Genomic DNA, 115,343 nt, shown 5'->3' on the forward strand with positions numbered 1-115,343 from the left:
TTGATAGGCCGGATGTGGAAGCCTGGTAACGGGTGGAGCTGACCGGTACTAATAGGCCGAGGGCTTGTCCTCAGTTGCTCGCGTCCACTGTGTTGGTTCTGAAACAACGAACCGCTGTTTGCTGGTTTTGATGTGTTTCATAGTGTTTCGGTGGTCATTGCGTTAGGGAAACGCCCGGTTACATTCCGAACCCGGAAGCTAAGCCTTTCAGCGCCGATGGTACTGCAGGGGGGACCCTGTGGGAGAGTAGGTCGCCGCCGAACAGTTTTTGTGGGGAAGCCCCGCACCCTTGTGGTGCGGGGCTTTCTCGCGTTCAAAATCTTCTCCCTCCAGCACCTCGTTGCCGAGAAAATCTCTCGGTATCTGAGGGGAAAATTTCCGAAAGCGTCGGGGAGTGGCAGCATGGTTCAGAGGCGGCCTGCTGCCTTGAGGGCCAGATAGGCGTCGGCGAGGGCCGGAGCGAGATCCTCCGGGGTGGCATCGACGACCAGAACGCCGTGACGCCGGAGTTCTTCCGCGGTCCGAAGCCGTCTTCCCTCGGCCTGAGCGCCGGCTGCGGCCTCATACACCGCGTCCACTGTCCCCCTGGAACGCACCATCTTTTTGATGTGCGGGTCGGCCACGGAGGCCAACAGCACGGTGTGGCGTGGGGTCAGTCGGCGCAGGACCGGCAGCAGCCCTTCTTCCACAGGAGCAGCGTCCAGGCCGGTGAGGAGCACGATCAGACTTCCACGAGGAGCGCTGGCGAGGGCGGCGGCTCCGAGCCCCTGGGCATCCGTTTCCACGAGCGCCGGTTCGATCGGAGCGAGGGCGTTGACCATGGCCGATAGGACCTCTCCCGCGGACTTTCTCTGAACGTGGGCCCGGACGCGCCGGTCGTACGCCAGCAGATCCACGCGGTCGCCCGCGCGAGTGGCGAGCGCAGTCAGGAGCAGGGCCGCGTCCAGAGAGGCGTCCAGACGCGGCACGTCCCCGACACGTCCGGCCGAGGTCCGACCCGTGTCCAGGACCAGGAGGATCTGACGGTCGCGCTCGGGGCGCCAAGTGCGCACCGCGACGGCGGACTGCCGTGCCGTGGCCCGCCAGTCGATGGATCGTGTTTCGTCGCCGGGAACGTAGTCACGCAAACTGTCGAACTCCGTGCCCTCTCCACGAGTGAGAACGCTGGTGCGGCCGTCGAGCTCGCGCAGTTTGGCCAGGCGTGACGGAAGGTGTTTGCGGCTGGTGAAAGGGGGCAGGACACGAACCGTCCACGGGACGTAATGGTTTCCCTGCCGAGCGGCGAGTCCCAACGGTCCGAACGAACGGACCGTGACCCGCTCGGCTCGGCGGTCACCGCGCCGGGTCGGACGCAGAAAGGTGGCTAGCCGACGGCGTTCCCCGGCCGGAACCGCCAACGTATGGCGAGAGGCCGTCCGGTCGTCGCCGGTGGGCCAGCTGCTCGGCGGCCAGGCGTCACGAACGTGTGCACGTAGCCGTCGACGGGAAGCATTGGTCACGGTGAGTTGCACCTCGGCCGTCTCGCCAAGTCGAACGCTTGTGTTACCGGATCGGGTGAAATGAAGCGTTCGTACTGGTGCGGCAAGGGCGTAGTCGCAGAGAATTGCCAAGGAAAGCGGTGCGTTGACCGCAAGCAGGCCAGTCCAGCTGGGGGCCAGGATGCCTACGGGGAGTGATCCCAGGGCGGCCAGCAGGGCGGTGCGTCCGGTAAGGGCCACGGTCAGCGCCTCATCGGGGTACGGGGACATGGGCGAGGACCGAGGTGATGACGGAGTCGGGGGTGACTCCCTCCATCTCTGCCTCGGGCCGCAGGTGGATGCGATGACGAAGAGTGGGGAGCGCGAGGGCCTTCACATCATCCGGAGTGACGTAGTCGCGGCCGGTGAGCCAGGCCCAGGCCCGGGCGGTCGACAGCAGGGCGGTGGCGCCTCGGGGAGATACCCCGAGGGAGAGCGAGGGGGATTCACGCGTGGCACGACAGATATCGACGACATAGCCAGCGATCTCGGGCGAGACCTTGGTTCGAGCAACTGCGGCACGAGCTGCTTCCAGGTCGGCGGGCCCGGCGACGGGGCGTATGCCGACTGATGCGAGATCGCGCGGGTTGAAGCCCTCTGAATGACGGGTGAGGACGTTGATCTCCTCGTCCCGGGACGGCAGGGGGACTGTCAGTTTCAGGAGGAACCGGTCCAGCTGGGCCTCGGGGAGCGGGTAGGTGCCCTCGTATTCGACGGGATTCTGTGTGGCCGCAACGAGGAAGGGGTCGGGCAGGGGCCTGGGGACGCCGTCGACGGTGACCTGACGTTCCTCCATCGCTTCCAGGAGGGAGGACTGCGTCTTGGGAGGCGTGCGGTTGATTTCGTCGGCCAGGAGCAGATGGGTGAAGACCGGGCCTGGCTGGAAGGAGAACTCCGCCGTACGGGCGTCGTAGACCAGCGAGCCGGTGACATCGCTTGGCATCAGATCCGGAGTGAACTGGACGCGCTTGGTATCGAGTTCGAGCGAGGCGGCGAGAGCCCGGACCAAGAGGGTCTTGGCCACACCGGGAACGCCTTCGAGGAGGACGTGCCCTCGGCACAGCAGAGCGACGACGAGTCCGGTCACTGCCGGGTCCTGACCGACCACGGCTTTGGCGATCTCGGAGCGCAACGCTTCCAGGGACGCACGGGCAGTGTCGCCGTTCGCGAGGGGCTCGGTGGTCCCGGCGGGCACTGGGGGCGGGGCGCTCATGAGGTGCGTACCTCTCTTTCGAGGGTGTCGAGTTGATCTGCCAGTCGTACAAGAGCCGCATCGTCGGACGGAGCGGGTCCGAAGAGCAGGCACCGGAGGCGGCTCTCATCGCCGTCGAGGCGAGTGGAGACAGCGGGGATGAGTGTGGTGGGGGAATGGGCATCTCGGGGAGCGACGCCGAGAAGGGCGGCGACACGCCCCCGTGCGGCGGCACGCAACGAGTCGGCGGCGCGGCCGCGGGCGTTCGTCGTGCGGTAGAGGCGGGCCCGGCCCTCGGCGGACTCGGACGCGCGGATCGCGACGGGCAGCCGTTCCGTCACCAGGGGCCCCAGTCGACGGGCCCGCCAGATGGCGGCCAGTACGGCGGCGAAGGCGAGTTGCAGGGTGCCCCACAGCCAGCCACGAGGGATCAGGTCGATGAAGCCGCGGTCGGCGGCGCGTTCGCCGTCGTGCTCGGTGATCACGCCGGTGTCGGTGAGTGAGGGGAGGTACCAGATCAGATGGGGACGGGAGCCGAGAAGTTGCAGGGCCAGGGACGCGTTGCCCCGGTCGTCGAGGCGGTCGTTGTGGAGGAGATCGGAGGATCCGAGGAGAACGGTCTCTCCGGCGCCTTGCTCGAACAGGAGCAGGGTGGGAAGGCCGTTGCTCGGGAAGCACGCGGTGGTGGCGAGGTCGCCCGCGGCATAGCGGAAACCTCCCGTTTCGATGGTGCCCGCCCTGCGGGCAGCCGACAGGGAGCACTCGGGGTCGCGGGTGGTCGTGGGCCCGGCGGACTTCGCGCGGACTCCGGGGACCAGGGTGCCGAGGGATGGAGGACCCGCCGCGAGAAGGACGGTGCGACCACCCGAGTGAGCGGTCCTGGCCCGCAGCTCCTTCTGCTGGTGAGGTGCCAGAAGGTCTGGGGAGGTCACGAGCAGCGTGGTGTCGGGGCCGAGGCCGGTCGTGGCCTCGGCCAGGGTGGTGGCGACACGGACGGAGACGCCGCGGTCCTTCAGGAGTTCGGCGACGGCGCGGCTGCCGTAGCGGTCGGCGGAGCGCGGGTCGAGGCGGCCGTGCTGATCGCCGGAGCGCACGAATGCCAGAGCGATTCCTGCCGCGAGGAGCACGAGGAGGGCGAGCAGCAGGCCGCGGACACGGGGCCAGGCCTGGCGCGGGGTGAGGGAGGTGGAGGTGCCTGTCATTCGGCCGCTCCCTGGGCTGCCGTCGTCAGGAGAGGCTTCGCGGCTTCGAGATCGATGTCCAGTTCCCGCACGGACGAATACACCTGCTGGTTCGTTGTGCGGCCGCCGTATGTGACGTCGTCGAAATCGCGGGCGGCGGCGCGAAGGCGCTTGGCGTGCGAGGGCAGCAGGCGTGCGGCTTCGGCGGCGGCCTCGTCGGCGGTGCGCCCGGGGTGCTGGTCGATCAGGGCCCGTTCCTCCAGAGAGCGCACGATGGCGCGCATGCGTTCCTGGATCGCCTCGTTCCAGCGCTGCGCGGCCGCGTGCGTCTCGGCGGCCGCCCGGTGTTCGGCCGCCGTCCGCGGGACGTCGTCGAAGAGGGTGTCGGTGGTGCGCACGATGCCGCGTGGGGTGCCCAGCCGCCACCAGAGTGCGGCCACCAGACCGATGACCGCCAGTGCGAGCACGACCAGGCCGAGCGGGCCGCCCGGTGCCGCGCCGGAGGCCATGTTCAGGAGATCGCCGAGCCAGTCCCAGAGCTGTTCGAGACCGCGTCGGAGGAGACCGGGATCGTTCTCGTGGTACATCGGTTTGGACAGCTCGCGCTCCGCGGCCTCACGGGCGGGGACACGCGGAGTGTCCACGGGTATGTCGCCGCTCGCCCGGACCAGCAACTGTGCCGCTGTCGAACGCCCCACCCCCGACACGACATCAGCTCCCGGTGTCGTATTCGGGCAGACCCGCTGCCCGGGCGAGTTCGAGATCCAGAGCCTCGCGGCGGATTCGCTGGTCGATGTAGAGCAGCGCCATCACTCCGGCGGAGAGTGGGTACGTGATCGTCGCGGTGATCACCTGGCCGATGCCCGAGATGATCAGGTACGGCCAGGTGGAGAACATGGAGCCGTCGAAGAGAAGGGATTCGGTCCCGCTGCTGTCCACGACCATCGCGATGATGGTGAACGGGATGGCGATGATCACGGCGACGATGGCGGTCAGCAGCCAGGTCAGAGCCAGCACGCCGAAGGTCCGCCACCACGCGTTCCTGACCAGCTTCGCGGAGCGACGCATGGAGGTCGTGATCGATTGGCGTTCCAGCATCAGAGCCGGGGAAGCGAGCGCGAAGCGGACCATCAGCCAGAGGACGACGGCGAGCGCCGCAGGGAGGCCGATGACGACGAGGCCGGCACCAGCCGTGGAGCCGACCAGCAGACCGGGCAGAAGGCCGAGGGTCATGAGCGCGGCGCTCATCAGCGTCAGCAACATGGTCAGGCCCAGCAACTGTGGAAGCCTGGGTCGGGCCTCGGCCCAGGCGTCGGCGAGCGACACCGGGCGGCCCAGCACCGAGCGACTGATCACCACGGTCAGCACGGATGTGGTGAACAGTGTGGCGATCAACGTGATGAGCATGGACGGCACGTTGGCGATCAGCGTCGACTGAACGGATTCGGTGGCCTGCCGGAGTACCTCGGGGCCGGTGGCGTTCGGGTCCATCACGGTGGGCTCGGGCAGCAGGTAGCGCTGCATGAGAATCGTTGCGATCTGGGCGATCACGGATACGGCCAGCGTGAAGCCGAGCACGGTGCGCCAGTGGGTGCGCATCGTGGAGACCGCGCCGTCGAGGATCTCGCCGACGCCGAGCGGACGCAGCGGGATCACTCCGGGCTTGGCCGCGGCAGGCGGCTGTCCCCAGCCGGGACCCTGGGGGCCGGCACCCCAGCCGTAGCCGGGGGGAGGCACGCCCGGGCCGGTGCCGGGGGCACTCGGTGGGGACCACTGCGCTGCCGGTGGCTGGGCCGGGGACCAGTTGCCTGCCGGGCCGCTGCCGTCGACGGGCTCGGAGGGGCGGGGGACATCCGCCCCCTGGCCCTCGGAGGGGGCAGATCCGGGCGAGGCCCAGCCCGGAGTGTCGTTCATTCTCGCTCCTTAACGGTCCTGTCCGCTCATCGGCACGGCAGGTCGGCAGCCCATCGTGCCACGCGCAGCTTCATTAGGGACCGGGCGCGGTGTCTCCTGCGCGCCTTCATCCGGGGCGGCTCACCGGGCAGACTGGGCGGATGGCTGATCACGACGAGCAACCGCCGGTGGGCGACGAGCCTCCCGTCCTTTCCGTACTCCGCTGGGACGAGCTGCCGGAAGGGCCCGTGCTGGTGCTTCTCGACCAGACACGGCTGCCCGCGGAGGAGGCCGAGCTGGTGTGCCCCGACGTGCCCACGCTGGTGCGGGCGATCCGGACACTGGCGGTGCGCGGCGCGCCGTTGCTGGGCATCGCCGGGGCCTACGGGGTGGCACTCGCCGCAGTGCGGGGGGACGACGTCGAAGAGGCCGCGGGGTTGCTGGCGGGTGCGCGGCCCACCGCGGTGAACCTCGCCTACGGGGTCCGGCGGGCCCTGTCCGTGCACCGGGCGGCAGCGCAGAAGGGGGTGGACCTCCGGAATGCCGCGCAGGCGGCGCTGGCCGAGGCGAGGGCGTTGCACCGGGAGGACGCCGAGGCCAGTGCGCGCATGGCGCGGTACGGGCTCGCCCTCCTGCACGAGCTTCTGCCGGCCGGCGGACACCGGCTGCTGACGCACTGCAATACCGGAGCGCTGGTGTCGGGCGGCGAGGGAACCGCCTTCGCGGTGGCACTCGCGGCACACCGGGAAGGGCGGCTGAGCCGGCTGTGGGTGGACGAGACCCGTCCGCTCCTGCAGGGGGCCCGGCTGACGGCCTACGAGGCGGCGCGCAACGGCATGCCGTACAACCTGCTCACGGACAACGCGGCGGGGTCCTTGTTCGCCGCGGGGAAGGTGGACGCGGTGCTCATCGGGGCCGACCGCATCGCGGCGGACGGCTCGGTGGCGAACAAGGTGGGGAGTTATCCGCTGGCGGTGTTGGCGAAATACCACCACGTACCGTTCATCGTGGTGGCGCCCACTACGACCGTGGATCTGGACACAACGGACGGAGCGGCGATCACTGTGGAACAGCGACGGGGGAGCGAAGTGACCGAGTTCACATTTCTGCAGGGCGGGGCGGTGGGCGAGGAGGTCGGCGGACGGCTCGTCGCGCCGGCCGGAACCGCCGCGTACAACCCGGCATTCGACATCACACCGCCGGAGCTGGTCACGGCGATCGTCACGGAGGAGGGCGCGGTTTCCCCGGTCACCGGGGACGGACTCGCGGAGCTGTGTGCCAGGTCATCGCAGGTAACGATTAGCTAATGGGATGATGTCGATTATGAAGGGACGCGTCCTTGTCGTCGACGACGACACCGCACTGGCCGAGATGCTCGGGATTGTGCTGCGTGGTGAGGGGTTCGAGCCGTCGTTCGTAGCGGACGGCGACAAGGCACTCGCCGCGTTTCGTGAGGCCAAGCCGGACCTGGTCCTGCTGGATCTGATGCTGCCCGGCAGGGACGGCATCGAGGTCTGCAGGCTGATCAGAGCCGAGTCGGGTGTGCCGATCGTCATGCTCACGGCCAAGAGCGACACGGTCGACGTGGTGGTGGGTCTGGAGTCCGGGGCCGACGACTACATCGTGAAGCCGTTCAAGCCAAAGGAGTTGGTGGCCCGGATCAGGGCACGCCTGCGGAGGTCCGAGGAACCGGCACCGGAGCAGCTCACCATCGGGGACCTGGTCATCGACGTGGCCGGGCACTCGGTGAAGCGGGAGGGGCAGTCGATAGCGCTCACCCCGCTGGAGTTCGACCTGCTGGTCGCGCTCGCGCGCAAGCCGTGGCAGGTGTTCACCCGTGAGGTGCTGCTGGAGCAGGTGTGGGGGTACCGCCACGCGGCCGACACCCGGCTCGTGAACGTCCACGTCCAGCGACTGCGTTCCAAGGTGGAGAAGGACCCGGAACGGCCCGAGATCGTGGTGACCGTCCGAGGGGTCGGTTACAAGGCCGGACCGAGCTGACATGCCTCTGGGCGGTGCTGCTCCGCGGCCCGGGGAGCCGGGAGCCCGTGCGGAGCGGGCTGCCGCTCCGGTGCACAGGTCGTCCCGGATCGGCCGCCTCCTCAAAGGGGGCCGGCTGTTCCACGACCATGCGCCCGGCGGCCCGGTGCCGCGACTGCTGATGCGCTGGGTGCGGCGTCCGCTGCTGCCCGTCGTACGGCTGTGGCGGCGCAATCTCCAGTTGCGGGTCGTCGCGGGCACACTGCTCATGTCGCTCGCCGTCGTGCTGCTCCTCGGCATCGTCGTGATCGGGCAGGTCCGCAACGGCCTGCTCGAAGCGAAGGGCAAGGCCGCCCAGACCCAGGCCGCCGGTGGCTTCGCCGCAGCCCAGGAGAAGGCGAACGCCCCGCTCGCCCCCGGCGGGCAGGGCAGCGGGGACACCGCGGACGGTACGACCGCCAACAACTCCTGGCGGACCGAACTGGTCGACCAGCTCGCCAGCGGGGGGAAGAACGCCTTCAACGTGGTGGCGCTCAGCGCGGACGAAGGCACGCGCGCGCCGCGCGGCTCGGGCAGCGTCGAGGCGGCGAGCGTCCCGCAGAACCTGCGGGACGCGGTCAACAAGGGTCCGGGCGCCTTCCAGACGTACTCCGTGATCCGGTACGCGAACGGGCAGGACCCGCAGCCCGGACTCGTCGTCGGCAAACGGCTCTACGACATCGACCACAACGCGTACCAGCTCTACTACCTCTTCCCGCTGACGCAGGAGGAGAAGTCGCTGACGCTGATCAAGGGCACGCTGGCGACCGCGGGGCTGTTCGTCGTCGTGCTGCTCGGGGCCATCGCGTGGTTCGTGGTGCGCCAGGTCGTCACACCCGTACGGATGGCCGCAGGGGTCGCCGAGCGGCTTTCCGCCGGCAGACTCCAGGAACGGATGAAGGTCACCGGCGAGGACGACATCGCCCGGCTCGGTGAGGCCTTCAACAAGATGGCGCAGAACCTGCAGCTGAAGATCCAACAGCTGGAGGAGCTGTCCCGGATGCAGCGGCGTTTCGTCTCCGACGTCTCCCACGAGCTGCGCACGCCGCTGACGACCGTCCGGATGGCCGCCGACGTCATTCACGAGGCGCGCAGCGACTTCGACCCGGTGACGGCACGTTCAGCGGAACTGCTCGGGGACCAGCTCGACCGGTTCGAGTCACTGCTCTCCGACCTGCTGGAGATCAGCCGCTTCGACGCGGGCGCCGCGGCGCTGGAGGCCGAGCCGATAGATCTGCGGCAGGTCGTGCACCGGGTGATCGGCGGGGCCGAACCGCTGGCCGAACGCAAGGGCACCCGGATCAGGGTGGTCGGCGACAGCCAGCCGGTGATCGCGGAGGCCGACGCGCGCCGGGTGGAGCGCGTCCTGCGCAACCTGATCGTCAACGCGGTCGAGCACGGCGAGGGGCGGGATGTCGTGGTGCGCATGGAGGCGGCCGGAGGCGCGGTCGCCGTGGCCGTCCGCGACTACGGGGTGGGACTCAAGCCCGGCGAGGCGACGCGCGTGTTCAACCGCTTCTGGCGGGCCGACCCGGCCCGTGCGCGGACGACCGGCGGCACCGGTCTAGGGCTGTCCATCGCCGTGGAGGACGCCCGGTTGCACGGCGGCTGGCTGCAGGCGTGGGGCGAGCCCGGCGGCGGTTCGCAGTTCCGGCTGACCCTGCCGCGCACGGCGGACGAACCGCTGCGCGGCTCTCCGATACCCCTGGAACCGGAGGACTCCCGCCGCAACCGGGAGAGCCGGGAGCGGGCCCTTCCCGGCTCCGGGGGAGGACACCGGCTGACGGCGGTGCCGGTTCAGCCCGCGGACAGCGACCGGCCGGCGCTTCCGGTGCCGTCCCGCTCCGCTTCGGTTCCCCCGGCGCCGCCCTCGGTGCATCCGGCGGCCCTGCCCGGCAACGGGGCACGAGTGGTCGCACGCCCTGCCGAGGACCGGGCGGACGGCGAACCCGGGGGCGAGATCGACGCCGTGGTACGGGAACAGGAGCGGGGGGACGCGAATCGTGGGATCTGACCGTCGCGGGAGCGCCCGTGGGCGCGTGCCGCGGATGTCCGCGCTGCTCGGATGCGGCGTTGTGCTGTTGTCCGCGTGCAGTTCGATGCCCGTCAGCGGGGACGTCAGGCCGGTCGGGGGTGGCTCGCAGCCCGGCGACTCCCAGGTGCAGGTGTACGCCGTGGCACCGCGTGACAACGCCACCCCCAACGAGATCGTCGACGGCTTCCTGGAATCCATGACCAGCGACGACTCGAAGTTCATGACGACGCGCAAGTACCTGACGCGGAAGGCCGCGAGCACCTGGAAGCCGAGCGCGTTCACGACCGTGCTCGCCAAGGCGCCCAACCGCAGCGACCGCCCGCTGAACGACAGCGATCCCGGGGTCACCGAACTCGCCTACACCCTGACCGGCGAGAAGGTGGCGATGGTCGACGGCCAGAGTGCGTATCAGCCGCTCGCGCCCACGGAGTACAACGAGACCCTGCACCTGGTGCGGGAGAACGGCCCGGAGGGCAAGGAGTGGCGCATCGACGTCGTGCCGGACGGGCTGCTGCTCGGACAGTCGGACTTCCGACGCCTCTACCGTTCGGTCGACAAGTACTACTTCGCCGCGGGACGAACGGTGGGGCAGTCGACGCTGGTCGCCGATCCCGTCTACCTGCGCAGCCGCACGGACCCCGTCACGGGCATGGACACCGTGACGCAGGCGGTCCGCAGTCTCCTGGCGGGGCCGACCGACTGGCTGCGCCCGGTGGTCCGTTCCCGCTTCCCCGCCGGTACGACGCTGAAGAAGGACGTCACCTCCCTGGCCCCGGACGACCGCAACGTCCTGAGGATCCCGCTCGACAAGAAGGCGGACGGCGCCGGGCAGAGCTCCTGCCGCATGATGGCCTCACAGGTCCTGTACACGCTGCGGGATCTGACGTCGGCACGGATCGAGCAGGTCCAGCTGCTGCGCTCGGACGATTCCCAGCTGTGCGTCCTCGAGGCGGACCAGGCGGAGGAGTTCGCGCCTGACGGTTCGTCGAGCGGGCCGGACAGCCAGTACTACATCGACGCCAAGGGCCATGTGGAGCGCATCCCCGGCAGCACCAAGGGCAGTGGTGTGCCGGAGCCGGTGTCCGGGCCGTTCGGCGACGGACTGCGGATGGGCGAGGTCGGCGTGGCCAGGGACGAGCAGTCGGCGGCGGCGGTCTCGCGGGACAGGACCTCCCTCTACGTGTCCTCCATCGTCTCGGACGGCGAGCTTTCCCCCGCCCTGGTGACCAGCAGGGCCAAGAAACAGAACGACCGGCTGTCGGCACCGAGCTGGGACGGCCGGGGCGATCTCTGGGTGGCCGACCGGGACCCGCACAGGCCCCGGCTGCTGCGGATACCCGGAGGCACCGGTGAACCGCAGGAGGTCGCCGTGCCGAGCCTGGCCGGCAACCGGATCGAGGCCCTGCGGTTGTCCACGGACGGTGTGCGCATCGCACTCCTGGTGAACCAGGGCGAGGGTCGAAGGACCCTGAAGATCGGCCGGATCGAGCGCCACGGCGCGGGGGAGCCGCAGCCGCTCTCGGTGGTGGATCTGCGGCAGGCCGCACCGCAGTTGACGGACGTCACCGCGATGTCGTGGTCGGGCCGCAGCCGTCTCGTGGTGGTCGGCAAGGAGGAGGGCGGCGTCCAGCAGGTGCGTTATGTGCAGGCGGACGGTTCGACGCCCGCCTCGGGGGTCCTGCCGGGGCTGAACGAGGTGTCGTCGATCGCGGCGGCGGACGACGAGCAGCTGCCGCTGATGGCGGCGACACGCAATGACGGGATAGTGAAGCTGTCCCCCGGCGACAACTGGCAGACCGTGGTCAAGGAGGGCACGTCGCTGGTCTATCCGGGCTGAGCACACGGCCTGGCCGGGGCAGAGCGGGACGCTGCCCGGGGCCGGGAGCCGGGGGGCGTGTCCGGGGGTGGGGAGACGTGGCTCGTTGGGGCCGCAGCGCGTCGGCGACCCGGGTTTTCCACAGGGGTGGCCGACTGCCGCGGGTGAGTGCACAGTGGATTCATGCGGGGATGGTGGCGGGAGATCTCCGGGCTGGTCCTGCCCGTGTCCTGCGGTGGTTGCGGCAGACCGCGAACGGAGCTGTGCGAGGAGTGCCGGGCGGTGTTGTACGGCGGGGTGCCGCGCCGGGTGAGGCCGGATCCCGAGCCTGCGGGCCTGCCGGTGGTGCACGCGGCCGCGCCGTACGAGAACGGCGTGCGCGGGGTGCTCCTGGCGCACAAGGAGCGCGGTGCACTGGGCCTCGCAGGGCCGCTCGGCAGGGCGCTTGCCGGGGCTGTACGGGCCGGGGCGGGGCCGACAGGGAGCGCGGAACCACTGCTGCTGGTGCCCGTGCCGTCCGCGCGGCGCTCCGTGGCGGCGCGGGGGCATGATCCGACGCGACGGATCGCGCTGGCGGCCGCCGCCGAGCTGAGGCGGGGTGGTGTTCCGGCGCGTGTGGTCCCGGTGCTGCGGCAGCGCCGGGTAGTGGCCGACCAGGCGGGGCTGGGCGCCCGGCAGCGGGAGCGGAATCTCGCGGGGGCGCTGACGGTCGCGGCCGGGGGCGGGCGGCTCCTCGCGACGGGAAGGGTCGTGCTCGTGGACGACCTGATGACGACCGGTGCCTCGCTGGCCGAGGCGGCGCGGGCGATCGGAGCGGAATGCGGATACGGACGGTCCGCACATGGCGGTGGGCGCGCGAGGGCCGCGCACGTAAACGGGCGGGCGGCCGTCGTCGCCGTATCCCCATCGGCCTTCGAAATAAACCGGAACTCTCTCCGAAGCCGCATCGTTGCAGGTAGTGAGTGAGTAAAAAGGCCTGAACGGAGGTACGCGCGAGTAGCGGGTGCCGAGAACCGGCCGGGCAGGCTATGTTCAGTGGTGAGGAATGGTGAATGCCGGACCTCAATGAATGCACCGCCAGGTTTCGGGCAGGTAACTCACCGGCAGTCCGGAAACGGGAATTCGGTGGGGGCGAGTCCCCACCGCTGGGGGAGGAGGTGGACGTCACCCAGTCCGCGGCTCCGGTCATCACCGGGGCCTGGTGCAAAAGGGAGATGCTCCGCCACTGAGCGGGGCGATCCGGGAACGGAGTTCTGCGTGGACATCGTCGTCAAGGGCCGCAAGACCGAGGTGCCCGAGCGGTTCCGCAAGCACGTGGCCGAGAAGCTGAAGCTGGACAAGATCCAGAAGTTCGACGGCAAGGTGATCAGCCTCGACGTCGAGGTGTCCAAGGAGCCGAATCCCCGTCAGGCCGACCGTTCCGACCGGGTGGAGATCACGCTCCGGTCCCGTGGTCCGGTCATCCGGGCGGAAGCTGCGGCCGGCGACCCGTACGCGGCGCTGGACCTGGCCACCGGCAAGCTGGAGGCGCGGCTGCGCAAGCAGCACGACAAGCGCTACAGCCGCCGGGGCAACGGCCGGATTCCCGCCGCCGAGGTGGCCGAGGCCGTGCCGAATGCCGCGTCGTTCAACGGCGAGGGCGAGCTGGTCCCCGGCGAGACGGCTCCGTCCGTACCGACGACCAGATTCGGTTCCCTGGAGGTCCAGGGCGAAGGACCGCTGGTGATGCGCGAGAAGACGCACGTCGCCGCACCGATGTCGCTCGACCAGGCGCTCTACGAGATGGAGTTGGTCGGGCACGACTTCTATCTGTTCGTCGACTCCGAGACGAAGGAACCCAGCGTCGTCTACCGACGACACGCTTATGACTACGGTGTCATCCACCTGAGGACCGATCCGCTCGCGGCCGACGGGGCGAGCGGCGCGGGCGGTGCGCTCGGCGGCTGACGTCACCCCTCCACGGTGCCCCTGGAGCGTCTGTGCGCCCCCAGGGGCACACGTGTGCGGTCGGCGGGATCACCGCTCGGGCGTCCAGGCATGAAATCATGTCGTCCCAAGCCAACAGCTGTTCGGAGAGGCGCTGTTGGCGGACAGTTGTGAACTTCAGGCCATGGCCTTCAGGGGGAGGAACGATGGCGGACGCCTTCGGGCCCGTGCGCGATGCGCATCACGCCGACGACGCCGGTGCGGACGCGACCAGCGGTTCCCGCAAGGAGCCGATCAGGGTCCTCGTCGTGGACGACCACGCGCTCTTCCGCAGAGGTCTGGAGATCGTCCTCGCCCAGGAGGAGGACATCCAGGTCGTGGGCGAGGCGGGTGACGGCGCGGAGGCGGTCGACAAGGCGGCCGACCTGCTGCCCGACATCGTGCTGATGGACGTACGGATGCCCCGGCGCGGCGGCATCGAGGCATGTACGTCGATCAAGGAGGTGGCACCCAGCGCGAAGATCATCATGTTGACGATCAGCGACGAGGAGGCCGACCTCTACGACGCGATCAAGGCGGGCGCCACCGGTTACCTCCTCAAGGAGATCTCCACGGACGAGGTGGCCACGGCGATTCGCGCGGTCGCCGACGGTCAGTCCCAGATCAGCCCGTCCATGGCGTCGAAACTGCTCACCGAGTTCAAGTCGATGATCCAGCGGACCGACGAGCGCAGACTGGTGCCCGCGCCGCGGCTCACCGACCGGGAACTCGAAGTGCTGAAGCTCGTCGCCACCGGCATGAACAATCGCGATATCGCGAAGGAACTGTTCATTTCCGAGAACACCGTGAAGAACCATGTCCGCAACATCCTGGAGAAGCTGCAGCTGCACTCCAGGATGGAGGCCGTGGTCTATGCCATGCGGGAGAAGATCCTGGAGATCAGGTGACCGCTCCGGCGACGCGACGGGCGGGGTGACGGCAGCGGATACGTCGGCGCCCCGGCCCCGGGACGCCGAACCCTCGGCGGCGGGGCGGCGCGCTCACGCCAGGGCGCGGGCGATCTCCTGGGCGAGCGGTCCGCGCAGTTCCGGGGCATCGACCCGCTCCAGCCGGACGTCCGAGCAGCCCACCCAGGACGCGGCCTCCGCCAGCGCCTCGGCCATCGGCACCACCGCCTTGCGGCCCTCCAGGGACACCTGACGCGCGACCAGCGTGCTGCCTTCACGCGCGGGGTCCACGCGGCCCAGCAGCTTTCCGCCCGCCAGCAGCGGCATCGCGAAATAGCCGTGTATCCGCTTGGCCCTGGGGACGTACGCCTCCAGGCGGTGCGTGAAGCCGAAGAGCCGCTCGGTGCGCGCCCGCTCCCAGATCAGCGAGTCGAACGGCGACAGCAAGGTCGTGCGGTGCCGTCCGCGCGGCTCCGAGGCCAGCGCCGCGGGGTCGGCCCAGGCGGGCTTCGCCCAGCCCCGTACCGTCACCGGCACCAGGCCGGAGTCCGCCACGACCGCGTCGAACTGCTCACCCTTGAGCCGGTGGTAGTCCGCGATGTCGGCGCGGGTGCCGACTCCCAGGGACTGCCCCGCGAGCGCCACCAGTCGGCGCAGGCACTCCGCGTCGTCCAGATCGTCGTGCACCACGGCATCGGGCAGGGCCCGCTCGGCGAGGTCGTACACCCGCTTCCAGCCGCGGCGTTCGGTACACACCACCTCGCCGTACATCAGGGCGCGTTCGACGGCGACCTTCGACTCCGACCAGTCCCACCACTCGCCGCCGTTCTTCGCGCCGCCCAGGTCCGTGGCCGTCAGCGGGCCCTCGGCGTGCAGCTGCTTGATCACTGTCTCGTACGCGCCGTCGGGCAGGTCGTGGTGCCAGTGGGAGCGGGAGCGGTAGGCGCGGCGGCGGAACGCGAAGTGCGGCCACTCCTCGACCGGGAGGATGCAGGCCGCGTGCGACCAGTACTCAAAGGTGCGGCCGCCCGACCAGTACGCCTGCTCGATCGCGGGCCGGCCGATCGCGCCGAGGCGCGCGTACGGAATCAGCTCGTGCGAACGCGCGAGCACCGAGATGGTGTCGAGCTGCACGGCGCCGAGGTGCCGCAGCACTCCCGGGACCCCGGCCCTGCGGTCCGGGGCGCCAAGGAAGCCCTGGGCGCGCAGGGCTATCCTGCGCGCCTGGTCGGCGGAGAGTTCGACGGCGGGGGGCGGCACGAGCGTCATGTCCCGCACCTTAGAGGCAGGCACTGACAACGGGCTGCCGAGCCGGTGGACCGGGAGCGGACCCTCCGGTTCCGTGGCGCGCGTGTGCGGACGGGCGGGTACGGAACGAAGGGGCGGAGGCGGATCGGCGTGCCGGACGCCTCAGGTGGTCGTGGTCGTGGGCAGATAGGTCTGGTTGCCCGGCAGGCCCAGATCGGCCGGGAGCAGCGCACCGACCCAGGCGTCGCGCCGCACCCCTTTGTTGAGCAGGCCGGACCGCTGCTCGCCCTCCAGCCGGAAGCCGGTCTGCAGCGCCACGGCGCGCGAGGCGACGTTGCCGGCCTCGGCCCGCCACTCCAGCCGGTCACCGCCGAGCGAGGCGAAGGTCCAGCGAGCGGCGGACAGCACCGCCTCCGCCGTGTAACCGTGGCCCCGGTGTTCCTTCGCGGTCCAGAACCCCACCTCGTACGTGTCCGGCAGGTTGCGGCGCGTGATACCGAGGGCGCCCGTAAGGGCCCCGCCCTCGCGCAGCACCACCGCGAAGTTGTACATGGAGTCGTCGCGCCAGCCGCCCGGGCACAGCTCCCGCACGAAGAACTCCGCGTCGCCGCGGCCGTAGGGGGAGGGCACGACCGTCCAGCGCTGGATGTCCGGGTCCTGACAGGCCGCGTGGATCCCGTCGGCATCGCCGTGGGTGAAGGGGCGCAGCAGCAGACGCTTGGTGGTGAGGGTGATCGGCTCCATGCACGGATTGTGGTGAGGCGGCGGCCCGGATGCGAACACTTTTCGGACTTCCCGGCACCTTCGGACCCTCCCGTCCGTTGACAGACGGGAGGACGGCGCAGGCGACGCGGCGGCAGCCCTCCCGGCGTGACGGGGTCCTCGCTTACGATGGCCGTTGCGGTGGGGCCCGCCTGCCGTGCCCGCGCCAGCGTCCACACCCGACCCAGTGCCAGGCCCGACCGGCAAGGAGACCAGCCTCAGTGTCCGTCTTCAACAAGCTCATGCGTGCAGGCGAAGGCAAGATCCTGCGCAAACTGCACCGCATCGCGGACCAGGTCAGCTCCATCGAAGAGGACTTCATCAACCTCTCCGACGCCGAGCTGCGGGCGCTCACCGACGAGTACAAGGAACGGTACGCGGACGGCGAGAGCCTGGACGACCTGCTTCCCGAGGCGTTCGCGACCGTCCGTGAGGCCGCCAAGCGAGTCCTCGGACAGCGCCACTACGATGTCCAGATCATGGGCGGCGCGGCCCTGCACCTCGGCTATGTGGCCGAGATGAAGACCGGCGAGGGCAAGACCCTGGTCGGCACCCTGCCCACGTACCTCAACGCGCTGTCCGGCAAGGGCGTGCACCTGATCACGGTCAACGACTACCTGGCCGAGCGCGACTCCGAGCTGATGGGGCGGGTCCACAAGTTCCTCGGTCTGACCGTCGGCTGCATCATCGCCAACATGACGCCGGCCCAGCGCCGTGAGCAGTACGCCTGCGACATCACCTACGGCACGAACAACGAGTTCGGCTTCGACTACCTCCGCGACAACATGGCCTGGTCCGCCGACGAGCTCGTACAGCGCGGCCACAACTTCGCCGTCGTCGACGAGGTCGACTCGATCCTCGTCGACGAGGCCCGTACGCCGCTGATCATCTCCGGCCCGGCCGACCAGGCCACCAAGTGGTACGGGGACTTCGCCAAGCTGGTCACGCGCCTGACCAAGGGCGAGGCGGGCAACCCGCTCAAGGGCATCGAGGAAACCGGCGACTACGAGGTCGACGAGAAGAAGCGGACCGTCGCCATCCATGAGTCCGGCGTCTCGAAGGTCGAGGACTGGCTCGGCATCGAGAACCTCTACGAGTCGGTGAACACCCCTCTCGTCGGGTACCTCAACAACGCCATCAAGGCCAAGGAACTCTTCAAGAAGGACAAGGACTACGTCGTCATCGACGGCGAGGTCATGATCGTTGACGAGCACACCGGCCGTATCCTCGCCGGCCGCCGCTACAACGAGGGCATGCACCAGGCGATCGAGGCGAAGGAAGGGGTGGACATCAAGGACGAGAACCAGACGCTCGCCACGATCACCCTGCAGAACTTCTTCCGCCTCTACAGCAAGCTCTCCGGCATGACGGGTACGGCGATGACCGAGGCCGCCGAGTTCCACCAGATCTACAAGCTGGGCGTCGTCCCGATCCCGACGAACCGGCCGATGCAGCGTGTCGACCAGTCGGACCTCATCTACCGGACCGAGGTCGCGAAGTTCGCGGCGGTCGTCGACGACATCGTCGACAAGCACGAGAAGGGCCAGCCGATCCTCGTCGGCACGACGTCGGTCGAGAAGTCCGAGTACCTCTCGCAGCAGCTGTCCAAGCGCGGCGTCCAGCACGAGGTCCTCAACGCCAAGCAGCACGACCGCGAGGCGCTGATCGTCGCCCAGGCCGGCCGCAAGGGCGCCGTCACGGTCGCCACGAACATGGCCGGACGAGGCACCGACATCAAGCTCGGCGGCAACCCCGACGACCTCGCCGAGGCCGAGCTGCGCCAGCGCGGTCTCGACCCCGTCGAGCACGTCGAGGAGTGGGCGGCGGCGCTGCCCGGCGCGCTGGAGCGGGCCGAGCAGGCCGTGAAGGCGGAGTTCGAAGAGGTCAAGTCGCTCGGCGGGCTCTACGTCCTGGGCACCGAGCGGCACGAGTCGCGGCGTATCGACAACCAGCTGCGCGGTCGTTCCGGCCGTCAGGGCGACCCGGGCGAGTCCCGCTTCTACCTGTCGCTCGGCGACGACCTGATGCGGCTGTTCAAGGCGCAGATGGTCGAGCGCGTCATGTCGATGGCCAACGTGCCGGACAACGTGCCGATCGAGAACAAGATGGTGACGCGGGCGATCGCGTCGGCCCAGTCGCAGGTCGAGCAGCAGAACTTCGAGACGCGCAAGAACGTCCTGAAGTACGACGAGGTGCTCAACCGGCAGCGCGAGGTCATCTACGGCGAGCGCCGCCGGGTCCTGGAGGGCGAGGACCTGCAGGACCAGATCCGTCACTTCATGGACGACACGATCGACGACTACATCCGCCAGGAGACCGCCGAGGGTTTCGCCGAGGAGTGGGACCTGGACCGGCTGTGGGGCGCGTTCAAGCAGCTCTACCCGGTGAAGGTCACCGTCGAGGACCTGGAGGACGCGGCCGGCGACCGGGCCGGGATCACCGCAGAGTTCATCGGCGAGTCCATCAAGGACGACATCCACGAGCAGTACGACGCGCGTGAGAAGCAGTTGGGCTCGGACATCATGCGTGAGCTGGAGCGGCGTGTGGTGCTGTCCGTCCTGGACCGCAAGTGGCGTGAGCACCTCTACGAGATGGACTACCTCCAGGAGGGCATCGGCCTGCGCGCCATGGCGCAGAAGGACCCGCTGGTCGAGTACCAGCGCGAGGGCTTCGACATGTTCAACGCCATGATGGAGGGCATCAAGGAGGAGTCCGTCGGCTACCTGTTCAACCTGGAGGTCCAGGTCGAGCAGCACGTCGAGGAGGTTCCGGTGCAGGACGAGGCCGAGCGCACCTCGCTCGCCAAGGAGGACCTCGTGCCCGCGGCGCGTCCGGAGATCCGGGCCAAGGGGCTCGACGCCCCGCAGCGCCCGGACCGGCTGCACTTCTCCGCCCCCACGGTGGACGGCGAGGGCGGGGTCGTCGAGGGCGACTTCTCCAACGGTGGCGGCCCCGCCGCGCCCGCCCCGGACGGGATGACCCGTGCGGAGCGGCGCAAGGCGCAGAAGAGCGGTGGAGGCGGGCGCCGCCGGAAGAAGTGACGCCGGGCCCGTCGGCGTACGGGCGAGGGCGGCCGCGTTTCGGTGCGGCCGGGGCCGGGCACTCCTCGCGGGTGCCCGGCCCCGCCGCGTTCCCGGCCGGTCGCGTGGGGCCCCGGGGGTGCCTTGGAGCCGCTCCGGCGGTGCCACCGGGGCGTGCCGTCCGGGCGCGCCTCCGACGGGCCGGAGCGTGTGTCCCCCGGTCCCGGGCGTGGCTTCCGGGTGTTCCCGGAGGGTGTGTCCCGCCGTCCTGGATGCGGCTTTCGGGGCACGGGGAAGCATCGGCGCGGTCTTCATCGGGGCGTGGCCGCGGGCCGGCATTCGTCGCCCATCTCCACCGCCGCGCAGCGCCAGCGGAGGTCCTTGCCCTGCTCCAGACGGAAGGCGATGGCCCGTACCCGCTCGCCCGCCGCGATGCTCGCGCACGCCTCCACCACACCCGGAACGGGCTGGGCGCCGTGGCACATACGGATCACGGGGCGGGCGCCACGGGCCCTGAGCGGGCTGCGCGGGGCCAGTTCGGCCAGTTGGTCGTACGCCTCGCCGATGGTGTGCCCGAGCATCCAGTGCACCGGGCGCTGGCCGCTGAGAACGGCGAGGAGGCGCTCGGCGAACCAGTGATGGGGCCGGACACGCCGCGGAACCCTCGTGCGCTGCGGAGGGACGGTTTCGGGCCTGCACCGGTCGTGGCGTCCGGCGGGCCGGGTCCTGTTCGTGCTCACGCGCATTGCCCCCGTGCTTCAAGGCCCGGGCTGATACCGGGCGGTAACTTCCGATGGGGACCTTCTACGGTGACGGCGAGGCGCCCGCAAGCACCGGTGTGGCGTTGGACACGGTCGGGGTGAATCACCTATCCGGGTGATGAGGGCGGTGGCGTGCGGGGTGAGCGGCGGGCCGGGGGAGGGTGAGGGGCGGTTGCCGGGTGGACGGGGGCGGGCCCGGTGCGCGTAGCCCCAAAGGGGGACGTCGCACGTATCCTGAGGGCGATTCCGACTACGAAAGCGGCCAGCCATGCGCGTGTACGTCCCCTTGACCCTTTCCGGTCTCGCAGCGGCGCACCGGGCGGGGGAGATCGGTCCCGGCCCGCTGACCGCCTACGCCGTGACCCCCGGACTGCGCGAGTGGTACGTGTCCGACGACATCGAGGAGCTGGAGTACGCGGCTCTCAACCGGGCCGCCGCCGCCTCGCTGCGGATGATCGCCGGGGACCTCGACGCCGTACGCCGGAGGGTCGTCGTCGCCGTCGACGTACCGGATGGTGCGGCCGTGGCCGACCCGGACCGCAGCCTCGACGCCTCGTCGCTCGGAGAGGTGCGCATCGCGTCTCCCGTGTCCTTGACCGTGGCGGCGGCGGTGCACGTCGACGCGGACGACGCCGAGAAGGACGTCAGCGCCGCCGCGGCCGCGCTGGGTGCGGCGGACCTCGGTGACGACGACGCGCAGTTCGTCGTGGACGGTGCCGAGGACCACGAGCTGCTGTGGTTCGGTGTCCAGGAGATCCCGAACCTGATCGGCTGAGAGCGCGGGCCCGGAGCGGTGCCCGGGGAACGAGGAGGCCGGGAGCGGCTTCTGCGAAGGGCGCACGGCGGAGGCCGGGAAAACCGGTGTCGGGCGCGGCGCGGGACGCCTCATGCGTCCCGTCCGCCCCGGTCACGGCCTCCCGCACAGACTGTCGGACCCGCGCGGTACTTTCTACGGCATGGGGACGCACGGAAAGCACCGCACGCATCTGGTCTGGGACTGGAACGGCACTCTGCTCGACGACAACGCGGCGGTCGTCGGGGCGACGAACGCGGCCTTCGGTGAGGTCGGGCTGGCGCCGATCACGCTGGAGCAGTACCGCGAGATGTACTGCGTCCCGATTCCCCGCTTCTACGAGCGGCTGATGGGGCGGCTCCCCACGGACGCCGAATGGGAGCGGATGGATGTGATCTTCCACGAGTACTACGCCGAACGGCGCGCCGCCTGCGGGCTCACCGAGGGCGCAGCGGACCTGCTCTCGCAGTGGCAGCTGACTGGCGGGAGCCAGTCGCTGCTGAGCATGTACGGCCATGAGCACCTGGTCCCGGTGGTGCGGGGGTACGGCATCGAGCGGCACTTCCTTCGGGTCGACGGGCGCACCGGCCCGTCCGGCGGCAGCAAGGCGCGGCACATGGAGCGGCACATCGCCGCGCTGGACGGCATATCCCCGGAGTACATGGTGGTCATCGGTGACGCCGCGGACGACGCCGTGGCCGCGGCGCACGTCGGCGCGAAGGCCGTGCTGTACACCGGGGGGTCGCACAGCAGGGCCAGCCTGGAGGCGGCGGGGGTGCCGGTGGTGGACAGTCTGGCCGAGGCCGCCGACCTGGCCACGAGAATCACCGGGTGAGACCACCGGGGTGACGTGAAGAGCCTGGGGCGGCCGGGCGAAGCGGGTGACATGACGGGCTGCACGGACACGGGCGTCCCGGGTCTCCCGTGTGCCCCGAGCCTCCTGTGCGTGCCGCGCGTCCTGTGCGTCCCGCATGTGCCGCGCGTTCCGCCGTCCTGTTGCCGGGAGGCGTCCCGGCCGGTCGTCGGGCTCCGGAGCTCGGCCGACCGCCGCGGCCCCGGTGCTCAGCAGGTCACCACGGCCCTGGCGCCCGACTGGTCGCCGGGGCTCCTGGGCTCAGGCCGTCACCGGCGCCTTCGTGCGGAGCACCTTCAGGAATTCGCGCATCCACGCCGAATGGTCCGGCCAGGCACGGGACGAGATCAGCATGCCGTCGACCACGGCCTCGTGGTCCTCGAAGGCGGCGCCCGCCGCCTGCATGTCCAGCTCCAGCGCGGGGTAGGCGGTGACACGCCGACCGGCCAGCGCGCCGACCGCCGCCGTCATCAGCGGGCCGTGGCAGATCTGTGCCACGGGCCGGTCCGAGTCGAAGAACGCCTTGAGGATCTTGCGCAGCTCCGGGTCGTTGCGAAGATACTCGGGAGCCCGGCCGCCCGGCACGACCAGCGCCACGTAGTCCGCCGGGGCGACCTCGGAGAAGGCCAGGTCGGCGGGCCAGGTGTACCCGGGCTTCTCCGTGTACGTGTCGAAGCCGGGCTCGAAGTCGTGGACCACGAAGCGGAGCGTCTTGCGGGCGGGGGCGGCGATGTGGACGTCGTAGCCCTCCTCGCGCAGCCGCTGGTACGGATAGAGAACCTCCAGCGACTCGGCGGCGTCGCCGGTGACGATCAGGATCTTCGGTGCCATGACGGGCTCCCACGGGTCGTCGGCCTGCTCCGTCTACCAGAGTGCGGCAACACGGGGCGACGCGCTGTCCAGAGTGTCAAACTTCCCGACCATCTTTTGTACACATGCGGCTCATGACGGTTATGGGGGCGGTCGAGATAGCCTGGACCTCGTGATCAGCGCGATATGCCTCGGGGGCAGCGGAGCCCCCGATCTGCGCCCGGAGTGCCTCAGCACCCGGGCCATGCCTGATCCTCTCCACCCGGGCCGACGGTCAAGAATTACCGATACCGCCCCGGACACCCCTCATAGCGGCATACCGTCGACTCAGACCGGAAAACCCGTGTCGTGGCGGTACGTCACTGTTTACACCTACGTCACGCAACGGCGCGCGACAGGAGCCAGAGGACATGCAGACCAAGCTGGACGAAGCCAAGGCCGAGCTGCTCGCACGGGCCGCCAAGGTAGCTGAGCACAGCCCGGGCGGTGGTGTCGGTGGCCCGGGTGGTGCCCCGCAGGCGGGCGCCGGGGCCGACGGCAACGGGACGGGACAGGAGCGTCCCGGACAGGACACGATCCTCGCGTACCTCCAGCGTTACTACCTGCACACCGCTCCGGAGGACATCAGCGGCCGGGACCCCGTCGACGTGTTCGGCGCAGCCGCCTCCCACTACCGGCTCGCGGAGGTCCGCCCGCAGGGCACGGCGAACGTCCGGGTGCACACCCCGACCGTCGAGGAGAACGGCTGGATGTCCAGCCACTCCGTCGTCGAGGTCGTCACCGACGACATGCCGTTCCTGGTCGACTCCGTCACCAACGAACTGTCCCGCCAGGGCCGCGGCATCCACGTCGTGATCCACCCGCAGGTCGTCGTGCGCCGTGACGTCACCGGCAAGCTCATCGAGGTCCTCTCCGAGGGCAACGGCCTCCAGGCGACCCCGCAGGGCCGGAAGGACGCCAAGCCCGCCAAGGGCGCCAAGGCGACGAAGGGCACCGGCGCCAAGGGGGCCAAGGGCACCGAGCTGCCGCACGACGCGCTCGTCGAGTCCTGGATCCACGTCGAGATCGACCGCGAGACCGACCGCTCCGACCTCCAGCAGATCGCCGCCGACCTGCTGCGGGTGCTGTCCGACGTACGGGAGGCCGTCGAGGACTGGGAGAAGATGCGCGACGCCGCGCTCCGCATCGCCGACGACCTGCCCGCCGAGCCGCTGGACGACCTCGCTGACGAGGAGGTCAACGAGGCCAGGGAGCTGCTGCGCTGGCTCGCCGCCGACCACTTCACCTTCCTCGGTTACCGCGAGTACGAGCTCAAGGAGACCGACGCGCTGGCCGCCGTGCCCGGCACCGGCCTCGGCATCCTGCGCTCCGACCCGCACCACAGCGTCGACGAGGCCCACCCCGTCAGCCCGTCCTTCGACCGGCTGCCCGCCGACGTCAGGGCCAAGGCCCGCGAGCGCAAGCTCCTCGTCCTCACCAAGGCCAACAGCCGGGCGACCGTGCACCGCCCCAGCTACCTCGACTACGTCGGCGTGAAGAAGTTCGACGCCGAAGGCAACGTCATCGGGGAGCGCCGCTTCCTCGGCCTGTTCTCGTCCGCCGCCTACACCGAGTCCGTGCGCCGGGTGCCCGTCATCCGCCGCAAGGTCGCCGAGGTGCTGGACGGCGCGGGCTTCTCGCCCAACAGCCACGACGGCCGCGACCTGCTCCAGATCCTGGAGACGTACCCGCGCGACGACCTGTTCCAGACGCCCGTCGACCAGCTGCGTTCCGTCGTCACCTCCGTGCTGTATCTCCAGGAGCGCCGTCGGCTGCGGCTCTACCTGCGCCAGGACGAGTACGGGCGCTACTACTCCGCGATCGTCTACCTGCCGCGCGACCGCTACACCACCGGCGTACGGCTGCGCCTGATCGACATCCTCAAGGAGGAGCTGGGCGGCACCAGCGTCGACTTCACCGCCTGGAACACCGAGTCGATCCTCTCCCGGCTGCACTTCGTGGTCCGGGTCGCGCCCGGCACCGAGCTGCCCGACCTCACGGACGCCGAGGCCGACCGCATCGAGGCCCGGCTCGTCGAGGCCGCCCGCTCCTGGGCCGACGGCTTCCAGGAGGCCCTCACCGCCGAGTGCGGCGAGGAGCGCGCCGCCGAGCTGCTGCGCCAGTACGGCCGCGCCTTCACCGAGGGCTACAAGGCCGACCACTCGCCGCGCGCCGCGGTGGCCGACCTCGTCCACCTCGAAGCGCTCAAGAAGGACGAGAAGGACTTCGCCCTCAGCCTGTACGAGCCGGTCGGCGCCGCCCCGGGCGAGCGCCGGTTCAAGATCTACCGGACCGGCGAGCAGGTCTCCCTGTCCGCAGTCCTCCCCGCCCTGCAACGGCTCGGCGTCGAGGTCGTCGACGAGCGCCCGTACGAGCTGCGCTGCGCGGACCGCACCCACGCGTGGATCTACGACTTCGGTCTGCGGATGCCGCAGACCAACGGCACCGGCGCCTACCTCGCCGACGACGCCCGCGACCGGTTCCAGGACGCCTTCGCAGCCGTGTGGACCGGCGCGGCCGAGAACGACGGCTTCAACGCGCTGGTGCTGGGCGCCGGGCTGACCTGGCGCCAGGCGATGGTGCTGCGCGCCTACGCGAAGTACCTGCGGCAGGCCGGTTCGACCTTCAGCCAGGACTACATGGAGAGCACTCTCCGCAACAACGTCCACACCACCCGGCTGCTGGTCTCCCTCTTCGAGGCCCGGATGTCCCCGGAGCGGCAGAGCGCCGGCACCGAGCTGACCGACGGACTCCTGGAGGAGCTGGACGGGGCCCTGGACCAGGTCGCCTCGCTCGACGAGGACCGGATCCTGCGCTCCTTCCTCACCGTCATCAAGGCCACCCTGCGCACCAACTTCTTCCAGACGGGGGCCGACGGCGAGCCGCACGGTTACGTCTCGATGAAGTTCGACCCGCAGTCCATCCCGGACCTGCCCGCGCCCCGTCCGGCGTTCGAGATCTGGGTCTACTCGCCGCGCGTCGAGGGCGTGCACCTGCGCTTCGGCAAGGTCGCCCGAGGCGGTCTGCGCTGGTCGGACCGGCGGGAGGACTTCCGCACGGAGATCCTCGGCCTGGTCAAGGCGCAGATGGTGAAGAACACCGTCATCGTGCCGGTCGGCGCCAAGGGCGGCTTCGTCGCCAAGCGGCTCCCGGACCCGGCCGTCGACCGTGACGCCTGGATGGCCGAGGGCATCGCCTCGTACCGCACCTTCATCTCGGCGCTGCTCGACATCACCGACAACATGGTGGCCGGCGAGGTCGTGCCGCCCGAGGGCGTCGTCCGGCACGACGAGGACGACACCTACCTGGTCGTCGCCGCCGACAAGGGCACCGCGAAGTTCTCCGACATCGCCAACGAGGTCGCCGTCGGATACGGCTTCTGGCTCGGCGACGCGTTCGCCTCCGGAGGTTCCGCCGGTTACGACCACAAGGGCATGGGCATCACCGCCCGGGGCGCCTGGGAGTCCGTCAAGCGGCACTTCCGCGAGCTCGGCCACGACACCCAGACCCAGGACTTCACGGTCGTCGGCGTCGGTGACATGTCGGGTGACGTGTTCGGCAACGGCATGCTGCTCTCCGAGCACATCCGCCTCGTGGCCGCCTTCGACCACCGGCACATCTTCATCGACCCGACGCCGGACGCCGCCGCCTCGTACGCCGAGCGGCGCCGCCTCTTCGACCTGCCGCGCAGCTCCTGGGCCGACTACGACAAGAACCTGCTCTCCGCGGGCGGCGGCGTGCACCCGCGCACCGCCAAGTCCATCCCGGTCAACGCGCACATGCGCAAGGTGCTGGGCATCGAGCCGGGCATCACCAAGATGACGCCCGCCGAGCTGATGCAGACCATCCTCAAGGCCCCCGTGGACCTGGTGTGGAACGGCGGCATCGGCACGTACATCAAGTCCTCCGCCGAGTCGAACGCCGACGTCGGCGACAAGGGCAACGACGCGATCCGGGTCGACGGCCGGGACCTGCGGGCCAAGGTCGTCGGCGAGGGCGGCAACCTCGGCGCCACCCAGCTCGGCCGGATCGAGTTCGCCCGCGGCGGCGGCAGGATCAACACCGACGCGATCGACAACAGCGCCGGTGTGGACACCTCCGACCACGAGGTGAACATCAAGATCCTGCTCAACGGTCTCGTCCGCGACGGCGACATGACCGTCAAGCAGCGCAACAAGCTGCTCGCGGAGATGACCGACGAGATCGGCCGCCTGGTGCTGCGCAACAACTACGCGCAGAACGTGGCGCTCGCCAACGCCACCGCCCAGTCGGCTTCCCTGCTCCACGCCCACCAGCGCTTCATGCGCCGACTGGGCCGCGACGGGGACCTGGACCGCGGGCTGGAGTTCCTGCCCAGCGACCGGCAGATCCGCGAGCTGCTGAACGGCGGCAAGGGGCTGACCCAGCCGGAGCTGGCCGTGCTGCTCGCCTACACCAAGATCACGGCGGCCCGGGACCTCATCCGGACCAGCCTGCCGGACGACCCGCACCTCCAGAAGCTGCTGCACGCCTACTTCCCGCACCAGCTGCGCGAGCAGTTCACCGAGGCGGTCGACGGGCACGCGCTGCGCCGCGAGATCATCACCACGGTCCTGGTCAACGACACCGTCAACACCGGCGGTTCGAGCTTCCTGCACCGGTTCCGGGAAGAGACCGGCGCGTCCATCGAGGAGATCGTGCGGGCGCAGTTCGCGGCCCGTGAGATCTTCGGGCTCGGCCAGGTGTGGGACGCCGTCGAGGCGCTCGACAACGAGGTCGCCGCCGACGTCCAGACCCGGATCCGGCTGCACTCGCGCCGACTCGTCGAGCGCGGTACGCGCTGGCTGCTCGGCAACCGGCCGCAGCCGCTGGCGATCGCCGAGACGATCGACTTCTTCAGGGCGGGCGTCGAGCAGGTCTGGGCCGAGCTGCCGAAGGTGCTCCAGGGCGCCGACCTGGACTGGTACCAGTCGATCCTGGACGAGCTGACCGAGGCGGGCGTCCCGGGCGAGCTGGCCCAGCGGGTCGCCGGATTCTCCTCCGCCTTCCCGGCGCTGGACGTCGTGGCGATCGCGGAGCGCACCGGCAAGGAGCCGCTCGCCGTCGCCGAGGTGTACTACGACCTCGCCCACCGGCTCGGTATCACCCAGCTGATGGACCGGATCATCGAGCTGCCGCGGGCCGACCGCTGGCAGTCCATGGCCCGTGCCTCCATTCGCGAAGACCTGTACGCGGCGCACGCCGCGCTCACCGCGGACGTGCTGTCCGTGGGCAACGGGGGCTCGACGCCCCCGGAGCGGTTCGAGGCGTGGGAGGAGAAGAACGCGGCGATCCTCACCCGGTCGCGTGCCACCCTGGAGGAGATCCGGGGGTCGGACGCGTTCGACCTGGCGAACCTGTCGGTGGCCATGCGGACCATGCGGACGCTGCTGCGCACGCACGGCTAGCGCTGCGACCGGCAAGGTTTGCCCGGAAGGAGCGGCGTCCGGTGCTTCCCCAAGCTCTCAGCCTTGTTCGAGCAGGGGGAGACCCCATGATCGCAAGGCGGCCGAAAGCCCTCGGATGGGGTCTCCCCTGCTCGAACGAAGTCGAGAGCTTGGGGAAGGGCTACGTGGGCTTTCGGCCAACGCCGAAGGGGGTCCCCCCTGGCCCTTGAGGCCTTGGGGGAGTGCGTGCCGGACGGTGCGACGGGGCAAACGTTGCCGGGAGCGGCACTAGCGCTGCGACCGGAAAGGTTCACCGGCAATCCTTTCCGGCCACAGCACTGGGCAGGCCCGCCCGCCGGGGGCGTGCGCTCCACCCGACGAGGGTGCGCGGCGCCCGACGGCGGGGGACGGGACGGGACAGCTGAGAACGCCCTCGTCGTCGTTGCGCTCGTGGGGTGTCCGACGGTCCGACGGCCCGGTCATCTGCCGCCGGACGTGAACCTCTCGTACGCGGCCACGACCTCGTCCGCCGGACCGTCCATCCGCAGCGTCCCGGCCTCCAGCCAGATCGCCCGTTCACACGTCTCGGTGATCGACTTGTTGCTGTGGCTGACCAGGAAGACCGTCCCGGCCTCCTCGCGCAGCTCCACGATCCGTTCCTTGCTGCGCCGCTGGAACCTGGCGTCCCCGGTGGACAGCGCCTCGTCGATCAGGAGCACGTCGTGGCTCTTGGCCGCCGCGATCGAGAAGCGCAGCCGGGCGCCCATGCCGGAGGAGTACGTCCGCATCGGCAGTGTGATGAAGTCGCCCTTGTCGTTGATGCCGGAGAAGTCGACGATCTCCTGGTAGCGCTCGCGGACCTGGGCCCGGGACATGCCCATCGCGAGACCGCCGAGCACCACGTTGCGCTCCCCGGTCAGATCGCCCATCAGGGCCGCGTTCACGCCCAGCAGCGAGGGCTGACCCTGGGTGTACACCCGGCCCTTCGTCGCGGGCAGCAGCCCGGCGATCGCCTTCAGCAGCGTCGACTTGCCCGAGCCGTTGGAACCGATCAGGCCGATGGCCTCGCCCCGGTACGCGGCGAAGCTCACCCCCTTCACGGCGTGCACCTCGCGCACCCCGGGGGCCTGCCGGCGCGAGACGATCCGGCTGAGCGCCGAGGTCGCGCTGCCCCGCCCGGCACGGGCGCCGTTGACCTTGTACGTGATGTGCACGTCGTCCACGACGACGGTCGGCACGCGCTCGTCGCCGACACCATTGCCGCCGCCGGTGTTGCCGTTGTGGTCAGCCACGTCCGTACCGCTCCTCCGCCTGCCAGAAGTACAAGAAACCGCCCACGCCGCATACCAGCGCCCAGCCCGCCGCGATCGCCCAGACGTGCGGCGGCAGATGGGACGCGTCGAAGCTGTCGATGAGCGCGAACCGCATCAGGTCGATGAAGACGGCGGCCGGATTGCACTTCAGAGCCACCTCGACGATGTGCGGGACCCGGTCGCCCTTGAGCATCTGGTCGACGCTCCACATGACGCCGGAGGCGTACATCCAGGTGCGCAGGACGAACGGCACCAGCTGGGCGATGTCCGGGGTCCTGGCGGTGACCCGCGCCACCGCCATGGACACGCCGGTGTTGAACACGGACTGGAGGAACAGTGCCGGGATCGCCAGCAGCCAGGACGGCTTGGGGAACTGCCCGAACCCGATCAGGATCACTGCCAGCGCGGCCAGCGAGAACAACAGCTGCTGGAGCTGCTGGAGGGCCAACGCGATCGGCAGCGAGGCGCGCGGGAAGTGCAGCGCCCGGACGAGTCCGAGATTGCCGCTGATCGCGCGCGTCCCGACGGTGATCGAGCTGCTGGTGAAGGTCCAGATGAACACGCCGGTGACGAGGAACGGCACGAAGTCCTCGACGTTGCGCCTGGTGTCCATCAGCACGCCGAAGATGAAGTAGTAGACCGTCGCGTTCAGCAGCGGGGTCATGATCTGCCAGATCTGGCCGAGCTTCGCCTGGCTGTACTGGGCGGTCAGCTTGGCGGTGGCGAACGCCGTGATGAAGTGCCGCCGGTCCCACAGCTGCCGGACGTAGGTGCCAAGCGAGGGACGTGCCCCGCTCACGGCCAGGCCGTGCCGGGCGGCGAGCGCGGCCAGCTCGCCCGGAGCGTACGCCGGGAGGGGCGCAGCGGCGGCGGGGGTGTCGGCCGGGGCCGCTGGGGTCGTTGTCTGGCTCACCACGATCGCTTTCGACGGAGGGGGAATACGGGATCGGTCGATGGAACGGGACCGTATCGTCGCAACGCCGAGGGTAGGACGCTTCGACGTCGCAACGCAACCGTTTCGTCGTGGCGGACTATGCTTCGGCCATGACCACCGCCCCCGGAACCCGCCGCCGTGCCCCCGCCGGAGCCGCCGTGCTGCGCGAGGACGTCACCGACGCGATCCGCAGCGCGGTCTTCGAGGAACTGGCCGCTGTGGGGTTCGCCCGGATGTCGATCGAGGGCATCGCCCGGCGCGCGGGCGTCGGCAAGACCGCCGTCTACCGGCGCTGGAAGTCCAAGCTGGCCCTGGTGCTCGACCTGGTGTCCGCCGTGGCCGTGCAGGGCATGCCGGCCCCGGCCACCGGTTCGCTGCACGGGGACGTCCGTGCCGTGCTGGAGCTCGCCTCCTACGCACTGCGGCATCCGGTCGCCTCGCAGGTCATCCCGGACCTGCTGGTCGAGGCGGTCCGCAACCCGGAGATCGCCGACACCATCAAGGCCGCTCTGCTGGATCCGCAGCAGGGCATCGCCGCCGTGGTCGTGCGCGACGCGGTGGAACGCGGCGAACTGCCCGAGGGCAGCGATCCGGACCGGGCCCTGGACCTGATCGTCGGCCCGCTCTACTGGCGGCTCGCCGTCGTCCGTACCCCGTTGCCCAAGGGCTACCTCGACGACCTGACGGCCTCGGCGGTCGCGGCGCTCACGGCGGGCGGCGCGGGCACGGCGTGAGGCCCCACGGCGCGCCCGGCGTGCTTGGTACGGGACCTCGCCTCAAGGCGCCCGGCGCGGACGGCGCGCACGGCGTGAGGGTTCGAGGCGCGTGGCGTGCGGCGTGTGGCCGGGCGGGGCTGAACGTCTACCCTGCGGCCAGCAGCCGGTCCGCGACGCGGGAGGCGGCCCGGCCGTCGTCCAGGTCGCAGAAGTCCCTGCGGAAGCTCTCGTACGCCGCCGCGTACCGGGCGACCGAGGCGGCCAGGTTGCCGGGATCGCGCAGTACCCCGGCGACGTCGTCGGTGCGGGGGAGCAGCGGGCCGGGCGCCCGGGTCTCGAAGTCCAGGCAGAAGCCACGCACCGTGTCGCGGTAGTGGGCCAGGTCGTAGGTGTGGAAGAGCATCGGGCGGCCGGTGTGCGCGAAGTCGAACATCACCCCCGAGTAGTCCGTCACCAGCACGTCAGCGATCAGGAGCAGCTCCGCGACGTCCGGGTGCGCCGACACATCGCGCACGCCGTGCTCCTCGGGCACGGTCCCGGTCACCCGCGGGTGGCGCCGCACCAGCACGGTGTGCCCGTCGCCCAGGGAACGGGACAGGGCGGCCAGGTCGAGGGCCGGGTCCCAGCGGTAGCGGGGGTGCTCGCCGTCGGTGCCGGACGGGTGGGCGAGATGGTCGCGGTAGGTCGGTGCGTACAGCACGACACGGCGGCCGTCCGGGATGCCGAGCCGATGGCGCAATCGCTCGGCGGTCTTGCCCCGGTCCGTGGCGAAGAGCAGGTCGTTGGCCGGTGACCCCGCCTCCAGGACCTCGCCGTCGTAGCCGAGCGCGCGGCGCAGCAACGGGGTCGAGTGGCGACTGGGGGAGACCAGGAAGGACCACTGGGCCGCCCGGCGCGGCAGCGAGGCCAGCCGGTGGTGGTCGGCGTACAGGGTGCCTCCCAGGTCCGTGCCGAAGCGGCCGAGCGGGGCGCCGTGCCAGGTCTGCACGACGGTCTGGCCGGGCCGCCGCTCGAACCACTCCGGCAGCTGCCCCGCGGTGACGATCCGGCGGGACCGGGCCAGCGCCTCGTACCAGGCGGCGCTGTGCTCGACGACCGGGACGGTGGCGGGCGGGAGCGGGCCGTGGAGCCCGTCGGTCACCCAGAGGTGCTCCGTCTCCACGCCCCGGCGCACCAGTTCGGCGTGCACGGCGCGCGGTCCGCCGCCGTTTGTGCCGCCGCCCGCGTAGAGTACGGCGTCCCGCAACGGGAGCGTGCGCCGCGACGGGTAGTGCGTGCGGCGCAGTTCCGCCCGGCGGTACGCGCCCCGCTCGGTGGCACGGAGGACCGGGCCGGCCCGCAGCGCCAGCCGGTCCCCGAACCGGCGCTCCAGGGCGAATTCCCGGTCGGGCGCGGGGGCCGCCGGGTCCGTGCCGTGCCGGGGCAGCGGCAGCCGGGCGCCGAGCGCGGCCAGTACTCGGACCGGACGGCCGCCCAGATACGCTTCCCAGCGACCCTCGTGCAGTCCCGCCGCCACCGACGGCGCCAGGAACGCGGTGAAGCGGCGCCCCTCGTACGCGCCTGCATCCGCCTCCTCGTACGAATCGGCGTACGCCCCTTTGCGTGAGCCTTCGTACGAGTCGGCGTGCGCTCCCACATGCGCACCGGCGTACGTTCCGGAGCCCGCTCCCTCATGCGCCCCGGCGCCCGGCTTCCCGTACGCGCCCGCCCCCGCGCGCGGCGGCGCGTGGGTGACGGGGACCGTCACCGTCTCGCGCAGTGTCTCGTGCCGCAGGACCAGCCGGGCCGGGCCCTCCGCCTGCCGCAGGCGCGTTCCGGCCCCGGTCACCCCCTCGACCCGCAGAGCCCCTTCCACCGTCCAGACGGCCGCGTCCACGAACGGCTGTCCGCTCAGGTCCAGCACCAACTCGCCCGCCGCGTCCGCCACCACCGGCGGAGCCGTCTCCGGGGCGGCGGCGAGCGGCACCCGCGAGCCGTCCGCCAGCACCAGCCGCGCCCGCCACCGCCCGCCGGGCTCCCGCTCCACTTCGGGCGGCGCCCGGTGCGGGACCGGTGGCGCGGACGCCATCCCGGCGAGGTCGGCCAGCGGGATCCGTACTGTGAACCGGCCGTCCGCCCGGCACTCGACCGGGTGGCCGAACTCCTGGTCCGGCACCCCGTCGCAGGTCAGTACCACCGCCTTGGGGCGTGCGCCCGCGTACAACCGACCGGTCAGCTCCAACGCGCCCTCGCCGCGGGGGCCGTTCTCGCCGAAGCGCCGGTCTTCGCACCGGGCCGGGAGCCGCACCAGGTTCAGCCGAAGCCGCCCTCCCCGGTGGTCGAGCACCGCCCGCAGCCCGTCGCCCAGGTCGTGGACGAGCGGCTGGACGGCCCCCGCCTCCGCCGTGCGCACGGCCACCCGGCGGACCGTGCCGTGCGCGGCCACCATGACGCCCACCAGCCATTCACCGGACCGCAGCCGGCGCGGATCGAGGGTCAGCTCGAAGCCGGAGTTCTCGTAACTATGAAGCTCCTGACCGGAGTTGATGGTGGCCTCGGGCGACGGAACGTTTCGCACCGGTACCGTGCGCAGCTGTCGGCCGTGTACCGCGCGCACCATGCCCATCTTCAGCGAGTGGCGCGGCGAGGCGACCGGGAGGTTGCGGACGTACGCGTAACCGCGCAGCCGCAGCTTCCCGTCGTAGCTCCACCGGGCCTCCGACAGCCGTGCCACGGCCGGGAGGTCGGCGCGTGCCAGGCGGACGACGTCCGGCAGACCGGGAATACCGGCCTGCCGTAGCCCCGGCACCCCGCCGACCAGGAACGTCCCCGCCCCGTTGGCCCGTTCGAAGGCGAGCACGGACAGCAGATCGGCCAGTCGACGCTCCCGCACCAGCCGCCACTTGAGCCGCAGTTCTGCGGGCAGTTCCTGGATCGCGTCCCGGCCCGGCGCGTCCAAGTGCTCCATCCGGTCCAGGAACGTGCCGGCGCCCGTCATGAATGCCTTCCGGTACTCGGGTCCGCCCCGCGCGAGCCCCTCCAGGAAGTACACGAGGTCGTCGCGCAGGCACGACAGGTCGTAACGTCGTCGCGCACCCGCGTTCGCCATTCCGCCCAGGCCCGCCAGGAACGCGCTGACCTGCTCGCACGCCGCGATCCGGTCCCGTGCGCCCCGCGCGTCCGTACACCGCCGGGTGATCGACCCCTCCCGCACCCGCCAGTAGTAGACGTGCTCGTGCAGCACGTCGACCGCGCCCGCGAGGTAGTGCGCCGGGATCATCACGGGCGCGTCCTCGTAGTGCCTCCCCTCCGGGAACGCGAAGGAATGACGGTCCCAGAAGGAGCGCCGGAACACCTTGTTCCACGCGACCCGGTCGGTGAGCAGCCGTGGCTCGCGGCTGATGTGGGCGCGCGTCCGGGTGGCGGTCAGCCAGCGGTACTGCCACGCCTGCTGCCGCCCCCGCTCGTCCAGCCGCCACACATTGCCGGTGGCGAAGTCGGAGCCGGTCGTCTCCAGCGAGGCCAGCATCCGCTGAAAGGCGTCGTGGACGACGACGTCGTCGCTGTCGACGAACGCGAGGTACGGCACATCCGGCGAGGTGTGCCGCACGCCCGTGTTGCGTGCCGCGCTCAGCCCGGCGTTGTCCCGGCGCACATAGCGGAAGCGGTGGTCCCGGGCGGCGTAGCCCCGGGCGATGTCCGTGCTGCCGTCCGTCGAACCGTCGTCGACGAGGACCACCTCGATGTCGGAGACCGTCTGTCCGGCCACCGACCGCAGGCAGTCCTCCAGACAGTCCTCGACGTTGTGGACCGGAACGACGACACTGAGGCGCGGCTTCATGCCCGGACAACAGGGGCGGACGCGCACGGTCACCGGCACTGCCCCGAACGGGTGAACACGCGGTACGGAGGACGGCGGACGCCCGGCTACCCCCGGCTGCCGTGCTCCTCAGCGTCGTCGTGCCCGTCCCCCGCGCCCAGGGATATCTCGGGGCGATCCTGGAATCCGAGTTCGGGCATTGACGGTCCGGAGCTGCGAGTCGTCGACGACGGGTCGCGGGACGGCAGCGCCCGGATCGCCGCCGAGTTCGCGGCCCGCGACCCGCGGCCTCGACAGCGCCCGGGAGCGGGCCGTGACGGCGCATCCGTCCGTCGAGGAACTCTGCCTGGTCTCCGACCTGTTGATCCGGACTGCTCCTCCCTGATGTTCGACTACGCCTGCCTGGACCGCCCGATCGTCTGCCACGCCCCCGACTGGGCCGCCTGCCGGGCCGCGCGCGGTGCCTGCTTCGACCGGCTCTCGGGGCGCCCCGGCGAGACCCCCGGCACGGTCACCACGAGCGGAGGACGAGCTGCTGGAGGTCCTCAGGACCGGCGAGTGGCGCTCGGCCCGCTCGACGCGGCCGCGGGCGGCGTTCCGGGAGCGCTTCTGCGCGTACGACGACGGGCACGCGGCCGAGCGCGTGGTGCGCCGGTTCTTCTGGACGAGGGCGGCGACGGCGCGTGAGTCCGGAGTGCACGGCGCATCCGGATGGCGGAGCGTAAGCACGGCGTTGCCGACGTCACTCGTTCGGGAGAGACCACGACCGGTGACCCCCGGCCGCCCACGAGGTTGAGCCGTAGGCACAGTCAGGCCCCCGATGAACGGACGTGCCCACCATGCCGCCACGGCTCAGTGTCGTCGTACCCGTCCACAACGTCGAGCTCTATCTGACGGACTGTCTGAGCTCCCTCGCGGAGCAGACGATGGCCGATCTGGAAGTGGTGATCGTCGACGACGGGTCCACGGACGCCAGCGCGGACCTGGCCACCGGATTCGCCGCCCGCGACCGCCGCTTCCGGCTCGTCAGCCAGGCCAACGGCGGCCTCGGCCACGCCCGCAACACCGGGGTGCGCCACTGCGACCCGGGCGCCCGCCACCTCGCCTTCGTCGACAGCGACGACGTCGTCCCGCCCCGCGCGTACGAACTCCTCCTCGGGGCCCTGGACGAGACCGGCTCCGACTTCGCGTCCGGCAACGTGCTGCGGCTGCGCCCCTCCGGGAAGCTCCAGCAGTCGCCCAACTTCCGCAGGCCGATGGCGACGACCCGGCTGCGCACCCACATCTCCCGCGACTGGGACCTCGCCGCCGACCGGATCGCCTGCAACAAGGTCTTCCGCCGCTCCTTCTGGGACGAGCACGCCTTCGCCTTCCCGGTCGGCGCGCTCTACGAGGACATCCCGGTCGTCCTGCCCGCCCACTTCCTGGCCCGGTCCGTCGACGTCCTGAAGGACACGGTCTACCACTGGCGCGAACGGGCGGGTTCGATCACCTCCCGCCGCGCCGTCGTCCGGGGCGTCCAGGACCGTGCCTCGCACGTCCTCGGCGTCTCCGCCTTCCTCGACGAGCACCGCGGCGCCGCCGACAAACGACGGTACGAGGAACACGTCCTCGCCAACGACCTCTGGTACTCCATGGAGGCGCTGCCCGACGGCGACGAGGACTACCGGCGCGCCTTCCTCACGTACGCCAACGAGTTCACCGACCAGGTCGACCCCGCCGTCCTGGACGCGTTGCCGGTGCGTCTGCGGCTGATGTGGCATCTCGTACGTGAGCGCCGGACCGACGAACTGCTGGCACTGCTCGCCCACGACAAGGCGGAGCCGGGCGTGTTCGCGGTACGGGGCACGCGGCGGCGCACCGCCTCCTTCCCGGTGCTCACCGGCCCCGTCCCGCGTCCCGTGCTCAAGGTCGCCGAACGGGACCTGCCGCTCACCGCCCGGCTGCGGGACGCCCGGTGGCGGGACGGCAGGCTGCATCTGTCCGGGTACGCGTACATCCGGAACCTGCCCGCCACCTCGCGCGTCAGCGAGTTCCGGACCGGCTGGCTGCGCGCCGGGCGCCGCCATCTGGTGCCGCTGCGGCTGCGCACCGTCGTCGATCCCGAGGCCACCGCGCGGTCGCGGCAGAGCCTGCACGACTACGACCGCTCCGGGTTCGAGACGGTCATCGACCCGGCCCGGCTCCGCATCGACGCGCGCCGAGGGCCCGCACGCCTCGTCTGGCGCCCGGAGATCGGCATCGCCGGGCACGGCATGCTGCGCCGCTCCGCCCTCTCGACGAACGAGGCGGCCGCCCCGCCGCCCGTGCACCGGCCCGACGGCGACCACCGCATCGTGCCCGCCTTCGACGACGGCACGCTGGTGCTGCACGCCGAACGGATCGACGCCCGTTTCGAGTCCCACCGGGCGGGCGGTCCGGTAGGTACGGACGGCCCGGACGGCCCGGATGACACGGACGGCGCACGCACCGCCCACGTCACGCCCGGCGCACGCACTGCACTGGTCGTGCCCGGCGTGGACGGCGCATCCGGCGCCCAGGTCGTGCCCGGCGCACCCGGCGCGGACGGGCCGGGCGACAGTGTGGTGATCGACGGCATGGTCCGCGCCCGGCTCGCCGTGGGGCCCCTGCGCCTCTCCCTCACCCACCTCCCCTCCGGGACGTCCTTCGACCGCCCGGTCAGGGTCCACGAGAGTGCCGGACCCGCGTTGTCCGGCTGGCGCCGCTTCACCGCGACCGTTCCGCTCGACGCCTTCGCCGCAGCCCGCGCCGCCGCCCGGGCGGGTACGGGGGAGGGGGCGCCGCCCGCGCAGATCGCGTACAGCGCGCATCTCCTCGGCCCGGACGGGCGGCGCACGCCGATCGACGTACCGGGGCCGGTGCTTCCGGGCCGCTACCCGCTGGACGGGAACGGAACCGGGGAGAGGGAGGGCGGGAACGGGGACACGGCGGGCGCGGCCTCACCGCGCGAACTCGGCCTCACCGCGAGTGCGCGTGGCAACCTGCTGATCACCGACCGCACCGTCCAGCCCGCCGTCGACCTCGCGGCCTGGACCGACGGCGGCCGGCTCGTCCTGGAGGGCACCTTCCCGGGCCGCCCCGGGCGCCCCGCCGTGCTCGTGGCCCGGCACAGCGGCCACGACGAGGAGGCCGTCCTCCCCGTCGCGTTCTCCGGGACCGGCGGGGCACGGCGGTTCCGGGCCGCGTTCCGGCCGGACGCCGTCGACGGACCCGGTGGACCGCTGCCGCTGGGGCAGGGCCGCTGGTACCTCTTCCTGCGCGAGCCCGGCGCGGTCGGCGGCGTGGCGGGCGGCGCCTACGAGACCCCGCTGCGCATCCCGGCCGCCGCCCACCGCACCCTGCCCGCCGCCCGCACCCTCGGCGGACGCGTGTACGTCGTCGAACGGCGCTACCACGACCAGTTGCTGATCGACTCCGCACCGGTGCTCCCGGCCGCCGAACGCGGCCCGCGCGGCACGCTGTTGCTGCGCGGGACGTACCGGAGCCGACGCACCGCGCCCGTCCGCGACACCGTCCTGTACAGCAGCTTCGACGGCCGCCGGTACTCCGACTCGCCGCGCGCCGTCCACGAGGAACTGGTGCGCCGGGGCGTCGAGTTCGAGCACCTGTGGGTGGTGCGCGACCAGCAGGCGCGCGTCCCGGCCGGTGTCACCGCCGTCGAGCACGGTTCGACCGCCTGGCACGAGGCACTGGCGACCAGCCGTCACATCGTCACCAACACCCAGCTCCCCGAGTGGTTCGAACGGCGCGACGACCAGTTCGTCGTCCAGACCTGGCACGGCACTCCGCTCAAGCGCATCGGCCTGGATCTGGCGGGCACCGCGCAGGCCGACGCCGCCTACATCGCCACCATCGAGCGGCGCGCCCGCCAGTGGAGCGTCCTGGTCTCCCCGAACGGCTTCTCCACTCCGGTCCTGCGGCGCTCGTTCGGCTATCGGGGCGAGGTCCTGGAGTGCGGCTACCCCCGCAACGACCTGTTCCACGCCCCGGACCGGGCCAAGGTCGCCGCGGCCCTGCGCGAACGCCTGGGCATCCCCGAGGGCCGACGCGTCGTGCTGTACGCGCCGACCTGGCGCGACGACCAGCCGCGCGGCGGCGGCCGGTACGCCCTCGACCTGCGCCTCGACCTGGCCGCCGCCGAGCGTGAACTCGGAGCCGACACCGTGCTGCTGGTGCGCCGTCACCACCTGGTGGCCGACCGGGTGCCGGACAGCGGCAGCGGCTTCGTCCGCGACGTCTCGCGCCACCCGGACGCCGGCGAACTGATGCTGATCAGCGACGCCCTGGTCACCGACTACTCCTCGCTGATGTTCGACTTCGCCCTGACCGGTCGCCCGATGCTGTTCCACACCCACGACCTGGCGCACTACCGCGACACCCTGCGCGGCTTCTGCTTCGACTTCGAGGCGCGCGCCCCCGGCCCGCTGATCCCCGGAGCCGCCGGACTCGTCGAGGCGCTGCGCGACCCGGAGCGCGCCACCAGGGGACACGCGCGGGCGTACGAGGCGTTCCGCCGGGACTTCTGCGACCTGGACCGCGGGCACGCGGCGGCGGACGTGGCCGACCGCATGCTCAGGGGGCCCGAAGGCGTTCCGCCCGAGCCGTTCGAATGATTCGGAAATGCGGACGTCCGTACGAATCCGCAGGGAATCGACGCGGCGATCCGCTCACCGGGGAGCAGTTGTTGTGTCGCTCAGCGTCCACGGGTTGCTACGTTCTGTTTTCATGGGTATCCGAATGCGGTGCGAAACCTGGAGCGTGCGACGAGCGAGAACGACCGTGCTCGTCGCCGCCGCCGTGGGTCTTCTCACCCGAATGCTGATCGCGGCCAACAAACCCGGACCGGCCGACGTGCACATCTTTCACGGTTTCGCCGCGGCCATCGCGCGGTACGGCCCCATTCGGATCTACGAGCAACCGCTTCCGGGGCTGCCCGTCTACAACCATCCGCCCCTGGCCGGGTGGATGCTGCTCGGTCTGAACGAACTCTCCGAACTCGGAATCCCGTTCGCAAGTCTTATCAGGGCGCCCGCCTCGATCGCCGATTTCTGCTGCGCGCTCCTCGTCTTCGAAATCGTGCGTCGGCGGCGCTCCCCGGCCGCGGCGGTCGCCTGCGGGGTGGGCGTCGCCCTCAGCCCCGTACTGATCGCCACCTCCGGCTACCACGGCAACACCGACGCGGTCGCGATCACCTTCGCCCTGGCCGCCGCCCACCTCCTCGTGGACCGGAAGGCACCGTTGGCCGCGGGGCTGGCCGCGGCGCTCTCGATCAGCGTCAAGTTCATCCCCGTGGTGACGCTCCCGGCGCTGTTCGTCGTCGCGCTGGGGGCGGGCCGCCCGGCCCTCCTCCGCTTCACCGCCGCCTTCACCGCCCTGATCGCCCTCGTCTGGGGGCCGGTTCTGGCGACCGTGCCGCAGCACCTCGAGGAGAACGTCCTGGAGTACGCGGGCGGCGACCACCGCCTCTGGGGCATCGTCCGGTTCGCCGACCTGGCCGGGCTGCCGGACTCGTTCATCACCTTCGTCCAGGGCGACGGGCACTTCCTGTTCGTGCTGGCCTGCGTGGCGGCCGGGGTGTGGCTGGCCCTGCTGCGGCCCGCGCAACTGCCCGTCGTCGTCGCCTTCACGATGGGGCTGCTGCTGCTCCTGTCCACCGCGTCCGCCCTCCAGTACCTGACCTGGGCGGCTGCCGGCCTCTTCGTCATCGGCTTCTGGGAGGGCGCCGCGTACAGCTGCCTGCTCGGCCTGACCGCGCTCCTCGGCTACATGGGGCGTTCCGCCGTGCGCTGGAGCGAGACCGTGATGCACCTGGGGGAGGCGGGCTGGGCCGTCCTCGCCGTCGGTCTCGCCTGCGGGGTCCGCGCGATCCTCGCCGCGACGCCGTCCGTGCCCGTCCCGCCGTGCGCCGCCGGGCCCGCCCCGCTCACCGCGCCCCGCGCGTCGCGGCCCGCCGGTTCCCCCGTCAGGTGACCACCACCGGGCCCGGGCCCCGCCCCAGCGGGCGGACGCCGGGTTCCCGGCCCCGATCAACCGAGCACCGAGCACGACTGGAGAACGTTCCGTGAAGGAAAGCCCGAGCCCCAGGATCGGCATCCTGGTGGTCGCGTACAACGCCGAGACGACGCTGGAGAGGACCCTCGACCGCATCCCGCAGGACTTCCGGTCCAAGGTCGCCGAGATCCTCATTCTCGACGACGCGAGCCATGACGCGACCTTCACCGCGGGCTGCCGCTGGTCGCAGACGGAGGGAATGCCGCGGACCGTCGTCATGCGGCACACCAAGAACCTCGGATACGGCGGGAACCAGAAGGCCGGTTACGCCCTGGCCGCCGCCCACGGACTCGACATCGTCGTGCTGCTGCACGGTGACGGGCAGTACGCCCCCGAATTCCTGCCCGAGATGGTCGCGCCGATCGAACGCGGCGAATGCGAGGCCGTCTTCGGTTCACGGATGATGAAATCCGGCTCCGCCCTCAAGGGCGGCATGCCGATGTACAAATGGCTCGGCAACCGCATTCTCACCCGGGCGGAGAACCGCCTCCTCGGCTCGCGGCTCACCGAATTCCACTCCGGATACCGCGCCTACAGCGTCGCCGCGCTGGGGAAACTGCCGATCGACCGGAACACCGACGCGTTCGATTTCGACACGCAGATCATCGTCCAGCTGCTCGACGCCGGAATGCGGATCAAGGAGATCCCCGTCCCCACCTACTACGGCGACGAGATCTGCTACGTGAACGGCATGAAATACGCGAAGGACGTCATCAAGGACGTCCTCGAATACCGCCTCGCCGTCAAGGGGTTCGGCACCTGCCCCTGGATCCCCAAGCCCGTCGAATACGCGTTCAAGGAGGGCGACGGCTCCTCGCACGCCGTCATCCTGGAACGGATGCGCGGGCTGCCGCCCGGCCGGGTCCTCGATCTCGGCTGCTCCGGAGGGCTGTTCGCACAGCGCCTCGAAGCCCTCGGCCACGAGGTGACGGGCGTCGACTACGTCGAGGTCCCCGGCGTGCGCGAGAGGTGCACCCACTTCCACCTCGCCGACCTGGAGACGGGACTCCCCCCGGAGGTCGGCACCGGCTACGACTACGTGGTCGCCGGCGACGTCATCGAGCACCTCTCCCGGCCCGAACGGGTCCTCGCCGAGGTCGCGACCGTGCTGCGCCCCGGCGGTCATGTGCTGCTCTCCGTACCGAACTTCAGCCACTGGTACTCCCGGCTGCGGGTCGCGCTCGGGGTCTTCGACTACGACCGGCGCGGCATCCTCGACGAGACCCATCTGCGCTTCTTCACCCGGGCCAGTCTGCGCCGCACCGTCCGCGGCGCCGGGTACGACGTCCTCGACCTCACGTCCACCGGGGCGCCGTTCTGGGCGCTGCTCGGCGGCGGGCCGCTCCCCGCGGTCCTCGGCGGGCTGTCGAAGCTGCTCACCCGGATCCGGCCGACGCTGTTCGGCTATCAGCACGTCGCCCTGCTCACCCCGCACGCGGCCGAGACGATCATCGCTGGAGAGCACGTCGATGTACAGGACATCCTCAACCGACAGTACGTACCCGCCGACCGGGTCGGCGTCTGAGACGAGCGGGCCGGCGACCGGGGCGGCCCGCCCGATGCAGGAAGCGGCCGTACCGGAAGCGGCCGTACCGGAAGCGGCCGGGTCCGTGTCCGAGGCCACCGTCCCCCGCCCCGCCCCCGCCCCGGAGTCCGGGACACCGGCCACCGCAGTCAGGAGCAAGACATTGACCGTCCCCAGTCTGATGCTGCTGCTTTTCGCCGTGTTCTCGTCGGCGGGCGGCCAGATCATGCTCAAGCACGGGATGAAGGGGGCCGCTGCCGCCGCGCACGGCGGCGGATCCGTCGTCCTGCGCGCCGCGACCAGCCCCTGGGTCGTCCTCGGCCTGCTGGTCTTCGCGGTGTCCGCCGTCGCCTGGATGACCACCCTGGCGACGGTGCCGCTGTCCATCGCCTACCCGTTCAACGCGCTCGGGTACCTGCTGATCGTGCTGGCCGGGGCGACGGTGCTGCACGAGCGGACCTCGCTGTGGACCTGGGGCGGCTCGCTGCTCGTGGTCGTCGGCCTGATCACGGTGATGGCGGGCCAGCGACGCTGACCGCGTCGCCGGACGGGTTCCGCTCCGGAGGCAGTCGCGTCAGAACGCGGCAAATCCGTGAAAGGCAGGTGGGGTGGTCCTGCCGCGTTGTACAGGACCACCCCGTGTCGACGTACGGATGTGCGTACCGCTTCGCCGGTACGTCACCCGGGCGCCCGACGCCGCTGCACCGCACCCGTGCCGTCGTTCGCCGTGCGCGTGCTGCTGCTTCGCCGTGCGCGTGCCGCCGTCGCTACTTCACCGCGCCCGCCATCACACCGGAGACGAACTGGCGCTGGAAGGCGAAGAACACGGCCAGGGGGATGACCATCGACACGAAGGCGCCGGGCGCCAGCACGTCGATGTTGTTGCCGAACTGCCGCACCTGCTGCTGGAGCGCCACCGTGATCGGCGGCGAACCGGAGTCCGCGAAGATCAGCGCGACCAGCATGTCGTTCCATACCCAGAGGAACTGGAAGATGCCGAGCGAGGCGATCGCCGGACCGCCCAGCGGCATCACCACCCGGGTGAACAGCCGGATCTCACCCGCTCCGTCGAGCCGTGCCGCCTCCAGCAGCTCCCTCGGGATCTCCGCGAAGAAGTTCCGCAGCAGGAAGATCGCGAAGGGCAGGCCGAAGGCGGTGTGGAAGAGCACCACGCCGAGTGTCGTCTCGAAGATCCCGATCGCGCCGAAGAGCTTCGAGACCGGTACGAGGGCGACCTGCACCGGCACCACCAGCAGCCCCACCACGACCAGGAACCACCAGTCGCGGCCGGGGAAGTCCATCCAGGCGAAGGCGTATCCGGCCAGCGAGCCGAGCACGACGACGAGAACGGTCGCCGGAACGGTGATCAGGACCGTGCTCAGGATGGAGTGGGTGATCGTCGAGTTGTCCAGCAGCCGGGCGTAGTTGTCGAAGGTGATCTGCGACGGGGCGGTGAAGACCTTCCACCAGCCGTCGGCGGCGATGTCGTCCGCACCGCGCAGCGAGGAGAGCAGCAGCCCGACGGTCGGCATCAGCCAGAACAGGCCCACCAGGACGAGGAAGACGCGCATCGCGCCGCCCCCGGCGCGGGCCGCGACGCGGGCGGCGAGGGACCGCTCGGCCCGCACCGGCCCGGCCTCGGCGGACGTGGTCGAGGCGGTCGTCATCGGCGCCCCTCCTTCCGGATGCGGCGGATGTTGACGTACATCACCGGGAGCACCAGCAGCAGCAGGAGCACGGCGATGGCGCTGCCGATGCCGAGGTCCGCGTCCGTGCCGAACGAGGAGCGGTAGAGCTGGAGCGCCAGCACGTTCGCGTCGGCCACCGAGGAACCCGGCGCGATGATGAAGACCAGGTCGAAGACCTTCAGGACGTTGATCATCAGCGTGACCAGCACCACCGACAGGACCGGCGCGAGCATCGGCACCGTGATCCGGCGGAACACCTGCCATTCGTTCGCTCCGTCCACCCGGGCCGCTTCGAGGAGTTCACGCGGCAGGCCGGCCAGGCCGGCGGCGATCAGCACCATCGCGAACCCGGCCCACATCCACACGTAGGAGCCGATGATCGCCGGAGTGACGAGGGTCGGGCCGAGCCATTCGACCCCGTTGTACGGCTCCCTGAAGTTCGAGGCGGGGAGCCGGAGCTCGGCGCCGTCGGCGGAGGCGGGCAGGGTGAACACCCCGTCCGCGTCGGCCTTCGCGGAGGCCACCACCTCGCCGCCCTTGACCGCCTGGACCTCGATGCCCCGAAGCCCCAGTTCCTTGGCGTCGATGACGTTCGGCCGGCCGCCGCCGCCCTTGGTGAAGTCGAGCCACGCGGTGCCGGTGATCTTGCCGGGCTCCGCCTTCGCGGCCCTCGCGGGTTTCGCGTCCGACGGCATCTTCGCCGGGGCCACGCCGACCAGCGGCAGGCGCACCGGCTCCCCGGCCCGTACCGGCGCCTTGGTGACGAACGAGCCGCCGCTGCCCGGCTTCAGCGGGTGGACCGGCAGCGGATGCGCGTTCGGGTAACCGGCCGACTCGGCGAAGGTGTCGTGCACCCCCACCCAGACGGCGTTGGCGACCCCGCGCTCGGGTGCCTGGTCGTACACCAGCCGGAAGATGATCCCCGCGGCGAGCATCGAGATCGCCATCGGCATGAAGACGACCAGCTTGAACGCGGTGCCCCAGCGGATCCGCTCGGTCAGCACCGCGAAGATCAGCCCGAGGGCCGTGGCGATGGTCGGAGCGAACACGACCCAGATCGCGTTGTTCCTGATCGCCGTACGGATCGTCTCGTCCGTGAACAGCGCCTTGTAGTTGTCGAGTCCGGCGAAGCCCGTGCCCGCCTGGTCGAGGAACGACCGGTAGACGGAGTACCCGATGGGATAGACCACGAGCGCGCCGAGCAGCACCAGAGCCGGTGCCAGGAAGAGCGCGGCGACGACCCGGCGGGTGCCGGTCACGCCCCGGAGGCGGCGCCCCGGGGAGCCGGACGGGGCGCCGTCGGGGGCGGGCGTCGGCCCCGCGTCCCGGCCGCCGGACGGCTTCCGGGGCACGGGCACCGACGGGCGCGCGGACGAATGCGTGTCGGCGGGGGGCACCTCGTCGGCGCCCCCCGCTGCGGCTGTCGTCATCGCGTCAGCTCTTGTACGCCTTGGCCGCGTCGGACTCCAGTCTCGCCTGGGCCCCCGCGATGTCCTTCGGGTTCTTCAGGAAGTCCTGGAGGATCTTCCACTCACCCTTCCCGGGCGTCCCGCCGAACGACTGCGGGGCCTGGTCGGACATGTCGAACCGGACCGCGTCGCCCGCCGCGACCAGCGCCTTCGCCATGGTGCGCTGCACCTCGTTCGGGTACGCGGCGGCGTCCAGGGCCTTGTTCGGCGAGATGAAGCCGCCCTGCTCGGCCATGATCTTCGCCGCGTCGACCGAACCCAGCCAGGTCAGCAGGGCCTGCGCGCCCTTGCCGTCCTTGAGGGCCACCGCCGCGTCGCCCCCCGTCACCACGGGGGATTCGGCGCCGACGGCCGGGAACGGGAACACCTTCGCGTCGGTCCCGATCTTCGCCTTCGTCTGCGCGATGTTGACGCCCACGAAGTCGCCCTCGAAGACCATCGCCGCCTTGGGCTGGTCACCACCGGTGAAGGTCTGGGTGACCGAGGCGGGGAACTCCGTCTGGAGCGCGCCGTCGGCGCCGCCCGCGATCAGCGACGGCTTGCCGAACAGCTCGGCGAGGGTGGTCAGGGCGTTCTTGACGGACGGGTCCGTCCACTTGATCTCGTGCTTGGCCAGCTGGTCGTACTTCTCCGGGCCCGCCTGGGAGAGGTAGACGTTCTCGAACCAGTCGGTGAGGGTCCAGCCGTCCGCGCCGCCGACCGAGACCGGGGCGACGCCCGAGGCGGAGACCGTCTCGGCGGTCGCGAGGAAGTCCTTCCAGGTCTTCGGCTCGGACGCGCCCGCGTTCTCGAACGCCTTGGCGTTGTACCAGATCAGGGACTTGTTGGCGGCCTTGAAGTACACCGCGTACTGGGTGCCGTCCACCGCGCCGAGGTCCTGCCAGACCTTGGCGTAGTTCTTGGTCAGCTGGGCCCGGGCCTCGGTCCCGACGGGCTTGGCCCACTTCTTCCGGGCGGCCTGCTGGATCGCGCCGACCTGCGGGATCATCGCGACGTCCGGCGGCTGACCGCCCGCGATCTTCGTACCGAGGAAGTTGATGATCGGGTCCTGCGCCGGGACGAAGGTGACCGTCGCCCCCGTGCGCTTCTCGAACTCCTTGAGCACCTTGACGAAGTTGGCCTGCTCCGCCCCCGTCCAGACCGCCGCGACCGAGAGCTTCTCGCCGTCCAGCTTCGGCAGGACCAAGCCCGACGAGCTTTCCCCACCGCTCCCGGAGTCCGGGTCGGACTTTCCTTTCCCGCTGTCGTCGTTGCCGCCGCAACCGGTGAGGGCCAGTGCGCCGATGGCGGTGAACACCACGGCGGCCCTGCTGATCCGATGGGTCGTGCGCATAGCTTCCCCGTCTCTCACATCGTCGTGTGCGCACAGTCCTACGCCGGGACCACGGGCGCCGCAATACCGCTTCTGGCTTCAACTCCTTGATCGTAATGGGCTCGTGACGTGCCGTCAGTGCCGATGCGAAGCGCCCGCACGGTCCCCGGGCCGTGCCGGTGCAGGAACGGGGCGGGTGGGGAGCGTGCCGGCGCGGGGACGCGTGCGCCGGGAGCGGGCTGGGCCCGGGCAGGGCTGAACCGGCCGGGGCGGGCGACCCGTTCACGGACGGACGGGGCGGAAGCGGACGGTCCGGGCGGGGCTGGGTGGTCAGGAGCGGACGGGGCCGAGCGGGGCCACCGGGTCGGCGTTCACCGACCGGGCCGCCCGCTCCAGCGCGCTGGCCAGCAGCGCCAGGTCCGTCGGACCGTTGCCCAGCTCACGGACCGGGCGGCGGGCCGGCGGATCGCCCATCCGCTCCCAGTCCAGCGGGACGACAGTGGGCCGCGACGTCGCCGTGCGCGGTATGCGTCCCGTCACCCTGCCGCCCTGGAACGGGGTGACCCGCCCGTCCGGATGGCCCAGGCGGCCACGTCCGGGCGCCGGGTCCTCCGGCGAGCGCGGGACGGCCGGGGCGTCGAGCACGATGCGCAACCGGGCCCCCTGCGCGAGGTCCGTGTCCTCCGTACGCTCCGGGCAGGCCGACGCCGCGACCAGATGGACGCCGAGCCGACCGCCCTCCCGCGCCACGGCCTCCAGGGCCCGCACCACCGAACCGGCGGCGGGACGGCCCGGACTGCCGAGCGCGGGCGCGACCAGTGCGTCGAAGTCGTCGACCAGGACGACGAGCCGAGGCAGCGGGGAGGGGCCGGGGACCGCGGGCCGCGCACCGGCGGGGCGCAGCCGGAGCGTCCCGCTCATCGGGGAGTCCACGTCGCCGCGCTGTTCGGCGGCGCTCGGCGGACGCTGACCGACCATCCGCCGTGCCAGCTCCCGCCGTTGGTGCCAGGCGCCGAAGTCCTCCTCGCCCAGCAGTTCGGCGCGCCGCTTCAGCTCGCCGCCCAGCGCCTGCGCGAACTCCCGCATCCGTACCGGATCGCTGGCCACCAGATGCGTGAAGGCATGCGGGAGTTCGGCGCACGGGGCCAGGCCCTCGCCGCGCTCAGCACCGGCGCCGTCGACCAGCACGATGCCGAGCCGGTCGGGCCGGTCGGCGGCGGCCAACGAGGCGGCGACGGCGCGCAGCAGCTCCGTACGTCCGCTGCCGGGCGGACCTTCGAGCAGGAGATGGGGGCCCTCCTCCGTCAGGTCCACGCCGACCGCGCCCCGGGGCCCGGCACCGAGCACCACGAAGGGGCGGCCGAAGGCAGAGGCGGAGGCCGAGGCTCCGCGGCCCCGCACGGCCGCCGCCGTGCCCGTGCCGGCTCCTGTTCCCCTCCCGGACCCCGTTCCCGTGTCCGCGCCGGTGCTCGCACCCGCGTGCGCGGCCACTGAGGTACGTCCTGTCGCGGTTCCGCCCGTGCCGTTCCACGCGCCGGCCCCGGCGACGGTGCGGGAGCCGGGGGCCGGCGCGGGCGACCCGCCGTAGCGTCCGCCGCTGACCCGGGGGGCGCTGGTGTCGGGGTACGGGGTGCGCCCGGAGCCCCGGCCCTCATGTGCCCCATGCCCCTCGTCGGCGTCCGGCGTGCCGTGGGCCTCGTGGGTCCCGCGCGCGTCGCCGCGGGCCGGGCCGTGGCTCACCGTGCCGACGTGCGTGACGGTGTCGCTGCCGGGGTACGCGGAGCGCCCCGCAGCGGGACCGTATCCGCCGGGGCCGGACGGCGGGCCGAGGACCGAGCGCTGGGTACCCACGCGGGGGGTGACGCCGCGCGCCTGCTGGGCGGGGTGGCGCGTACGGCCCGAACCGGGGTCGTCCGGTTCGGCCGCGCCCGTACCGCCACCGACGCCCGCGGGGCCGACCGGACGCCGGGCCGCGGCGGACGCGGCGGCCGCCGCGGTCATCGGCGGCGTGGGGGGCCGTTCGTCCGCCGCGGACGCCCAGCGGGCCATCAGGGAGGCCGGGGTGGCCCGGGCCAGACCCAGTTCGTCCAGCAGTCGGGCGGAGAGCGGCAGCGCGGTCGATGCGGTCCCGCCGTGCGCCGACGCCGCGGCGTCCGTGCGCAGCGGGGCCAGGGCCCGGCCGAACCGCTCGGCCCAGTGCGCCGAGACCGCGTCCACCGCGGCGACCGTGCCGCGGCCCGCCGCCCGGCCGTCGGCCGTGCGCAGCAGCCGCAGGGCCGTCGCCACGTCGCCGCTCAGCATCGCGACCGCCCCGCACTCGCGGAACGCGATCGAGGCGTGGCAGGCGGCCTCGTACGTCGCCGCGACCGGGGAGGTGGGCGTGGCGGCCGGGGTCTCGGCCAGACAGATCAGATGGATCCCGGCGGCGGCACCGGCGGCGGCCAGCCGGGCGGTGCTCTCGCGCAGTGCCGCCGACCCGGGGTCGCCGTCGACGATCAGAACGGTGAACGGCCCCGCGTACCGCGCGGCGGCCTCCCCGATCGTGGCCCGGTCCAGGCTCGCCCAGCCGGGCCCGAGCGGGCCCTCGTCCAGCCGCCGGACCAGCTCGGCCGAGCGGGCGAGGGCCTGCTCGCGGTCGTACGCGAGAAGCAGCCGGCAGTCCTGGCCGCGCGTCGGACGCACGTGCGGCAGCCAGCCGAGCCAGGCCCACTCGCGCCTGCGTTCCTCGGCGCCGCGCGCCCGGTCCGCGCTGAACAGCACGATCTCCAGATCGGCGGGGGAGTGCAGCGCGGCGAGCTGCGCCACCACCGAACGGGCGAGCCCGGCGAGCCGGTTCCGCGGCCCGGCCAGGCCGAGCGAACCGGCCTCCCGCAGCCCCACGGTCACCGGCACGGCGGGCAGCTCGGCCCGGTCGGTCGTGCCCAGCCGCACCACGAGTGCCTCCGGGTGCGCGGTTCCGCGCTCCCAGAGCCGGGGGCCGGGGCCGAGCGCGGTCAGCAGCACGGCCGCGGGATCGGGCCAGATGCTTCCCGCCGCCGGCTTCGCGGGGAGTCCGGCGGAGTCCCCGTGCGACGGCGCGGCGGCGCCGGTCCCGTCGGGCGCCGCCCCATGGGCGCTCTCGCCCCTGCCGCCCGCGAGCCGGCGCGCCCAGGCACCTATCCCGCCCTTCCGGGGCGCTTCGCCCTCCGGAGGGGCGGAGGCGGGGCCGCCAGCGGCGTCCGAGGTGCTCGAAGCACCGCCCGGGAGGCCGGAGGGGGCGGGGCGACGGCCGGTCGCGGTGCCGCCGTGCCCTCCGCCACCGCCCTCCAGGGCGTCGTGCGCCGCCGCGCCGTGTCCGGTTCCGGATCCGTGCCCCGTCCCGGGGGAGACCCCCGGGGCGTACGCATGGCCGGAATCATGGCCGGAATCGTGCTCGTAGGTCGGCCCGTCGACCGCGCCCGCCGTGTCGGACACCCGCAGGTGCCCCTCGCCGTCCGGCGCCGTCGCCAGCGTCGGCGTGCGCGCGCCGGAGGTCAGCAGGAGCGTCGACTCGCCGAGCCGCAGCAGGGCGCCGGGCTTCAGCCGGACCGGACGCTCGTGGACCGGCCTGCCGTCGAGCAGGGTGCCGTTGGTGGACCCCAGGTCCGTCACCGAGACCAGCCCGTCCTCGGCGACCGTCACCGCGCAGTGCAGCCGCGAGACGTCGGGGTCGTCGAGCGGGACGTCCGCGTCGGCGGAGCGGCCGATGCTGATCCGGCCGCCGTGCAGCAGGTGGACCCCGCCCGCGTCGGGCCCCGCCACCACGTGCAACTGGGCCGGAACGGCGTCGTCACCGGCGTCGTCCTCGCCCGGGACCTGGAGCGAGAGCACGGCCCCGTCGACCAGCGGGGGTTCGCCCAGCGCGCACCGGTGCGCGTCGAGCCGCTCGCGCCCGGCGAACAGCACCACGGCACCGCCGCCGGCCGGCCCGTCGGACCCGGAGACGGCCGAGGCCAACCCGGGCGCCACGGCGGCGAGCGCCGTTCCCGGCGGGGCGGTGACCAGCACGTCACAGGCGCGCGCCGGGGTCTGGCCGCTGCGCGGCGCGAGGACGGTCAGCCGGATCTGCATCGCCGTCAGCGGTCCCTTCTGCGCGGGGCGCCGAGCAGGGGGAACGCCCTGTTGATCTCCCCCCACCCGGCACGGACGCGTCGTCCGGTACAGGATCGTCACGAGCCGCGGGGTTTCCCCTCCCACAGTCCGTGCTGTACGCATCCTCGCACCTGCCGCCGACAGTCCGCCCGGCGACCGCCGGAAAATGATCTTGATTGGCCGAGTGTGCGCCCATAAGTGCCCGCCCGCGTGCCGCTCGCGGCGCGCTCCGCGGCCCCGCAAGCGTTCCGGCCCCAGTCCCGGTCCCCGTCCCGGCGCCCTGACCCGAGCCCTGCTTTCGTCACCGGAACCGTCCCGTCGGTGCTCGCCCGGTCCGTGTCCGGCGGCCGGCCCGTCTGCGGCAACCATCGGCCGAAAAGGAGCGTCTTGTTCCACGACGGCGCGGCACCGGACTCCGTCCGGCCGCCCTTCGGGCGACGGCGCCGGTTTGACGACAGCCTCTAGAGTGGGCCGGAACTCCGGGTGCGAATCCGGGACCACCGTGAACACCACGATCTGCAGGGAGCGCATGACGTGCGGCCGGTAGGCAGCAAATACCTGCTTGAGGAGCCGCTGGGGCGCGGCGCCACGGGCACCGTCTGGCGAGCTCGCCAGCGGGAGACCGCGGGTGCCGAGGCGGCCGTCGCCGGCGAGCCCGGCGAGACCGTGGCGATCAAGGTCCTGAAGGAGGAGCTCGCCAACGACGCGGACGTCGTGATGCGGTTCCTGCGCGAGCGCTCGGTGCTGCTCCGGCTCACCCACGAGAACATCGTGCGCACCCGTGACCTGGTCGTCGAGGGCGATCTCCTCGCCCTCGTCATGGACCTGATCGACGGCCCCGACCTGCACCGGTACCTCCGCGACAATGGCCCGCTCACCCCGGTCGCCGCCGCCCTGCTCACCGCGCAGATCGCGGACGCGCTCGCCGCCAGCCACGCCGACGGCGTGGTCCACCGCGACCTGAAGCCCGCCAACGTCCTGCTCGACGAGCGCGACGGCGCGATGCGCCCCATGCTCACCGACTTCGGCATCGCGCGCCTGGCCGACTCCCCGGGCCTCACCCGGACCCACGAGTTCGTCGGCACTCCCGCCTACGTAGCACCCGAGTCCGCCGAGGGCCGCCCGCAGACCTCCGCCGTCGACATCTACGGCGCGGGCATCCTGCTGTACGAGCTGGTCACCGGCCGCCCGCCGTTCGCCGGTGGCACCGCCCTCGAAGTCCTGCACCGGCACCTCAGCGAGGAGCCCCGCCGCCCCACCACCGTCCCGGAACCGCTGTGGACGGTCATAGAGCGCTGCCTGAGCAAGGACCCGGACCGGCGCCCCAGTGCCGAGAACCTGGCCCGCGCGCTGCGCACCGTCGCGGCCGGCATCGGCGTCCACGCCGGCGCCGCCGAGATCGCCGCGGCCGACGGGGTGGCAGCCCTGCTCGCCCCCGACCCGTCGCCCGCGCCCGTACCGGAGACCCCCGGCGCCGCCGCCCCGACGCAGGTGCTGCCGAGCAACGCCGGTTCGTACGACCCCGACGGGGCGACCAGTGTTCTGCCTCACACCTCCGGCCAGGGCGGCCCGGGCGGGCAGGCCGGCCCGACCACGGTCATGCCGTCCGTGCCCCCGGGCCCGGACGGCCCCCCGCAGCCCGAGGACCCGCACCCCTGGCAGTCCCAGCTCCAGGCCGCCCGCGACCGCAACGAGCAGACGCAGGTCCAGTACCTCGACCCCAGCCAGGACCCGCTGCGCCGTCGCCCCCAGCGGCCCCAGCCGCAACCGCAGCCCCGGCCGCAGCGAGCCCAGCAGCCGCCGCAGCACCAGCCGTACCCGCCGCAGCAGTACCCGCCTCAGCAGTACGCCCCCCAGCCGTACCAGCCGCAGCCCCAGCCCCAGCAGCCCCCGCCGCCGCCTCCGCAGCGCCAGCAGTACGCGCCCCCGCAGCAGCCCGCGCCCCGCCCGCCCCGCGAGCCGCGGCAGCGCAGCGCCAACCCGATGCGCATCCCCGGCCTCGGCTGCCTCAAGGGCTGCCTGTTCACCCTGGTCCTGCTCTTCGTCGCCGGCTGGCTGATCTGGGAACTGACCCCGCTCCAGGACTGGATCGGCCAGGGCAAGAGCTACTGGCAGGCGATCACCGACACGGTCTCCGACATCACCGACTGGATCTCCAAGCTCGGCGGCAGTGACAGCGGCAACGGCGGCGCAGGCACCGGCCCCTGAGCCGTCGTCCGATGCGACGACGGGCGTCGGCGCATCATCAACTCTGTAGCTATGTCGACTTCCGCGGGACGGAATCCCCGTGATTCCACCGCAATTCGCCCGCGGAAGCGAGGGCTGGCACCATCCCGGGCACTCAACCCCCCGGCCGACGCGTAACTTTGTCGACCGGGGGTCATGAGCGACGGTCCATCGCCAGCCGCTGAGGGAGCAGTCTTGGCACGGAAAATCGGCAGCCGGTACACCGCCCACCAGATCCTGGGGCGCGGCAGCGCCGGCACGGTGTGGCTCGGCGAGGGGCCCGAGGGGCCGGTGGCCATCAAGCTGCTCCGCGAGGACCTCGCGTCCGACCAGGAGCTCGTGGGCCGCTTCGTCCAGGAACGCACCGCGCTGCTCGGCCTGGACCACCCCCACATCGTCGCCGTCCGTGACCTCGTGGTGGACGGCAACGACCTCGCCCTGGTCATGACCCTGGTGCGCGGCACGGACCTGCGCACCCGCCTCGACCGTGAACGCCGCCTCGCGCCCGAGGCCGCGGTCGCGATCGTTGCGGACGTCGCCGACGGCCTGGCCGCCGCGCACGCCGCCGGAGTGGTCCACCGCGACGTCAAACCGGAGAACATCCTCCTCGACATGGAGGGCCCGCTCGGCCCCGGCAACGCGCACCCTGCCCTGCTCACCGACTTCGGCGTGGCCAAGCTGATCGACACCCCGGGACGCACCAGAGCCAGCAAGATCATCGGCACCCCGGACTACCTGGCCCCCGAGATAGTCGAGGGCCTACCGCCCCGCGCCGCAGTCGACATCTACGCCCTCGCGACCGTCCTGTACGAACTCCTCGCCGGCTTCACCCCGTTCGGCGGCGGACACCCCGGCGCGGTGCTGCGCCGCCACGTGACGGAGACGGTCGTCCCCCTCCCCGGCATACCCGAGGAACTCTGGCAGCTCCTCGTCCAGTGCCTGGCCAAGGCCCCGGCCTCCCGGCTGCGCGCCTCCGAGCTCGCGTCCCGGCTGCGCGAGACGCTCCCGCAACTGGCAGGCATCCCGCCGCTGGACGTCGACGAGCCCGGCACCGAGCCCGAGCCTCGGACGTACGACGAGGCGCCGCACGCCCCCGCCTCCGAGGAGCCCCGCCGCCGCGGCGCGGTCCCGCTGGTCCCCGGCTCGTCCACGGACTCCAACCGCGACACCCACACCAGCATGCGCGTCCCGGCCCCCGACGAGCTCTCCGGCGGCCCCCGCGGCACCGCCCGCGCCCCGCGCTCCCCGGGCGCGCCCCGCCCCGGCTCGGCCCGCAACAAGTCCGCGGCCGTCCGCAAGCGCCGCCTCACCCTGGGCGTCGCCGCCCTGGTGCTGGCGGCGGCGCTGGGCGTGGGCGGCTGGCTGGCGCTGAGCGGCGACTCCTCGGACGCGCCCCCGCAGGACACGGAGAGCTCGGCCCCGGCGATCCCCTGAGCCGGGCCGCCGTACCCGTCGCACGGGCGGCGCACCCGGCCGCCGAGCCGTGACCGCGGCCGTGTCCACGTGCGCCGACGGCACGCGACGAGCGGCGTCACGGAGTCGTGATCGCCAGGCGCCGGAGGGAAAGCGACGAGCGGCTTCGGCGGGACGCGGTCGACGGCGTCACCGAGACGTGATCATGCGGCCCGGGGAAGGTCCGCTCCGACAGCCGTTACGCTGGACCCGTGGCAGTCGTCGATATTTCCGAAGAGCTGAAGTCCCTCTCCTCGACCATGGGGTCCATCGAGGCCGTCCTGGACCTGGATGCGCTGAGGGCGGACATCGCCGCGCTCGAGGAGCAGGCGGCCGCGCCCTCCCTCTGGGACGACCCCGAGGCGGCGCAGAAGATCACCAGCAGGCTTTCGCACCTCCAGGCCGAGGTCCGCAAGGCCGAGGCCCTCCGCGCCCGCATCGACGATCTCGGAGTCCTCTTCGAGCTCGCCCAGGACGAGGGCGACGCCGACACGCTGGCCGAGGCAGAGGCCGAGCTGGACGCCGTCAAGAAGGCGCTGGACGAGATGGAGGTCCGTACGCTCCTCTCCGGCGAGTACGACTCCCGCGAGGCCCTGGTCAACATCCGGGCCGAGGCGGGTGGCGTGGACGCGGCGGACTTCGCCGAGAAGCTCCAGCGCATGTACCTCCGCTGGGCCGAGCAGCACGGCTACAAGACCGAGGTCTACGAGACGTCGTACGCGGAGGAGGCCGGCATCAAGTCGACCACCTTCGCCGTCCAGGTCCCGTACGCCTACGGCACGCTCTCCGTCGAGCAGGGCACCCACCGGCTCGTCCGGATCTCACCCTTCGACAACCAGGGCCGCCGCCAGACGTCCTTCGCGGGCGTCGAGGTGCTGCCCGTGGTCGAGCAGACCGACCACATCGAGATCGACGAGTCCGAGCTGCGCGTCGACGTGTACCGCTCCTCGGGCCCCGGCGGCCAGGGCGTCAACACCACGGACTCCGCGGTGCGCCTGACCCACATCCCGACCGGCATCGTGGTCTCCTGCCAGAACGAGCGCTCGCAGATCCAGAACAAGGCGTCCGCGATGAACGTCCTCCAGGCGAAGCTCCTGGAGCGCCGTCGTCAGGAGGAGCAGGCCAAGATCGACGCCCTCAAGGGTGACGGCGGCAACTCCTGGGGCAACCAGATGCGGTCGTACGTCCTGCACCCGTACCAGATGGTCAAGGACCTGCGTACGGAATTCGAGATGGGCAACCCGGAAGCGGTCTTCAACGGTGAGATCGACGGCTTCCTGGAGGCGGGCATCCGCTGGCGCAAGCAGCGGGAGAAGTAGCGGCAAGCGGAGAAACGACCGACGAAGGAGCGGCCGGTCCCGGAATCCCCACGGGGTTCGGGCACCGGCCGCTCCTTCGTCGGTGCCGCTCACGGGGCCGGTCCCGAAGGGGAGTTGGGGCCGGGAGCCGCACGGGCGGCTTGACGGGGCGGTCTGGCGAGTGCGTCACAGTCTGGCTGCTGAACGACGGTCAACTGCGAGCAAACCGGTGCACATTGCTTGGAACGGCCTTGACGTAATTCTTAACTGTGGACAGGGTGCTAGAGCAGCATGCGTATGTCCGGGACGGGTGTGAACGGGGGCGGGCGGCATGGCTACGACTCGATGTGGCGCCGTTCGGAGCGAACCCTGCGGAGCCGAGGCCCACATATGGCTGCTCCACTGACGAGAACAGCTACTGGGGGTAGCAACAGATGACCAAGAAGACGCGAGTACGCGTCGCGCGGATCGCCGCCGGTGCGGTGATCGCCGCAGGGGCCTCGCTCACCGCTGCCGGTGCGGCACAGGCCATGGGCGGCGACCTTGGTATCGGCGTGGAGGCCGACGACACGGCGATCAGCGCCCAGGCCGGGCTCACCGGCGAGGACGACGGCGGCAACGGTGGGGGCCCCGGTGGCGTCGACGATGGCGGCGCGGGCTCGGACGGCGGTGCCGATGGCGGCGCGGGCTCTGACGGTGGCGCCGATGGTGGCGCCGACGGTGGTGCGGGCTCGGACGGCGGTGCCGGTGCCGATGGTGGCGCTGGTACCGATGGTGGCGCGGGCGCGGATGGCGGTGCCGGTACCGATGGCGGTGCTTCCGACGGCGGCAACGGCAACGGTGGCCAGCAGTCGGGTGGCAACGGCAACGGCGGTCAGCAGTCCGGCGGCAACGGCAACGGTGGCCAGCAGTCCGGCGGCAACGGCAACGGTGGCCAGCAGTCGGGTGGCAACGGCAACGGCGGTCAGCAGTCCGGCGGCAACGGCAACGGTGGCCAGCAGTCCGGCGGCAACGGCAACGGCGGCAACGGCTCCTCCGGCACGTCCGGCAGCGGCTCGTCGGGCACGTCCGGGAGCGGCTCGTCCGGTACCACGGGCAACGCCTCCTCTGGCACCACGGCCGGCGGCGGCGACACCGGTTCTTCCACCGGTGAGACCGGCACCTGCACTGTCGACCTCGACGGCGCGAAGTGCGCCGACAACACCACCCCGGACTCCGCCGGCAACCAGCCGGTGGAGCAGGGCAAGGGCAAGGACGAGCTCGCCGAGACCGGCGCCGCCGAGACCACGTTCCTGCTGGTCGGCGCCGCGACGATGATCGCCGGGGGCATCGGCTTCCGGATCCTGCCGCGCCTGGTGAACGGTCGTACCGTCGCCTGACGGTGACCGCACCGTGTAACCACGCGTATGCGTGAAAGGGCCCGGGATGCCCATCGGCATCCCGGGCCCCTTCACGTACACTCCTGGCGCGCACCCGCCGTGTACGTCCGCTCGCAGCCCGTACGCGCCGTTTGCACTCGCTCCGGACGCGGACCGGCGCTACACGGTCTGGTGCGCCAGCAGCGCCAGTGCGCCCAGCATCACCACCAGCAGGGCCACCAGCGTCACCGGACTCAGCCCCGCGAGGACGCCCTGCTCCTGCTGGAGCCGCTCCCGGCTCGCCCGGCACACGGGGCAGCGGCCCTCGCTCACGGGCGCCGCGCAGTTCGCGCACACCAGTCGGTCATAGGTCATGCGCTTTCCTCCTCCCGCGCGGCGGAGCCGCATATGCCTTCTCTCCGCACAACGCTCACGGAAACGCAACCGTTCCCCCTCCCACTGTGCCAGCTCGCGCGGATTTCGGCGCGGCCCGTCCGGGACCACCCGTTCCGCAACGCTCGCGCCCCCGCCCGCGGCCGGTGCCGTTCCGCCATAAATCGCCCAACGAAGGACGCGCGCCTGCACGCGTCAGCCGGGTTCGCGTAGTGTCACGCACACCTACTCCCGGCCGACCGTGGTGCATCCGTGATCCGATTCGACAACGTCTCCAAGACCTACCCGAAGCAGAGCCGTCCCGCTCTCCGGGATGTGTCGCTCGATATCGAGAAGGGCGAGTTCGTCTTCCTGGTGGGCTCCTCCGGCTCCGGCAAGTCCACCTTCATGAGACTCATCCTCCGCGAGGAACGCGCCAGCACGGGCTCGGTCCACGTCCTGGGCAAGGACCTCGCCCGCCTGTCCAACTGGAAGGTGCCGCACATGCGCCGCCAGTTGGGCACGGTGTTCCAGGACTTCCGGCTCCTCCCCAACAAGACCGTGGCGCAGAACGTGGCGTTCGCGCAGGAGGTCATCGGCAAGCCGCGCGGCGAGATCCGCAAGGCGGTGCCCCAGGTCCTCGACCTGGTCGGCCTCGGCGGCAAGGAGGACCGGATGCCCGGCGAGCTCTCCGGTGGTGAGCAGCAGCGCGTGGCGATCGCGCGGGCGTTCGTGAACCGCCCCATGCTGCTGATCGCGGACGAGCCGACCGGTAACCTCGACCCGCAGACCTCCGTCGGCATCATGAAGCTGCTGGACCGGATCAACCGGACCGGCACCACCGTGATCATGGCGACCCACGACCAGAACATCGTCGACCAGATGCGCAAGCGCGTCATCGAGCTGGAGCAGGGCCGTCTCGTACGTGACCAGGCCCGCGGCGTCTACGGCTACCAGCACTGAGCATCGAGCACTGAAAGGACGCCATGCGCGCCCAGTTCGTCCTGTCGGAGATCGGCGTCGGCCTCCGTCGCAACCTCACGATGACCTTCGCCGTCGTCGTCTCCGTCGCCCTCTCGCTCGCCCTGTTCGGCGGCGCGCTGCTGATGCGCGAGCAGGTCAGCACGATGAAGGACTACTGGTACGACAAGGTCAACGTCTCGATCTTCCTCTGCAGCAAGAGCGATGTGACCTCGACGCCCAAGTGCGCCAAGGGGGCCGTCACGGCCCAGCAGAAGAAGGAGATCGAGGCCGATCTCAAGAAGATGGACGCCGTCCAGACGGTCACGTACGAGTCGGCCGACGAGGCGTACAAGCACTACCAGGAGCAGTTCGGCGACTCGCCCATGGCGGGCAACATCACGCCGGACCAGATGCAGGAGTCGTTCCGGGTCAAGCTGCACGACCCGAAGAAGTACAAGGTCGTCGCCACCGCGTTCGCCGGTCGTGACGGGGTGCAGTCCGTCCAGGACCAGAGGTCCATCCTGGACAACCTCTTCGGGCTGATGAACGGTATGAACGTGGCCGCCGTCTTCGTGATGGTGCTGATGCTGGTGATCGCGCTGATGCTGATCGTGAACACCGTCCGGGTGTCCGCGTTCAGCCGGCGGCGGGAGACCGGCATCATGCGGCTGGTCGGTGCCTCCGGCTTCTACATCCAGATGCCGTTCATCATGGAGGCCGCGTTCGCCGGTCTCATCGGTGGCGTGCTCGCCTGCGTGATGCTGCTGGCCGGGCGGTACTTCCTGATCGACGGCGGTCTGGCACTCCAGAGCAAGCTGACCCTGATCGACTTCATCGGCTGGGACGCGGTCCTCACCAAGCTGCCCCTGGTGCTGGCGATCGGGCTGCTGATGCCCGCCGTTGCCGCTCTCCTCGCGCTCCGCAAGTACCTGAAGGTGTGACGAGTGCCCACCGCGGTGAACGGCCAACCGCCCGTTGCTCCGTGGGGTGTTGTCCTAGACTCGGCGCCATGTCGGGTCCCGTACGGTGTTTCGGGCCCCGCGGCGTACGCCGCGGGGCCGCCCTGACATTGGTCTTCGCGTCCGTGCTGGCCACCGCGGCCGCCACCGGCTCGCTGCCGCGCGACAAGGCGAAGTCTCCGGTTCCGGCGGCCCGTTCCGTCGTCCCCGTCACCTCCGCCGCGCCCGCGGCCACCGTCGACGGCGACGAGGTCGCCTCGGCCGCCGCCCGCGCCGTGGCCGACGGCAAGTCCGGTACGGAAGCGGCCGAGAGGGTCGTCAGCCGCAGCGGCGACCGCTGGGGCGCGGTGTACGACGAGCGGCAGTACGAGGAGTTCGAGCAGGCGCTCGACGGCTCGTACACCGGAGTCGGGATCGCCGCGAAGCGCTCGGCCGACGGGCTGGTCGTGGTGGCCCGGGTGCAGCCCGGCGGCCCCGCCGACCTGGCCGGTGTCGAGCCGGGCGACCTGCTCCGCACCATCGACGGCCGACGGATGGACCGGCGCCCCGTCGCGGAGGCCGTCGCCCTGCTGCGCGGGGACCGCACGGAGGCCGCGGCGGGCAGCACCGTGGTCCTGGGCGTCCAGCGCGGTTCCGTCCTCCGTACGAAGACGCTGAGCCGGGCCAGGCTCAGCACCGAGGCCGTCACCGTGCGACGGATCGGACCGGACCGTTCCGCGTTCTCCGCGCCCGCCGCGCCTTCCACGGCGGTGCTGATCGACGTCGACTCGTTCACCAGGGGTTCGGGGACCGAGGTACGGGACGCGGTCCGCGGGGCCCCGGCCGGGGCCGGAGTGCTGCTCGATCTGCGGGGCAACTCCGGCGGCCTGGTCACGGAGGCCGTCACCGCCGCCTCCGCCTTTCTGGACGGCGGCCTGGTCGCCACGTACGACGTGCGCGGGGAACAGCGGGCCCTCTACGCGGAGCCGGGCGGCGACACCGACCGCCCGCTCGTCGTCCTCGTCGACGGCGGCACGATGAGCGCCGCCGAACTCCTCACCGGCGCGCTCCAGGACCGGGGCCGCGCCGTCACGGTCGGCTCGCGCACCTTCGGCAAGGGCTCGGTCCAGATGCCCAGCAGGCTCCCGGGCGGTGCGGTGGCCGAGCTGACCGTCGGCCACTACCGCACCCCCGCGGGCCGCGGTGTCGACGGCCGCGGCATCACCCCGGACCTCGTGGTCGACTCCCGGGCCGAGCAGCGGGCCGAGACGGTATTGAGTGGCCTCGGAGGCGGGTCATAGTGCGAAAATGGCCGCACTATGGCTAAGGAAAAGGACACGGGGCGCAAGCTCATCGCGCAGAACAAGAAGGCCCGGCACGATTACCACATCCTCGACACCTACGAGTGCGGTCTCGTCCTCATGGGCACCGAGGTCAAGTCGCTGCGTCTGGGCAGGGCATCCCTGGTGGACGGTTTCGTCCAGATCGACGGCGGCGAGGCGTGGCTGCACAACATCCACGTCCCGGAGTACGTGCAGGGCACCTGGACCAACCACTCGGCGAAGCGGAAGCGCAAGCTGCTGATGCACCGGGCCGAGATCGACAAGCTGGAGTCGAAGGCGAGCGAGACCGGCCACACGATCGTGCCCCTCGCGCTGTACTTCAAGGACAGCCGGGTCAAGGTCGAGATCGCGCTCGCCAAGGGCAAGAAGGAGTACGACAAGCGGCAGACCCTGCGCGAGAAGCAGGACCTGCGGGAGACCAACCGCGCGATCGCGGCGGCGCGGCGGCGCCAGCGCGGCACCCACTGAAGCGGGGCGCGCACGCCGGGCCCCGGCCGGGGCCCGGAGAACGGAAGCCCGGGGACGGCGGAGGTCGGCGGCGGAAGGCGTACGGCCGGGCCCGCGGGAATAGGCTGGCATCGTCGTGCGTTGGTCACGTACGATGGCATCGCACCTCACAGCGGGTGCACGCATTGAAAACACAACATGGGGATGATCGGTTTCGACAGCGGCTGTCGAAGCAGGGGAAGCGTGTCGAGGAAGCGGCAATGATCTCGTAAACCATATGTCGCAACCAATAATCGCCAACACCAAGCGCGATTCCTTCGCCCTCGCTGCCTAAGTAGCGACTTGCGAAGTGTCAGCCCGGGGTTGATCCCGACCCGGATCCTGGCATCATCAAGGGATCTAAACTTCTAGACCCGGTCACGGGGCCCAGAAGGAAATCAAACAGTGACTGAGCCCGTCGGAGACTTGTTCGCGTGATCTCCGGGGCTGAGAAAATCGCAGCGGACTGCACACGGAGAAGCCCTGATTCCGCACCGTTGGACGCGGGTTCGATTCCCGCCATCTCCACAATTCCCATGTGAACGAGGACCCCGTTGCCCGCCCGGCAGCGGGGTCCTCGTTCGTTTGTCCCGGGTCGGCGCGCCCCGGGTCCGTGCGTCCTGGGTCCGTGCATCCTGGGGTCCGTACGCGCCGGGTTCCTGCGCGACGGGCCGGTCATCGGGGCGTACCGGTCATTCCGGGTGCCGTGCCCATGCGCCGGTTCCTGGGACGCGGACCCCGGCCGCGGCGACGATCAGTGCCAGGGCCGCCGCGCACACCGGTACGCCGTAGCCCGTCACGTGCCCCGCGTGCTCGACCATCCAGCCGCCGGTCGCCGAACCGGCGGCGATCCCGCCCAGCAGCGCGGTCACCGCGAGCGTCATGCCCTCGTTCAACTGACCCTCCGGCGTGAGGCGTTGGACCAGTGTCATCCCGGTGACCATCGTCGGGGCGGTCGCCGCACCGGCCAGCAGCAGCGCGCCCGAGAGTACCGGCAGAGCGTCGGTCCAGGAGGCGGCGAGCAGCGGCAGCGACATCAGCGCCGTCATCCCCGCCAGGCAGCCCAGCAGCCGCCGCCTGATGGCAGGGGCCGGGCGCAGCGATCCGTACAGCAGCCCCGCCGCGCACGAACCGGCCGCCTGGAGGGCCAGGATCGCGCCCCCGGCGTGGGCGATCGTGACGACTTCCATCGAGCCGAAGACCGCCCCGGTGGCGAGGAAGGCGGCGAGCAGGGCGGGCATGCCGGGGGCGCGGAGCGGGGAGCCGGCGCGGGTGCGGGGCGAGACCGGAGGCTCCGTGGCGCGCTGGGCCGCGAAGATCAGTACGCCGGTCATCAGCAGGATCGCCCCGACGAGCGTTCCGGCCTCCGGGAAGAGCGAGCCGCACAGCAGGGCGGCGAGGACCGGGCCGAGCATGAAGCAGAGCTCGTCCATGGCCTGTTCGAAGGAGTTCGCCGTGTGCAGGGCGGCCTGATCGCCCCGGTGCAGATGGGCCCAGCGGGCCCGGGACATCCCGCCGGTGTTGGGGGTGGTGGCGGTCGCGGCGTAGCAGGCGAAGAGTGTCCAGTCCGGGGCGTCGTAGTGCACGCACAGCAGGAGGGCGAGGGAGCCCAGTACGGCGATCGCGGTGGCCGGGACCGCGACCCTGGCCTGCCCGTACCGGTCGACGAGGCGTGCCGTCCAGGGCGCGACCACCGCCGTCGCGGCGAGCCCGACCGCGGTGACGGCCCCCGCCAGGGCGTACGAGCCGCGTGATCCGGCGATCATGATCACCGCGCTGACGCTGAACATCCCCATGGGCAGCCGGGCGAGGAGGTTGCCCGCCGTGAAGGCGCGTGCGCCCGGGGTGGCGAGGAGCCGGAGGTAGGGATCGGCGGAGGTCCGTCGGACGGAGGAGGGGGCGTCACGGGCGGCGATGACCAGCAGGTCCCCGGAGAGCGCGAACGTGGGAGCGGAGGGCGGGTTTCTCTCGTACGGCATGGGATCACCCTCGGGGCGCGCGGTCCGCGGGGTCCAACACCTTCTGCCCGCTGATTGACGCGCCCGTGTTGTAAATTCTCGGCATGGTTCCCCATGACGGTGCCGGAACGGGCAGTTGGATGAGCAGCCGCGGCGACATCGACCCCCGGCTGCTCCGCGCCTTCGTGGCCGTCGCCGAGGACCTGCACTTCACCCGTGCCGCCGCCCGCCTCTTCGTCGCCCAGCAGGCACTGAGCCGGGACGTCCGGCGGCTGGAGCGCGAACTGGGCACGGAACTCTTCGTGCGCACCACCCGGCAGGTGGCCCTGACCGCCGACGGGGAACGACTCCTTCCGTACGCCCGGCGGGTGCTGGAGGCGCACGCCGATCTCGCCGCCGCCTTCCGGGATGCCGCCGCCCGCCCGCTCCTCGTCGACCTCAACACCGACGGCATGACGGCGGCCCGGGTGCTCGCCCGCGCGCGTGAACTGGTTCCCTCGTGCGAGCTGATGGCGCGCTTCGAGAGCGGCCTGACCTGGGCGGCGGGGGAGATCCTGGCCGGCCGGCTCGACGTCTCCTTCGGCCGTGCCGCAGGGCTCGATCCGGCGGTGCGGGCGCGGCTCGGCGTGCTGCCGGTGCGGTACGAGCCGATGGCCGTTCTGCTGCCCGTCGATCATCCGCTCGCCGGGCGGGAGGCCGTCGCCCCGGGCGACCTGGCCGGCGAGACCGTGTACGCGGGTGACGGGAATCCGCGTACGGGGGAGTGGACGGACCTCGCCCGGCTGCTGTTCGCGGAGTGGGGCATCGAACTCGCGCCTCCGGTTCCGCTCGCGGTCGGCGTGGCCGAGTTCCAGCGGGTCATGGCGAAGTCGGCGAACCCGGTGCTGTGCGTCGTCGGCTTCCCGCCGTTGCCGGGGACCGTGGTGCGTCCGCTGGTCCGGCCCGTACCGGTCTCCCCGCTGCTGATGGTGTGGCGCAGGGACCTGCGCCATCCGGGCCTCGACGCGCTGCGCGAGGCCGCGGCCCGGCTGGGGGCCGAGGAGGGCTGGCTGGAGCGGCCGGCCGGGAGCTGGCTGCCCGAGGCCGATGCCGCGCTGATGCGGACGTGCGGCTGAGGGAGGGGAGCGGTGGCGTGTGGAGGTGGGCCGGTGGACGACGCCCGGTGGTGTACCTTCGCCGTCCGGACGGCAGTGGGAACGAGCGCCGGCAGGGCGGCACCGGAACGAGGCCGGAACGAGAGCCGGGACGAGCACATGCGTGAAGAGCACGAACCCCTCACCGGGTTCACCGTCGGGGTCACCGCCGCACGTCGCGCGGAGGAGTTCGGGGCGCTGCTGGAGCGGCGGGGCGCCACCGTCCTGCACGCACCGGCCCTGCGGATCGTGCCGCTCGCCGACGACACCGAACTCCTCGCCGCCACCCGGGAAGTCATCGGTTCCGTCCCCGACGTGGTCGTCGCCACCACCGCCGTGGGCTTCCGGGGCTGGATGGAGGCCGCCGACGGCTGGGGCATCGGCGACCGGCTGGCGGCGGCCCTGCGCGGAGCCGAACTGCTGGCCCGCGGCCCGAAGGTCAAGGGCGCCGTACGGGCGGCCGGGCTGACCGAGAGCTGGTCACCCGCCTCCGAATCCATGGACGAGGTGCTCGACCGGCTCCTCACCGAAGGCGTGGTGGGACGCCGGATCGCCCTCCAACTGCACGGCGAACCCCTCCAGGGCTTCATCGAGCCGCTCCGAGCGGCGGGCGCCGAGGTCGTCGCCGTACCCGTCTACCGCTGGACGGACCCCGAGGACATCGCACCGCTCGACCGGCTGCTCGACGCCGTTCTGGCCCGCGGCGTGGACGCGCTCACCTTCACCAGCGCCCCGGCCGCCACCTCGTTGCTCGGACGGGCGGAAAGGCGCGGGCAGTCGCCGGAACTCCTGAGCGCGCTGCGAGAGGACGTACTCGTGGCCTGCGTCGGGCCCGTCACGGCCCGGCCGTTGCAGGCGCTCGGCATCGACACCGTCCAGCCGGAACGCTTCCGGCTCGCCCCGCTCGTCCAGCTGCTGTGCCACGAACTCCCCGCGAGGGCACCGGTGCTGACGGTCGCGGGGCACCGCGTCCAGATCCGTGGCCATGCCGTGGTCGTCGACGGCGAACCGCGCCCGGTGCCGCCCGCCGGAATGGCCCTGCTGCACACCCTGGCCCGTCGGCCGGGCTGGGTGGTGGGCCGCGCCGACCTGCTGCGCGCGCTGCCCGGCGGCGGCACGGACGAGCACGCGGTGGAGACGGCCGTGGCGAAGCTGCGCACCGCGCTGGGCGTACCCGAGCTCGTCCGGACGGTGGTCATACGCGGCTACCGGCTGGAGCTGGACCCGGCCGAGGACACCGGGCCCCCGGACCTCCGGGGCGCGTGACGGCACCCGGTCCGGCCGGTGTTGTCAGTGCCGTGCGATAGAACCTGAGGCAACGGGGACACGTGCGCGACGACCGGCGGAGGGGAAGACCATGGGCACTTGGGGCAGCGGGAATTTCGACAGCGACACGGCGGCGGACCACCTGTCGGGGATCACCGGGCGTCTCCTCTCGGAGATCGAGGAGGCGATGGCGGGCGATCCGGTGGGTCTGGAGCCGGACGACTACTGGGGGGTGGTCGTGCCGTGCGACATCGATCTGCTGTGCTTGATCGCGGAGCGGGGATACGTCGGCGCGGTGGTGCCGGAGCCGGCGGTGGCCGAGGCGTGGAAGCGGACGTTCATGGACGTGTGGGAACGGACCATCGACGGTCTGGAACCCGAGGAGGAGTACAAGAAGACCCGGCGGGCGGAGCTGAACCGCACGTTCGACCGGCTGGTGGACCTGGCGAGGGCGCGGCACGAGGGGTAGTGAGGAGCGGCGGGCGGGGCGGCGCGAGGACCGGAACGTGGAAGAGGGCAGGAGGAGGGCGCGGTGAGGCCCGCGGGGCTGGGGCCGTTCGGCGGCACGGGGATAACCTGAAGGGATGATCAACGACTCCCATCAGCTCGACGCGGAGGTACGACTCCGCCCCGCCACCATGGCCGACGCCGCTTCCCTCGCCGCGGCGTTGACCCGCAGCCGCGCGTACATGCGGCCCTGGGAGCCCGTGCGGCCCGAGGCCTTCTACACCGAGGACGGGCAGCGGGAGCGGCTGGCCGGGATGCTCGCGGATCGGGACGCGGGGCGGTCGATGTCGTGGGTGCTCGCGGACGAGCAGGACCGCGTAATGGGCGGATTCAACCTCAACGGCATCGTGCTCGGGCCGTTCCGCAGTGGCGCGCTCGGCTACTGGATGGACGTCGAGTGCGCGGGCCGGGGGCTGGCCACGGCCGCCGTGCGCCGGATCTGCGAGTCGGCCAGGGACGATCTGCGGCTGCACCGGGTCGAGGCTGGGACGCTCCTGGACAACGTGGCGTCCCAGCGGGTGCTCGTCAAGTGCGGCTTCGAGGAGTACGGGATGGCCCCGCGCTGTCTGCACATCAACGGCGAATGGCGCGACCACCGGCTGTTCCAGCGGATCCTGCACGACGACCCGCCGACCGACTGAGCCCCGGCTCCAGGCCCTCCCGTGGAAGGCCCCGGGGCGCGGGCGGCGGGCGTTCAGGAGGCTCGTCGCCCGGCGCCCCCGGGGCGGAACCGTACGTGCCGGTGGCCCTCCCGCGGCCATGGCGGCAGCGTCGGCAGGACCTCCGCAAGGCCGTAGCCGCACCCCCGTACGGCGCCAGGGGTTCCGGGCCGGTCGGCCGAGGGGCACTCTGGGGGAGACCTCCGGCGGGGACCCCGAGGCGGTGACGCATACATGGCAGCGGGCAAGAGTGCGTACGACTGGCGGTTCGGCTCCGGCCGCCCCTGCCTGGACCTGGTGGCGACGGGAACCGGCACGTCCGGGGCGTGCGAACTGCTCGACGGCGCCGAGCGGCTCGCCGACTGGCTGCTCGCCACCGGACTCGTACCGCACGGCACCCACCTCGGTGCCGTGGACGACAGCTGGGTGGAGCGCTTCCGCCAGCTGAGGACGGGCGTCGAGCGGCTGCTGACCGCCGAAATCGGCGGAGGCCGCAGGCCCGAGGCAGCCCTGGACGCACTGGAGCGGGTCAACGCGCTCGCCGCGGAGCCGCCGCCGGGCCTCCGGGCCGTACGGGGCAGCGGCGGCACGCTGATACGGACACTGAACGGCGACCCCGAGTGCGGGGCGCTGCTGGCCGCCGTGGCCCGCGACGCCGTGGAACTCCTGACCGACCCGGTGGCGCGGGCCGGACTGCGTCGCTGCGAGGCCGACAACTGCCGGCGGCTCTATCTGGACACCTCGCGCGGACACCGGCGCCGCTGGTGCTCCAGCGAGGTGTGCGGGAACCGGGAACGAGTGGCCCGTCACCGGCGCCGGGTGGCGGCGGCCGCGGCCGTCACGGCGGTCGCGGACGCCGATCCGGCGTGACGGCAAGGGGCGGCGGCGCCGTCCCACCGAGGACGGGGCGCAAGCACGCGAGCCCGGAGACGAGGCACGGTGAGGGAGGAAGAGGGGAACGCGGCCCGCCACGCCCTTCTCCTGTGCGGCAGGTGCGCGGCGGGCCCCGTTCGCATATGGTTGACGGCTGCCCGATGCACGTCAGAAGGGGGCCTCGGTGGCCGCGCAGGATGCCGCTGTCGATTCATTGCGGGACCGGGAGACCGGTGTCGAGCAAGAACATCTCGACCGTGTGTACCGTCGCCTCGAGGAGAAGATCCACGAGGCGGAGTTCCTCATGGACGACGCCGCCAAGCGGGGGCAGGTCGGCACCCCGGGAGCACTCGCCGAGCGAGACGCCCAGGTGTTCCGGGCCGGGATCCACCTCAACCGGCTGAACAGCGAGTTCGAGGACTTCCTCTTCGGACGCATCGACCTGCTGCTCGGCAAGGACGGCGAGCGGGGCGCCGACGGCGCGTACACCTCGGTCGAGCCGGCCGACGACGCCGTACGCGAGGACGGCTCGGCCGACATCGCGGAGACGCTGCACATCGGCCGGATCGGCGTCCTCGACTCCGAGTACGCGCCCCTGGTCATCGACTGGCGTGCCCCGGCCGCCGCGCCCTTCTACCGGTCGACGCCGAAGGACCCGGGCCGGGTGGTGCGCCGCAGGGTCATCCGTTCCAAGGGCCGCCGGGTCCTCGGTGTCGAGGACGACCTGATGCGTCCCGAGCTGACCGCGTACCTCGACGGTCAGCGGCTTCCCGTCATCGGCGACGGCGCCCTGATGGCGGCGCTCGGCCAGGCCCGCAGCCACACCATGCGGGACATCGTCTCCTCCATCCAGGCCGAGCAGGACCTGGTGATCCGGGCCCCCGCCGCCTCCGTCACCGAGGTGTCCGGCGGCCCCGGCACCGGCAAGACCGCCGTCGCCCTGCACCGCGCCGCGTACCTCCTCTACCAGGACCGGCGGCGCTACGCGGGCGGCATCCTCGTCGTCTCGCCGACCCCGCTCCTCGTCGCGTACACCGAAGGCGTGCTGCCCTCACTGGGGGAGGAGGGGCAGGTCGCGATCCGCGCGGTCGGCTCGCTCTCCGACGAGGCGGCGGGCCCCGAGGGCGCCACCGTCTACGACGAACCCGCCGTCGCCCGGATCAAGGGCTCCTCCCGGATGCTCCAGGTGCTGCGCAAGGCCGCGCGCGGCGCGCTGGAACGACCCGGCGCCCCGGGCGGGGCGAAGGGCCGCGAGGGCGGCCAGCTCTCCTTCGGCGACATGGCCGACGCGACCGACGTGCACGATGCGACCGATGTGGCGACCGGCACCGCCGGTGCGCCCCCGGCCACCCCGACCCGGCTGCGGGTCGTCGCGTTCGGTGCTCGCGTCGAACTGGACGCCGACGAACTGCGCCGCATCCGGCAGTCGGTGCTCGGCGGCACCGCTCCGGTCAACCTCCTGCGCCCGCGCGCCCGCAGAATGCTTCTGGACGCCCTGTGGAACAAGTCGTCCGGCCGGGGCCGCTACACCGACCCCGAACTCGTGGCCGAACTGCGTTCCTCCTTCGACGAGGACGTCTCCACCGAGACCCCCTTCATCGAGTTCCTGGACGCCTGGTGGCCCGAGCTCACCCCGCGCGGGGTGCTCGCCGCGATGGCCGACGAGAGGCGGCTCGGCCGCTGGTCGCGCCGGGTCCTCAACCAGGGCGAGGTGCGCCGCCTGGCCCGTTCCCTGAAGCGCCTCGACCGGAACGGCGACGGCCCGCTCTCCGTGCACGACGTGGCGATGCTCGACGAGCTCCAGATGCTGCTCGGGACCCCGACCCGGCCGAAGAAGAAGCGCGAACTGGACCCGCTGGACCAGCTCAGCGGCCTGGAGGAGCTGATGCCGCGGCGCGAGGAGACCCAGCGCGAGCGGGCCGAGCGGCTGGCGGCCGAGCGCACGGAGTACGCGCACGTCATCGTCGACGAGGCGCAGGACCTGACGCCCATGCAGTGGCGCATGGTCGGCCGCCGTGGCCGGCACGCCACCTGGACGATCGTCGGTGACCCGGCCCAGTCCTCCTGGTCCGACCCGGACGAGGCCGCGCGGGCGCGCGACGAGGCGCTCGGCACCCGGCCGCGCCGCCACTTCACCCTCACGGTCAACTACCGGAACCCGGCGGAGATCGCCGAGCTGGCGGCCAAGGTCCTCGCGCTGGCGATGCCCGGGAGCGAGTCACCGGCCGCGGTCCGCTCCACCGGGGTGAAGCCGCGCTTCACGACCGTACGGGACGGCGATCCGGCCGCCTCGGTGCGCGAGGAGGCGCGGCGCCTGCTGGCCGAGGTCGACGGGACCGTCGGCGTGGTCGTCGCGATGAATCGCCGGGCGCAGGCCCGCGAATGGCTCGCCGGTCTCGGTGAGCGGGTGGTCGCGCTGGGCAGCCTGGAGGCGAAGGGCCTGGAGTACGACGCCACGGTGGTCGTCTCGCCCGCCGAGATCGCCGACGAGTCCCCGGCCGGCCTGCGGGTGCTGTACGTGGCGCTGACGCGTGCGACGCAGCAGCTCACGGTGGTCTCGGGCGAGCGTGACCTGCCTGACGAGGACGGCGTCCCGGACCTGCTGCGGGACTGAGGGCACGCGGGGCCGCGGGCGCGCTCGGCACGGCAGGGGGTGACCGGGGTCCGGGAACCGGTCGGGCCCCGGCCGCCGTACGGGGTTCCGGGAGCCGGATCGGGTCTCCCCGCGGCCGGATCGGAATTCGCGCTGGGCTCCGGGAATCGCTTTTCCGAGGTGTTTGTTAGCCTGGTGTGCGGCACCGGCTCGATCCAAGCCCCCGGGCCCAACCTTCGTCGCTTCGAGCGACCACTTGCCGCGAGGCGAGCATGGCGGGTCGGTGCCGTTCAAGCAGATGACAGACCCGCGTCACCTCCTGGTGGCGCGGGTCTGTTCTCGTTCACGGGGACGGTCCCGGGCCGCATCCGGCTCGTACCGGACGCCGGATGTGCTGGATGCCGACGTACCGGACGTGCCCGATCCGGTACGGAGTGGGCGGCCTCGCCGGGGCCGGTCTTCCGCCCGGTCATGCCATCTCGTATGGTGGAAACTGCTTTCCGGGATGTGGCAGTCATTACCGGCTACTGGTCGGTAGGTGCGACGATTCGGAAAGCACGTCCGAGGCGAGCGCCCCGGCCGCGCGGCAAAGAAGCTAAGGAAAGCGAAGGACTCGGCCATGGCAACGGCGCCCAGCGTCTCGTACTCGATGACGGTCAGGCTGGAGGTGCCCGCGAGCGGCACGTCCGTCTCCCAGCTCACCACGGCCGTCGAGTCCTCCGGTGGCTCGGTCACCGGCCTCGACGTGACCGCGTCCGGCCACGAGAAGCTGCGGATCGACGTCACCATCGCCGCCACCTCCACCGCGCACGCCGACGAGATCGTCGAGAAGCTGCGCGGCATCGAGGGTGTTGTCCTGGGCAAGGTCTCCGACCGTACGTTCCTGATGCACCTCGGCGGCAAGATCGAGATGGCGTCCAAGCACCCCATCCGCAACCGCGACGACCTCTCGATGATCTACACCCCGGGCGTGGCCCGCGTCTGCATGGCGATCGCCGAGAACCCCGAGGACGCGCGCCGCCTCACCATCAAGCGCAATTCCGTCGCAGTTGTGACGGACGGCTCCGCCGTGCTGGGCCTCGGCAACATCGGGCCGAAGGCCGCCCTGCCCGTGATGGAGGGCAAGGCGGCCCTCTTCAAGCGGTTCGCCGGCATCGACGCCTGGCCGATCTGCCTCGACACCCAGGACAGCGACGCCATCGTCGAGATCGTCAAGGCGATCGCGCCCGGCTTCGCGGGCATCAACCTGGAGGACATCTCCGCGCCCCGCTGCTTCGAGATCGAGGCGCGCCTGCGCGAGGCCCTGGACATCCCGGTCTTCCACGACGACCAGCACGGCACCGCCATCGTGGTGCTGGCCGCGCTGACCAACGCGCTTCGCGTGGTGGGCAAGGGAATCGGGGACGTACGGGTCGTCATGTCCGGCGCCGGAGCGGCCGGTACGGCCATCCTCAAGCTCCTCCTCGCCGCGGGTGTCAAGCACGCCGTCGTCGCCGACATCCACGGCGTGGTGCACGAGGGCCGCGAGGACCTGCTCTCCGCCGCCCCCGACTCGCCGCTGCGCTGGATCGCGGACAACACCAACCCCGAGTCCGTCACCGGGACCCTCAAGGAGGCCGTCGTCGGCGCGGACGTCTTCATCGGCGTCTCCGCCCCCAACGTCCTGGACGGCTCGGACGTCGCGGCCATGGCCGACGGCGCGATCGTGTTCGCGCTCGCGAACCCGGACCCGGAGGTGGACCCGGCAATCGCCCGTCAGACGGCCGCAGTTGTCGCCACCGGCCGTTCCGACTTCCCGAACCAGATCAACAACGTGCTGGTCTTCCCGGGCGTCTTCCGCGGCCTGCTCGACGCCCAGTCCCGCGCCGTCAACACGGACATGATGCTCGCGGCGGCCCGCGCGCTCGCCGATGTCGTCGCCGAGGACGAGGTGAACGCGAACTACATCATCCCGTCGGTCTTCAACGACAAGGTGGCGGGCGCGGTCGCCGGTGCCGTCCGTGACGCGGCGAAGGCCGCGGGAGGCGCTGTGACGGGCCCCACGTCGATCTGACCCAGGTCGGACCGGCCTACGGCGCGTCGCGGGTCGCGGCGCCCCAAACGCCCCTTTAGGGTGGGCGGGCGGCGCGTCCCGCACAGCCCCGCACCCGCTGCGGACCGCTTCCGCGGCGTCGACGGAGCGTCACCACGGCGAGGAAGTGGTGCTTTTCGTGTGACTCCGGAGGGTGCCGGATTGGCTTTCCCGCCGCAGGTGGGGGCAGGATGCGTAATCGGGCGCGAGGGTCTGACGAAAGACCCGGGTCCGGGGACTGTCCGAGGGCCCTGGCAGCATCGGCTTCGATCTCACGCCTCACAGGCAAGAAGAACACGGGAGTAACAACATGAACCGCAGTGAGCTGGTGGCCGCCCTGGCCGACCGTGCCGAGGTGACCCGCAAGGACGCCGACGCCGTGCTGGCCGCGCTCGCCGAGACCGTCGGTGAGGTCGTCGCCAAGGGCGACGAGAAGGTCACCATCCCCGGCTTTCTGACCTTCGAGCGCACCCACCGTGCCGCTCGCACCGCTCGTAACCCGCAGACCGGCGACCCGATCAACATCCCGGCCGGTTACAGCGTGAAGGTCTCCGCGGGCTCCAAGCTCAAGGAAGCCGCCAAGGGCAAGTAAGCCCTCATGGACGCGACGAAGGGCGGGCACCCGATCAGGGTGACCGCCCTTCCGTGTACCGGCCCGAGAGGGGCCGTTGCGGCCCGCCGTCGGCCATCCGCGGCCCCTTCGCCGCCCGTCCGGTGGCCGTAGGCACGCCGCCCGGCCTGCGAGGCGCACCGCCCGGACCGGGCCCACGGGCGCCGCGGAGGCCGCCTCCGCCGCGACGGACGTCGTACGCGGGACCCGTCCGCGGAAAAGACCCCTGCACGCCGGACGCCGCTCGTGAGGGGGTCCGGGAGCTTCCAAACGCTTCTGGGGGGATGGATCCGAGCACGCCGGACGGGGGCCCGGGGCAGTGCCCCGAACCCCCGTCAGCAGCCGTCGACCGCGCGGAACGCGGCCCGGTACCGGGCCGACGGCGATCCGTCGCGGAATCCCGGCCCGGCATCGGCCCGCCTCCGAACCCGGGCCGCAGTCCGGCCGGCACCGTTCCCGGCACCGGCGCGGACCGCCGTGGCTCAGACCAGCGCGCCGCCCGGCAACTCCACGTTCGCGCCCAGCTTCTCCAGCTTCTCCATGAAGTTCTCGTAGCCGCGGTTGATCAGGTCGATGCCGTGCACCCGCGAGGTGCCCTGTGCCGCCAGTGCCGCGATCAGGTACGAGAAGCCTCCGCGCAGGTCGGGGATGACCAGGTCCGCGCCCTGGAGCTTCGTGGGGCCGGACACCACCGCCGAGTGCAGGAAGTTGCGCTGGCCGAAGCGGCAGTCCGAGCCGCCCAGGCACTCGCGGTAGAGCTGGATGTGCGCGCCCATCTGGTTGAGCGCGGAGGTGAAGCCGAGCCGCGACTCATACACCGTCTCGTGGACGATGGACAGGCCCGACGCCTGGGTCAGGGCCACGACCAGCGGCTGCTGCCAGTCGGTCTGGAAACCGGGGTGCACGTCCGTCTCCAGCGCGATGGCGTTCAGCGCGCCGCCGGGGTGCCAGAAGCGGATGCCCTCGTCGTCGATCTCGAACGCTCCGCCGACCTTGCGGAAGGTGTTCAGGAACGTCATCATCGAGCGCTGCTGTGCGCCCCGCACGTAGATGTTGCCCTCGGTGGCCAGCGCCGCGGACGCCCAGGAGGCCGCCTCCAGGCGGTCCGGGATCGCCCGGTGCGTGTAACCGTCCAGCCGGTCGACGCCGGTGATCCGGATCGTCCGGTCGGTGTCCATCGAGATGATCGCGCCCATCTTCTGCAGCACGCAGATGAGGTCCTCGATCTCCGGCTCGACCGCCGCGTTGGACAGTTCGGTGACGCCCTCGGCGAGCACCGCCGTGAGCAGCACCTGCTCGGTGGAGCCCACCGAGGGGTACGGCAGCCGGATCTTCGTGCCGCGCAGCCGCTGCGGAGCCTCCAGGTACTGGCCGTCCGCGCGCTTCTCGATGGTCGCGCCGAACCGCCGCAGCACGTCGAAGTGGAAGTCGATCGGTCGGCCGCCGATGTCGCATCCGCCGAGTCCGGGGATGAACGCGTGGCCGAGCCGGTGCAGCAGGGGGCCACAGAAGAGGATCGGGATGCGCGAGGAACCCGCGTGGGCGTCGATGTCGGCGACGTTGGCGCTCTCGACATGGGTCGGGTCCAGGACCAGCTCGCCCGGCTCGTCACCCGGGCGCACCGTCACGCCGTGCAACTGCAGCAGACCCCGCACCACCCGCACGTCGCGGATGTCGGGCACGTTGCGCAGTCGGCTGGGCCCGCTGCCGAGCAGCGCGGCGACCATTGCCTTCGGCACCAGGTTCTTGGCGCCTCTGACGCGGATCTCGCCCTCCAGCGGGGTTCCGCCGTGGACAAGCAGGACATCGTCTGTGCCGGTCATGAATCTCGCGTTCCGGAGTGGTCGGGCAGGGGCCAAACGAAAGGGTAATGGCCCATCGTCCCCCTTCCCGCAGGGAGCCGGGGGTGCGCGAACGTCATGAATTCGCCACAACACGCTCTGCTTCTCCGCTCTTGCGGAGGGTTACCGTCCGCTAGGGTTTCCGGCCCGCTCCGTCGCGACTGTCGTCCGGCCCGTCGTGCCCGCCCGTCCGCGCGCTCCTCGTGCATCCGTGCGCCCTGAGCTGCGCGTGGAGCCCGGCTCGGCGACCGGCGGGCCCGGCCGCTCCCCCTCGGGGGCCGAGATGCGGGATCATTTCTGCCATGACCGAGGTGTCCTCGCTCACAGGGCGACTGCTCGTGGCCACACCCGCGCTCGCGGATCCGAATTTCGACCGCGCCGTGGTGCTGCTCCTCGACCACGACGAGGAGGGCTCGCTCGGCGTGGTCCTGAACCGGCCGACCCCGGTGGGCGTCGGCGACATCCTCACATCCTGGGCCGGACTGACCGGCGAACCGGGCGTCGTCTTCCAGGGCGGCCCGGTCTCGCTCGACTCCGCGCTCGGCGTGGCCGTCATCCCCGGCGACGAGGGGCCCCTCGGCTGGCGCCGGGTGTACGGGGCGATCGGTCTGGTGGACCTGGAGGCGCCGCCTGAGCTGCTGGCCGCCGCCCTCGGCTCGCTGCGGATCTTCGCCGGGTACGCCGGCTGGGGCCCCGGGCAGCTGGAGAAGGAGCTGACCAGCGGTGCCTGGTACGTCGTGGAGTCCGAGCCGGGGGACGTCTCCTCGCCGCGTCCGGAGCACCTCTGGCGGGCGGTTCTGCGCCGCCAGCGCAGCGAACTGGCCATGATCGCCACGTATCCCGACGACCCGTCGCTGAACTGAAGTCCCCGGCTTTCAGTACCCTTGGCCTCTATGAGCACTCTTGAGCCCGAGCGCGGGGCAGGTACGGGCACCCTCGTAGAGCCGACGCCGCAGGTGTCGAACGGCGACGGCGACCACGAGCGCTTCGCCCATTACGTCCAGAAGGACAAGATCATGGCGAGTGCCCTGGAGGGCACCCCCGTGGTCGCACTGTGCGGCAAGGTCTGGGTACCGGGGCGCGACCCCAAGAAGTACCCGGTCTGCCCCCTGTGCAAGGAGATCTACGAGTCCATGGGCTCCGGTGGCGGCAAGGACAAGGGCGGCAAGGACAAGAAGTAGTCCGCTGCGGTCCGTGAGCGGTCCTTCCTGAAAGGTTCGAGCGGTCCCTGAGGGCTCGAGCGGTCCCTGAGGGTTCGAGCGGTCCCCGAAGGGGCCGAGCGGTCCGCACACCGTTTGGAACAGTTCGGAATTCTCCGGGACCGTTCGGAAACGTTCGGGCACCAGGGCTTTCGGGTCCCCGGGGCGTGCGTCGACGCACGCCCCGGGGACCTTTTGCGTTGCGTCGAGGCGCGGGAACGCGGGGCCTCCCGCGTCGCGCAGATCGCGTTCACCCGTCGCGCGGTCCGGGCTCCATCAGATGATTTGCGCGTCTTGGGCGTTCTGTTCGCATTGCGTGGTCTGCATGCGTTGCACGGGCTGCGTCCCTGGGTCACAGAGTGGTTGAGACCACTTGTCGGCGTCGCGCGTGCGCACCTACTCTCCTGCCAGTTGTGCAGAACGAAACGCGCGTTGCATATGTTGCAACGCCTGGCGGTAGGAGTTCACGGATGAAGCTTTCTGCCCGAATCGCCGCCCCGGCCGCGGCGCTTGTGCTGGCGGGGCTCACCGCCACCGCCTGCGCGCCACAGACCTCCGACACCGGTGCCAAGGGGGACGAGAAGACCGGCACGCTGCGGGTCTGGCTCTTCCAGGAGGTCGGCAACAAGCCCAAGGAACAGGTCGTCGACGCCGCGGTCGCCGAGTTCGAGAAGGCGCACAAGGGCGCGAAGGTGGAGGTCGAGTACATCCCGGTCGACACCCGCGCCCAGCGCATCAAGGCCGCGTTCAACGACCCGAAGAGCGCCCCCGACGTCATCGAGTACGGCAACACGGACACCGCCGGATACGTCAAGGACGGCGGACTCGCCGACGTCAGCAAGGAGTTCGCCGCCTGGGACGAGGCCAAGGACATCGATCCGACCGCCAAGCAGTCGGTCACCGTCGGTGACAAGGTCTATGGGGCGCCCCTCTTCGTCGGCGTACGGGCGCTGTACTACCGCACCGACGTCTTCGAGGAGTTGGGGATCGAGGCCCCCAAGTCCCAGGCCGAGCTGATCTCCACCGCGAAGAAGATCCACCAGAAGAAGCCGGACCTGTACGGGCTGGCGGTCGGCGGCGCGTACACCTACGGCGCGATGCCGTTCATCTGGGCGAACGGTGGCGAACTGGCCGAGGAGAGCGGCGGCACGTACAAGGCGGCCATCAACAGTGACAAGGCCCGCAAGGGCATCGAGGCGTACACCTCCCTCTTCGGCGACGACAACTGCCCGGCCGCCAAGTGCGCGTCCATGGGCGGCAACGCGACCGTCACCGCGTTCGCCTCCGGCAAGGCCGCCATGGCGATCGGCGGCGACTTCAGCCACGCGACCGTCGAGGCGGGGGCCGTGAAGGGCAAGTACGCGGTGGTGCCGCTGCCCGGAGTCGAGGAAGGCTCCGTCGCTCCGGCGTTCGCGGGCGGCAACAACATCGGCGTGCTCAAGAGCAGCCCGCACCGCACCCTCGCCGTGGACCTGATGAAGTCCCTGACCGGCAAGGGGACCCAGGAGAAGATGTTCGACGCGATGGGCTTCCTGCCGACGTACACGGACGTGCGGGACACGGCCGCGAAGAAGGAGCCGTTCGTCGAACCGTTCGTCAAGACGCTCGGCGCGGGCGCCAAATTCGTCCCCGCCTCGCCCGGCTGGGGCTCCATCGACTCCTCGCTGGTCCTGCCGACGATGTTCCAGGAGATCGTCAGCGGCCGTAAGGACGTGGCGGCGGCCTCGGACGACGCGGCGAAGAAGATGGACGCGGCGTTCGCCGACGCGGGCTGACGATGACCTCGAACACGACGAACGACGCCGCGGGCAGCGCGGCGGGCGACGGGCCGGACGGCGCGGTCACCGGCGCGTGCGCCACGTCGTCCGGCACCGCGACCGGTACCGCCACCGGCGCGCGCGCCGCGACCGGCACGGCGTACAAGACGCCCGGCGCGTCCGGAGCGGGCGGCGGGACCGGTACGGCCCGCGTCCGCCCGCCCCGGCCCCGCCGCCGCCCCGCCTCGCCCGCCCACCGCTCCGGCTGGACCCCGTGGCTCTATCTGCTGCCCGCCCTCGTCCTCCTCGGTGGGCTGCTCGTCTACCCGATCTACCAGCTCGGCCTGATCTCGTTCCTGGAGTACACCCAGGCCCAGGTGAGCGGCGGCGAGCCGACCACCTTCCAGGGCTTCGGGAACTACGCGACGCTCTTCGGCGACGGCCAGTTCTGGCAGGTCCTCCTGGCGACCGTGGTCTTCGCCGCGGCCTGCGTCGTGGCCACGCTGCTGGTCGGCTGCGCGCTCGCCGTCCTGCTGACCCGCATCCGGGCCGTGCCGCGGCTGGTGCTGATGCTGGCCGCGCTCGGCGCGTGGGCGACGCCCGCGATCACCGGTTCCACCGTCTGGGTGTTTCTCTTCGACCCGGACTTCGGTCCGGTCAACCGGGTGCTGGGGCTCGGGGACTTCTCCTGGACGTACGGGCGCTACAGCGCCTTCGCCCTGGTGCTCCTCGAAGTCCTGTGGTGCTCGTTCCCGTTCGTGATGGTGACCGTGTACGCGGGTATCCGGGCGATCCCCACCGAGGTCCTCGAAGCGGCGGCGCTGGACGGGGCCTCGCAGTGGCGGATCTGGCGGTCGGTCATGGCCCCGATGCTGCGGCCGATCCTCCTCGTCGTCACCATCCAGTCGATCATCTGGGACTTCAAGGTCTTCACCCAGATCTACGTCATGACCAACGGCGGCGGCATCGCCGGCCAGAACCTGGTGCTCAACGTGTACGCGTACCAGAAGGCGTTCGCGTCCTCGCAGTACAGCCTCGGCTCGGCGATCGGCGTCGTGATGCTGCTGATCCTGCTGGCCGTCACGCTGGTCTACCTGCGCCTGATGCGGCGCCGGGGGGAGGAACTGTGAGCACGCCGAACACGCTCCGCGTCCGTGGATCCGGCCGGCCGAACCCGCTGCGCGTCCGTCGGCCCAGCCGGCTGGCCGCCGAGGCCGCGGCCCTGCTGATCGCCGCCGCGGTCGCCTTCCCGCTGTACTGGATGGTGCTCTCCGCCTTCAAACCGGCCGGGGAGATCCAGTCCACCGAAGCGCGCCCTTGGACGCTGTCGCCGTCCCTGGACTCGTTCCGCCGGGTCTTCGAACAGCAGGACTTCGGACGGTACTTCCTCAACAGCGTGATCGTCGCCGGCACGGTCGTCCTCGTCTCCGCGGCGATCGCCTTCCTGGCGGCGACGGCCGTGACACGGTTCCGCTTCCGGTTCCGCACCACGCTGCTGATCATGTTCCTGGTCGCGCAGATGGTGCCGGTGGAGGCGCTGACCATCCCGCTGTTCTTCCTGATGCGGGACTTCGGGCAGCTGAACACGCTCGGCTCGCTGATCCTTCCGCACCTCGCCTTCTCGCTGCCGTTCGCGATCTGGATGCTGCGCGGCTTCGTCCGCGCCGTGCCGGAGGCCCTGGAGGAGGCCGCCTATCTCGACGGCGCGAGCCGCACCCGCTTCCTGTGGCAGATCCTCTTCCCGCTGGTCTTCCCCGGCCTGGTCGCCACCAGCGTCTTCTCGTTCATCTCGACCTGGAACGACTTCCTGTTCGCGAAGTCGTTCATCATCAGCGACACCTCCCAGTCGACGCTCCCGATGGCGCTGCTGGTCTTCTTCAAACCCGACGAGAACGACTGGGGAGGGATCATGGCCGCCTCGACGGTGATGACCATTCCCGTGCTGGTCTTCTTCGTACTCGTACAGCGCCGCCTGGTCTCGGGACTGGGCGGGGCGGTAAAGGACTGACGTCATGGACATGGACCTCATCCCGGCCCCCGTGCGCGCCGACGGCGCCGGTGACCCCACGGGCGCCGACGGCGCGGGGAACGGGGCGCCGGACGGGCTCCCGCTGGACTCCGCCACCACCATCACGGCCGCCCCCGGTACCGAGAACACCGAACGCTGGCTGCGCTCCACCCTCGGCGCCGCCTTCGGCCTCCCGCTCGCCCCCGGCGGCGAGGACGCCGCGCGCACGATCCGGCTGGGGCTCGACCCCGCCCTGGAGCCCGAGGGCTACCGGCTGGCCTCGACCCCCGACGGCGTCGAGATCACCGGAGGCAGCCCCGCCGGCGTCTTCTGGGGCGCGCAGACGCTGCGTCAGCTCCTGGGTCCCGAGGCATTCCGGCGCGCGCCCGTCAACCCCGGTACGCGCCGCGTCATCCCCTTCGCGCAGATCGAGGACTCACCCCGCTTCCCCTGGCGCGGCATGATGCTCGACGTGGCACGGCACTTCCTGCCCAAGGACGACGTCCTGCGCTACCTCGACCTCCTCGCCGCCCACAAGCTCAACGTCTTCCACTTCCACCTCACCGACGACCAGGGCTGGCGCATCGAGATCAAGCGCCACCCCAGGCTCACCGAGGTCGGTTCCTGGCGGTCACGCACCAAGCACGGCCACCGGGCCTCGGAGCTGTGGGACGAGACCCCGCACGGCGGCCACTACACGCAGGACGACATCCGCGAGATCGTCGCGTACGCCGCCGAGCGGCATATCCGGGTCGTGCCCGAGATCGACATCCCCGGCCACTCGCAGGCCGCCATCGCCGCGTACCCGGAATTGGGCAACACCGACGTCATCGACACCACCACCCTCTCCGTCTGGGACACCTGGGGCATCAACGCCAACGTACTCGCCCCCACCGACAACACCCTGCGCTTCTTCGAGGGCGTCCTCGAAGAGGTCCTCGAACTCTTCCCCGCCGCCACCTCGCCCTTCATCCACATCGGCGGCGACGAGTGCCGCAAGGAGCAGTGGAAGGACTCCGCGGTCGCCCAGTCCCGGATCGAGGAGCTCGGCCTGGCCAACGAGGACGAACTCCAGTCCTGGATCATCCGGCACTTCGACACCTGGCTCACCGCGCGCGGACGCCGTCTCATCGGATGGGACGAGATCCTCGAAGGCGGTCTCCCGGCGGGCGCCGCCGTCTCGTCCTGGCGCGGCTACGGCGGAGGCATCACCGCCGCCGAGGCCGGCCACGACGTCGTGATGTGTCCGGAACAGCACGTCTACCTGGACCACCGTCAGGACGGCGGCCCCGACGAGCCGATGCCCATCGGCTTCATCCGCACCCTGGAGGACGTCTACCGCTTCGATCCCGTCCCGCCGGGCCTCTCCGAGGAGGCGGCCCGTCACATCCTCGGCACCCAGGCCAACGTCTGGACCGAGGTCATGCAGAACCGGGCCCGCGTCGACTACCAGGTCTTCCCGCGCCTCGCCGCGTTCGCCGAGGTCGCCTGGTCGACGCTGCCCGCCTCCGCCGACCGGGACTTCGCCGCCTTCCAACGGCGCATGACCGCGCACTATGCCCGACTCGACGCGCTGGGCGTCGACTACCGGCCACCGTCCGGCCCGCTGCCCCGGCAGCAGCGGCCGGGCGTGCTCGGACGCCCCTTGGAGGGACCGCCCCCGAACGTGTGATCCTGGCCCTCGCCCCGTCTCCGGCCGTCACGCCCCTCCCGAAGGAGCGTGACGGCCGGAGGCGTTCCCGTCTCGTGCGCCCGGCCACCCGCGGGACGTTCCGCAGAGGAAGGGCTGCCTCCGGGAAGGGCGGTGTACGCGACCGGCTCGTACGGGAAGGACGGCGTACGCGACCGGCTCGTACGGGAAGGACGGCGTACGGAAGCCGACCGTACGAGAAGCACGGCGTACAGGACGAGCCCTATGGAATTCGCCGAACAGTGGCAATTCCTCGGCCACGTCGAAGCGGAGCGAATCGGGATCATCCCCCCTGCTCACGGACGGATACGCCCTTCGTGGACCCTCGCGTCGGCCCGGTCGGAAGATGTGCCAGAGTTGCCACGTCCAGGCTTCGAGCACGTACCGTACGGCGATACAAGCCGGACAGCCGGGACACCGGGAAGGGGCAGCTGGGTTGACCACGCACGCACCGCAGGCGACGCAGTCCGTGACGTTGCCGGCCTCGCTCGACGAGGCCGTGGCGGCACTCGGCGCCATGCCTGCCGCCGTTCCTGTGGCGGGCGGAACAGACCTGATGTCGGCCGTCAACAAGGGGCTGTTGCGTCCCTCGGGGCTGGTCGGCCTCGGCCGCATCAGCGAGCTGCGCGGCTGGCACTACCAGGACGGCCACGCCCTGCTCGGTGCGGGGCTCACCCACGCGCGCATGGGGCGGCCGGACTTCGCCGCCCTCATCCCCGCCCTGGCCGCGGCCGCGCGCGCCGCCGGCCCGCCCCAGATCCGCAACGCCGGAACGCTCGGCGGCAACATCGCCACCGCCGCGCCGACCGGCGACTCCCTCCCGGTCCTCGCCGCCCTGGAGGCCGACCTCGTCATCGCGGGCCCGAACGGCACCCGACGGGAGATCCCGGTCTCGCACCTGCTGGCCGGCCGCGACATGCTCGAACCGGCCGAGCTGATCGGCTTCGTCCGCGTACCGCTGCTGCACGCCCCCCAGGTCTTCCTCAAGGCCACCGGCCGCACGGGCCCCGGCCGTGCCACCGCTTCCGTCGCGATAGTCCTCGACCCGGCCCGGCGCGGGGTGCGTTGCGCGGTCGGCGCCATCGCGCCGATGCCGCTGCGCCCGCTGGAGGCCGAGCACTGGATCGCCTCACTGATCGACTGGGACGGTGCCCGGGGCCTGGCCCCCGAGGCGCTGGCCGCCTTCGGTGAGTACGTCGCCGCCGCCTGCGTCCCGGACCAGGCACCGCCCGTCGAGGGGGGAGAAGCACCACCGCTGCCCCCCGCCGTACTGCATCTGCGGCGTACCGTCGCCGCACTGGCCCGGCGCGCGCTGGGGAGGGCACTGTCGTGAGCAACGAGGACCGCAACAAGCAGCACGAGCAGTACGGTCAGGGGGAGCAGTACCAGCAGGGCGAGCAGTACGGGCAGGGCGAGCAGCCCCGGCCGACCTCGCAGCACGGCGGCTGGCAGCCGACGCCGCAGGGCGGCGAGTTCGACACCGAGGCGACCGCATTCGTCCACCTGTCGCCGGAGGACCTGGCGAACATCCCGCTGGCCGCGCCCGGCCACGGCTACGTACCGCCGATGATCGTGCCGTTGACCCCCGCCGCCGGGTTCGACCCCGCGACCACGCAGAACTGGGTCGCGCAACCGCAGAGCCGTCAGGAACAGGCCCCGTCAACGGAGCAGCCCGCCCCGACGGCGCCGGACGCGGTGCACTGGCCGGACCCGAACCAGCAGCAGGCGTCGTACGGATACGGGTACCCGCAGACACCGCCGTACGAGGACCCGCCCGCGACGGGCCAGTGGAACTTCCACGAGGCCGCTGACGCCGAGTCCGCCGGGAATGTCGAGCCTGGCGGGCATGGTGGGCACGCCGGGTCCGTCGGGCATGTCGAGCCCGGTGGGTACGCCGGACATGTCGATCACACCGGTCACGTCCCCCTCCCTGGTCACGTCGGTCACGTCGACCACGCTGGCCACACCGGGCACACGGACCTTTCCGGTTACGACGGCTACACCGGTTACGACGCATACGGCGGGGCCCCCGGTCAGGGTGTGCAAGCGGCTCCGGCGAGCCACGGCGATCCGGCAACTCACGCGGACCACAACAGCCACACCGGCTACACCCCACACCACACCGACCACACCCCTCACCACACCGAGCACGTCGAGCACCCCGGTCACAACGGGCAGACCGACTCCGGCGTTCAGCCGGGCCTGAGCGACCACAGCACGGACCACACGGACCACACCGACCACACGGACCACACCGGTCAGGCCGGTCACGTCGGTGGTTCCGGGCACACCGGCCAATGGACGATTCCGGTCGCCGAGGGCGATCTGCCGGAGGAGTCGGGCGAGTTCGCGGCCTCGGCGCTGGCCTCCCAGTGGTACGCGGACCGGACCCCGCCGGCCACGTTGCCGGGCGGCGCGCCCGCGCCGTGGGCGGCTCAGCACCCGGTGGCGGAGCCCGAGCAGGGCCCCGCGGCCGAGGCCGATACCCGCGCCCCGCACCAGCCCGAGCCCCGTACCGACGTCCAGACCGATCCCCACGCCGAGCGCGAGCCCGCGGCCGGCCCCGCGACCGAGTCGGCCCACGCCTCCGAGCCCGAACCGGTCCCCGCGCCCGTGCCCGGAACGCCCGTGCCCGCAGCGTCCGCGCCCGGCGAGGCTGTCGAACCGGGGGAACGGACATCGGAGAGCGCCGCCGCACCCGCGACGGAGCCGACCGCCCCCGACCCCACGGCAACTTCTCCCGGGGCGAGCGCCGCCGCGCACTCCGACGCGGCGCCCGTGGCGTACGAGGACACTCCTCGGACCGCCGAGGCGGCCCGGGAGATGTCCGCCGAGGGCGGCTCCGGCCCCGGTGCCGCCGCCGGAACCTCGCTCGTCACCGATCCCGATCCCGCTTCCATTCCCGCTGCCTCGGACGCGCCCGTTCCCGGGGCGCATCCCGCGCAGGCCGCGGCCCTCGGCGACGATGCCGACATCGAGCCCGGTGCGGGTGCCGGTCCCGGTGCCGAGCGCGTTGCGGAGGCAGACCTTCCGCTGTCGGACGCGGCTTCCGGCGTGCCCACCGACACGGCGTCACCGAACATGGCGTCACCGGAGACCCCGCCGGACAACTCTGCGTCGGTGAGCCCGTCGCCGGACGCGCGGCCTGCGGACGCCCGCCTCGCCGAGGTGGCGATCGAGATGGAGGCAACCGGGGCGGACTCCGCCGAGCCGCACCCGCAGGCCGACCCCCGGCCCGCAGATCTCCGCCCCACGGATCTCCACTCCACGGATCTCCGCCCCACGGATCTCCGCCCCACGGATCTCCACCCCACCGGCGCCGAGCCCGCCGCCTCGGAGCCGAGCGGCCCGGAGCCGAGCGGCCCGGAGCCGAGCGGCCCGGAGCCGACCGATCCGGAGCCGACCGGATCAGACCCGGCCGAACCGCAGCCCACGGGCCCCCGGCCCGCCGACTCCGAGCAGGCCGATCCGCAGTCGGCCGGCCCGCGGTCCACCGACACGGAGTCCGCCGCCTCCGAGCGGACCGACCCGCAGCCGTTGGGCGTTCCCGACGAGCATCCCGCCGCCTCCTACGTCCTGCACGTGAACGGCACCGACCGTCCCGTCACCGACGCCTGGATCGGCGAGTCGCTGCTCTACGTACTCCGCGAGCGTCTCGGCCTCGCGGGCGCCAAGGACGGCTGCTCGCAGGGCGAGTGCGGTGCCTGCAACGTCCAGGTGGACGGGCGCCTGGTCGCGTCCTGCCTGGTTCCCGCGGCCACCACGGCTGGCAGCGAAGTCCGGACGGTCGAGGGGCTGGCCGTGAACGGCGAACCGTCCGACGTCCAGCGCGCCCTCGCCAAGTGCGGCGCGGTCCAGTGCGGTTTCTGCATCCCGGGCATCGCGATGACCGTCCACGACCTGCTGGAGGGCAACCACGCCCCCAGCGAACTGGAGACGCGCAAGGCGCTCTGCGGCAATCTCTGCCGCTGTTCCGGCTACCGCGGCGTACTCGACGCCGTGAACGAGGTCATCGCGGGCCGCGAAGCGCACGCCGCCCCCGTTTCGTCGGACTCCACGTCCCCGGAGTCCGACGAGCCCCACATTCCGCACCAGGCGGCCCCCGGCGCCGCCGGTGTCCAGCCGCTCCCGCAGGACGGAGGCATGGCGTGAGCAAGGACGCGGCCACCGCGGCCACCGCGACCAGCACACGGATCGCCACCCCGCAGGCCGAGGGACCCGACACCGAGCCGGCCGCGCTCGGCCTCGGCGTCTCCCTCATGCCCGCCGACGCGCGCGCGAAGACCGAGGGCACCTTCCCGTACGCCGCCGACCTCTGGGCCGAGGGCCTGCTGTGGGCGGCCGTCCTCCGATCCCCGCACCCGCACGCCCGTATCGTCTCCATCGACACCTCGGGCGCCGCCGGGATGCCAGGGGTACGGGCCGTCGTGACCCACGCGGACGTACCGGGTGAGGGCACGTACGGACGCAAGGTCGTCGACCGTCCGGTCTTCGCCTCCGACGTCGTACGCCACCACGGCGAACCGATCGCCGCGGTCGCCGCCGACCACCCCGACACGGCCCGCCTCGCCGCCGCGGCCATCGCCGTCGAGTACGAGGTCCTCGATCCGGTCACCGACCCGGAGAAGGCGTTCGCCGCCGAACCGTTGCACCCCGACGGCAACCTGATCCGCCACATCCCGCTGCGCTACGGCGACCCGGAGGCCACCGGGGACCTCGTCGTCGAGGGCCTGTACCGCATCGGCCGCCAGGACCCGGCCCCGATCGGCGCCGAGGCCGGACTGGCCGTGCCCCGCCCCGACGGCGGCGTGGAGATCTACACCGCCTCCACCGACCCGCACACCGACCGCGATCTCGCCGCCGCCTGCTTCGGCCTCGAACCGGACCGGGTGAAGGTCGTCGTCACCGGTGTGCCCGGCGCGACCGGCGACCGCGAGGACCCCAGTTTCCAACTGCCCCTGGGACTCCTCGCGTTGCGCACCGGTTGCCCGGTCAAGCTGGCCGCCACCCGCGAGGAGTCCTTCCTCGGCCATGCCCACCGCCACCCCACCCTCCTGCGCTACCGCCACCACGCGGACACCGAGGGCCGACTGGTGAAGGTCGAGGCCCAGATCCTGCTCGACGCGGGGGCCTACGCCGACTCGTCGTCCGAATCGCTGGCCGCGGCCGTCGCGTTCGCCTGTGGCCCGTACGTCGTGCCGCACGCGTTCATCGAGGGCTGGGCCGTCCGTACGAACAACCCGCCGTCCGGCCATGTGCGCGGCGAGGGTGCGATGCAGGTGTGCGCGGCGTACGAGGGCCAGATGGACAAGCTGGCCGCCAAGCTCGGCATGGATCCGGCCGAACTGCGCATGCGCAACGCCCTGGCCACAGGCGACATCCTGCCCACCGGCCAGACGGTGACCTGTCCGGCACCGGTGGCCGAACTCCTCCAAGCCGTCCGCGACTTCCCCCTTCCCACTCTCCCCAAGGACACCCCGGAGGCCGACTGGCTGCTCCCCGGCGGCCCGGAGGGCGCGGGCGAACCCGGCGCGGTGCGACGGGGCGTCGGCTACGCGCTCGGCATGGTCCACATGCTCGGCGCCGAGGGTGCCGACGAGGTCTCCACCGCCACGGTCAAGGTCCATGGCGGCGTCGCCACGGTCATCTGCGCGGCGGTCGAGACGGGCCAGGGCTTCTCCACCCTCGCCCGCCAGGTCGTCCAGGAGACCCTGGGCATCGAGGAGGTGCACGTCGCGCCCGTCGACACCGATCAGCCCCCGGCCGGTCCGACCACGCACGGCCGCCACACCTGGGTCTCCGCCGGAGCGGTGGAGCGCGCCGCCAAGATGGTCCGCACGCAGCTTCTTCAGCCGCTGGCCCACAAGTTCGGCATGTCCACAGAACTGCTGCAGATCAACGACGGCAAGATCACGTCGTACGACGGCGTGCTGTCCACGACGGTCACCGAGGCCATGGACGGCAAGGAACTCTGGGCCACCGCCCAGTGCCGCCCCCACCCGACCGAGCCCCTGGACGAGTCGGGCCAGGGCGACGCCTTCGTCGGCCTCGCCTTCTGCGCGATCCGCGCCGTGGTGGACGTCGACATCGAACTGGGCTCCGTACGCGTGGTGGAGATGGCGGTCGCCCAGGACGTCGGCCGGATCCTCAACCCGTCCCAGCTGGCCGCCCGCATCGAAGCGGGCGTCACCCAGGGCATCGGCGCGGCTCTCACCGAGAACCTCCGCACCACTCGCGGCCTGGTCCGCCACCCCGACCTCACCGGCTACTCGCTCCCGACCGCCCTGGACGCGCCCGACATTCGCATCGTCAAACTCCTCGAAGAACGCGACGTGGTCGCCCCGTTCGGCGCCAAGCCGGCCTCCGCGGTCCCCGTCGTGACCTCCCCCGCCGCCGTCGCCGCAGCGGTGAGGGCCGCCACCGGCCGCCCCGTCAACCGCCTCCCGATCAGGCCTCAGTCGGCGGTGGTGACCCCCAACTCCTGATGCCCGCACCGTTGGCGAGATCCGGGTTGCAGGTGCAACCCGGAGGTGCACGCTGTCATGGGGGTTGACTAAGGTGAACACCTGAGCAGCGATCGGCTGTTGCCGGACGGGGGAGGGGTTGCTGTGGGACAGAACGAACCGGGAGTCGAGTCTTCGCCACTGTCATCGGCCGTCATGGGCGGCCTCGGAGCCCTGGGCGCCATCAGCCCGATCGGCGCCGTCGCTCAGGCGGCGGTGGGCGACCTGGTCACCGAGCTCTCGTCGTTCACCAAGTTCCGTGAACGGATCGAGGAGATCCTGCGCGACCTCAAGGCTTCGCCGGCGGGGCCGCACAAGGTCGGCGAGGAGCGAGCCTCGCGTGATCACTTCGGCGGCGTAAAGGGCGAGTGGGCGGAGGCGGACGGCCTCTACGCGTCGTACTCCCTCATCATCAAGGAGCTGGAAACTCTCTCGAAGCTGCTGTCGGACTCCATCGAGGGCTTGAGCATCGCGGTCCTCGGGGCGCACAAGGGCTACCAGAACCTCGATGAGGACATCCGCGACCGTATGGACGCGATCAAGAGGCAAACGCAGGCGCACTACCACGGGGAGTACAACCCGGTCCCTGATGAGGAAAAGCACGCCGGTAAACAACCGGCTCCCGCGGAGCCGGATGGCGATACGGCAGGCACCGGGGACATCTCTTGATGAAGGTCGTTGGCTCGATACCGGGCGGGACGGGGGAGTGAGATGGGTACGACATCGTTCGACGACATGCCGCATGAGCGAATGATTGCTTGGCTGGACAAGGCCGACAATGCGGCTGTGCAAGGGGCGGCCGACCGTCTGCTGAGCGCGGCGACCGAGATCGACAAGATCGGTGAGGAGCTGAAGGTCCGTCCGCAGATGGTGGAGTGGAAGGGTGAGGGAGCGAATTCCTTCCGCACCTGGAGCGCGGATCTGGCCAATGCCACCCTGAGGTTGGGGCTGTACAGCAAGGAGGCGTCGAAGCGCCTCGGTGAGGCGGCCCAGGCGATCGCCGCGGCCAAGGCGGCGGCACCGCGCCCCAAGGCGGGTGCGGAAGCCTCCTTGAAGGCGGCTCTCTCGACGCCGAACGACCCGGACGCGGTGTTGCTGGCGCGGGAGCTGCGCACGGAGAAGGACGCCATGGCCAGGGAGATGACGAAGCTCTCCCAGGCGTACAACCAGTCGGCGGAGAGGATCGGCTCTCTGAAGAAGCCGGAGTTTCCTCCTCCGCCGCAGGTGATTGCGCCGGACTCGGAGACAGGTAAGGACCACACCACCAGTAACGTTGCCTCTGGCGGGGCCGCAGTGGGCGGCGCTGCTGGTGTGGCATCACGGGGCATTTCAGCGACCGGAGTTGGCTACGGATCACCTGGTGGGGTGGCATCGCACTCGGTTGGGCATCCGGCTGCGCACGGGAGCGTCTCGGCGCCTGTCGGCGGCGCGGTGCCGCGTCCGGTGGGCATGGAAATCGACAGCGTCGCCACGTTGCCGACAACCTCACCGAATTCCCCGGTGGTTCAACCCGGTGTGCCGAGTCCTGGCAGGCCCGATGGCGGTCAGCCCGTCAGTCCTGCCGTTCTGCCTCCCAGCCTCGGTGGCGGACCCGCGGTGCGGCCTCCGTCGACGACCACGGGCGGCGGGAAGGTGGGTGTGCCCCGCTCGCCGATGCCTTCGGTCACCGGAAACCCGGTGGCGGGCCCCCTGGGGAGGCCTCCCGTCATGGGAAGCCCGGTGACAGGGCCTGTGGGGCGGCTTCCTCAGGACAGCGGGATCGTAGGTGGCCGTCCGGTCGCACAGCCTTCCGGGCGTCCCACGGCGGGGCTTCCTCGCGGGACCGTGGTCGGTGGCGAGGGCACGCACGCCGGTCGCGGAATGACGGGATACGGTCCTGGAATGGGCGGGGTTGGGGGAAGCGGCCAGAACGGAGTCGCCGGTGGCCGCCGCCTGGCAGGCGAGACAGGCGGCATGGTGGGCCGTCCTCAGCAAGCTGGGAGTACGGGCACTCGCCCCTTCACACCTGGTGGCACCGGCTTGGTGCGGGGCACGGGAGACGGGGGGCGGGTCGCTGGGCAGATGGGCCGTGGGGCCGCCAGTAATGTCCGTCCCGGAGACTCACGCCGCGAGGAGCGGGAGCGCCCGGATTATCTCGTCGAGGACGACGAGACCTGGCAGCGGGGTGACCGGCGGGTTGTTCCGCCAGTGATCGACTGACCGGCAGAAACCAGAAAAGGGAATGAGATGCGAACCAGCAGTTCGACGGTCATCCGTCATGGAATCGCCGTCTCGTCTGCGTTGGCACTGCTGCTGGTGGGCGCCAGCCCTGCACACTCGGACTCCATCCGTTCGAACCAGTGGTACCTGGATGCGATGAACGCCGATCGGATCTGGGAAATGAGCACCGGCGAGAACATCACCGTGGCTGTTATCGATTCGGGCGTTAACGCATCCATCCCAGACCTCCAGGGGCGCGTTCTCAAGGGGCTCGATCTGGCAAAGGATTCCCCGGGAGACGAGCGTTCGGACTACGGCAACCACGGGACCGGCATGGCCAGCATCATCGCCGGAACCGGTAACGTGCGTGGTGGCGGCGGTTCGTTCGGGCTCGCCCCTGGGGTGAAAATCCTGCCGATCCGCCTGCGAGATACAGCTGGCAAGGTGAATGGAGCGACAGGGAATAAATACTTCAATGAAGATCTTCCTGTGGCCATTCGCTTTGCCGTCGACCACGGCGCGAAAATCATCAATGCCTCGGTCGGGAAGACCGCTGGATCGCAACAGCTCACGGATTCAGTGAAGTATGCCCTGAATAAAGGTGCACTCATCTTCGCCGCCATGGGGAATGACGTCGATGAAGGAAATCCGGTCTCGTATCCTGCTGCAACCCCGGGAGTTGTCGGGGTGGGAGCGATCGGAAAGGATCTGAAAAGGGCGGGCTTCTCTCAGTATGGCCCACAGGTCGACCTCTCGGCCCCCGGCGTGGACATGGTGCATGCTTGCGACGGGCCCACCGGATTCTGCAAAACCAGTGGCACCAGCGATGCCACGGCCATCGTTTCCGCTTCTGCCGCGCTGATCTGGTCCAAGCACCCGGAGTGGACCAACAACCAGGTCCTGCGGGTTTTGCTCAACACGGTCGGCGCTCCGACCAGTGGCGCCCTGCGCAACGACCACATCGGCTACGGAGCCGTCCGGCCCCGGCGCGCACTGATGAACCCCGGCGACCCCGGTCCCGCCGACGAGTATCCGCTCCCCGACCTAGCCGCAGCGGCTTCCCCGTCTCCTTCCGCCCAGCCATCAAAGGCCGGCGACGGCGCCAAGGATGGGGACAAGCCCGCCGCCGCTTCTCCGACTGCCGGCGAGCAGAGCGACAACACGGCACTCTGGGTTGGCGCGGGCATCCTTTTGGCCGCTCTCGTGGGTGGTGTGGTGACCTTTATTGTCATCCGCTCACGTCGTCGGCGGGCCGCGGCCGCCGCCCCGCCTCCCCCCTCGTATCAGCCGCCGCACGGCTATGCGCCGCCATCACAGGGCTACCAGCAGTCGCCGCAGGCATATCAACAGCCGTCGTACGGGCCTTACGCTTCACCGCCGGGCAGCGCGGGAGGCAACTCGACGTACGGCGGCACTCCCAACCAGGGTGGCCGCAACGGGTGAATCCGTGACGGTCCTTGAAACGTCAGGAGAAGCATCCGAATGGGGCAGGACATGAACACCGCAAAGTCTGCATGCGGCCAAGGAATCGCCCAATACGAAGAACCGGGCCAGGCCGTCATCCTCATCACCGGTGTGATGGCCTCCGGGAAGTCCACCGTCGCCCAGGCCCTCGCCGAGCGGCTGCCACGGGCCGTGCACGTGCGGGGCGATGTCTTCCGGCGGATGGTGGTGTCGGGGCGGGCCGAGATGGTGCCGGGGGCGTATGAGGAGGCCACCGCGCAGCTCCGGCTCCGGTACCGGCTGTCCGCTATGACGGCCGACACGTATGCGGAAGAGGGCTGGACCGCGGTGGTCCAGGACGTGGTGGTGGGCGAGGAGTTGAACACATACCTCGACTTCGTACGCACGCGACCGCTGTACGTGGTCGTGCTCGCTCCCGAAGCACGGGCCGTGGCCGAACGGGAGTCGGGGCGGGCCAAGAGCGGGTACGGGGCCGGGTGGACGGTTGAGGCGCTGGACCGGGTGCTGCGTGAGGAGACGCCGAGGGTTGGACTCTGGCTGGACACCACCGGGTGGACCGTGGAGCAGACGGTTGACGCTGTGCTCGCCGGCCTGGAGCGGGGGCAGGTAGTGGGCTGAGCAGCGGACCCGCGCGTGCCATGTTCGAAATACCGGGATGATGCCGCGACTCGCTCAGGTGAATGCGGGCGTATAGCGTTGACGGGCAATGAACGCGAACCGCAGGGTTCGGTGGTGCTTGGCATGGTGATACGGGGGATGGCGTGACGTTTGACGCCGAATGGGCGACCCTTCGTGCGGAATCCGCACAGCAAGTGAATATGCGGCTCAATAGTGCCGGAAGCGGTCAAGGTGGTTCCGACGCGGATTTGTTGGTCAATCAGGACAACCTCGGCGCAATAGGGCATGACGCCTATGAGTTGCGGACCCGGCTCTCCAAGGACGGTGATCAGGCCCGTCCCTCGACCTTCGACGCGGCGATCGCGCTCACCAACGGGAACTTCGACAGCGGTTCCGCCCTGCTGAAGGTCCACGACCGGTGGAACAATCAGTTGCGCACACTGCTCGACGCCTGCGCGCAGATCTCGAACCATCTGAATTACACGAAGTCCGCTCACGCGAAGGACGACGTCCAAATCGGTGGCGATCTGATTGCGGTGTCCAAACTGAACGAGTATCTCAAGTAATTCACGGGGAATGTTCATGTTGAAGTTCGAGGACATCGTCGACGCACCGGTGGCCAAGCTCAAGACGGCCGCGGAGGCGTGGTCGAAGATGGTCACCCAGTTGGACCTGCTGGCGGAGGACGCCCGCGACGGCATGAAGGCCAAGGCCGACAAAGCCGAATGGGAAGGCGTCAACGCGGGTGTGACCAAGGCGTTCATCGGTAAGTCCGCGAAGGAGTTCGCTGATGCCGCCGCGGAGGCCAAGGGCGTCAAGCAGCTTCTTGAGGACGCGCATACGTCCATCCAGCAGGCCCGCGACGACCTGGTGCGCATCCGCGACGACGAGGGGCCCGCGGCCGGCATCCATGTGGACGCCAAGGGGAAGGTGACGGCGCGGCATCCACTGGAGGACGACTTCGTGGCCCGGCACGACCCGGGATACCCGGACGCCCTGCGCCAGCAGCAGGATGCGGTCGATGCCTGGCAGAAGAAGATCGATGACATCGTCAGGAAGTGCAACGCAACTGACGAATCGTTCAAGCGGGCGCTCGAAGCGAATGTGACGGAGCGCCCCGACTTCAACGCGCCGGAGTACGAGAGCCTGAGCGAGGAGCAGAAGGACGCCACAGAGACGGTCAAGGCCGCCGAGGACATGGGGCGGCTTGTGAAGAGCAAGGGGGACGACATGTCTCCCGAGGAGTTCGACAAGCTCAATCAGACGCTGGCGCGGTACAAGGACAACCCGCTCTTCCAGGAGAAGTTCGCCACCACGCTCGGCGCGCGTGGAACGCTCGACTTCTGGGCCGATCTGACCGATGCCAGCGACGGAATGAATCTGATGCGGGCCCGTCGTGACGACATGGCGGAAATGCAGAAGAACTTGAGCCTGGTGCTGGCGGGGGCGACGCATTCTGACAGTCCCGCGATGCAGAACTGGGAACGCGATATGGTGAAGCTCGGGGACGAGCAGGTCCAGACCAGGGGTCAGCGTGTCTACGGTTTCCAGATCATGAGCAATCTCATGCGGGTCGGGGACTACGACAGCAAGTTCCTCAACGAGTACGGAAATGCGCTGGTATCCACCGAGCAGAAGATGCGGTTGCCGTCCCGCTACTGGAACGATGCGATGGGCGGGCCGGGAAAACTCAACTTCATGGGCGAGGAGTTCGGCCGTGATCCGATGACCGGGTTCATGACGGCACTGTCCAGGAATCCTGATGCGGCGACGCAGTTCTTCAACACGACGGAGCCGAACGACAACGCGAAGTACCTGTTGTCCGGCAAGCGTGATGTGTTCGACGACACGCCGCTGGACCATGACGACACCAACCATGCGAACGAGGCGACAGGAAAGGCGCTCCTCGCCGCAGCCAGTGGAATGGACGCGAACGACCCCAACGCTCCGATGGCGGCGCACACCCCGCAGCACCGGGAGGTGCTGGAACGCTCCTTGAAGTACATCGCCGAGGCGGGCGACGACTTCCCGTCCGAGATGCGTGACGACATGGCGACGGTGCTGGGCAACCATTCCGACGAGGTGCACTACACGGCCAGCGCCCTGGCGGACGATCCGAAGGACCCGAAGCTCCTCGACCGTCACCACCTGATCGAGGTCGCCAAGCAGGTCTCCCGCGATCAGAACGCGTACGGCATCCTCAACGAGGCGCTGAACCAGGAGATGGTCCGGGACATCCACGAGGACCATCCCAAGGATCCCAGGGAGACGCTGCTGCGGGCCGGTCACACCACCGGGTTCCTGGAGGAGGCCCGCTACCAGGCGCTTAAGACCGACAAGGAGGACCCCTCCTGGGACGCGAAGTGGCTGTACCACGGCTTCGGTGGCGTAGCGAACTTCATTCCGGTGGCCGGCGACGCCGTCCAGCGCGGTGTGGACGCTCTCGCGTACCGCTGGCAGTTGGAGGAACAGGCCCGGATCGACGGTGAGATACAGGAGACCAATTCGAAGGTGTTCGGGCAGCGGGAGCAGCAACTGGCCGAGCTCGCCCGGCAGTGGGAGGCCGCCAACCCGAACAGCGGGCGCAGCACCTACACCGCGACCGACGAGATCAACGGCGCGGCCTTCGACGGCAACCATCGGGCCAAGGGCCTTGTGGGGGACCAGTGACTGGAGGACCAGTGGACAGCTCGACCGGCCGACGCCGTACCACCCGGCTTTTCACACGCCGCACGGGCTTCGTCGCCGGCCTGTGCGCCACGCTGCTGGCCGTGTCGGCCTGTGGCAGTGGCGGCGATGGCGAAAGGCGCGACTACGCGGTGCCGGACCGGCTCTGCGGGGTGCACGTCGCGAAGGACGCACTGGAGCCGTTGCTGCCTGCCGGTGAGAAGCTCGCGGAGCGGGATTCCGGTTCGGTGCCTGGCAGTCCCCGCTGTGCGCTCACCGTCGACGGGCGGCCCGCGCTGTCCGTTCTGGGGGACGTGCTGGACTCCGACGCCGACCCCTTCGCGGAAGCGGACTGGTATCTCAGGCTGGGGAAGGACGCGGGGGGCAAGGACGGGGCACGTTACCGGGGCGAGCGCGTCCTGGACCGCTTCGCGCTTTCGGTGGCGCAGTGCGCGGGGAAGCAGGCCGCGCGGAAGTACGCCGTACTCGTCGAACTCGCCGAGACGGATCCGGTGCCCGAGAACGTCGCCGATCGTCACAAGGCGCTGAAGGAATTCCTCGACGGATACGTGCCCGCCGCACTCAAGAAGCAGGGGTGTGCCTGAGGCGGGTGCCGTTGCCGAGCGAGAGGCCGGAGGCCCAAGGTCTCTCGCCGTGGCGAAGAAGTTGCAGTGCGGGAACGACGGCGGGCTGCCCGAGAAGCCCGTGCCGAGGCCCCAGCTCTGATACGGGTATCCACGCGGACCGGGCTCTTCAGGAGCACCATGGGCGCATGTGGCACGGACACGGGGGCGGCCGCCCCCGCGCCATGGGGGCGGCCGTCACTTGTGCTCCCGCTGGAGACCGTGACCGGATTCGAACCGGTGTAACTCGAGTTGCAGTCGAGCCCCTGAACCACTCGGGCACACGGTCGTGTGTTCCTCGTCGTGGTCCGACCGTAGGGGTGCGGACCGGGGCGGCTCAAGGGTGCGGGGCGGGGCGCAACGGGACTGCCATACGGCGTTCACGAACGGGAGGTTCCGGTCCTACGACCAACGGTCTAGCAGGGGACCTTCTCCGGACAGGGCCCACCTGCGCGTATGCCCCTTACCCTGGGGCCATGAGTGCCCTGGAACCCCGAGACGCCGATACCGGCACCGCCACCGACGAACCCTCCATACCGGCTTCGGCCCTGTCCTCCACCGCGCCCGCCGAGACCGGCGGGGTGCTCGGGCGGTCGTACCGGGCGCTCAGCATCGGCATCGTCTCCGTCGTGTTCCTGATCGCCTTCGAGGCGACCGCCGTGGGGACCGCGATGCCGGTGGCCGCGCGGGAGCTGGACGGTATTCCGCTGTACGCGTTCGCGTTCTCCGCGTACTTCACGACCAGCCTCTTCGCCATGGTGCTGTCCGGGCAGTGGGCCGACCGGCGGGGGCCGCTGGGGCCGCTCGCCGCCGGGATCAGCGCGTTCGGGGCCGGGCTGCTGCTGTCCGGGACCGCGGGGACCATGTGGCTGTTCGTCGCGGGGCGGGCCGTACAGGGGCTCGGCGGCGGGCTGGTGATCGTGGCGCTGTACGTGGTGATCAGCCGGGCCTATCCGGAGCGGCTGCGACCGTCGATCATGGCGGCGTTCGCGGCGAGCTGGGTGATCCCGTCCGTCGTCGGGCCGCTCGCCTCCGGCACGGTGACCGAGCACCTGGGGTGGCGGTGGGTCTTCATCGGCATCCCCGTACTGGTGGTGTTCCCGTTGGCGCTCGCGCTGCCCGCGATCCGGCGCCGGGCCTCGGGGCCGCCCGACCCCTCGGCGGGCGCCGAACCGTACGACCGCCGTCGCATCCTGCTCGCGCTCGGCATCTCGCTGGGCGCCGGACTGCTCCAGTACGCCGGGCAGCAGCGGACCTGGTTCGCGCTGCTGCCGGCCGCCGCGGGCTTCGCCCTGCTCGTGCCCGCCGTGCGCGGGCTGCTGCCGCCGGGGACCGGCCGGGCGGCGCGCGGACTGCCGTCCGTGGTGCTGTTGCGCGGGGTGGCGGCGGGTTCGTTCATCGCCGCCGAGTCGTTCGTACCGCTGATGCTGGTGACCGAGCGCGGGCTGAGCCCGACGCTGGCCGGGCTCTCGCTCGCGGCCGGGGGCGGGACCTGGGCGCTCGGTTCGTTCGTGCAGTCCCGGCCGCGCCTGGAGCCGTGCCGGGAGCGGCTGATGGTGGGCGGCATGGTGCTGGTCGCTGCCGCGATCGCCGCCGCGCCGTCCGTGCTGATCGATGCCGTGCCGGTCTGGACCCTCGCCGTGGCCTGGGCCTTCGGCTGCTTCGGCATGGGCATGGTGATCGCGTCGACGAGCGTGCTGCTGCTGAAGCTGTCGGCGCCGGAGGAGGCCGGGGCGAACTCCGCCGCCCTCCAGATCTCCGACGGGTTGTCCAACGTCCTGCTGCTCGCCGCGGGCGGGGCCGCCTTCGCGGCGCTCGGCGGCGGGACGGTGGGTGCCGTGCACGAGGCGGTGGAGGCGGGCGCGTCCGGCTCGCATCCGGGGGCGTTCGCGGCGGTCTTCCTGCCGATGGCGGGGGTGGCGCTGGTGGGGGCGTGGGTGGCGTCCCGGGTGCGGGCGAAGCCGTAGTACCGCGTGGTACCACGCGGTGCCATCCGTGCATGGCTGGTCTGAATCTGCGGTTCACCGAGGAAGAGCTGACCGCGCTGCGCGAGCGCGCGGAGGCGGAGGGGCGAAGCATGCAGTCGTTCGCCCATGACGCGGTGATCAACGCCATAAACGAACACGCACGCCTTTTCAACGAGGCGGCGGACCACGTGCTGAAGGTGAGTGAGGAGCTCAACCGGAGGCTCGCCTGATGAAGTACCTGACGCTTCACGAACTGCTCCGTCTCGCCGAGCGGCTCGGGGCAGCCGAGGTGCGTGACTACGGGCTGCTCGACTCGGCACTGGCGCGCCCGCAGTCGAGCGTGTTCGGTCAGGACGCCTATCCGGACGTCTGGCAGAAGGCCGCGGCCCTCATGGAGTCCCTGGCGCGCAACCGCGCCCTCGTCGATGGCAACAAGCGCATCGCCTGGTATGCGACCTGGGTCTTTCTGCACCTCAACGGGCATCGGCTGAGCGCGGACTTCGATGTCGACGAGGCAGAGAAGTTCGTGCTGGACGTGTGTCAGGGCGTCCTCGACATGCCCAGGATCGCGGAACGGCTCCCGGGGTTCGCCGCGTAGCACCGCCGCATGGCACCGGTCTGTGAAGAGGGTCTCGACCGGGTCGAACCACCGCTCGTTCGTACGGGATCCCGTCCCGCCCACCGGTAGGGTGGCCCGGTTGTCGTATCGCCTGCGGGCCCGTCCCGGCCCGTACGGACAGCACCCACGTACCCGAGAGACCCGAACCGGAGACCGTGACTACTACCGCCTCCCACCACCTCTCACCCGCCTTTCCCGGCCGCGCCCCCTGGGGCACGGCCGGGAAGCTGCGAGCCTGGCAGCAGGGCGCCATGGAGAAGTACATCCAGGACCAGCCGCGCGACTTCCTCGCGGTCGCCACCCCCGGCGCGGGGAAGACCACCTTCGCGCTGACCCTCGCGTCATGGCTGCTGCACCACCACGTCGTGCAGCAGGTCACCGTCGTCGCGCCGACCGAGCACCTGAAGAAGCAGTGGGCCGAGGCAGCGGGCCGGGTGGGCATCAAGCTCGACCCGGACTACAGCGCGGGCCCGCTGAGCAAGGAGTACGACGGGGTCGCGGTCACCTACGCGGGTGTCGGCGTCCGCCCCATGCTGCACCGCAACCGCTGCGAGCAGCGCAAGACCCTCGTGATCCTCGACGAGATCCACCACGCCGGTGACTCGAAGTCCTGGGGCGAGGCGTGCCTGGAGGCGTTCGACCCGGCGACGCGTCGGCTCGCGCTCACCGGTACGCCGTTCCGGTCCGACACCAACCCGATCCCCTTCGTCGAGTACGAGGAGGGCAACGACGGCATCCGGCGCTCCTCGGCCGACTACACGTACGGCTACGGCAACGCGCTCGCCGACGGGGTCGTCCGGCCGGTGATCTTCCTCAGCTACAGCGGCAACATGCGCTGGCGCACCAAGGCCGGCGACGAGATCGCCGCCCGCCTGGGCGAGCCGATGACCAAGGACGCCATCGGGCAGGCGTGGCGGACCGCGCTCTCTCCCACCGGCGACTGGATCCCCAATGTGCTGGCCGCCGCCGACAAGCGGCTGACCGAGGTGCGCAAGGGCATCCCGGACGCGGGCGGGCTGGTCATCGCCACCGACCAGGACTCGGCGCGCGAGTACGCCAAGCTTCTGAAGAAGGTCACGGGCGAGAAGCCCACCGTGGTCCTCTCCGACGAGAAGGCCGCGTCGAAGAAGATCGACCAGTTCAGCGCGGACGACTCGCGCTGGATGGTCGCGGTCCGCATGGTGTCGGAGGGCGTCGACGTGCCGCGCCTGGCCGTGGGCGTGTACGCCACCACCATCTCCACGCCGCTCTTCTTCGCGCAGGCCGTCGGGCGTTTCGTGCGTTCGCGCAGGCGCGGCGAGACCGCCTCGGTCTTCCTGCCCACCATTCCGATGCTGCTCGACTTTGCGAACGAGATGGAGGTCGAACGCGACCACGTCCTCGACAAGCCCAAGAAGGGCAGCGACGAGGAGAACCCGTTCGCGGAGGAGGACAAGCTCCTCGCCGACGCGGAGCGGGCGGAGGACGAGGAGACCGAGGACCAGCTGCCCTTCGAGGCACTGGAGTCGGACGCGGTCTTCGACCGGGTGCTGTACGACGGTGCCGAGTTCGGGATGCAGGCGCACCCCGGCAGTGAGGAGGAGCAGGACTACCTGGGGATTCCGGGGCTGCTGGAGCCGGACCAGGTGCAGCTGCTGCTCCAGAAGCGGCAGTCCCGGCAGATCGCGCACAGTCGGCAGAAGCCGGCCGGCGAGGCGGATCTGCTGGAGAAGCCGGCCGAGGCGCGGCCGGTGGTCACGCACAAGCAGCTGCTGGGGCTGCGCAAGCAGCTCAACACGATGGTGTCGGCGTACACGCACCAGAGCGGCAAGCCGCACGGGGTGATCCACACCGAGCTGCGTCGGGTGTGCGGTGGGCCGCCGAGTGCGGAGGCCACGGCCGGGCAGATCCAGCAGCGGATCAAGAAGGTCCAGGAGTGGGCCACCCGTATGAGGTGACGGCCGCTGAAGGGGCCGTCCGAAGTGATGTGGCCGCAGTACGTGATCGGAGTGACGTGGCCGCAGTGACGCGAGCGAAGTGAAGCGATCGAAGTGACGGGGCGCTGGGGACGGTCCGGCGCGTCGGCCGGGATCGTTGGTGCAACGGCCCGGGGAGGGGACGGTGGTCCTCGCCCCGGGCCGTTGTCGTCGGTGCGGATGAGGGTGTGCGTCAGGGGTGGACGCGGTAGGGAGCGGGTGCGGGCCGCGCACCGGCGGACGCCGGATCGGTGGGGCGGAGGATCGGACCGATGGGTGCCGGGGCGGTGGGCGCCCGGCCGGTGTTCACCAGGTGAACGCCGTGGACTGGGCCGATGTGGCCACGCACGGAACGGTGGCCGATGTCGGGGACGAGGCCACGATCTGCAGGGACCAGTTGGCGGCGCTCGGGGGAGCGGACAGCACCACGGAATCGGTGCGGTCACCGGCGGCCAGGGTGCCGGAGGTGAGCTTCAGCGGGCCCAGTGTGATCGGGCTGCCGCCGCTCATGCCCGGGTTGGTCTTGCCCGAGAACTGCACCTGACTGGTCGCACCGCCCGAGGTCCTGGTCAGCTTGAGCGTCGTCGTGATGCTGTTCGGGTCCGCGCTGGTGCCCGGCGGCATCGTGATCGCGGTGGACGTGATCTTGATGCTCTTGGACGTGCCCGAGTCGGCCGCGGTCAGGGTGGCGAGGCCGCTGCCCCAGGCGCCACAGTCGTACGTGGCCGTCGCCGTGAGCGGGGTCACGGCGTGGGCCGTCGGTGCCAGGGCCAGCGCGGCGGCCGCGGAACAGGCCGCGGCCAGCACCAGCGGGACGCGGACGTGTCTTCGGCTCGGCGTTCCTGTCGTGGGCGACGGTACGGGAATGATCGACATGACGGGATGAACCCCTTTCGGCTGGATTCGAGGACCCGAAGATCCGCTGATCCTCGATCCGCAGACTCGAAGGTGCGCGGAGCTGCGGAGTTGCGGAGCCATGGAATGGCGGGATTTCGAAATCGTGAAGAGGTGGATTCACGGAATCGTGGCCTCATGGATTCATGAGTCGCGGCTCCGTGATTCGTGGACCGCGCATTCACGCATTCATGCGCTCACGCATTCGTGCCTTCGCGGATGCATGGGATGGGACGAAGGCCTCCTGTGAATGGTGAGGCGCGATCTTCCGTGCGTTCGGCTATCTTTCTCTGCCTGCCTGCCTGCCTGCCTGCCTGCCTGCCTGCCTGCCTGCCTGCCGAGTGTTCGCTCGTTCCTGCCGGGCCCGGCATGTCGGGTGAGTGAAACCGTGATCTTCAGAGATGTCAAGAGATGTCGACCAGTGCATGAAAAATCCTCGTGAAATGCCTTTCGGGCATTTCGAACGAGGATCATTCGTCTCTCTCTTGACTTCTCCGCACGTGCCCTTCTCAATGTGCGCAATCAACCGGCCATGGAGGGGTGTCTGGTGATCCGACGACGAAGACCCGGTGCGACCGGGCTGCTCGCCGCCTGTTTCGTACTGCTGCTGAGCGGTGTCGGGGCCGCGGCCGCCGCCGGGGCCGGGGAGGGCGGGCCGGACGGCCCGTCGGCCGCGGGGCGGGGCGCCGGTACGGTCACCCCGACCGTCCACTGCGTCCTGCCCGCCGCCCAGGGCGAGGCGACCGGGCCGCAGGAGATGACCGTCGAACTGTCACCCGCCGTCGTCGCGCCCGGTGGCAGGGTGCACGCGAAAGTCACACTGGGGCCGTCCCCCGCGACCAGCCGACTGGCCCTGGAGGACGTGCCCACCGTCCCCAGCCTCGACCTGGCGATGTCCGGCGGGGCCACCGGCACCGTCACCGTGCGGGGCGCCGAGTTCACGATGGACGTCCCGGCCGGTAAACCCATCGAACTCCCGCCGTACGAAGGCGACTTCCTCGTCCCGGCGAACGCGTCCGGTGCGGTCTCCTTCGCCCCGGTCCGTACGTTGACGCAGACCAAGGTGCTCGGTTCCGTCTTCGAGACGCCGTGCGACGTGGTCGACGGGGGCGGTTCCATCGGCACCGTCACGGTGGAGGGCACCGGTTCCGAGCCCGCCACCCTGACCGCCCCCGCCGAGCCGGTACGCCCCAACACCCCCGTGACGCTGGGGGGTTCGGGCTGGACCCCGGGCGGTACTCCGGTGCCGTCGCTCTGTGCGGCGGGCGGTGGCGGCTGCGATCCGCTGAAGTTCAGCGGCAACGACCTCGGCATCGACGCCCACGGAACGCTGCACGGCACGGCCACCCTCGGCCCGGCGGGGTCGGTGCCGGACGGCAGGTACGAGGTGAAGGTCAACGACGGCACGAAGGAGGCCACCGCCCCCCTCACCGTCGAGGCCGTCGCGGCCGGCGACCGGGAGATCTCGCTCTCGCGGGACAGCGGACCGGTCGGCACGGTGATCACGGTCAGCGGCAGGAACTACAACCCGGACCGCTGGATCAACGTCATCGGTCTCGACGCGACGGGCACCGGAATCGACGACAGCGCGGTCTACGTCAAGAGCGCGCCGGACGGCACCTTCGCCGTCGAGTTCACCGTGGTCTCCGACGTGATCACCGCGGTCCAGGCCGACGAGGGCAACGACCCGGCGACCGTACGGACCGCCCCGTTCACCGTCTCCACGGACGGCGGCGGGGGAGGGGGCGGCAGCGCCGACCAGAGACTGACCGCCTCGGTCCGGGCCGGGACCCTGTCCATGGTCCAGGACGGGGATGTGGTGGACTTCGGTACGACCGTCCTGGGCACCGGCAGCGGTGTGCAGCGCTCCCGGCTCAACCGGGTCGAGGTGGAGGACGCCCGCGGCGTCGACAGCGGCTGGTCCCTGACCGCCACCCTCACCGGCTTCACCAGCGACGACGGCGGCACCATCCCGGCGGACGCCGTCCGGTGGATCCCCAGGTGCGCGGCCCGGGACGGCAGCGTGGGGACGCCGGTGGCGGGATCGCCCGCCACGCTCGGGAGCCGGGCGGCGAGTCTCTGCCGGATGAACCCGGACGGGTCCCGCCCGTTCACCGGTGGCCGGTTCGACGCCGACGCCGACCTCACGCTGACGGTCCCCGGATTCACCAGGCCCGGGGACTACAGCGCCACCCTGACGCTCACTCTTCTCTGAGATCCGTCCTCTTCGAGACCCGTCGGAGGAAGGTCCCGGAGGCGCCCGCCTGCTCTTCGCGAGGGAGCGGGCGGGCGCCGCCCTTTCGTATGCGAGGAGAACACCGGGGCGCGTGCCCGCGGGATCCCGGTCGCGTGCCTGCGGAGCACCAGGTCGCGTCCCCGCGGGATCCCGGTCACATGCCCGCGGAACACCAATTCACGTGACCCCGGTCACGTGCGAAGAGAACACCCAGCCACGCCCCGACCACGGAGGAGTCGTATGTCCGTCCGACAGAGATCGTCCGTCCGGCAGAGATCGTCCGTCCGGCAGAGATCGGGAAGACCGAGAGGACCGAAGGGGCCGGACACGGTGCTGCGCCGCGCCGTCGCCCTCGCCGCGGGCACCGTCCTCGTCTGGACCGGCGGGACCGTCGCGCTCGCGCCACCGGCCCACGCCGGTACGGTCACCCCTACCGTCCACTGCTCGCTGCCCGCGGGGCAGGGCGAGGCGACCGGGCCGCAGCAGATGAGCGTCGACCTCTCGCCCGCCGTCGTCGACCCCGGCGGCAGGGTCCACGCGAAGGTCACCCTGGGACCGTCCCCCGCCACCAGCGGGCTCAGTCTGAACGACGTGCCGACCACCCCCAGCATCGACCTCGCCATGTCGGGCGGCGCTACCGGCACGGTCACCGTCACCGGACCCCAGGTCAGCCTCGACATCCCGGCCGGAAAGCCGATCGAGATACCGCCCTACGAAGGCGACTTCCTCATCCCCGCCGACGCCAAGGGGCCGATCTCCTTCACCCCCGTACGCAACCTGACGCGCACGAAGGTGCTCGGCTCCACCTACGAGACCCCCTGCGCCGTGGTGAGCGGCGGCGGGTCCGTCGGCACCGTGGACGCCGAGGGCACCGCGGGACTGCCCGCCACCCTGACAGCCCCCGCCACCGCCGTGCGGCCGTCCACCGGGGTCGCCCTGTCCGGCAGCCTCTGGACCGCCGGGGCCACCCCCGTGCCGTCGCTGTGCGCGGCGGACGGCGGCGGCTGCGACACCGGCAAGTTCGTCTCCGGCACGCTCGTGATCAGCGGTTCGGGGGAGCTGACCGGGAGCGCGGTGCTCGCCGACGCGGGCGCGGTTCCCGACGGCTCGTACCTCGTGAAGGTCGGCGACGGTACGAAGGAGGCGACCGCGCCCCTGACCGTCAAGGCGTACGTGCCCGGCGGGCCGAGGGCCATCACGCTCTCCCGCGCCGGTGCGCCGCTCGGCAGCGTCATCAGGGTCACCGGCGACAACTACCACCAGGACCGGTGGATCAACACCGTCGGCCTGGACGCGAACGGGGCGACCCTCGACGACACCGCCGTCTACACCAGGAGCACCCCCGACGGCACGTTCACCGCCGACTTCACCGTCTCCGACCCGGGCATCGCCGCGATCCAGGTCGACGAGGGCAACGATCCGGCGACCGTACTGGCCACGCCGTTCACCGTGACCGACGCCGCCGCGACGCTCTTCGCGGGCGCGGCGAAGGTCAAGCCGGGCGGGACGATCGCCGTGTCGGGCGGCGACTGGCCGTCCGGGACCACGCCCGCCGCCGCGCTGTGCGCCGCCGACGGCAGCGCCTGCGACAGCGCCGGGATCAGCGGTTCGACCCTGCGGATCGACGGGGAGGGGAAGCTCACCGGTACGGTCACGGTGGCCGGTTCCACCCCGCGCGCCACGTACGCGCTCCAGGTCACCGCAGGTGGCGCACAGGCCCTCACCCCGCTGGCCGTGGCCCCGACCTTTGTGGTCCTCACCCCGTCCGCGGGCCCGAGGGGAACCGCCGTCACCGTCCTCGGGCAGGGTTTCGCGCCCGTCGCCACCGTGTCCGTCGTCGGGCTGCGGGCCGACGGGTCGCAGACGTCCGACGCGGTGCGGACCAAGGTGGTCGGGCTGGACGGGGCGTTCTCGCAGACCTTCACCGTCAAGGACGCCGGCACCGTCGCGATCCGGGTCCGGGAGGTCCTCGTCAACCCCCGGACCGAGACAGCGGCGTTCACCGTCCAGGACGGGTCCGTCCCCGCCGGGCCGGAGTTCGCGCTCTCCCCGCCCGAGGGGCCCGTCGGCACGGTGGTCCAGGTGACCGGCCGGGGCTTCGCACCCGTCGCCACGGTCTCGGTGACCGGGCGCACCGCGGACGGGAAACAGACCTCCGACTCCTACGTCACCCGGGTCGTCGGACTCGACGGAACCTTCGCCCTCAACTTCACCGTCCGTGACCCTGCGACCAAGTCCCTCAGAGCCTGCGAAGTCCTTGTGAACGGAAAAGTTATTCAGCGTTCGTTCACGGTGAGTTAACGAGCGTTCGCGTCGTGTACGTGGAGTGTTCATGAGGCGTCGGCCGACCTGGACGCGCGTAGACGTCCAGGATCCGGCCGCCGCCGCGCTGACCGGCGCATATGCCCCCGCGCCGGGTTTCGCTCCCCGCGCACGCCCGGATTCTGGACGAGGTCTTCCGCTGAGCGGACTCGCTCGCTACTGTCCCCCGGAATGAACGCACCGTGGCAGTGCCGCCGCGGAGCGCAGCCGGTGTCTTGGCCAGGCAGGCGGCCTCTCCGTGCGCCGCCGACGGGACCGGTGGCCGCACAGTCCGTGGGAACCAGCCGCCGCCGCTCACCACAAGAGGAGAGGGCGTCGTGACCGCTGAGACCTCCCAGACGCTCGACCGGGGACTGAGAGTCCTCAAGCTGCTCGCCGACACCGACCACGGCCTGACCGTCACCGAGTTGTCCAACAAACTCGGCGTCAACCGAACAGTGGTCTACCGTCTGCTTGCCACCCTGGAACAACACGCCCTGGTGCGCCGTGACCTGGGCGGCCGGGCCCGGGTCGGCCTGGGTGTGCTGCGCCTGGGCCGCCAGGTGCATCCGCTCGTGCGGGAGGCGGCGCTGCCCGCGCTGCGGTCCCTGGCCGAGGACATCGGGGCCACCGCCCACCTCACGCTGGTCGACGGCAGCGACGCGCTGGCGGTGGCGGTCGTCGAACCGACCTGGACCGACTACCACGTGGCCTACCGGGCCGGCTTCCGTCACCCGCTGGACCGGGGTGCCGCCGGCCGGGCCATCCTCGCTGCCCGGCAGAAGCCGACGGGCGGGGCGGCCTTCACCCTCACCCACGGCGAACTGGAGGCCGGGGCGAGCGGTGCGGCGGCCGCGCTGGTGGGGGTGACGGGTGTCGAGGGCAGCGTGGGCGTGGTGATGCTCTCGGACTCCATACCCGAACGGGTCGGACCCCGGGTCGTGGACGCCGCCCGGGAGGTGGCGGAGGCGCTGAGATAGCACCCGGGGGAGGAAGCGGAGAGGACCCGGAGGAGGATCCGGAGACGACCCGGGAGCACCCGCCCGCATCACCGAGCCGACCCGCGCCCCGCGCGGGCGGTTAGATTGGGCGGGTGCTCACTCGTCTCTCGCGCCCCCGTGCCCTCGCCCTGTGTGCCGTGCCCGTCCTCGCCCTCTTCGGCGTGGCCGCGTTCACACCGCTGCCGTTCACGCTGGCGCAGCCCGGTACGACCGCGAACGTGCTCGGGAACGACCACGGCACTCCCGTGATCAGCATCAAGGGCGCGCCCACCCGCACCACCAGCGGCGAGCTGAGGATGACGACGATCGTCGCGACCGCGCCCACCGCCGACATCGGCGTCGGCGACGTGATCGACAGCTGGTTCCGGACGGACCGCGCGGTCCTGCCCCGCGACTCGGTCTACCCGACCGGCGGCTCCGAGAAGGAGATCGAGAAGCACAACCTCGAAGACATGAGGAAGTCGCAGAACTCCGCCGTCGACGCGGCCCTGAACCACCTCGGCAAGCCCAAGGGCTCGGTCGACGTCACCCTGCATCTCGCCGATGTGGGCGGCCCCAGCGCGGGGCTGTTCTTCGCGCTCGGCATCGTCGACAAGCTCGACGGCGACGGCTCCGGGGGTGATCTCACCGGCGGTCGCACGATCGCGGGCACGGGCACGATCCAGCCGAACGGCAAGGTCGGGCCGGTCGGTGGGGTGTCACTGAAGACCCAGGCGGCGCGCCGCGACGGCGCCAGCGTCTTCCTCGTCCCGAAGGCCGAATGCACGGAGGCGCGCGCCGAACTCCCCAAGGGTCTCCGCCTGATCCCGGTCACGACCCTGAACGACGCGGTGTCCTCGCTCCGGGCGCTGGAACGGGGACACAAGGTCCCGAGCTGCTGACCTCGGGCGTGTTTCGAAAGTCCCGTCCGCCCCGCGACGCCCGGCACGGCGTCTCGCCGCGTTGTCGGGATCGTCCACGTACGCCCAGTACGAGGACGACCCTCCGCCTTGCGATGCACCGCACCAGACGCCGCGGGCCCCGCCGTTCGGGCGAACGACGCTACTTTCGAAACACGCCCTCGCGGTTCGCCCCGGTCTCCGCCCTTCCCGCCCCTGCCTCCCTGCGGTCTTCCTCCCTGCGGGCTCCTTCCCCCTCTTCCGCTGTTCTCCTATTCCTTCATTCCTTCATTCCTTCGTCCTCGCCGTCGTCGGCTCCGGCTCCGGTGCCGTCCCGGGCGGGACGGCGTCCGCCGCCGACCCGTCCATCGTGCGCCACACCGGGAACACCAGCGGGCTCAGCGTCGCCAGCAGGTACACACCGCCCATGGCGAGCAGCGCGCCCCGTGCGCCCGCGCCCTCCACCAGCAGGCCCGCGGCGAGGCCGCCCACCGGCATGGCGAGTTCGCCGCCCGCCGTGAGCACCCCCGAGACCCGGCTGCGCAGCGCGTCGGGCACGCTTCCGTAGATCACCGTCGTCAGGACCGGGTTCAGCACCCCGCCCGCGATGCCGCTCAGCGCCATGGTCACCGCGAGCGGCGCCGTCGTCCCGGTCAGCGCGGCGACCGCGTACCGGGGCGCGCCGCACAGCACCACGCACACGGTGAAGACGGCCCACCGCGAGAAACGGTGTCCGAACGCCCCGTACAACAGTGCCCCGGTCAGCCCGCCCGCGCCGAACAGCGCGGTGAGCAGTCCGATGTCCCTGGCTCCGCCCAGCTCCGCGGACGCGTGTACCGGCAGCAGGACGGCGTTCCAGCCCTGATCGGTGCCGTTCATGAAGAGGACCGTCAGCACGATCGCGAGCAGCAGTCGATTGCCCGTCAAGTAGGCGTAGCCCTCGCGCAGTTCGCTGCCGTACGCCCGCAGCGAGACGGGGGTCGCGGTCCGGCGGGGCTCGGCCGCGCGCACCCCTCGTACCCCGAGGGCGATCAGCAGCGCGGACATCAGGAACGTGGCGGCGTCCAGCAGCAGTACGGTCTCCGCACCGGTCAGGGCGATCAGTACGCCGGCCAGTGCCGCCCCGACCATCCGGGCGCCGCGCGAGACGGCGTCGAAGAGGCTGGCGGCACGGGCGAGGGTGGTGCCCGCGTGCTCGGCCAGGTCCGGCACCAGAACGTAACGTGCCGTGTTGCCCGGGGTGTGCAGCAGACCGTTGACCGCCATCAACGCGCACAGCATCCAGAACGTGAGCAGGCCGGTCCGGTGGAGCAGCGGTACGGCCGCGACGGCGAGGCCGCACACCAGGTCGGAGGCGACGGCCACCCGGCGGCGGCCGAGGCGGTCGATGACGGGTCCGCCGATCAGTGCGGAGACGATGATCGGCAGGGTCGCGCAGAAGGCGACGACGCCGGCCCGTCCCGCACTGCCCGTGGTCTCCAGCACGAACCAGGGGACCGCGATCAGGGTCAGCGAAGTCCCGGCTGTGGATATGGAGTTGGCGGACAGTACGGCGGCGAGCGGGACACGACTTCGGGCGGTCCGGCCGCTCATGCCGTGCCGGGCAGGGCCGATGCGTGGCCCGGCTGCCCGGAGTGACGGGGCAGGATGCGCAGCCCGGACTCGACGAGGAACCAGCCCAGTCGGGCGCGCGGCCCGATGCTCGGTTCGGCCGGGATGAGGCGGGACTCCGCTGCCTGCTGCCGGAGTTCGGTGGAGCGCTGGTGGTGCAGCAACAGGTGGGCCTCGGGGTGCATGGCGTGTCCTTCCGGTCGGTGGGGTTGTTCGTGCTTGCTGCTTGCTGCTTGCTGCTTGCTGCTTGCTGCTTACTGCTCGGCGTCCGGCGTCCTGTGTCCGATGTCCGGCGGCCGGCCGGTGGTGCGGCGTTCCCCGAGGCCGGGCGGCTGTCGTCCGGTGGGGGCGTCAGTCGGCGGGGCGGGGGAAGAAGTGCAGGTGGCTGCGGACGGTGACCGCGCCCTCGGTGCCCTCCGGAACCCGGTCCCGGTAGCTCTCGATGAGCTCGTGCATCTTCGTGATCAGTTCGGCGGAGAGGTCGGGGGTCAGGCGCAGCTTGAAGTCGCTGGCCTCCCAGGCCCGATGCCACTCCTCGGGCCACTCGTGCATCGTGCCGATCCAGGTGCTCAGCTCCTGGGCGTGGTTTTCGGCGATCTCGTGGAGCACGACGCCGACGGCGCCGCGCACGTCGGGATCCGGGTGGTTCACGAAGAGGCCCGTGTTGAACGCGGTGCCCGCGTGGACGGCGCGCCACCAGCGTTCGCGGCCCTTGCCGCGCTCCGGGTCGTCCTCGACGAAGCCGTACGAGGCCAGCTGGCGCAGGTGGTAGCTGGTGGCGCCGCTGGATTCGCCGAGCCGGTCCGCCAGACCGGAGGCGGTGGCGGGGCCGAACTCCCGAAGTGCGTTCAGCAGGCGCAGGCGCAGTGGGTGGGCGAGCGCGCGCAGGGTGCGGGTGTCGACCATGTGGATGTTCAGTTCGTCGGCGGGGCGGTCGTCGCCGTTCTTTTTCGCGGGCATGTCACAACCGTAGGCTTACAAAGAAATCTTTGCAAGCTTTTCTTTGCATCGAGTTCTTTGCAACTCCCCGTCGGCCGTCCGCCGTTCTGCTCCGTTCCGTGTCGATGTCCCCCGCCCACCAGCCGTTTCCGCGTCAGCCGATCCGGATGAATCCCTCGCGGATCAGCCAGTCCTTCGCCACCTGGTGCGGGTCCTGCCCGTCCACGTCCACCTTGGCGTTGAGTTCCTGGGCGACCTCGGTCGTCAGCTTCCTGGTGACCGGGTCGAGGAGCTCCGCGATCTGCGGGTACCGCCGGAACGTCTCGGTGTGGACGACGGGCGCGGCGTTGTAGTTGGGGAAGAAGTGCTTGTCGTCCACGAGCACTTCCAGGTTCATGGCCTTGACCCGGCCGTCCGTGGTGTACACCTCGCCGAGCAGGCAGGAGTCGGACTTCGAGACCTGGGTGTAGATGATCCCGGCGTCCATCTTCTTGATGTTGCCGGCCGGGAGGGACATCTTGTACGCCTTCTGCATGCCCGGCAGTCCGTCGTCGCGCGAGGCGAACTCGTTCTCCACGCAGATCGTCACCGCCGACGGGTTCCGCTTCGCCAGCGCGGCGACGTCGGAGAGCGACCTCAAGTGGTACTTGGCGTTGTTCTTCCTGCTGACGGCCAGCGCGTAGGTGTTGTTGAGCGTGGACTGCGGCAGCCATGTCACACCGTTCTTCCGGTCCTCGTCCCGCACCGCCCGCCACTGCTTCTCAGGGTCGGGGATCGGTGTGGCGTGACCGAGGTAGGTGATCCAGCCGGTGCCCGTGTACTCGTACATGGTGTCGGCGTCGCCCTTGACGATCGCCTCGCGCGCGCTGATCGAACCGGGCAGGTTCGTCCGGTCCAGCACCTCCGCACCGGCGGCCTTGAGCACCAGGCCGATCATCTGGCCCAGGATGATGTTCTCGCTGAAGTTCTTCGAGGTGACGGTCAGCGAGGCGCCCTCCAGCGGCCGGCCCCGGCCGACCGAACCCGGCCGTACCTCGTCCGCCATCGGCGACCCGCTCTTCAGCCCGCACCCGGAGAGCGCCGACGTCAGGGCCACCACGGCCGCGAACGCCCCCAGGAGCCGCCCGCGCACTCGGTGCGCCCTGTCCATCCGGCGTACCCCGGCCACCCGGAGTGTCGTCCCCAGCCGGTGCGTCCCGCGAACCGGGTGCCACCCCTGCACCTCGTGCGCCTCGCGCATCCCGCGTTCCCCGCGTCCTCGGCGCCTTTCGCGCGGACCCATCTCACCCCACCTCCAGTCCGCGCGGGGTCAGCGCCACCTCGGCCAGCGAGGCCAGCCAGTCCACCAGCAGTGCCAGCACGACCGTCAGCACCGACCCCAGCACCAGCACCGGCATCCGCTGGGTCTGGATGCCCGAGGTGATCAGGTCGCCCAGCCCGCCGCCGCCGACGAACGTCGCCAGCGTGGCCGTACCCACGTTGAGCACCAGCGCCGTCCGCACCCCGGCCAGGATCAGCGGTACGGCGAGCGGGAGTTCGACCTTGGTGAGCGTCCCCATCGGCGACATGCCGATGCCGCGCGACGCCTCGACCAGGTTCGGATCGATCGCCCTGAGCCCGGCCACCGTGTTGGAGAACACCGGCAGCACGGCGTAGATCACCATGCCGATGACCGCCGTCGACGGACCGATGCCCAGCCAGATCACCAGCAGCGCCAGCAGACCGATCGCCGGGGTCGCCTGCCCGATGTTGGCGATCGCGGTGACCAGCGGCGCGCCCCTGCGCAGTCCGTGCCGGGTCAGCGCGATGCCGAGCGGGATCGCGATGATCAGCACCCAGAACGTCGAGATGGCGGTCAGCTCCACGTGCTGCCACCAGCGCAGCCGCACATTGCCACCGGTGAGCGCGTTCCGCGCGATCGAGTCGAGGTGGACGTTCGTGATCCACAGGTAGGTGACGGCCAGGACCGCCACCAGCACGGCCGGCAGCACCACCAGCTTGCGCCAGGTGATCCGGGGGCGCGGTGGCGACGGCGGGGGCGGGGGCTCCTCCTCCTCGTCGCGGAAGGCATGGCCCTTGACGTCGTGTTCGCCGGGCGGGCGGTCCTTGTCGGAGGAGGGTCCGGGGCGTTCGGAACGCCCGGGTCGGGCGGAGCGCGCGGGGCGGCCGGCACGCCGGTTCCGTGCGGGCCCGTGGCTCGACCGGGCCGGTCCGGGGTTCGGGTGCGGCGGGCCCGGGTTCGCCTGTGCGGGGCCGCGGTTCGACTGGGCCGGTCCGTGGTTCGCCCGCGACGGTCCGGGGTTCGACGGGGAATCGGGAGTCATGCGCCGGCACCGCCCTCCAGCTCCTGTTCGGTCTGGTGGGCGCGGAGCACCTCCAGATCGTGCTGGTGCTCGATGGCGGCCAGCCGGTCGGCCTCCAGCAGTTCGTGCACCGAGTTCATCAGGGTGTGCATGTCGACGACGCCGATGAACTCGCCGCGTCGCCCGGTCACCGCGACCCGCCCGCCGCTGTCGGTCAGCACCGCCTCCAGCGCGTCGTGCAGTGTCGCGTCCCGCGTCACCGTGTCGTGCACCAACTGTCCGGCCCGGGCCAGCGAACCGCGCGCCCGCATCAGGTCGCCGCGCCGCAGCCACTTGTACGGGCGGTTCCTTCGGTCCAGCATCAGGATCTCGTTGTGCGGGCCGATGCGCAGCTTGTTGAAGATCGACTGGAGCGGGTCGTCGACCGTCACCGTCGGGAACTGGGCCATCTCCACATCGCGTACGCGGGTCAGGTTGAGCCGCTTCAGCGCGGCCCCGGCACCGACGAACCCGGAGACGAAGTCGTCCGTCGGGTTGGTGAGGATCGCCTCCGGGGTGTCGAACTGGGCGATGTGCGAGCGCTCCCGCAGGACGGCGATCCGGTCGCCCAGCTTGATCGCCTCGTCGAAGTCGTGGGTGACGAAGACGATGGTCTTGTGCAGTTCGTGCTGGAGCCGGATCAGCTCGTCCTGGAGGTGGTCCCGGGTGATCGGGTCGACCGCTCCGAACGGCTCGTCCATCAGCAGCACCGGTGGATCGGCCGCCAACGCCCGTGCCACGCCCACCCGTTGCTGCTGACCACCGGAGAGCGCGCGGGGATAGCGGCCGTGGAACTCCCTGGGGTCGAGCCCCACGAGGTCGAGCATCTCCTCGACCCGGTCCCTCACCCGCGCCTTCGACCAGCCGGCCATCCTCGGTACGAGGGCGATGTTCTCCGCGACCGTCATGTGCGGGAAGAGTCCGGACGACTGGATCGCGTACCCGATCTTGCGGCGCAGCCGTACCGGATCGATGTCGGTGACGTCCTCGCCACCGATCAGGATCCGCCCGGACGTCGGCTCGATCAGCCGGTTGATCATCTTCAGGGTGGTGGACTTGCCGCAGCCGGAGGGGCCGACGAAGATCACCGTCTCGCCGGCCCTGATGTCCAGCGTGACGTTGTCCACGGCCGGGTTCGGATTGCCCGGGTACCGCTTGGTCAGGTTGTCCAGGTGGATGGTGGCACCCGAAACGGATTCCGCCGTCCCCGCCCCTGCCCGCTTCGGGGATTCGACGCCGTCGGCGGCCGTACTGCCGGAGGCCGTGGTCGTGGCGGCGTCACCACCGGGACCGGTGGAACCATCGGAACCGGCGTTGCCGCCGGAGCGGGCGTTGTCACCGGAACCGGCGGAGTGGGCGTCGGCGGTCTCAGGCACGGATCCCCCCGGGAATGGTGAGCCGCCCGAGCAGGACGTACGCGGCGTCGAAGAGCAGGGCGAGGACGACGATGCCGATCGTTCCGGCGAGCACCTGGTTGAGCGCGTTGGCGCTGCCCAGTGAGGCGATGCCGCGGAAGATCTCGTTGCCGAGGCCGGGGCCGGACGCGTACGCGGCGATGGCGGCGATGCCCATCAGCATCTGTGTGGACACCCGGATGCCGGTGAGGATCGGCGGCCAGGCCAGCGGCAGCTCCACTCGCAGCAGCCGGGCCGGCCGTGACATCCCGATGCCCTTCGCCGCGTCGACGAGCGCCGGATCGACGCCGCGCAGCCCCACGACGGAGTTGCGGACGATGGGCAGCAGTCCGTACAGCGTCAGCGTGATCACCGTGGGCGCCACCCCGAGCCCTACCAGCGGGATGAGCAGGCCGATCGCGGCGAGGGAGGGAATGGTGAGCACTGTCGCCGTCGACGTGATGGCCAGCGACCCCGCCCAGCCGCTGCGATACGTGACGACGCCGATCAGGACCCCGAGCACGGTGGCGATGACCATGCACTGGAACACGGCGCTGACGTGCTGGAACGCGTCCGTGAGCAGCTGTTGGTGGCGGTTGCCCAGATATTCCCAGAAGCTCACACGCCACTCCTCGGCTCGGTCGTCAGTCGGCGTCCCCCGCGGCCTGCTCGACGAGCGGGATGACACGCAACGGCACCGGGTTCTCCATGACGATGGCCGTGGAGGCCCGGACGATGCCATCAAAACCGACAACCCGGTCGATCACCCGTTGGAGATCGGCGTTGGAACGCGCGACGAGCCGGCAGAGCATGTCCCCGTGCCCGGTGGTGGTGTGCAGCTCCAGCACCTCCGGGACACCGGCCAAGTGGGCCCGCACGTCGGCCCCTTGCCCCTGTTTGATCTCCAGCGTCGCGAACGCGGTGACGGGGTAGCCGAGCGCCGCCGGATCGACGGTCGGACCGAAGCCGCGGATGACTCCATTCGACTGAAGCCGGTCCAGACGCGCCTGCACCGTTCCGCGTGCCACGCCCAGCCGCCGCGACGCCTCCAGCACGCCGATGCGGGGCTCACGGGCCAGAAGTACGATGAGCCGGCCGTCCAGATGATCGATCGCCATCGTCCGCCTCCGGGGGGTCACTGTGATGGTCATCATGTACAGATAGCCCGGCCATCATCCCCATCCGCTGTACAGATTGCCCAGCGATTCCGCGAACTGTTGCGCACCTTGCGAAGCGGCGAGAGCCTTCGCACATGACTGAGACTCTGCACACCACCCCCGACACTGCCCGGCAGGCCGACCCCTTCCCGGTCAAGGGAATGGACGCGGTCGTCTTCGCCGTCGGCAACGCCAAGCAGGCCGCGCACTACTACTCGA

Annotated in this window: 85 protein-coding genes, 1 tRNA gene, 1 rRNA gene, 1 other RNA gene and 1 pseudogene (1 of these 89 running past the window's edge); 60 read left to right on the top strand and 29 right to left on the bottom strand. The window is 71.2% G+C overall.

Going from position 1 to position 115,343, the window contains the following annotated elements; translation table 11 throughout:
* Positions 1-146: 146 nt before the first annotated feature.
* A 5S ribosomal RNA gene (gene rrf, locus ACFYY6_RS13635) occupies positions 147-263 on the top strand.
* Between the two features lie 144 nt (positions 264-407).
* On the opposite strand, the gene ACFYY6_RS13640 is transcribed toward rrf, so the two are convergent.
* The 5 genes from ACFYY6_RS13640 to ACFYY6_RS13660 are packed head-to-tail and all read right to left on the bottom strand — an operon-like array spanning position 408 to position 5,804.
* Complete coding sequence (locus tag ACFYY6_RS13640; protein WP_389193379.1) at positions 408-1,718, bottom strand: DUF58 domain-containing protein; 1,311 nt, start codon at positions 1,716-1,718, stop codon at positions 408-410.
* A gap of 10 nt (positions 1,719-1,728) precedes the next feature.
* Complete coding sequence (locus ACFYY6_RS13645; protein WP_351524526.1) at positions 1,729-2,730, bottom strand: MoxR family ATPase; 1,002 nt, start codon at positions 2,728-2,730, stop codon at positions 1,729-1,731.
* Positions 2,727-3,911 (bottom strand): DUF4350 domain-containing protein, encoded by a 1,185-nt coding sequence (locus ACFYY6_RS13650; protein ID WP_389193147.1) that lies wholly within the window; start codon positions 3,909-3,911, stop codon positions 2,727-2,729. The genes ACFYY6_RS13645 and ACFYY6_RS13650 overlap by 4 nt, the downstream gene beginning before the upstream one ends.
* Complete coding sequence (locus ACFYY6_RS13655) at positions 3,908-4,597, bottom strand: DUF4129 domain-containing protein (protein ID WP_389193150.1); 690 nt, start codon at positions 4,595-4,597, stop codon at positions 3,908-3,910. The genes ACFYY6_RS13650 and ACFYY6_RS13655 overlap by 4 nt, the downstream gene beginning before the upstream one ends.
* A gap of 4 nt (positions 4,598-4,601) precedes the next feature.
* Positions 4,602-5,804, bottom strand: coding sequence for a glycerophosphoryl diester phosphodiesterase membrane domain-containing protein (locus ACFYY6_RS13660; RefSeq protein WP_389193153.1), 1,203 nt, complete (start codon positions 5,802-5,804; stop codon positions 4,602-4,604).
* Between the two features lie 140 nt (positions 5,805-5,944).
* On the opposite strand from ACFYY6_RS13660, the gene mtnA reads away from it, so the two are divergent.
* From mtnA to ACFYY6_RS13695, 7 genes are all read left to right on the top strand, one after another.
* Positions 5,945-7,090, top strand: coding sequence for an S-methyl-5-thioribose-1-phosphate isomerase (mtnA, locus tag ACFYY6_RS13665; protein WP_351524530.1), 1,146 nt, complete (start codon positions 5,945-5,947; stop codon positions 7,088-7,090).
* 4 nt (positions 7,091-7,094) lie between these two features.
* Positions 7,095-7,784: a two-component system response regulator MtrA gene (gene mtrA / locus ACFYY6_RS13670; RefSeq protein WP_007448372.1), complete on the top strand. Its 690-nt coding sequence runs from the start codon at positions 7,095-7,097 to the stop codon at positions 7,782-7,784.
* 1 nt (position 7,785) lies between these two features.
* The gene (mtrB, locus tag ACFYY6_RS13675; protein WP_351524531.1) at positions 7,786-9,816 is read left to right on the top strand and encodes an MtrAB system histidine kinase MtrB; all 2,031 of its coding nucleotides are present in this window, start codon (positions 7,786-7,788) and stop codon (positions 9,814-9,816) included.
* 34 nt (positions 9,817-9,850) lie between these two features.
* Positions 9,851-11,674 (top strand): LpqB family beta-propeller domain-containing protein, encoded by a 1,824-nt coding sequence (locus tag ACFYY6_RS13680; protein ID WP_351634897.1) that lies wholly within the window; start codon positions 9,851-9,853, stop codon positions 11,672-11,674.
* A 162-nt stretch (positions 11,675-11,836) separates the two neighbouring features.
* Positions 11,837-12,619, top strand: a complete 783-nt coding sequence (locus tag ACFYY6_RS13685) for a ComF family protein (protein ID WP_351524533.1) — start codon at positions 11,837-11,839, stop codon at positions 12,617-12,619.
* Positions 12,620-12,910: 291 nt separating this feature from the next.
* Positions 12,911-13,600, top strand: a complete 690-nt coding sequence (hpf, locus tag ACFYY6_RS13690) for a ribosome hibernation-promoting factor, HPF/YfiA family (RefSeq protein WP_073791785.1) — start codon at positions 12,911-12,913, stop codon at positions 13,598-13,600.
* Between the two features lie 185 nt (positions 13,601-13,785).
* Positions 13,786-14,526, top strand: coding sequence for a response regulator transcription factor (locus ACFYY6_RS13695; RefSeq protein WP_073791786.1), 741 nt, complete (start codon positions 13,786-13,788; stop codon positions 14,524-14,526).
* A 93-nt stretch (positions 14,527-14,619) separates the two neighbouring features.
* On the opposite strand, the gene ACFYY6_RS13700 is transcribed toward ACFYY6_RS13695, so the two are convergent.
* Both ACFYY6_RS13700 and ACFYY6_RS13705 read right to left on the bottom strand, forming a co-directional pair.
* A complete protein-coding gene (locus ACFYY6_RS13700) occupies positions 14,620-15,795 on the bottom strand; it encodes a winged helix-turn-helix domain-containing protein (RefSeq protein ID WP_389193158.1) in 1,176 nt (391 codons plus the stop codon).
* 141 nt (positions 15,796-15,936) lie between these two features.
* The gene (locus ACFYY6_RS13705) at positions 15,937-16,518 is read right to left on the bottom strand and encodes a GNAT family N-acetyltransferase (protein WP_389193160.1); all 582 of its coding nucleotides are present in this window, start codon (positions 16,516-16,518) and stop codon (positions 15,937-15,939) included.
* Between the two features lie 239 nt (positions 16,519-16,757).
* Here ACFYY6_RS13705 and secA point away from each other — a divergent pair, with 239 nt between their 5' ends.
* Entirely contained in the window at positions 16,758-19,577 is a 2,820-nt protein-coding gene (gene secA, locus ACFYY6_RS13710; RefSeq protein WP_351524536.1) for a preprotein translocase subunit SecA, read from the top strand.
* Between the two features lie 290 nt (positions 19,578-19,867).
* Here the strand turns inward: secA and ACFYY6_RS13715 are convergent, their stop codons facing one another.
* Positions 19,868-20,296, bottom strand: a complete 429-nt coding sequence (locus ACFYY6_RS13715) for an Rv3235 family protein (RefSeq protein WP_351525498.1) — start codon at positions 20,294-20,296, stop codon at positions 19,868-19,870.
* A 289-nt stretch (positions 20,297-20,585) separates the two neighbouring features.
* On the opposite strand from ACFYY6_RS13715, the gene ACFYY6_RS13720 reads away from it, so the two are divergent.
* Positions 20,586-21,092 (top strand): DUF6912 family protein, encoded by a 507-nt coding sequence (locus ACFYY6_RS13720; RefSeq protein ID WP_351525497.1) that lies wholly within the window; start codon positions 20,586-20,588, stop codon positions 21,090-21,092.
* A gap of 181 nt (positions 21,093-21,273) precedes the next feature.
* Positions 21,274-21,945 (top strand): HAD family hydrolase, encoded by a 672-nt coding sequence (locus ACFYY6_RS13725; protein WP_351525496.1) that lies wholly within the window; start codon positions 21,274-21,276, stop codon positions 21,943-21,945.
* 279 nt (positions 21,946-22,224) lie between these two features.
* On the opposite strand, the gene ACFYY6_RS13730 is transcribed toward ACFYY6_RS13725, so the two are convergent.
* On the bottom strand, positions 22,225-22,794 hold the full coding sequence (locus ACFYY6_RS13730) for a DJ-1/PfpI family protein (RefSeq protein WP_351525495.1): 570 nt from the start codon (positions 22,792-22,794) through the stop codon (positions 22,225-22,227).
* 389 nt (positions 22,795-23,183) lie between these two features.
* Here ACFYY6_RS13730 and ACFYY6_RS13735 point away from each other — a divergent pair, with 389 nt between their 5' ends.
* A complete protein-coding gene (locus ACFYY6_RS13735) occupies positions 23,184-28,238 on the top strand; it encodes an NAD-glutamate dehydrogenase (RefSeq protein ID WP_351525494.1) in 5,055 nt (1,684 codons plus the stop codon).
* 458 nt (positions 28,239-28,696) lie between these two features.
* On the opposite strand, the gene ACFYY6_RS13740 is transcribed toward ACFYY6_RS13735, so the two are convergent.
* Both ACFYY6_RS13740 and ACFYY6_RS13745 read right to left on the bottom strand, forming a co-directional pair.
* Positions 28,697-29,509 carry an ABC transporter ATP-binding protein gene (locus tag ACFYY6_RS13740; RefSeq protein ID WP_351516617.1) on the bottom strand — a complete coding sequence of 271 codons (813 nt, stop codon included), beginning with the start codon at positions 29,507-29,509 and terminating at the stop codon, positions 28,697-28,699.
* Positions 29,502-30,446 carry an ABC transporter permease gene (locus tag ACFYY6_RS13745; protein ID WP_351516618.1) on the bottom strand — a complete coding sequence of 315 codons (945 nt, stop codon included), beginning with the start codon at positions 30,444-30,446 and terminating at the stop codon, positions 29,502-29,504. Before ACFYY6_RS13745 ends, ACFYY6_RS13740 begins: the two co-directional genes overlap by 8 nt.
* A gap of 128 nt (positions 30,447-30,574) precedes the next feature.
* Between ACFYY6_RS13745 and ACFYY6_RS13750 the strand changes: the two genes are divergently transcribed.
* Entirely contained in the window at positions 30,575-31,198 is a 624-nt protein-coding gene (locus ACFYY6_RS13750; RefSeq protein WP_386607605.1) for a TetR/AcrR family transcriptional regulator, read from the top strand.
* Between the two features lie 127 nt (positions 31,199-31,325).
* Here ACFYY6_RS13750 and ACFYY6_RS13755 read toward each other — a convergent pair whose 3' ends face one another.
* Positions 31,326-35,000 (bottom strand): CDP-glycerol glycerophosphotransferase family protein, encoded by a 3,675-nt coding sequence (locus ACFYY6_RS13755; protein ID WP_389193165.1) that lies wholly within the window; start codon positions 34,998-35,000, stop codon positions 31,326-31,328.
* 292 nt (positions 35,001-35,292) lie between these two features.
* Between ACFYY6_RS13755 and ACFYY6_RS13760 the strand changes: the two are divergent.
* The 5 genes and pseudogenes from ACFYY6_RS13760 to ACFYY6_RS13780 form a co-directional block, all read left to right on the top strand.
* Positions 35,293-35,775: pseudogene (locus tag ACFYY6_RS13760) on the top strand (CDP-glycerol glycerophosphotransferase family protein); the annotation flags it as partial.
* 34 nt (positions 35,776-35,809) lie between these two features.
* Entirely contained in the window at positions 35,810-39,613 is a 3,804-nt protein-coding gene (locus ACFYY6_RS13765) for a CDP-glycerol glycerophosphotransferase family protein (protein ID WP_389193168.1), read from the top strand.
* Positions 39,614-39,758: 145 nt separating this feature from the next.
* Entirely contained in the window at positions 39,759-40,970 is a 1,212-nt protein-coding gene (locus ACFYY6_RS13770; protein WP_351626807.1) for a glycosyltransferase family 39 protein, read from the top strand.
* Between the two features lie 91 nt (positions 40,971-41,061).
* A complete protein-coding gene (locus ACFYY6_RS13775; RefSeq protein ID WP_351516622.1) occupies positions 41,062-42,576 on the top strand; it encodes a bifunctional glycosyltransferase/class I SAM-dependent methyltransferase in 1,515 nt (504 codons plus the stop codon).
* 163 nt (positions 42,577-42,739) lie between these two features.
* Entirely contained in the window at positions 42,740-43,111 is a 372-nt protein-coding gene (locus tag ACFYY6_RS13780) for a hypothetical protein (protein WP_242433902.1), read from the top strand.
* Positions 43,112-43,343: 232 nt separating this feature from the next.
* Here ACFYY6_RS13780 and ACFYY6_RS13785 read toward each other — a convergent pair whose 3' ends face one another.
* The 4 genes from ACFYY6_RS13785 to ACFYY6_RS13800 form a co-directional block, all read right to left on the bottom strand.
* On the bottom strand, positions 43,344-44,243 hold the full coding sequence (locus ACFYY6_RS13785; protein ID WP_351516623.1) for a carbohydrate ABC transporter permease: 900 nt from the start codon (positions 44,241-44,243) through the stop codon (positions 43,344-43,346).
* Positions 44,240-45,694 (bottom strand): sugar ABC transporter permease, encoded by a 1,455-nt coding sequence (locus ACFYY6_RS13790; protein WP_351516624.1) that lies wholly within the window; start codon positions 45,692-45,694, stop codon positions 44,240-44,242. The genes ACFYY6_RS13785 and ACFYY6_RS13790 overlap by 4 nt, the downstream gene beginning before the upstream one ends.
* A 4-nt stretch (positions 45,695-45,698) precedes the next feature.
* Positions 45,699-47,066: an ABC transporter substrate-binding protein gene (locus ACFYY6_RS13795; RefSeq protein WP_351516626.1), complete on the bottom strand. Its 1,368-nt coding sequence runs from the start codon at positions 47,064-47,066 to the stop codon at positions 45,699-45,701.
* 309 nt (positions 47,067-47,375) lie between these two features.
* Complete coding sequence (locus ACFYY6_RS13800) at positions 47,376-51,134, bottom strand: FHA domain-containing protein (RefSeq protein WP_389193171.1); 3,759 nt, start codon at positions 51,132-51,134, stop codon at positions 47,376-47,378.
* A 555-nt stretch (positions 51,135-51,689) separates the two neighbouring features.
* On the opposite strand from ACFYY6_RS13800, the gene ACFYY6_RS13805 reads away from it, so the two are divergent.
* The 4 genes from ACFYY6_RS13805 (at position 51,690) to ACFYY6_RS13820 (ending at position 57,510) form a co-directional block, all read left to right on the top strand.
* Positions 51,690-53,363 (top strand): serine/threonine-protein kinase, encoded by a 1,674-nt coding sequence (locus ACFYY6_RS13805; RefSeq protein WP_389193174.1) that lies wholly within the window; start codon positions 51,690-51,692, stop codon positions 53,361-53,363.
* Between the two features lie 213 nt (positions 53,364-53,576).
* A complete protein-coding gene (locus ACFYY6_RS13810; RefSeq protein ID WP_351516630.1) occupies positions 53,577-54,815 on the top strand; it encodes a serine/threonine-protein kinase in 1,239 nt (412 codons plus the stop codon).
* Positions 54,816-55,045: 230 nt separating this feature from the next.
* Complete coding sequence (prfB, locus tag ACFYY6_RS13815) at positions 55,046-56,152, top strand: peptide chain release factor 2 (RefSeq protein WP_073783485.1); 1,107 nt, start codon at positions 55,046-55,048, stop codon at positions 56,150-56,152.
* Between the two features lie 413 nt (positions 56,153-56,565).
* Positions 56,566-57,510 carry a hypothetical protein gene (locus ACFYY6_RS13820; protein WP_389193177.1) on the top strand — a complete coding sequence of 315 codons (945 nt, stop codon included), beginning with the start codon at positions 56,566-56,568 and terminating at the stop codon, positions 57,508-57,510.
* Between the two features lie 159 nt (positions 57,511-57,669).
* On the opposite strand, the gene ACFYY6_RS13825 is transcribed toward ACFYY6_RS13820, so the two are convergent.
* Positions 57,670-57,864 carry a hypothetical protein gene (locus ACFYY6_RS13825; RefSeq protein ID WP_351516633.1) on the bottom strand — a complete coding sequence of 65 codons (195 nt, stop codon included), beginning with the start codon at positions 57,862-57,864 and terminating at the stop codon, positions 57,670-57,672.
* A gap of 270 nt (positions 57,865-58,134) precedes the next feature.
* Between ACFYY6_RS13825 and ftsE the strand changes: the two genes are divergently transcribed.
* The 5 genes from ftsE (at position 58,135) to ssrA (ending at position 62,122) form a co-directional block, all read left to right on the top strand.
* Positions 58,135-58,824, top strand: a complete 690-nt coding sequence (ftsE, locus tag ACFYY6_RS13830) for a cell division ATP-binding protein FtsE (RefSeq protein WP_351516634.1) — start codon at positions 58,135-58,137, stop codon at positions 58,822-58,824.
* Between the two features lie 23 nt (positions 58,825-58,847).
* A complete protein-coding gene (gene ftsX / locus ACFYY6_RS13835; RefSeq protein WP_351516635.1) occupies positions 58,848-59,765 on the top strand; it encodes a permease-like cell division protein FtsX in 918 nt (305 codons plus the stop codon).
* A 68-nt stretch (positions 59,766-59,833) separates the two neighbouring features.
* Positions 59,834-61,063, top strand: a complete 1,230-nt coding sequence (locus ACFYY6_RS13840) for a S41 family peptidase (RefSeq protein ID WP_351626785.1) — start codon at positions 59,834-59,836, stop codon at positions 61,061-61,063.
* An 18-nt stretch (positions 61,064-61,081) separates the two neighbouring features.
* Entirely contained in the window at positions 61,082-61,573 is a 492-nt protein-coding gene (gene smpB, locus ACFYY6_RS13845; protein ID WP_351516638.1) for an SsrA-binding protein SmpB, read from the top strand.
* A gap of 179 nt (positions 61,574-61,752) precedes the next feature.
* Positions 61,753-62,122: a transfer-messenger RNA gene (ssrA, locus tag ACFYY6_RS13850) on the top strand.
* A gap of 161 nt (positions 62,123-62,283) precedes the next feature.
* On the opposite strand, the gene ACFYY6_RS13855 is transcribed toward ssrA, so the two are convergent.
* Positions 62,284-63,570 carry an MFS transporter gene (locus tag ACFYY6_RS13855; protein ID WP_389193180.1) on the bottom strand — a complete coding sequence of 429 codons (1,287 nt, stop codon included), beginning with the start codon at positions 63,568-63,570 and terminating at the stop codon, positions 62,284-62,286.
* An 83-nt stretch (positions 63,571-63,653) separates the two neighbouring features.
* Between ACFYY6_RS13855 and ACFYY6_RS13860 the strand changes: the two genes are divergently transcribed.
* The 8 genes from ACFYY6_RS13860 to ACFYY6_RS13895 all read left to right on the top strand — a co-directional run bounded on the left by ACFYY6_RS13860 (position 63,654) and on the right by ACFYY6_RS13895 (position 73,243).
* On the top strand, positions 63,654-64,664 hold the full coding sequence (locus ACFYY6_RS13860) for a LysR family transcriptional regulator (RefSeq protein WP_389193183.1): 1,011 nt from the start codon (positions 63,654-63,656) through the stop codon (positions 64,662-64,664).
* 138 nt (positions 64,665-64,802) lie between these two features.
* Positions 64,803-65,948, top strand: coding sequence for a uroporphyrinogen-III synthase (locus ACFYY6_RS13865; RefSeq protein WP_389193186.1), 1,146 nt, complete (start codon positions 64,803-64,805; stop codon positions 65,946-65,948).
* A gap of 91 nt (positions 65,949-66,039) precedes the next feature.
* A complete protein-coding gene (locus ACFYY6_RS13870) occupies positions 66,040-66,417 on the top strand; it encodes a DUF4259 domain-containing protein (RefSeq protein ID WP_351516641.1) in 378 nt (125 codons plus the stop codon).
* A gap of 115 nt (positions 66,418-66,532) precedes the next feature.
* Entirely contained in the window at positions 66,533-67,096 is a 564-nt protein-coding gene (locus ACFYY6_RS13875; protein WP_351516642.1) for a GNAT family protein, read from the top strand.
* Between the two features lie 252 nt (positions 67,097-67,348).
* Positions 67,349-67,984 carry a CGNR zinc finger domain-containing protein gene (locus ACFYY6_RS13880; RefSeq protein ID WP_389193189.1) on the top strand — a complete coding sequence of 212 codons (636 nt, stop codon included), beginning with the start codon at positions 67,349-67,351 and terminating at the stop codon, positions 67,982-67,984.
* Between the two features lie 187 nt (positions 67,985-68,171).
* Entirely contained in the window at positions 68,172-70,601 is a 2,430-nt protein-coding gene (locus tag ACFYY6_RS13885; RefSeq protein ID WP_351626768.1) for a UvrD-helicase domain-containing protein, read from the top strand.
* 598 nt (positions 70,602-71,199) lie between these two features.
* On the top strand, positions 71,200-72,633 hold the full coding sequence (locus ACFYY6_RS13890) for an NAD-dependent malic enzyme (RefSeq protein ID WP_351516646.1): 1,434 nt from the start codon (positions 71,200-71,202) through the stop codon (positions 72,631-72,633).
* A gap of 328 nt (positions 72,634-72,961) precedes the next feature.
* A complete protein-coding gene (locus tag ACFYY6_RS13895; protein WP_017237029.1) occupies positions 72,962-73,243 on the top strand; it encodes an HU family DNA-binding protein in 282 nt (93 codons plus the stop codon).
* Between the two features lie 500 nt (positions 73,244-73,743).
* Here ACFYY6_RS13895 and murA read toward each other — a convergent pair whose 3' ends face one another.
* The gene (murA, locus tag ACFYY6_RS13900) at positions 73,744-75,084 is read right to left on the bottom strand and encodes a UDP-N-acetylglucosamine 1-carboxyvinyltransferase (RefSeq protein ID WP_073783455.1); all 1,341 of its coding nucleotides are present in this window, start codon (positions 75,082-75,084) and stop codon (positions 73,744-73,746) included.
* 320 nt (positions 75,085-75,404) lie between these two features.
* Here murA and ACFYY6_RS13905 point away from each other — a divergent pair, with 320 nt between their 5' ends.
* The 16 genes from ACFYY6_RS13905 to ACFYY6_RS13980 all read left to right on the top strand — a co-directional run bounded on the left by ACFYY6_RS13905 (position 75,405) and on the right by ACFYY6_RS13980 (position 95,812).
* On the top strand, positions 75,405-75,965 hold the full coding sequence (locus ACFYY6_RS13905; RefSeq protein WP_351516648.1) for a YqgE/AlgH family protein: 561 nt from the start codon (positions 75,405-75,407) through the stop codon (positions 75,963-75,965).
* A gap of 30 nt (positions 75,966-75,995) precedes the next feature.
* Positions 75,996-76,283: a DUF3039 domain-containing protein gene (locus tag ACFYY6_RS13910; RefSeq protein WP_073783451.1), complete on the top strand. Its 288-nt coding sequence runs from the start codon at positions 75,996-75,998 to the stop codon at positions 76,281-76,283.
* Positions 76,284-76,771: 488 nt separating this feature from the next.
* On the top strand, positions 76,772-78,076 hold the full coding sequence (locus tag ACFYY6_RS13915; RefSeq protein ID WP_389193192.1) for an extracellular solute-binding protein: 1,305 nt from the start codon (positions 76,772-76,774) through the stop codon (positions 78,074-78,076).
* Positions 78,077-78,342: 266 nt separating this feature from the next.
* Complete coding sequence (locus tag ACFYY6_RS13920; RefSeq protein WP_073783627.1) at positions 78,343-79,188, top strand: carbohydrate ABC transporter permease; 846 nt, start codon at positions 78,343-78,345, stop codon at positions 79,186-79,188.
* Positions 79,185-80,066 (top strand): carbohydrate ABC transporter permease, encoded by an 882-nt coding sequence (locus ACFYY6_RS13925; protein ID WP_351516651.1) that lies wholly within the window; start codon positions 79,185-79,187, stop codon positions 80,064-80,066. The genes ACFYY6_RS13920 and ACFYY6_RS13925 overlap by 4 nt, the downstream gene beginning before the upstream one ends.
* A gap of 4 nt (positions 80,067-80,070) precedes the next feature.
* A complete protein-coding gene (locus tag ACFYY6_RS13930; protein ID WP_389193195.1) occupies positions 80,071-81,738 on the top strand; it encodes a beta-N-acetylhexosaminidase in 1,668 nt (555 codons plus the stop codon).
* 454 nt (positions 81,739-82,192) lie between these two features.
* Positions 82,193-83,089, top strand: coding sequence for an FAD binding domain-containing protein (locus ACFYY6_RS13935; protein ID WP_360112864.1), 897 nt, complete (start codon positions 82,193-82,195; stop codon positions 83,087-83,089).
* Positions 83,086-85,908 (top strand): 2Fe-2S iron-sulfur cluster-binding protein, encoded by a 2,823-nt coding sequence (locus tag ACFYY6_RS13940; protein WP_389193198.1) that lies wholly within the window; start codon positions 83,086-83,088, stop codon positions 85,906-85,908. The genes ACFYY6_RS13935 and ACFYY6_RS13940 overlap by 4 nt, the downstream gene beginning before the upstream one ends.
* The gene (locus ACFYY6_RS13945; RefSeq protein WP_351516656.1) at positions 85,905-88,241 is read left to right on the top strand and encodes a molybdopterin cofactor-binding domain-containing protein; all 2,337 of its coding nucleotides are present in this window, start codon (positions 85,905-85,907) and stop codon (positions 88,239-88,241) included. Before ACFYY6_RS13940 ends, ACFYY6_RS13945 begins: the two co-directional genes overlap by 4 nt.
* A gap of 123 nt (positions 88,242-88,364) precedes the next feature.
* Positions 88,365-88,928: a hypothetical protein gene (locus ACFYY6_RS13950; protein WP_389193201.1), complete on the top strand. Its 564-nt coding sequence runs from the start codon at positions 88,365-88,367 to the stop codon at positions 88,926-88,928.
* A gap of 42 nt (positions 88,929-88,970) precedes the next feature.
* Entirely contained in the window at positions 88,971-90,458 is a 1,488-nt protein-coding gene (locus tag ACFYY6_RS13955; RefSeq protein ID WP_389193204.1) for a hypothetical protein, read from the top strand.
* A gap of 27 nt (positions 90,459-90,485) precedes the next feature.
* Positions 90,486-91,901, top strand: a complete 1,416-nt coding sequence (gene mycP / locus ACFYY6_RS13960; RefSeq protein WP_389193207.1) for a type VII secretion-associated serine protease mycosin — start codon at positions 90,486-90,488, stop codon at positions 91,899-91,901.
* Positions 91,902-91,952: 51 nt separating this feature from the next.
* Positions 91,953-92,540: an AAA family ATPase gene (locus tag ACFYY6_RS13965; protein ID WP_389193209.1), complete on the top strand. Its 588-nt coding sequence runs from the start codon at positions 91,953-91,955 to the stop codon at positions 92,538-92,540.
* A 143-nt stretch (positions 92,541-92,683) separates the two neighbouring features.
* Positions 92,684-93,106 (top strand): hypothetical protein, encoded by a 423-nt coding sequence (locus tag ACFYY6_RS13970; RefSeq protein WP_351626739.1) that lies wholly within the window; start codon positions 92,684-92,686, stop codon positions 93,104-93,106.
* Between the two features lie 16 nt (positions 93,107-93,122).
* Complete coding sequence (locus tag ACFYY6_RS13975; RefSeq protein WP_386607620.1) at positions 93,123-95,210, top strand: hypothetical protein; 2,088 nt, start codon at positions 93,123-93,125, stop codon at positions 95,208-95,210.
* 11 nt (positions 95,211-95,221) lie between these two features.
* A complete protein-coding gene (locus ACFYY6_RS13980; RefSeq protein WP_351516664.1) occupies positions 95,222-95,812 on the top strand; it encodes a hypothetical protein in 591 nt (196 codons plus the stop codon).
* 232 nt (positions 95,813-96,044) lie between these two features.
* Here the strand turns inward: ACFYY6_RS13980 and ACFYY6_RS13985 are convergent.
* Positions 96,045-96,119, bottom strand: a tRNA-Cys gene (locus ACFYY6_RS13985).
* Between the two features lie 187 nt (positions 96,120-96,306).
* On the opposite strand from ACFYY6_RS13985, the gene ACFYY6_RS13990 reads away from it, so the two are divergent.
* The 4 genes from ACFYY6_RS13990 (at position 96,307) to ACFYY6_RS14005 (ending at position 100,353) form a co-directional block, all read left to right on the top strand.
* Positions 96,307-97,797 (top strand): MFS transporter, encoded by a 1,491-nt coding sequence (locus ACFYY6_RS13990; RefSeq protein WP_389193213.1) that lies wholly within the window; start codon positions 96,307-96,309, stop codon positions 97,795-97,797.
* A gap of 32 nt (positions 97,798-97,829) precedes the next feature.
* Positions 97,830-98,027 (top strand): Arc family DNA-binding protein, encoded by a 198-nt coding sequence (locus ACFYY6_RS13995; protein WP_351516666.1) that lies wholly within the window; start codon positions 97,830-97,832, stop codon positions 98,025-98,027.
* Positions 98,027-98,395, top strand: a complete 369-nt coding sequence (locus ACFYY6_RS14000; protein ID WP_351626727.1) for a Fic family protein — start codon at positions 98,027-98,029, stop codon at positions 98,393-98,395. The genes ACFYY6_RS13995 and ACFYY6_RS14000 overlap by 1 nt, the downstream gene beginning before the upstream one ends.
* 176 nt (positions 98,396-98,571) lie before the next feature.
* A complete protein-coding gene (locus tag ACFYY6_RS14005) occupies positions 98,572-100,353 on the top strand; it encodes a DEAD/DEAH box helicase (protein WP_351516668.1) in 1,782 nt (593 codons plus the stop codon).
* A gap of 324 nt (positions 100,354-100,677) precedes the next feature.
* Here ACFYY6_RS14005 and ACFYY6_RS14010 read toward each other — a convergent pair whose 3' ends face one another.
* The gene (locus tag ACFYY6_RS14010; RefSeq protein WP_389193216.1) at positions 100,678-101,247 is read right to left on the bottom strand and encodes a hypothetical protein; all 570 of its coding nucleotides are present in this window, start codon (positions 101,245-101,247) and stop codon (positions 100,678-100,680) included.
* Between the two features lie 565 nt (positions 101,248-101,812).
* On the opposite strand from ACFYY6_RS14010, the gene ACFYY6_RS14015 reads away from it, so the two are divergent.
* The 4 genes from ACFYY6_RS14015 to ACFYY6_RS14030 all read left to right on the top strand — a co-directional run bounded on the left by ACFYY6_RS14015 (position 101,813) and on the right by ACFYY6_RS14030 (position 107,684).
* Positions 101,813-103,480, top strand: a complete 1,668-nt coding sequence (locus tag ACFYY6_RS14015) for a hypothetical protein (RefSeq protein WP_351626721.1) — start codon at positions 101,813-101,815, stop codon at positions 103,478-103,480.
* Between the two features lie 351 nt (positions 103,481-103,831).
* Positions 103,832-105,802: a hypothetical protein gene (locus ACFYY6_RS14020; RefSeq protein ID WP_351626718.1), complete on the top strand. Its 1,971-nt coding sequence runs from the start codon at positions 103,832-103,834 to the stop codon at positions 105,800-105,802.
* 338 nt (positions 105,803-106,140) lie between these two features.
* Complete coding sequence (locus ACFYY6_RS14025) at positions 106,141-106,782, top strand: helix-turn-helix domain-containing protein (protein ID WP_351516674.1); 642 nt, start codon at positions 106,141-106,143, stop codon at positions 106,780-106,782.
* Positions 106,783-106,895: 113 nt separating this feature from the next.
* On the top strand, positions 106,896-107,684 hold the full coding sequence (locus tag ACFYY6_RS14030; protein ID WP_351516675.1) for a S16 family serine protease: 789 nt from the start codon (positions 106,896-106,898) through the stop codon (positions 107,682-107,684).
* Positions 107,685-107,969: 285 nt separating this feature from the next.
* Here ACFYY6_RS14030 and ACFYY6_RS14035 read toward each other — a convergent pair whose 3' ends face one another.
* The 8 genes from ACFYY6_RS14035 to ACFYY6_RS14070 all read right to left on the bottom strand — a co-directional run bounded on the left by ACFYY6_RS14035 (position 107,970) and on the right by ACFYY6_RS14070 (position 115,085).
* Positions 107,970-109,274: an MFS transporter gene (locus ACFYY6_RS14035; protein WP_388652067.1), complete on the bottom strand. Its 1,305-nt coding sequence runs from the start codon at positions 109,272-109,274 to the stop codon at positions 107,970-107,972.
* Positions 109,271-109,477: a hypothetical protein gene (locus ACFYY6_RS14040; RefSeq protein ID WP_386607623.1), complete on the bottom strand. Its 207-nt coding sequence runs from the start codon at positions 109,475-109,477 to the stop codon at positions 109,271-109,273. Before ACFYY6_RS14040 ends, ACFYY6_RS14035 begins: the two co-directional genes overlap by 4 nt.
* A gap of 166 nt (positions 109,478-109,643) precedes the next feature.
* The gene (locus ACFYY6_RS14045; protein ID WP_351516680.1) at positions 109,644-110,252 is read right to left on the bottom strand and encodes a winged helix-turn-helix domain-containing protein; all 609 of its coding nucleotides are present in this window, start codon (positions 110,250-110,252) and stop codon (positions 109,644-109,646) included.
* 133 nt (positions 110,253-110,385) lie between these two features.
* Positions 110,386-111,381, bottom strand: a complete 996-nt coding sequence (locus ACFYY6_RS14050; RefSeq protein WP_389193382.1) for a glycine betaine ABC transporter substrate-binding protein — start codon at positions 111,379-111,381, stop codon at positions 110,386-110,388.
* Positions 111,382-111,514: 133 nt separating this feature from the next.
* Positions 111,515-112,555 carry an ABC transporter permease gene (locus ACFYY6_RS14055; RefSeq protein ID WP_389193220.1) on the bottom strand — a complete coding sequence of 347 codons (1,041 nt, stop codon included), beginning with the start codon at positions 112,553-112,555 and terminating at the stop codon, positions 111,515-111,517.
* Positions 112,552-113,751 carry a betaine/proline/choline family ABC transporter ATP-binding protein gene (locus ACFYY6_RS14060; protein WP_351626827.1) on the bottom strand — a complete coding sequence of 400 codons (1,200 nt, stop codon included), beginning with the start codon at positions 113,749-113,751 and terminating at the stop codon, positions 112,552-112,554. The genes ACFYY6_RS14055 and ACFYY6_RS14060 overlap by 4 nt, the downstream gene beginning before the upstream one ends.
* A gap of 190 nt (positions 113,752-113,941) precedes the next feature.
* The gene (locus ACFYY6_RS14065; protein ID WP_386607626.1) at positions 113,942-114,589 is read right to left on the bottom strand and encodes an ABC transporter permease; all 648 of its coding nucleotides are present in this window, start codon (positions 114,587-114,589) and stop codon (positions 113,942-113,944) included.
* Between the two features lie 22 nt (positions 114,590-114,611).
* Positions 114,612-115,085, bottom strand: coding sequence for an Lrp/AsnC family transcriptional regulator (locus tag ACFYY6_RS14070; RefSeq protein ID WP_073783402.1), 474 nt, complete (start codon positions 115,083-115,085; stop codon positions 114,612-114,614).
* A 134-nt stretch (positions 115,086-115,219) separates the two neighbouring features.
* Between ACFYY6_RS14070 and hppD the strand changes: the two genes are divergently transcribed.
* Positions 115,220-115,343, top strand: partial view of a 4-hydroxyphenylpyruvate dioxygenase gene (gene hppD / locus ACFYY6_RS14075; RefSeq protein ID WP_351516684.1) — the beginning only. It continues 1,022 nt past the right edge of the window; 124 of the gene's 1,146 nt are visible here — the first part of the coding sequence; it begins with the start codon at positions 115,220-115,222; its stop codon lies off the right edge, out of view.

It is taken from the genome of Streptomyces sp. NPDC001750 (assembly GCF_042892615.1).
Taxonomy (GTDB): Bacteria; Actinomycetota; Actinomycetes; order Streptomycetales; family Streptomycetaceae; genus Streptomyces.

Coding starts and splice junctions, on each gene's coding strand:
- ACFYY6_RS14055 (WP_389193220.1), bottom strand. CDS start 112,555: ATGACTCCCGATTCCCCGTCGAACCCCGGACCGTCGCGGGCGAACCAC.
- ACFYY6_RS13795 (WP_351516626.1), bottom strand. CDS start 47,066: ATGCGCACGACCCATCGGATCAGCAGGGCCGCCGTGGTGTTCACCGCC.
- ACFYY6_RS13840 (WP_351626785.1), top strand. CDS start 59,834: ATGTCGGGTCCCGTACGGTGTTTCGGGCCCCGCGGCGTACGCCGCGGG.
- ACFYY6_RS14070 (WP_073783402.1), bottom strand. CDS start 115,085: ATGGCGATCGATCATCTGGACGGCCGGCTCATCGTACTTCTGGCCCGT.
- ACFYY6_RS13865 (WP_389193186.1), top strand. CDS start 64,803: ATGCGTGAAGAGCACGAACCCCTCACCGGGTTCACCGTCGGGGTCACC.
- mtrB (WP_351524531.1), top strand. CDS start 7,786: ATGCCTCTGGGCGGTGCTGCTCCGCGGCCCGGGGAGCCGGGAGCCCGT.
- ACFYY6_RS13685 (WP_351524533.1), top strand. CDS start 11,837: ATGCGGGGATGGTGGCGGGAGATCTCCGGGCTGGTCCTGCCCGTGTCC.
- ACFYY6_RS13695 (WP_073791786.1), top strand. CDS start 13,786: ATGGCGGACGCCTTCGGGCCCGTGCGCGATGCGCATCACGCCGACGAC.
- ACFYY6_RS13720 (WP_351525497.1), top strand. CDS start 20,586: ATGCGCGTGTACGTCCCCTTGACCCTTTCCGGTCTCGCAGCGGCGCAC.
- ACFYY6_RS14045 (WP_351516680.1), bottom strand. CDS start 110,252: ATGCCCGCGAAAAAGAACGGCGACGACCGCCCCGCCGACGAACTGAAC.
- ACFYY6_RS14000 (WP_351626727.1), top strand. CDS start 98,027: ATGAAGTACCTGACGCTTCACGAACTGCTCCGTCTCGCCGAGCGGCTC.
- ACFYY6_RS13700 (WP_389193158.1), bottom strand. CDS start 15,795: ATGACGCTCGTGCCGCCCCCCGCCGTCGAACTCTCCGCCGACCAGGCG.
- ACFYY6_RS13730 (WP_351525495.1), bottom strand. CDS start 22,794: ATGGCACCGAAGATCCTGATCGTCACCGGCGACGCCGCCGAGTCGCTG.
- ACFYY6_RS13650 (WP_389193147.1), bottom strand. CDS start 3,911: ATGACAGGCACCTCCACCTCCCTCACCCCGCGCCAGGCCTGGCCCCGT.
- ACFYY6_RS13735 (WP_351525494.1), top strand. CDS start 23,184: ATGCAGACCAAGCTGGACGAAGCCAAGGCCGAGCTGCTCGCACGGGCC.
- ACFYY6_RS14050 (WP_389193382.1), bottom strand. CDS start 111,381: ATGGACAGGGCGCACCGAGTGCGCGGGCGGCTCCTGGGGGCGTTCGCG.
- ACFYY6_RS13680 (WP_351634897.1), top strand. CDS start 9,851: ATGTCCGCGCTGCTCGGATGCGGCGTTGTGCTGTTGTCCGCGTGCAGT.
- ACFYY6_RS13825 (WP_351516633.1), bottom strand. CDS start 57,864: ATGACCTATGACCGACTGGTGTGCGCGAACTGCGCGGCGCCCGTGAGC.
- ACFYY6_RS13905 (WP_351516648.1), top strand. CDS start 75,405: ATGACCGAGGTGTCCTCGCTCACAGGGCGACTGCTCGTGGCCACACCC.
- ACFYY6_RS14035 (WP_388652067.1), bottom strand. CDS start 109,274: ATGAGCGGCCGGACCGCCCGAAGTCGTGTCCCGCTCGCCGCCGTACTG.
- ACFYY6_RS13975 (WP_386607620.1), top strand. CDS start 93,123: ATGTTGAAGTTCGAGGACATCGTCGACGCACCGGTGGCCAAGCTCAAG.
- ACFYY6_RS13990 (WP_389193213.1), top strand. CDS start 96,307: ATGAGTGCCCTGGAACCCCGAGACGCCGATACCGGCACCGCCACCGAC.
- ACFYY6_RS13790 (WP_351516624.1), bottom strand. CDS start 45,694: ATGACGACAGCCGCAGCGGGGGGCGCCGACGAGGTGCCCCCCGCCGAC.
- mtrA (WP_007448372.1), top strand. CDS start 7,095: ATGATGTCGATTATGAAGGGACGCGTCCTTGTCGTCGACGACGACACC.
- ACFYY6_RS13645 (WP_351524526.1), bottom strand. CDS start 2,730: ATGAGCGCCCCGCCCCCAGTGCCCGCCGGGACCACCGAGCCCCTCGCG.
- murA (WP_073783455.1), bottom strand. CDS start 75,084: ATGACCGGCACAGACGATGTCCTGCTTGTCCACGGCGGAACCCCGCTG.
- ACFYY6_RS13870 (WP_351516641.1), top strand. CDS start 66,040: ATGGGCACTTGGGGCAGCGGGAATTTCGACAGCGACACGGCGGCGGAC.
- ACFYY6_RS14040 (WP_386607623.1), bottom strand. CDS start 109,477: ATGCACCCCGAGGCCCACCTGTTGCTGCACCACCAGCGCTCCACCGAA.
- ACFYY6_RS14010 (WP_389193216.1), bottom strand. CDS start 101,247: ATGTCGATCATTCCCGTACCGTCGCCCACGACAGGAACGCCGAGCCGA.
- ACFYY6_RS13910 (WP_073783451.1), top strand. CDS start 75,996: ATGAGCACTCTTGAGCCCGAGCGCGGGGCAGGTACGGGCACCCTCGTA.
- ACFYY6_RS13860 (WP_389193183.1), top strand. CDS start 63,654: ATGGTTCCCCATGACGGTGCCGGAACGGGCAGTTGGATGAGCAGCCGC.
- ACFYY6_RS13725 (WP_351525496.1), top strand. CDS start 21,274: ATGGGGACGCACGGAAAGCACCGCACGCATCTGGTCTGGGACTGGAAC.
- ACFYY6_RS13995 (WP_351516666.1), top strand. CDS start 97,830: ATGGCTGGTCTGAATCTGCGGTTCACCGAGGAAGAGCTGACCGCGCTG.
- mycP (WP_389193207.1), top strand. CDS start 90,486: ATGCGAACCAGCAGTTCGACGGTCATCCGTCATGGAATCGCCGTCTCG.
- ACFYY6_RS13705 (WP_389193160.1), bottom strand. CDS start 16,518: ATGGAGCCGATCACCCTCACCACCAAGCGTCTGCTGCTGCGCCCCTTC.
- mtnA (WP_351524530.1), top strand. CDS start 5,945: ATGGCTGATCACGACGAGCAACCGCCGGTGGGCGACGAGCCTCCCGTC.
- ACFYY6_RS13955 (WP_389193204.1), top strand. CDS start 88,971: ATGGGTACGACATCGTTCGACGACATGCCGCATGAGCGAATGATTGCT.
- ACFYY6_RS13785 (WP_351516623.1), bottom strand. CDS start 44,243: ATGACGACCGCCTCGACCACGTCCGCCGAGGCCGGGCCGGTGCGGGCC.
- ACFYY6_RS13750 (WP_386607605.1), top strand. CDS start 30,575: ATGACCACCGCCCCCGGAACCCGCCGCCGTGCCCCCGCCGGAGCCGCC.
- ftsX (WP_351516635.1), top strand. CDS start 58,848: ATGCGCGCCCAGTTCGTCCTGTCGGAGATCGGCGTCGGCCTCCGTCGC.
- ACFYY6_RS13875 (WP_351516642.1), top strand. CDS start 66,533: ATGATCAACGACTCCCATCAGCTCGACGCGGAGGTACGACTCCGCCCC.
- ACFYY6_RS13755 (WP_389193165.1), bottom strand. CDS start 35,000: ATGAAGCCGCGCCTCAGTGTCGTCGTTCCGGTCCACAACGTCGAGGAC.
- ACFYY6_RS13855 (WP_389193180.1), bottom strand. CDS start 63,570: ATGCCGTACGAGAGAAACCCGCCCTCCGCTCCCACGTTCGCGCTCTCC.
- ACFYY6_RS13930 (WP_389193195.1), top strand. CDS start 80,071: ATGGACATGGACCTCATCCCGGCCCCCGTGCGCGCCGACGGCGCCGGT.
- ACFYY6_RS13880 (WP_389193189.1), top strand. CDS start 67,349: ATGGCAGCGGGCAAGAGTGCGTACGACTGGCGGTTCGGCTCCGGCCGC.
- smpB (WP_351516638.1), top strand. CDS start 61,082: ATGGCTAAGGAAAAGGACACGGGGCGCAAGCTCATCGCGCAGAACAAG.
- ACFYY6_RS13895 (WP_017237029.1), top strand. CDS start 72,962: ATGAACCGCAGTGAGCTGGTGGCCGCCCTGGCCGACCGTGCCGAGGTG.
- ACFYY6_RS13915 (WP_389193192.1), top strand. CDS start 76,772: ATGAAGCTTTCTGCCCGAATCGCCGCCCCGGCCGCGGCGCTTGTGCTG.
- ACFYY6_RS13820 (WP_389193177.1), top strand. CDS start 56,566: ATGACCAAGAAGACGCGAGTACGCGTCGCGCGGATCGCCGCCGGTGCG.
- ACFYY6_RS13965 (WP_389193209.1), top strand. CDS start 91,953: ATGAACACCGCAAAGTCTGCATGCGGCCAAGGAATCGCCCAATACGAA.
- ACFYY6_RS13800 (WP_389193171.1), bottom strand. CDS start 51,134: ATGCAGATCCGGCTGACCGTCCTCGCGCCGCGCAGCGGCCAGACCCCG.
- ACFYY6_RS13890 (WP_351516646.1), top strand. CDS start 71,200: ATGGCAACGGCGCCCAGCGTCTCGTACTCGATGACGGTCAGGCTGGAG.
- ACFYY6_RS13660 (WP_389193153.1), bottom strand. CDS start 5,804: ATGAACGACACTCCGGGCTGGGCCTCGCCCGGATCTGCCCCCTCCGAG.